General features: G+C 68.4%; 96 protein-coding genes and 1 riboswitch (2 of these 97 only partly in view). Of the genes, 36 read left to right on the top strand and 60 right to left on the bottom strand.

What is annotated here, in order from left to right:
• Window positions 1–17,488, top strand: partial view of a LuxR C-terminal-related transcriptional regulator gene (locus ACIA5H_RS03675; protein ID WP_397073701.1) — the 3' portion only. 27,056 nt of this gene lie to the left of the window's left edge; 17,488 of the gene's 44,544 nt are visible here — the last part of the coding sequence; its start codon lies beyond the left edge, outside the window; the stop codon is at window positions 17,486–17,488.
• A gap of 6 nt (window positions 17,489–17,494) precedes the next feature.
• Here ACIA5H_RS03675 and ACIA5H_RS03680 read toward each other — a convergent pair whose 3' ends face one another.
• The 3 genes from ACIA5H_RS03680 to radC are packed head-to-tail and all read right to left on the bottom strand — an operon-like array spanning window position 17,495 to window position 19,913.
• The gene (locus ACIA5H_RS03680; protein ID WP_397073703.1) at window positions 17,495–18,523 is read right to left on the bottom strand and encodes a MerR family transcriptional regulator; all 1,029 of its coding nucleotides are present in this window, start codon (window positions 18,521–18,523) and stop codon (window positions 17,495–17,497) included.
• Entirely contained in the window at window positions 18,517–19,203 is a 687-nt protein-coding gene (locus ACIA5H_RS03685; protein WP_379252181.1) for a HEAT repeat domain-containing protein, read from the bottom strand. Before ACIA5H_RS03685 ends, ACIA5H_RS03680 begins: the two co-directional genes overlap by 7 nt.
• 38 nt (window positions 19,204–19,241) lie before the next feature.
• On the bottom strand, window positions 19,242–19,913 hold the full coding sequence (gene radC / locus ACIA5H_RS03690; RefSeq protein WP_397073705.1) for a DNA repair protein RadC: 672 nt from the start codon (window positions 19,911–19,913) through the stop codon (window positions 19,242–19,244).
• A gap of 214 nt (window positions 19,914–20,127) precedes the next feature.
• Here radC and ACIA5H_RS03695 point away from each other — a divergent pair, with 214 nt between their 5' ends.
• Entirely contained in the window at window positions 20,128–20,427 is a 300-nt protein-coding gene (locus ACIA5H_RS03695; protein WP_355079065.1) for a DUF6881 domain-containing protein, read from the top strand.
• Window positions 20,428–20,442: 15 nt separating this feature from the next.
• On the opposite strand, the gene ACIA5H_RS03700 is transcribed toward ACIA5H_RS03695, so the two are convergent.
• Entirely contained in the window at window positions 20,443–20,640 is a 198-nt protein-coding gene (locus ACIA5H_RS03700; RefSeq protein ID WP_355079063.1) for a type II toxin-antitoxin system VapB family antitoxin, read from the bottom strand.
• 107 nt (window positions 20,641–20,747) lie between these two features.
• On the opposite strand from ACIA5H_RS03700, the gene ACIA5H_RS03705 reads away from it, so the two are divergent.
• The gene (locus ACIA5H_RS03705; protein ID WP_397073708.1) at window positions 20,748–21,269 is read left to right on the top strand and encodes a DUF4396 domain-containing protein; all 522 of its coding nucleotides are present in this window, start codon (window positions 20,748–20,750) and stop codon (window positions 21,267–21,269) included.
• 128 nt (window positions 21,270–21,397) lie between these two features.
• On the top strand, window positions 21,398–22,294 hold the full coding sequence (locus ACIA5H_RS03710) for a phenylalanine 4-monooxygenase (protein ID WP_397073710.1): 897 nt from the start codon (window positions 21,398–21,400) through the stop codon (window positions 22,292–22,294).
• 16 nt (window positions 22,295–22,310) lie between these two features.
• Here ACIA5H_RS03710 and ACIA5H_RS03715 read toward each other — a convergent pair whose 3' ends face one another.
• Together ACIA5H_RS03715 and ACIA5H_RS03720 are read right to left on the bottom strand one after the other, a co-directional pair.
• Window positions 22,311–22,922: a TetR family transcriptional regulator gene (locus ACIA5H_RS03715; RefSeq protein ID WP_379252069.1), complete on the bottom strand. Its 612-nt coding sequence runs from the start codon at window positions 22,920–22,922 to the stop codon at window positions 22,311–22,313.
• The gene (locus ACIA5H_RS03720) at window positions 22,912–24,426 is read right to left on the bottom strand and encodes an MFS transporter (protein WP_379252068.1); all 1,515 of its coding nucleotides are present in this window, start codon (window positions 24,424–24,426) and stop codon (window positions 22,912–22,914) included. The genes ACIA5H_RS03715 and ACIA5H_RS03720 overlap by 11 nt, the downstream gene beginning before the upstream one ends.
• 120 nt (window positions 24,427–24,546) lie before the next feature.
• Between ACIA5H_RS03720 and ACIA5H_RS03725 the strand changes: the two genes are divergently transcribed.
• Entirely contained in the window at window positions 24,547–25,848 is a 1,302-nt protein-coding gene (locus tag ACIA5H_RS03725) for a D-alanyl-D-alanine carboxypeptidase family protein (protein ID WP_397073712.1), read from the top strand.
• 4 nt (window positions 25,849–25,852) lie between these two features.
• On the opposite strand, the gene yhjD is transcribed toward ACIA5H_RS03725, so the two are convergent.
• The 3 genes from yhjD to ACIA5H_RS03740 all read right to left on the bottom strand — a co-directional run bounded on the left by yhjD (window position 25,853) and on the right by ACIA5H_RS03740 (window position 28,982).
• Window positions 25,853–26,881, bottom strand: coding sequence for an inner membrane protein YhjD (gene yhjD, locus ACIA5H_RS03730; protein WP_355079118.1), 1,029 nt, complete (start codon window positions 26,879–26,881; stop codon window positions 25,853–25,855).
• Window positions 26,882–26,960: 79 nt separating this feature from the next.
• Window positions 26,961–27,992, bottom strand: coding sequence for a tryptophan--tRNA ligase (gene trpS, locus ACIA5H_RS03735; RefSeq protein WP_397073714.1), 1,032 nt, complete (start codon window positions 27,990–27,992; stop codon window positions 26,961–26,963).
• Between the two features lie 21 nt (window positions 27,993–28,013).
• On the bottom strand, window positions 28,014–28,982 hold the full coding sequence (locus tag ACIA5H_RS03740; RefSeq protein ID WP_397073716.1) for an oxygenase MpaB family protein: 969 nt from the start codon (window positions 28,980–28,982) through the stop codon (window positions 28,014–28,016).
• A 102-nt stretch (window positions 28,983–29,084) separates the two neighbouring features.
• On the opposite strand from ACIA5H_RS03740, the gene ACIA5H_RS03745 reads away from it, so the two are divergent.
• Window positions 29,085–29,720: a TetR/AcrR family transcriptional regulator gene (locus tag ACIA5H_RS03745; protein ID WP_379252065.1), complete on the top strand. Its 636-nt coding sequence runs from the start codon at window positions 29,085–29,087 to the stop codon at window positions 29,718–29,720.
• Window positions 29,721–29,729: 9 nt separating this feature from the next.
• On the opposite strand, the gene ACIA5H_RS03750 is transcribed toward ACIA5H_RS03745, so the two are convergent.
• Genes ACIA5H_RS03750 through ACIA5H_RS03760 form a run of 3 tightly spaced genes read right to left on the bottom strand, consistent with a single transcriptional unit; the run spans window position 29,730 to window position 31,491 of the window.
• Window positions 29,730–30,224 (bottom strand): barstar family protein, encoded by a 495-nt coding sequence (locus tag ACIA5H_RS03750; RefSeq protein ID WP_355079045.1) that lies wholly within the window; start codon window positions 30,222–30,224, stop codon window positions 29,730–29,732.
• Complete coding sequence (locus ACIA5H_RS03755) at window positions 30,224–30,718, bottom strand: ribonuclease domain-containing protein (RefSeq protein ID WP_397073719.1); 495 nt, start codon at window positions 30,716–30,718, stop codon at window positions 30,224–30,226. The genes ACIA5H_RS03750 and ACIA5H_RS03755 overlap by 1 nt, the downstream gene beginning before the upstream one ends.
• Window positions 30,715–31,491, bottom strand: a complete 777-nt coding sequence (locus ACIA5H_RS03760) for an exodeoxyribonuclease III (protein ID WP_397073721.1) — start codon at window positions 31,489–31,491, stop codon at window positions 30,715–30,717. Before ACIA5H_RS03760 ends, ACIA5H_RS03755 begins: the two co-directional genes overlap by 4 nt.
• A 62-nt stretch (window positions 31,492–31,553) precedes the next feature.
• On the opposite strand from ACIA5H_RS03760, the gene ACIA5H_RS03765 reads away from it, so the two are divergent.
• A complete protein-coding gene (locus ACIA5H_RS03765) occupies window positions 31,554–32,444 on the top strand; it encodes an alpha/beta fold hydrolase (RefSeq protein WP_379252059.1) in 891 nt (296 codons plus the stop codon).
• Between the two features lie 388 nt (window positions 32,445–32,832).
• Here the strand turns inward: ACIA5H_RS03765 and ACIA5H_RS03770 are convergent, their stop codons facing one another.
• From ACIA5H_RS03770 to ACIA5H_RS03790, 5 genes are all read right to left on the bottom strand, one after another.
• The gene (locus ACIA5H_RS03770; protein ID WP_379252058.1) at window positions 32,833–34,083 is read right to left on the bottom strand and encodes an acyl-CoA dehydrogenase family protein; all 1,251 of its coding nucleotides are present in this window, start codon (window positions 34,081–34,083) and stop codon (window positions 32,833–32,835) included.
• A 26-nt stretch (window positions 34,084–34,109) separates the two neighbouring features.
• Complete coding sequence (locus ACIA5H_RS03775) at window positions 34,110–34,985, bottom strand: SDR family oxidoreductase (protein ID WP_379252057.1); 876 nt, start codon at window positions 34,983–34,985, stop codon at window positions 34,110–34,112.
• A gap of 61 nt (window positions 34,986–35,046) precedes the next feature.
• The gene (locus tag ACIA5H_RS03780; protein WP_397073724.1) at window positions 35,047–35,922 is read right to left on the bottom strand and encodes a MaoC/PaaZ C-terminal domain-containing protein; all 876 of its coding nucleotides are present in this window, start codon (window positions 35,920–35,922) and stop codon (window positions 35,047–35,049) included.
• Between the two features lie 220 nt (window positions 35,923–36,142).
• Entirely contained in the window at window positions 36,143–36,580 is a 438-nt protein-coding gene (locus tag ACIA5H_RS03785; RefSeq protein ID WP_356964688.1) for an SRPBCC family protein, read from the bottom strand.
• 31 nt (window positions 36,581–36,611) lie between these two features.
• A complete protein-coding gene (locus ACIA5H_RS03790; protein ID WP_379252055.1) occupies window positions 36,612–37,829 on the bottom strand; it encodes a lipid-transfer protein in 1,218 nt (405 codons plus the stop codon).
• Window positions 37,830–38,172: 343 nt separating this feature from the next.
• Here ACIA5H_RS03790 and ACIA5H_RS03795 point away from each other — a divergent pair, with 343 nt between their 5' ends.
• Window positions 38,173–38,754, top strand: coding sequence for a TetR/AcrR family transcriptional regulator (locus ACIA5H_RS03795; protein WP_397073989.1), 582 nt, complete (start codon window positions 38,173–38,175; stop codon window positions 38,752–38,754).
• Between the two features lie 69 nt (window positions 38,755–38,823).
• On the opposite strand, the gene ACIA5H_RS03800 is transcribed toward ACIA5H_RS03795, so the two are convergent.
• From ACIA5H_RS03800 to ACIA5H_RS03810, 3 genes are all read right to left on the bottom strand, one after another.
• Complete coding sequence (locus ACIA5H_RS03800; protein WP_397073727.1) at window positions 38,824–40,044, bottom strand: MFS transporter; 1,221 nt, start codon at window positions 40,042–40,044, stop codon at window positions 38,824–38,826.
• A 386-nt stretch (window positions 40,045–40,430) separates the two neighbouring features.
• On the bottom strand, window positions 40,431–41,648 hold the full coding sequence (locus ACIA5H_RS03805; RefSeq protein ID WP_355079025.1) for an NADP-dependent isocitrate dehydrogenase: 1,218 nt from the start codon (window positions 41,646–41,648) through the stop codon (window positions 40,431–40,433).
• Between the two features lie 355 nt (window positions 41,649–42,003).
• Window positions 42,004–43,497, bottom strand: a complete 1,494-nt coding sequence (locus tag ACIA5H_RS03810; RefSeq protein ID WP_397073729.1) for an MFS transporter — start codon at window positions 43,495–43,497, stop codon at window positions 42,004–42,006.
• Between the two features lie 132 nt (window positions 43,498–43,629).
• Between ACIA5H_RS03810 and ACIA5H_RS03815 the strand changes: the two genes are divergently transcribed.
• From ACIA5H_RS03815 to ACIA5H_RS03825, 3 genes are all read left to right on the top strand, one after another.
• Window positions 43,630–44,343, top strand: a complete 714-nt coding sequence (locus tag ACIA5H_RS03815) for a TetR family transcriptional regulator (protein ID WP_379252052.1) — start codon at window positions 43,630–43,632, stop codon at window positions 44,341–44,343.
• Window positions 44,344–44,395: 52 nt separating this feature from the next.
• A riboswitch (SAM riboswitch) is annotated at window positions 44,396–44,506 on the top strand.
• An 86-nt stretch (window positions 44,507–44,592) separates the two neighbouring features.
• Complete coding sequence (locus ACIA5H_RS03820) at window positions 44,593–44,727, top strand: hypothetical protein (protein ID WP_379252051.1); 135 nt, start codon at window positions 44,593–44,595, stop codon at window positions 44,725–44,727.
• Window positions 44,724–45,881 carry a homoserine O-acetyltransferase gene (locus tag ACIA5H_RS03825; protein ID WP_379252050.1) on the top strand — a complete coding sequence of 386 codons (1,158 nt, stop codon included), beginning with the start codon at window positions 44,724–44,726 and terminating at the stop codon, window positions 45,879–45,881. The genes ACIA5H_RS03820 and ACIA5H_RS03825 overlap by 4 nt, the downstream gene beginning before the upstream one ends.
• Window positions 45,882–45,944: 63 nt before the next feature.
• Here ACIA5H_RS03825 and ACIA5H_RS03830 read toward each other — a convergent pair whose 3' ends face one another.
• Entirely contained in the window at window positions 45,945–46,322 is a 378-nt protein-coding gene (locus tag ACIA5H_RS03830; RefSeq protein ID WP_379252049.1) for a winged helix-turn-helix transcriptional regulator, read from the bottom strand.
• Between the two features lie 69 nt (window positions 46,323–46,391).
• On the opposite strand from ACIA5H_RS03830, the gene ACIA5H_RS03835 reads away from it, so the two are divergent.
• Complete coding sequence (locus ACIA5H_RS03835; RefSeq protein ID WP_397073733.1) at window positions 46,392–47,039, top strand: nitroreductase family protein; 648 nt, start codon at window positions 46,392–46,394, stop codon at window positions 47,037–47,039.
• Between the two features lie 38 nt (window positions 47,040–47,077).
• Here ACIA5H_RS03835 and ACIA5H_RS03840 read toward each other — a convergent pair whose 3' ends face one another.
• Window positions 47,078–47,323, bottom strand: coding sequence for a DUF3017 domain-containing protein (locus ACIA5H_RS03840; protein ID WP_355079114.1), 246 nt, complete (start codon window positions 47,321–47,323; stop codon window positions 47,078–47,080).
• A gap of 217 nt (window positions 47,324–47,540) precedes the next feature.
• Between ACIA5H_RS03840 and ACIA5H_RS03845 the strand changes: the two genes are divergently transcribed.
• Entirely contained in the window at window positions 47,541–48,005 is a 465-nt protein-coding gene (locus ACIA5H_RS03845) for a tRNA (cytidine(34)-2'-O)-methyltransferase (RefSeq protein WP_355079013.1), read from the top strand.
• Window positions 48,006–48,020: 15 nt separating this feature from the next.
• Here ACIA5H_RS03845 and ACIA5H_RS03850 read toward each other — a convergent pair whose 3' ends face one another.
• The 4 genes from ACIA5H_RS03850 to ACIA5H_RS03865 all read right to left on the bottom strand — a co-directional run bounded on the left by ACIA5H_RS03850 (window position 48,021) and on the right by ACIA5H_RS03865 (window position 53,155).
• Entirely contained in the window at window positions 48,021–48,254 is a 234-nt protein-coding gene (locus ACIA5H_RS03850; protein ID WP_397073736.1) for a DUF167 domain-containing protein, read from the bottom strand.
• A complete protein-coding gene (locus ACIA5H_RS03855) occupies window positions 48,211–49,203 on the bottom strand; it encodes a DUF4349 domain-containing protein (protein WP_397073738.1) in 993 nt (330 codons plus the stop codon). Before ACIA5H_RS03855 ends, ACIA5H_RS03850 begins: the two co-directional genes overlap by 44 nt.
• A gap of 88 nt (window positions 49,204–49,291) precedes the next feature.
• On the bottom strand, window positions 49,292–52,645 hold the full coding sequence (locus tag ACIA5H_RS03860) for an error-prone DNA polymerase (RefSeq protein ID WP_364437828.1): 3,354 nt from the start codon (window positions 52,643–52,645) through the stop codon (window positions 49,292–49,294).
• 54 nt (window positions 52,646–52,699) lie between these two features.
• Window positions 52,700–53,155, bottom strand: a complete 456-nt coding sequence (locus ACIA5H_RS03865; RefSeq protein WP_356964698.1) for a hypothetical protein — start codon at window positions 53,153–53,155, stop codon at window positions 52,700–52,702.
• A gap of 226 nt (window positions 53,156–53,381) precedes the next feature.
• On the opposite strand from ACIA5H_RS03865, the gene ACIA5H_RS03870 reads away from it, so the two are divergent.
• Window positions 53,382–54,338 carry an SDR family NAD(P)-dependent oxidoreductase gene (locus tag ACIA5H_RS03870; RefSeq protein WP_397073740.1) on the top strand — a complete coding sequence of 319 codons (957 nt, stop codon included), beginning with the start codon at window positions 53,382–53,384 and terminating at the stop codon, window positions 54,336–54,338.
• Window positions 54,339–54,376: 38 nt separating this feature from the next.
• Here the strand turns inward: ACIA5H_RS03870 and ACIA5H_RS03875 are convergent, their stop codons facing one another.
• Complete coding sequence (locus ACIA5H_RS03875) at window positions 54,377–55,132, bottom strand: alpha/beta fold hydrolase (protein ID WP_379252045.1); 756 nt, start codon at window positions 55,130–55,132, stop codon at window positions 54,377–54,379.
• Between the two features lie 196 nt (window positions 55,133–55,328).
• On the opposite strand from ACIA5H_RS03875, the gene ACIA5H_RS03880 reads away from it, so the two are divergent.
• Window positions 55,329–56,027: a class I SAM-dependent DNA methyltransferase gene (locus tag ACIA5H_RS03880; protein WP_379252044.1), complete on the top strand. Its 699-nt coding sequence runs from the start codon at window positions 55,329–55,331 to the stop codon at window positions 56,025–56,027.
• A 6-nt stretch (window positions 56,028–56,033) separates the two neighbouring features.
• Here the strand turns inward: ACIA5H_RS03880 and ACIA5H_RS03885 are convergent, their stop codons facing one another.
• Both ACIA5H_RS03885 and ACIA5H_RS03890 read right to left on the bottom strand, forming a co-directional pair.
• Window positions 56,034–57,620 carry a DNA polymerase Y family protein gene (locus tag ACIA5H_RS03885; protein WP_397073743.1) on the bottom strand — a complete coding sequence of 529 codons (1,587 nt, stop codon included), beginning with the start codon at window positions 57,618–57,620 and terminating at the stop codon, window positions 56,034–56,036.
• Between the two features lie 22 nt (window positions 57,621–57,642).
• A complete protein-coding gene (locus tag ACIA5H_RS03890) occupies window positions 57,643–58,434 on the bottom strand; it encodes a hypothetical protein (protein WP_397073744.1) in 792 nt (263 codons plus the stop codon).
• A 554-nt stretch (window positions 58,435–58,988) separates the two neighbouring features.
• On the opposite strand from ACIA5H_RS03890, the gene ACIA5H_RS03895 reads away from it, so the two are divergent.
• Window positions 58,989–60,110, top strand: coding sequence for a serine/threonine-protein kinase (locus tag ACIA5H_RS03895; RefSeq protein WP_355078994.1), 1,122 nt, complete (start codon window positions 58,989–58,991; stop codon window positions 60,108–60,110).
• A 28-nt stretch (window positions 60,111–60,138) separates the two neighbouring features.
• Here the strand turns inward: ACIA5H_RS03895 and ACIA5H_RS03900 are convergent, their stop codons facing one another.
• Together ACIA5H_RS03900 and ACIA5H_RS03905 are read right to left on the bottom strand one after the other, a co-directional pair.
• Window positions 60,139–60,774 (bottom strand): response regulator, encoded by a 636-nt coding sequence (locus ACIA5H_RS03900; protein WP_397073992.1) that lies wholly within the window; start codon window positions 60,772–60,774, stop codon window positions 60,139–60,141.
• A gap of 96 nt (window positions 60,775–60,870) precedes the next feature.
• Window positions 60,871–62,190: a PspC domain-containing protein gene (locus ACIA5H_RS03905; RefSeq protein WP_397073747.1), complete on the bottom strand. Its 1,320-nt coding sequence runs from the start codon at window positions 62,188–62,190 to the stop codon at window positions 60,871–60,873.
• A 223-nt stretch (window positions 62,191–62,413) separates the two neighbouring features.
• Here ACIA5H_RS03905 and ACIA5H_RS03910 point away from each other — a divergent pair, with 223 nt between their 5' ends.
• The 3 genes from ACIA5H_RS03910 (at window position 62,414) to ACIA5H_RS03920 (ending at window position 64,563) form a co-directional block, all read left to right on the top strand.
• The gene (locus tag ACIA5H_RS03910; protein WP_397073749.1) at window positions 62,414–64,120 is read left to right on the top strand and encodes a PspC domain-containing protein; all 1,707 of its coding nucleotides are present in this window, start codon (window positions 62,414–62,416) and stop codon (window positions 64,118–64,120) included.
• Window positions 64,113–64,331, top strand: coding sequence for a hypothetical protein (locus ACIA5H_RS03915; RefSeq protein WP_355078988.1), 219 nt, complete (start codon window positions 64,113–64,115; stop codon window positions 64,329–64,331). Before ACIA5H_RS03910 ends, ACIA5H_RS03915 begins: the two co-directional genes overlap by 8 nt.
• 97 nt (window positions 64,332–64,428) lie before the next feature.
• Window positions 64,429–64,563: a hypothetical protein gene (locus ACIA5H_RS03920; RefSeq protein ID WP_397073751.1), complete on the top strand. Its 135-nt coding sequence runs from the start codon at window positions 64,429–64,431 to the stop codon at window positions 64,561–64,563.
• A 54-nt stretch (window positions 64,564–64,617) separates the two neighbouring features.
• Here ACIA5H_RS03920 and guaA read toward each other — a convergent pair whose 3' ends face one another.
• Window positions 64,618–66,192, bottom strand: a complete 1,575-nt coding sequence (gene guaA / locus ACIA5H_RS03925; RefSeq protein WP_379252039.1) for a glutamine-hydrolyzing GMP synthase — start codon at window positions 66,190–66,192, stop codon at window positions 64,618–64,620.
• A 119-nt stretch (window positions 66,193–66,311) separates the two neighbouring features.
• On the opposite strand from guaA, the gene ACIA5H_RS03930 reads away from it, so the two are divergent.
• Window positions 66,312–67,112: an alpha/beta fold hydrolase gene (locus ACIA5H_RS03930; protein WP_379252038.1), complete on the top strand. Its 801-nt coding sequence runs from the start codon at window positions 66,312–66,314 to the stop codon at window positions 67,110–67,112.
• Window positions 67,113–67,318: 206 nt separating this feature from the next.
• Here ACIA5H_RS03930 and ACIA5H_RS03935 read toward each other — a convergent pair whose 3' ends face one another.
• Together ACIA5H_RS03935 and guaB are read right to left on the bottom strand one after the other, a co-directional pair.
• A complete protein-coding gene (locus ACIA5H_RS03935; RefSeq protein WP_355081654.1) occupies window positions 67,319–68,482 on the bottom strand; it encodes a GuaB3 family IMP dehydrogenase-related protein in 1,164 nt (387 codons plus the stop codon).
• A gap of 291 nt (window positions 68,483–68,773) precedes the next feature.
• Complete coding sequence (gene guaB / locus ACIA5H_RS03940; protein WP_397073755.1) at window positions 68,774–70,318, bottom strand: IMP dehydrogenase; 1,545 nt, start codon at window positions 70,316–70,318, stop codon at window positions 68,774–68,776.
• 224 nt (window positions 70,319–70,542) lie between these two features.
• On the opposite strand from guaB, the gene ACIA5H_RS03945 reads away from it, so the two are divergent.
• Window positions 70,543–70,956, top strand: coding sequence for a DUF5319 domain-containing protein (locus tag ACIA5H_RS03945; RefSeq protein WP_039795739.1), 414 nt, complete (start codon window positions 70,543–70,545; stop codon window positions 70,954–70,956).
• Window positions 70,957–71,194: 238 nt separating this feature from the next.
• On the opposite strand, the gene ACIA5H_RS03950 is transcribed toward ACIA5H_RS03945, so the two are convergent.
• From ACIA5H_RS03950 to ACIA5H_RS03960, 3 genes are all read right to left on the bottom strand, one after another.
• Window positions 71,195–72,376: an anti-sigma-D factor RsdA gene (locus tag ACIA5H_RS03950; RefSeq protein WP_397073757.1), complete on the bottom strand. Its 1,182-nt coding sequence runs from the start codon at window positions 72,374–72,376 to the stop codon at window positions 71,195–71,197.
• A complete protein-coding gene (locus ACIA5H_RS03955; RefSeq protein WP_039795737.1) occupies window positions 72,369–72,947 on the bottom strand; it encodes a sigma-70 family RNA polymerase sigma factor in 579 nt (192 codons plus the stop codon). Before ACIA5H_RS03955 ends, ACIA5H_RS03950 begins: the two co-directional genes overlap by 8 nt.
• 134 nt (window positions 72,948–73,081) lie before the next feature.
• Window positions 73,082–73,954: a hypothetical protein gene (locus ACIA5H_RS03960; protein WP_397073759.1), complete on the bottom strand. Its 873-nt coding sequence runs from the start codon at window positions 73,952–73,954 to the stop codon at window positions 73,082–73,084.
• A 627-nt stretch (window positions 73,955–74,581) separates the two neighbouring features.
• Between ACIA5H_RS03960 and ACIA5H_RS03965 the strand changes: the two genes are divergently transcribed.
• From ACIA5H_RS03965 to ACIA5H_RS03975, 3 genes are all read left to right on the top strand, one after another.
• Window positions 74,582–74,875 carry a WhiB family transcriptional regulator gene (locus ACIA5H_RS03965; RefSeq protein ID WP_355076302.1) on the top strand — a complete coding sequence of 98 codons (294 nt, stop codon included), beginning with the start codon at window positions 74,582–74,584 and terminating at the stop codon, window positions 74,873–74,875.
• A gap of 429 nt (window positions 74,876–75,304) precedes the next feature.
• A complete protein-coding gene (locus ACIA5H_RS03970; protein ID WP_355076300.1) occupies window positions 75,305–75,880 on the top strand; it encodes a sigma-70 family RNA polymerase sigma factor in 576 nt (191 codons plus the stop codon).
• Between the two features lies 1 nt (window position 75,881).
• Window positions 75,882–76,133, top strand: a complete 252-nt coding sequence (locus ACIA5H_RS03975) for a hypothetical protein (protein ID WP_355076299.1) — start codon at window positions 75,882–75,884, stop codon at window positions 76,131–76,133.
• Between the two features lie 210 nt (window positions 76,134–76,343).
• On the opposite strand, the gene groL is transcribed toward ACIA5H_RS03975, so the two are convergent.
• A complete protein-coding gene (groL, locus tag ACIA5H_RS03980) occupies window positions 76,344–77,954 on the bottom strand; it encodes a chaperonin GroEL (protein WP_356964710.1) in 1,611 nt (536 codons plus the stop codon).
• Window positions 77,955–78,128: 174 nt separating this feature from the next.
• Window positions 78,129–78,431: a co-chaperone GroES gene (groES, locus tag ACIA5H_RS03985; protein WP_028479292.1), complete on the bottom strand. Its 303-nt coding sequence runs from the start codon at window positions 78,429–78,431 to the stop codon at window positions 78,129–78,131.
• 586 nt (window positions 78,432–79,017) lie between these two features.
• On the opposite strand from groES, the gene ACIA5H_RS03990 reads away from it, so the two are divergent.
• Window positions 79,018–80,553, top strand: a complete 1,536-nt coding sequence (locus ACIA5H_RS03990) for an Hsp70 family protein (protein WP_379252036.1) — start codon at window positions 79,018–79,020, stop codon at window positions 80,551–80,553.
• 88 nt (window positions 80,554–80,641) lie between these two features.
• On the opposite strand, the gene tsaD is transcribed toward ACIA5H_RS03990, so the two are convergent.
• The 7 genes from tsaD to ACIA5H_RS04025 all read right to left on the bottom strand — a co-directional run bounded on the left by tsaD (window position 80,642) and on the right by ACIA5H_RS04025 (window position 87,402).
• Entirely contained in the window at window positions 80,642–81,685 is a 1,044-nt protein-coding gene (gene tsaD, locus ACIA5H_RS03995) for a tRNA (adenosine(37)-N6)-threonylcarbamoyltransferase complex transferase subunit TsaD (RefSeq protein WP_379252035.1), read from the bottom strand.
• A complete protein-coding gene (gene rimI, locus ACIA5H_RS04000) occupies window positions 81,682–82,185 on the bottom strand; it encodes a ribosomal protein S18-alanine N-acetyltransferase (protein WP_355076292.1) in 504 nt (167 codons plus the stop codon). The genes tsaD and rimI overlap by 4 nt, the downstream gene beginning before the upstream one ends.
• A 5-nt stretch (window positions 82,186–82,190) precedes the next feature.
• Window positions 82,191–82,907 (bottom strand): tRNA (adenosine(37)-N6)-threonylcarbamoyltransferase complex dimerization subunit type 1 TsaB, encoded by a 717-nt coding sequence (gene tsaB, locus ACIA5H_RS04005; RefSeq protein WP_356964715.1) that lies wholly within the window; start codon window positions 82,905–82,907, stop codon window positions 82,191–82,193.
• A 55-nt stretch (window positions 82,908–82,962) separates the two neighbouring features.
• Window positions 82,963–83,415 carry a tRNA (adenosine(37)-N6)-threonylcarbamoyltransferase complex ATPase subunit type 1 TsaE gene (gene tsaE, locus ACIA5H_RS04010; RefSeq protein ID WP_355076288.1) on the bottom strand — a complete coding sequence of 151 codons (453 nt, stop codon included), beginning with the start codon at window positions 83,413–83,415 and terminating at the stop codon, window positions 82,963–82,965.
• Window positions 83,408–84,496, bottom strand: a complete 1,089-nt coding sequence (locus ACIA5H_RS04015) for an alpha/beta fold hydrolase (RefSeq protein WP_397073765.1) — start codon at window positions 84,494–84,496, stop codon at window positions 83,408–83,410. Before ACIA5H_RS04015 ends, tsaE begins: the two co-directional genes overlap by 8 nt.
• Window positions 84,493–85,713 carry an alanine racemase gene (gene alr, locus ACIA5H_RS04020; protein WP_379252033.1) on the bottom strand — a complete coding sequence of 407 codons (1,221 nt, stop codon included), beginning with the start codon at window positions 85,711–85,713 and terminating at the stop codon, window positions 84,493–84,495. Before alr ends, ACIA5H_RS04015 begins: the two co-directional genes overlap by 4 nt.
• A gap of 243 nt (window positions 85,714–85,956) precedes the next feature.
• Window positions 85,957–87,402, bottom strand: coding sequence for an NAD(P)H-hydrate dehydratase (locus ACIA5H_RS04025; protein WP_379252032.1), 1,446 nt, complete (start codon window positions 87,400–87,402; stop codon window positions 85,957–85,959).
• A 42-nt stretch (window positions 87,403–87,444) separates the two neighbouring features.
• Between ACIA5H_RS04025 and ACIA5H_RS04030 the strand changes: the two genes are divergently transcribed.
• A complete protein-coding gene (locus ACIA5H_RS04030) occupies window positions 87,445–87,870 on the top strand; it encodes a cupredoxin family copper-binding protein (protein ID WP_397073768.1) in 426 nt (141 codons plus the stop codon).
• A 170-nt stretch (window positions 87,871–88,040) separates the two neighbouring features.
• Here the strand turns inward: ACIA5H_RS04030 and ACIA5H_RS04035 are convergent, their stop codons facing one another.
• The gene (locus ACIA5H_RS04035) at window positions 88,041–88,523 is read right to left on the bottom strand and encodes a MarR family transcriptional regulator (RefSeq protein WP_356964719.1); all 483 of its coding nucleotides are present in this window, start codon (window positions 88,521–88,523) and stop codon (window positions 88,041–88,043) included.
• Window positions 88,524–88,662: 139 nt separating this feature from the next.
• On the opposite strand from ACIA5H_RS04035, the gene ACIA5H_RS04040 reads away from it, so the two are divergent.
• Window positions 88,663–89,850: an MFS transporter gene (locus ACIA5H_RS04040; protein WP_397073770.1), complete on the top strand. Its 1,188-nt coding sequence runs from the start codon at window positions 88,663–88,665 to the stop codon at window positions 89,848–89,850.
• Between the two features lie 57 nt (window positions 89,851–89,907).
• Here ACIA5H_RS04040 and glmS read toward each other — a convergent pair whose 3' ends face one another.
• The gene (glmS, locus tag ACIA5H_RS04045) at window positions 89,908–91,791 is read right to left on the bottom strand and encodes a glutamine--fructose-6-phosphate transaminase (isomerizing) (RefSeq protein WP_356964722.1); all 1,884 of its coding nucleotides are present in this window, start codon (window positions 91,789–91,791) and stop codon (window positions 89,908–89,910) included.
• Between the two features lie 36 nt (window positions 91,792–91,827).
• On the opposite strand from glmS, the gene ACIA5H_RS04050 reads away from it, so the two are divergent.
• Entirely contained in the window at window positions 91,828–92,685 is an 858-nt protein-coding gene (locus ACIA5H_RS04050) for a hypothetical protein (RefSeq protein WP_355076274.1), read from the top strand.
• A gap of 27 nt (window positions 92,686–92,712) precedes the next feature.
• Here the strand turns inward: ACIA5H_RS04050 and ACIA5H_RS04055 are convergent, their stop codons facing one another.
• From ACIA5H_RS04055 to ACIA5H_RS04075, 5 genes are all read right to left on the bottom strand, one after another.
• Window positions 92,713–93,063 (bottom strand): hypothetical protein, encoded by a 351-nt coding sequence (locus ACIA5H_RS04055; protein WP_379252030.1) that lies wholly within the window; start codon window positions 93,061–93,063, stop codon window positions 92,713–92,715.
• A 47-nt stretch (window positions 93,064–93,110) separates the two neighbouring features.
• A complete protein-coding gene (locus tag ACIA5H_RS04060; protein WP_397073774.1) occupies window positions 93,111–94,937 on the bottom strand; it encodes a hypothetical protein in 1,827 nt (608 codons plus the stop codon).
• A 58-nt stretch (window positions 94,938–94,995) separates the two neighbouring features.
• Window positions 94,996–95,307, bottom strand: a complete 312-nt coding sequence (locus ACIA5H_RS04065) for a hypothetical protein (RefSeq protein ID WP_355076269.1) — start codon at window positions 95,305–95,307, stop codon at window positions 94,996–94,998.
• A 128-nt stretch (window positions 95,308–95,435) separates the two neighbouring features.
• Window positions 95,436–95,744 (bottom strand): DUF6802 family protein, encoded by a 309-nt coding sequence (locus ACIA5H_RS04070; protein WP_379252028.1) that lies wholly within the window; start codon window positions 95,742–95,744, stop codon window positions 95,436–95,438.
• Between the two features lie 98 nt (window positions 95,745–95,842).
• Entirely contained in the window at window positions 95,843–96,034 is a 192-nt protein-coding gene (locus tag ACIA5H_RS04075; RefSeq protein WP_039795694.1) for a PspC domain-containing protein, read from the bottom strand.
• A 147-nt stretch (window positions 96,035–96,181) separates the two neighbouring features.
• Between ACIA5H_RS04075 and ACIA5H_RS04080 the strand changes: the two genes are divergently transcribed.
• Complete coding sequence (locus tag ACIA5H_RS04080) at window positions 96,182–97,837, top strand: ABC-F family ATP-binding cassette domain-containing protein (protein WP_379252027.1); 1,656 nt, start codon at window positions 96,182–96,184, stop codon at window positions 97,835–97,837.
• Window positions 97,838–97,865: 28 nt separating this feature from the next.
• On the opposite strand, the gene glmM is transcribed toward ACIA5H_RS04080, so the two are convergent.
• From glmM to ACIA5H_RS04105, 5 genes are all read right to left on the bottom strand, one after another.
• The gene (glmM, locus tag ACIA5H_RS04085; RefSeq protein WP_397073777.1) at window positions 97,866–99,242 is read right to left on the bottom strand and encodes a phosphoglucosamine mutase; all 1,377 of its coding nucleotides are present in this window, start codon (window positions 99,240–99,242) and stop codon (window positions 97,866–97,868) included.
• A 216-nt stretch (window positions 99,243–99,458) separates the two neighbouring features.
• On the bottom strand, window positions 99,459–99,968 hold the full coding sequence (rpsI, locus tag ACIA5H_RS04090; RefSeq protein ID WP_195080437.1) for a 30S ribosomal protein S9: 510 nt from the start codon (window positions 99,966–99,968) through the stop codon (window positions 99,459–99,461).
• On the bottom strand, window positions 99,965–100,408 hold the full coding sequence (gene rplM / locus ACIA5H_RS04095; RefSeq protein WP_067803768.1) for a 50S ribosomal protein L13: 444 nt from the start codon (window positions 100,406–100,408) through the stop codon (window positions 99,965–99,967). Before rplM ends, rpsI begins: the two co-directional genes overlap by 4 nt.
• Before the next feature lie 174 nt (window positions 100,409–100,582).
• Window positions 100,583–102,217, bottom strand: a complete 1,635-nt coding sequence (locus ACIA5H_RS04100) for a hypothetical protein (RefSeq protein WP_397073780.1) — start codon at window positions 102,215–102,217, stop codon at window positions 100,583–100,585.
• A 100-nt stretch (window positions 102,218–102,317) separates the two neighbouring features.
• Window positions 102,318–104,810 carry an FHA domain-containing protein gene (locus ACIA5H_RS04105; RefSeq protein ID WP_379252024.1) on the bottom strand — a complete coding sequence of 831 codons (2,493 nt, stop codon included), beginning with the start codon at window positions 104,808–104,810 and terminating at the stop codon, window positions 102,318–102,320.
• Between the two features lie 140 nt (window positions 104,811–104,950).
• Between ACIA5H_RS04105 and ACIA5H_RS04110 the strand changes: the two genes are divergently transcribed.
• Window positions 104,951–106,363 (top strand): metallopeptidase, encoded by a 1,413-nt coding sequence (locus tag ACIA5H_RS04110; RefSeq protein WP_397073994.1) that lies wholly within the window; start codon window positions 104,951–104,953, stop codon window positions 106,361–106,363.
• 7 nt (window positions 106,364–106,370) lie between these two features.
• On the opposite strand, the gene ACIA5H_RS04115 is transcribed toward ACIA5H_RS04110, so the two are convergent.
• Window positions 106,371–107,690 carry an FHA domain-containing protein gene (locus tag ACIA5H_RS04115; RefSeq protein ID WP_397073996.1) on the bottom strand — a complete coding sequence of 440 codons (1,320 nt, stop codon included), beginning with the start codon at window positions 107,688–107,690 and terminating at the stop codon, window positions 106,371–106,373.
• Window positions 107,691–107,835: 145 nt separating this feature from the next.
• Between ACIA5H_RS04115 and ACIA5H_RS04120 the strand changes: the two genes are divergently transcribed.
• From ACIA5H_RS04120 to ACIA5H_RS04145, 6 genes are all read left to right on the top strand, one after another.
• Window positions 107,836–109,041 carry a hypothetical protein gene (locus ACIA5H_RS04120; protein WP_397073782.1) on the top strand — a complete coding sequence of 402 codons (1,206 nt, stop codon included), beginning with the start codon at window positions 107,836–107,838 and terminating at the stop codon, window positions 109,039–109,041.
• 112 nt (window positions 109,042–109,153) lie between these two features.
• Window positions 109,154–110,353 carry a hypothetical protein gene (locus tag ACIA5H_RS04125; protein ID WP_379252021.1) on the top strand — a complete coding sequence of 400 codons (1,200 nt, stop codon included), beginning with the start codon at window positions 109,154–109,156 and terminating at the stop codon, window positions 110,351–110,353.
• Window positions 110,350–111,579, top strand: coding sequence for a hypothetical protein (locus ACIA5H_RS04130; protein ID WP_397073784.1), 1,230 nt, complete (start codon window positions 110,350–110,352; stop codon window positions 111,577–111,579). Before ACIA5H_RS04125 ends, ACIA5H_RS04130 begins: the two co-directional genes overlap by 4 nt.
• Window positions 111,580–111,661: 82 nt before the next feature.
• Window positions 111,662–113,197 carry a serine/threonine-protein kinase gene (locus ACIA5H_RS04135; protein ID WP_397073787.1) on the top strand — a complete coding sequence of 512 codons (1,536 nt, stop codon included), beginning with the start codon at window positions 111,662–111,664 and terminating at the stop codon, window positions 113,195–113,197.
• 407 nt (window positions 113,198–113,604) lie between these two features.
• Entirely contained in the window at window positions 113,605–113,922 is a 318-nt protein-coding gene (locus ACIA5H_RS04140; RefSeq protein WP_039795679.1) for a WXG100 family type VII secretion target, read from the top strand.
• A 35-nt stretch (window positions 113,923–113,957) separates the two neighbouring features.
• Window positions 113,958–114,260 carry a WXG100 family type VII secretion target gene (locus ACIA5H_RS04145; RefSeq protein ID WP_355076245.1) on the top strand — a complete coding sequence of 101 codons (303 nt, stop codon included), beginning with the start codon at window positions 113,958–113,960 and terminating at the stop codon, window positions 114,258–114,260.
• Between the two features lie 101 nt (window positions 114,261–114,361).
• On the opposite strand, the gene ACIA5H_RS04150 is transcribed toward ACIA5H_RS04145, so the two are convergent.
• Window positions 114,362–115,343, bottom strand: the 3' portion of a protein-coding gene (locus ACIA5H_RS04150) for a type VII secretion-associated protein (RefSeq protein WP_397073789.1). It continues 446 nt past the right edge of the window; 982 of the gene's 1,428 nt are visible here — the last part of the coding sequence; its start codon lies off the right edge, out of view — the gene reads right to left on this strand; its stop codon occupies window positions 114,362–114,364.

The following is a 115,343-nucleotide window of genomic DNA, read 5'->3' on the forward strand; positions in this document are numbered from 1 at the left end:
CGATAATCCGGCAGACAGCTCCTCCATGGCTCGTTTCAGGCACACACCGGTCTGGCGGCGACTGGTACTGGCCGAACGACTGCTACGAACGTGGGACCGATTCGAAGGCGCAAACCTGGGGGTCGACCACGGTGTTCGGCTGATTCCGATCGATTTCAGCAATTCGTTTCTCGAGCCGCACCTCGACCCCTCGATGGCAAGGCTGCTGGCGGGCGATCTGGAATTTCCACCGGCCGAGCTCGAATCGATCCGAGAAGGCATCGACGACGCGGACTCCGTATTCGAGTCCATGAACCGGCGGCAAACGTGGTACGAGGACGTTGTCCGCATCTTCAGAGAGTTCCTGGCCTCCAGAGGCACTTCGGAACCGCCACGCACCACGCTGGCCGACACCCTTGACCTGCTCGTGCGACTCCGCGATGACCTGGCGTACCGATTCGGGGTCGGCCCCGAACAGGAAGACCCACGCGCGTGGCGTGCCGTAGTCGCAGAACTGCGACGGACATTCTCCAACCGACGCGACGAATCCATGCTCGCCTACGTCGACACCCTGGACGGACTGATCAAGCTCCTTCTGGACGGGCAGCTGCTACAGGTCGGGGCCGACGAACTCGACGACGACGTCTGGCCGGGCCTGATCGACGCGTACCTGGACGGCCTGTCGGTGCGAATCGCCGATTTATCCGACGGCGCACACTTCCCGATGCCGAACGGTGAATCCGATGCCGAGTGGCAGGCACGCTTCGACCGCGAGATGGCGCGGACCGTCGAGCAACTTTCGCCCGGCGCACCGGGCGAACAGTCACGACCGGCCGACCCCGTCGCGATCGACCTCGGCGACAGCGAGCACGAACCCGAACCACCGATCGACAACGCCGAGTCTCCTGACCCGTCGGCCGCGCGGACGAGTAGGACGGCAACCGAGATCGTGGCCGCTCTGGAGCACGCAGACTGGCTGCCGATGGAGATCAGGGCCGCTGTAGGTGACAACCGGCGAGCGTTGACCCGGCGTGTCGACAGACTCCCCGATCTGCAGCGAGAATGCCTGCGCCAGAAGCTCGTCGAGGAGCACACGACCGCTGCGGCGGCCAGCCTTCTGGGCAAGAGCCGCGGGGCCGTCACCATGGCCTACCGCCGCGCCATGGCGAGCTTGTCCGAGCTGCTGCCGCCCGGTTCGCGGGCTTGGCTGCAGGCTCCGCAGAAGACAGCGCAGAGTCAGGCGGCCGAGCAGGACAAGACCGCCGACGCGACCGCACCGCCCGTGATCTCCGAAGAAGACGCGGCGCTCGACGACGAAATACGTGAGCTGGAGCGCGCGCTCGGCATCGAGACCGATGCCGAGCGCACACTCGAGCTGACGTTGTATATGGACGACAAATTCCGGAACGTCGCCATCGCGGCGAGTGTGTCTCGGCCCGAGTTGCTTTTCGGACGTAAGGAGTGGCTGAGCTGGCTGGAAGCTCGCCACTACGCCGAACAGCATCTCGGCGATGAGCTCAGCGTGGAGTTCATCCTGAAATTGCACGAGCTGCTCGGGCGGCGGATGGCACCCGAGCGGACGGCCGCGGACGTCGCAGCGATGTGCGAATGGTTCAACGCCGCAGTGAGCAACCCCGACAAGGATCCCTACGAAGTAGCCACAGACCTCGAGCTGTGGAGCGCTTCCGGGCGTCACGGGAGGGGCGACTATCACCGTCCGCTGTCGAGGATCCTGCTGAATTGGGCGCTCGAAAAGCAAGGGAAGCACCCCAGCGCCATTCCGGAGTTCGACGAAGATCTCCGCACCATGCGGGACGACCGAGTGGACACGGTCAAGGCGGGAAGCCTGCGGTACCGACTGCTCGAAGCCCAGGTGGAACAATCCGCGGGTATCGCGGATCCGGTGGCACTGCTCGGTCTCACCGGTGCGCGAGAGCGCTACCGCCGCATGGGTGGAAGGCCCGCGCCGTTCGTGCCGGGAGAAGAGCACGATGCCCTCGCCTGCAAGCGACTGCTGGCCACGCTGCTGTCGGACGCACCGCTGCCCGAAACCGACGAGCAGGTACTGGCGATCGTCGACCGATCGCTGCGTGACGCGCCGAACAGGGACGGCGACACAGCGCACCAACCGGATAGCACCCCGCACGAACCCGCGAAGCAAACATCATCCGGTGAACGCATCGACCCCGTCGCCATCGACCTCGGCGCGGATGACAATCGAGCGCCAGGCCGACAGCAACACCACCCACCGGGCTCCGACCCCGGCCGCGACCGATTCGAAATATCTCCGGAAGAAGCCGAGGCGCTGTTCGAACAGGTCCGGGGTCGCGAACCCGATTTCTCCGGGACCGTCAATCGGCTGTATCTGGTGGACACCAGTGCGGGCCCGGCTGTGGTCAGATCCAGGAAGGATCAACCTACCGAATCCTTCTTGAAGAAATGGATGCCGGAGAACGCGGCTATAGCGTACGCACGCGAGTGTGGCGTGCGAACTCCCAAAATTCTCTACGCCGGGGTGGGCCGCACTGTCGGCGAGGAGTTCACGATCATGCAGTATGTTCCCGGTGAAACGCGGCCATGGGGCGATCCCGAGCTGATGAATTGGCTACCCGACCTCTTGGATCAAGTGCAGTTGATGCAATCGCACCCTGCGCCACCTGGGCTGGAAATGGACATTCCAACGTGGCAGCAGCAGATGATCCAGCATGCCGACGACAGGTACCACAGCCTGTCACCGCACGTATTGTCGAGGCTGCGAGAACTCGGAATCGGGCCATTGTCGGAGTACGTTCAGCCCGATCACAGTCGGTCGGGTGAACCAGCTGTCTTTGCCCACAACGACCTATATCCGCTCAACCTTCGGCTCGACAACAAACGGAAATTGTGGATTTTGGACTGGGAAACCGCCGGTCCCAGCGATCCGATCTACAACGCATCGTTCTTCGTTACGCGCCTCGGTCTGCGGGTAGACGAGGAGACCCGTGCTCGGGTGGCTGCGATGTGGTTCGATCGAATGCCCCTCGTGAATCCGGCCGTTGATACCGATGCAGTCCTTCGCATGTACCGCGCCATGGGAGACTGGCGGGAGATTGTCCGCAAGTCGGTGCATAGCGCTGTCGCGGACCCGAGCAGTCTCGAGAAGTCGATCGACTGGTACCACAAGCGGTTGTCTCGACACTCCGATCCTTGGCCTGATGTCTCGCGAGACGAATTGCGCGCTCTGCTCCTCAGATGGAGCGGATCCGAGCAAACGACTGCCTCGTCCCCGGGGCCGAGCCGGTCCACATACGACACAGTGCCACTGCCCGAAACCCTGCTCGAGCCCGCGGACGACGTCGAACTGGTGTGGCCTGAGGTGGATTCGCGCGGCTGGTTCGTGGTGCCCGGGACGGGGCCCGACAAGCAGCCTTATCACACCAGCGACCCCGAAAACGGCGATCCTTTCATCCTGCTGGCCCACGGAAAGTTCGTCACCGCCGACACCTCGCACGAGGATCTGCTCAGCGCACTCCTCGCGCAGGGCGTATCGCTGGACGAGATCAGTGGTTTCGGATGGTGGCGGATCAGCGGCCGGGTGAAGGGCCTCGACGCGTTCAGCCAAGGTTTCGAGGAATGGAACGGGGATCCGATGAACCCCGCGCAGATCCTCGACGCCTTGGAGAACAGCGGAGCCGATCTCAGCGTGTGTGAATTCGACGCACAGTTCGGTTCCGAGCACCAGGGACTGATGTGGCGAGGCGCGGCAGCCGAGATGCCTGTCGGACAGATACTCAGCCACGAAGGCGACGCATACAAGCTGCTGTCCGGTTACTCGTCCGCCGACGACGGCGCGGGTAACCGCGTGATCTTTTGGACCGACCTTGTCGCCTGGGAAGCGACCGCCGAGGGCCAGTCGTTCACCATCCGGGTCAACGCGGCCCGAAGTGAACCTGCCGAGGGCACGATCACCGTGCGCGCCGACGGTGGCTCTGTCGAAGCGCATTACACCGCCGTCCGGTTCGGACAGGATCGAACGCGAGCATCTCTCGCGTGGTCGGCCGTACACGACCAACTCACCTCCTGGCTCACCGATTCCGGCGCGTCTTGGGCGATGGGCAGCGAAACGGCGCCGACCGAGGACATTTCCGTCGCGGCCGACCGACCGACGACAGTGGCGCAGTCGGCCCAACGATCCGAGCGAATCATTCGTGCCGAGCCCGAGGGCCGATACAGCCCGAACGCGGCGTCGGAAGCCGCGTCCTGGCTGGCCGAACAGCTCGACGGCTGGCCCGCCGAACAAGTGAACCTCGCCGGCGCCGAACTCACGGCCATGGTGACCGACGCCGCCGAACACCGCCGCGGCCGAGTCCACCTCATGGCGGAGACAACCGATGACCGGCTGCGCGTGACGCTGCTCGACACGCACGCCGCCTCGATGCCCCGGAACGCACGAGGCGGTATCCCGACCCGCTCCGGTCTCGCTGTCCTACCCGGACGGGCTGCGGCAGTGGATGATTCGATGCCGATACGCTCCGGCGTCGAGCTGTTCAAACGCCATGAGGACGGCTGGCACCAAGCCGTATGGTTCGAACTGCGCAAGCCTCACCCGGACCAGAACACAGGGCTGGCCGAGGCACTGCAATCGGCGGACGGAACTCTCGGCCCAATCCCGGGAATCACCCAGGCGGGACGGCCAGGCCGCAAACCCGTTACGCCGCAGCCACGGACCGGAGCCGAGAACCTCAGCTCAGCGGAATCCGACAGCCTTTCCGGCCCGGAACAGAACCGGTCCGCACCGACGAACAACCGGCCGGTCGGCAACCGCATCGACCCAGTCGCAATCGACCTGCTCCCCGAGCCACAGCCGAACGACCCGGCGGGCGACGGGCATCGAGCCGACGCGAATGCACTCCGAGCGAGGCTGGAGTGGTTCCGGAGGAATGCCGTCGAAGGCGATGCGGCCCTCGCGCGCATCCGGAACGGCATGGGCCGGGCGCATTTGGCACATGACCCGACGGGAAATCGCGCGGACGAGATCATCGACGCGTTCCGGGAATACACCAAATTCGCCGGGCCCAACATGCCACTACGCGCAATGGGCCGAAACCTTACTCCGCATCAGCGAATCGAACTAGCACGACGGGAGGTGACTCGGGAGGAGGTCCTCGCGGCCGGAGCAAGCCTCGGCTGGCCGGAAGCTCGGTTCCGAGAAGAAGCCGACATCATTGCCGCCCAGATCAACCGGATGGACTGGGCATTCCGGAACGCCCTTCCATCCACCGGACCGGTCACGATGATTCGAAAGCTGGACGATCTCGTGCGGGTCTTCGGTCGCACCGACAACTTGCTCGGTCACCGATCGACCGACTCCGGTTACACGTCGCTTTCACTGTCGGATGAGGTGTTCGCGGACCAGGATGTCGAGGTCGTCGTCTACGCGGATGCCGGATCAGCGCTGATCGCCGTGGAGTCGGTTTCGGCAATGGACACCGCGGACGAGAGTGAGTACCGCGAACGAGAAATCATCGCCCCACGGGGATCGACTCTCGTATTGCTCACCGAGCCGACCGAAGTCGACGGCAAAATAAGACTCGAAGCCGAACTCGTCACCGGGTTCCATAAGGATGCGCCCCAACCACGCCCGTATCCGACGGAATTCCCGCCCGCCACAGTCGAACCAACTCCCGACTCCCGCTGGGCCTTCGGCACCGCCGAGGGCGCGGACGGATCCACGCTTCCAGCTGATCCACACCCCACCCGACCGGAGAACGAACACGCGGCGCGGGCAATCGCCGCACTGCGCCATCAGATCGGGGAGCACGCGACACTGTGGTCGCTGTTCGAGCGCGTCGACCCCGATGAGGTAGTGGATGCCGCCCGAGCACGCGCCAGAAGGAATGCGCGCTGGTGGTTCTCGCTGTCCACCGAACAGCAGGCGGGGATGGTGGCGGTACACCCCGCCCTGATCGGCAATACCGACGGCCTCCCGTACACCGTGCGCGATTACGCCAATCGCCGGTCGATCACCCGGCAGCTCACACAGCTGCGCCGGATCATCGGGCACCGCGGACTCACCGCCGCGGAGAAGGCGCATCTGCTCAACCTGGAGACCACCCGGGATCAACTGGCCGAAATCGAACGCCGCGTCGAGGACTTCGGGTCGCCGCCGGTACAACTCCTCGCCTACGACGCCGAGAAGTACGACGGCAACGGCCGGATCTCCGTCTCCATCGGAGACGCCGACGAAGCGACGAACGTCACCCGCCATGTCGGCGGCTTCGGGACCACGCTGCGGTCACTGCTGTACCGATACGGGTTCGCGGGCGCGCAATACGAGATGACCTCACGGTACGCACCCGAAGAGACCGTGGCGGCCATCATCGATATCGGCTACGAACACCCGATCAAGCTGCTGAAGGGAACGACGCCGGTTATCCCGTTCGATCCCGCCTATCACCGGTTCGCTGAAGTCGGTGGCTATGTCATAGCGCGAGATACTGTGTCCTACAACAGCACTCGCGAAGCATTGGCCGAGCATCGGGGCACCGCGCTGCCGCGGCTGCACACTCTCCTCGGACACAGCTACGGCTCCACGACCGTGTGCTATGCGGGCCGGGACGCTCGGCTGGCCGGCGAAATCGACCAGGTGGTTCTGACGGCATCCCCGGGCGCGGGCCCGATGACTGGGGCTACCGACTTCGGTATCGGGGCCGAGAACGTCTACGTGCTGACGGCGACCCGTGATCCCATCGCCTGGCTCGGCGCCACCGCTCCCGACCGGCGCGGCCGATTCCTCAACCGCGGTCTGGGACCGGATCCGGCCGGCGAGTCCTGGGGAGCGGTGCGGGTCACCGCGGAGCCACCGAAGACACCAGAGTTCCGCAAGCGCATGCAGGTCCATCAGGGTTACAACTCGTATGCCGATATCGAGGCCCGGGTGCCGACCGAGTCGCTGGACAATATCGGCCTGATCACCGCGGGTCGTGGCGCCGAGGCCACCCGCGCCGAACATCGACCGGCCCGAGGGGGCCGCGGTCCGGCGCTTCATGTCACCGATCCGGAACGCAGGCGGGCCGCCCGCACCCGCGCACTGAACGATGGCTTCGCTCCGGCGGAGGCCGCCGAAATCGAGCAGCTCATCGCTGAACTGCTGACCTTCCGCGACAAGGACGGCAATCGTCCGTTCGCCTACCTCGAGAACATGCCGATTCCCAACGCCGCCGAACCGTCCGGGCCGGATTGGGTCGCCAACCGCGGGCAGTGGCTCCGGGCGCTGCGCAAGGGCGACCGCGCCGCGCTGCGAGGCGTAGAACTCACCGCCAAAGATGCCTTCGAACTGAAGCGCTTGCTGCGACGCTCCCCCATCTACCTGACACTCGCGCTGGTCGTCGCAACCGGTTTGAAAGCCGAACAGCTACTGGGTATTTCCGACCACGGCCCGCTGTTGTTCAAACAGCAGAAGCGAATACAGGGGAACGAGACGATCACCGTCTGGAAGTTCCGGACCATGCCGGAGGACGAGCCGGAAGGACCCACCAGCAGCGCCGCCGTCGATCGGGCCATGCCGTTCCAGCGGTACCTGCGTGACACATCGCTCGATGAACTGCCGCAACTGCTGTCGATCGCGACGGGAACCATGTCGTACCTGGCGGGCAGACCGATGCTCGACGGCGATCGTGTCCAGATGCGGAAAGTGCTCACACCCGAGGAATACGAGTTCTGGGAGCAGCACCGCAAGAACGACCTGTGGTCGGCGCTGCACTTCCCCGGCTGCCGCGGTTTCGACCGCGAGTCGCCGGAGTATCTGCGCACCAGATATCTCGCGGCCCGACTCTATTCGATGATCGGAAGCCGGTCGGTCGACGAGTACATGCTCGAGGTGATCGACCAGTACCTGCTCGGCATAGTTGGCAGCCAGGGCCGAGTACTGATCCAGAAGCTCGCCGCCCACCTTCATGGCCGTTTCCTCTCCAGCCCCGGTGCGAGTACGGAGACGACCGATGTCGCAGCGCAACCGTCGCCCGACGCCGAACCCACGCAATCCCCCGATGGTGACACCGATCGACCGGCCGTGGACAGCGGCGCGGCGCAACCGTCACCCACCCCGACGGAGCCCGCGCCCGACGACCCGCTGCTCGAGCGGATCCGCGGCATCAACCCACTGCGCAACCGGGACATCAGCGCCGAGTGCACCATCGCCGCCGACCTCCGGCTCAGCGGCCGACCCGACATCGTCGCCGAACCGTCGGAAACAGGACGAGGACCCGGTGACGACAGCCGATCCCACGTCCGGTTCATCCAGGCCCACTACGACACGACGTTCCAGCACGTCGAGAGCTGGACCGACCTCGAACAGCAACTCCTCGACGCCGGCCACCTGGCACGCGGCATCATCGCCTACCGCCGCCGCCCCTTCGGGAGTTCATCAGGCCACACCGTGAACGTCGTCAACGACCACGACACCATCCGGTACCTCGATGGCCAGACCGGCCGAGACGTCACCGAGAACATCCACGCACTGATCGGCCGGTTCACAAACCCCGAACACCAACGCCTCCACGGTTATCCCCTGGTGGAGATCGACGCCCACTTCCTCCGCACCGACGGCCACTACACCGGATCCCGACCCGGCGCACCGGGTGTGGCGAAGCCCGTCCCCGGCCCGCCCACCGTCAACGAACCCGCCCGTGAGCCCGGGGGCTCCGACCAGGCCCCGCACAGTTCGCCCGAATCCGGAATATCCTCGAGCACGTCGAGCACCCCTGACAACACAAAGACCCCCGGCAACAGCGTCGACCCCGTCGCGATCGACCTCGGTCCCTACGACGACGACTCCGCGGGCCGCGATGTCGTCGTTCCCGGGCACGCCACCGGTACCCCGGCGGGGGTTGCCGAGCTGGTGGGCGAGGATCTGTCATTTCGCGGCGATGTCGCCGAACAGCTTTTCGCACAGCACATCCCGGAGGGCGAGCCGCCGGAGAAGACGACGCGGGCCGCCTGGGAGCGGGATGTCCGCCGGGCGGTGCGCGGTGCGGAGGCGAGGCTCGCGGGCCTACGCCCCGGCCCGGGGACGGAATCGGGATCGGGCTTGCTCGGCCTGCCGCCGTTGTCCGAGATGTTCTGGTCACGAGAAGATCCGGCGGACGACGGCGCGCAGTCTGTCGGCCTGCACAGCCCGCCGATACTCGACGGCCTCGTTCGGGACAGCGCACCGGCGGGATCGCATGAGAATCACACCGCATTCGGCCCACCCGCCTGGGTGTACGCGGCATTCGCCGTCCGCAATCCCTGGCCGCCCGAAGTACGGCCGCAGGTGCTCAACTGGTGCATGCAGCAGATTCGGCAACGGCACTACAGCGCCGGGGAAGCCGACTTCCATCGCTACCTTGCGGTCGAAGCACGAATCGCGGCCATCCGCCAGGCACTCCAGGTGCCCACGGACATCGCTACCGACCCGGGCCGGTACACCGATCTGGTGTCGGCGTTTTCCACGAACCTCACCTTCGTGCGCCGCGAAGCGGCCATCGGCCGGGCTCTCTTGAATCGTGGGAAGCTCAGCGCCGGGTCCCAGTACGTGGCCGGCCTGCGTCCGGAAACGGAACATCGACCGGTACCCGAGGACGAAGGTCAGCGTGTGCTCGAAGCCTTCACGAGGCACCTGTCCCGGGGACGGCCGTCGAACCTCGACGCCTATATGACACCGGCACTCGATGAGCCGCTCCCACCGCGTCTCGGGTCTTCGATTCGAAGATTGCTGGAGAACCGACGGCAGGTCGAGTTGAGCATCGCTATCCGGCCTCCGGCGACACAGACACAGCGCAGAACACACAGACTGAACGTGACTGGCGCCGCCTACGAGCCGGACCCCGCCCGCGAGGGGGCGGTACGCCTCCGCATGCACGCCGCCGTGATGATCGATTGCGCCGAATTCGGCGATGTAGAACTAATTTTCGAGCTCGATGCCTCCGGAATCGTCACGGCTTACGTCGAGCCCGGCCCGGCCGGCGACTTCCTACCGGAGTATCGGTCCGCTCGGGGCGGCACAGGACGGGGGTCGTTCCTCGACTTGGTTCGGCACTTCGTGCGCGGCATCGGCGCCGATGTGCTGCAGGTGAAGGTGGCCGACAACGCGGGCGCCGCGGAACTGCACGGTCGCGACCTGCTGTCGCGCGCGGGCCTCGCACCGGTCGAGAACGCGCCGCAGTGGCTGAGCGAACGCTGTGCACCACCGGCGGTCGCGGCCGACCCCGTCCCTTCGGGCCTGGATCGACGACTCACTCGTGAGCAGGTGCTCGGGTTGATGGAACAGGTCCGCGTGACCTCGCCGCACGAATCCGAAAACCAATGCGGTGTCTGGCATCTGTCGCTGCCCGCCGGACCGGGCGCGACCTCGGTACCGATGGTGACGGTCCGGGTGTACCTGGACGAGGCGGAGCGTTTGGGCTTCGATCTGGACTCGCTGGCCGCGCCGGCGGCGGAAGCGTCGGACCTGTTCCACCAGGCCGGGGTGCGGGGCCCGCGGCTGCTCTATGACTCCGAATCGTCGTCGCTGGCATTCGATTTCAAGACCCGCGTAACGATTCACGAGCACATCGCGGGCGATGAAGTCCGGCCGGACGAGGGTTGGGACCGCACGACCGAGGACGTTTTCCTCGAGTTGTCTCGACTACACAGCTTGTCCTCCACTCCCCACACGAAGTATCACTGGGACCGGGAGCAAAATCGCCGGGTGCTGGACCTGGAGCACGGCGACTTCGACCACAGGCTGGACACACTGATCGGCGGCGTCCCGCTCTTCGTCTCGTTTCAGCCGAAGCTCATCAACGAGGGCAAAGAGCTGATGGGCTTCACGCACGGCAACCCGATCCGCCGCAAGATGCGGCGCGGCGCCGACGGCCGCATCGGGTTCACCGATTCGAAACTCGCGCAATACGCCCCCATCGCGTGGGATTGGGCCCGGTACTACCTCGTGAACGACTGGCTCGACGATGCCGAACGACGTGCCGTGCACTCCGAAATCCGCACGATTCTGCAATACCGATACGGAGACGATGTCGGTGACGAACTGGTTGCGGACTTCGAGCGCTACGTGCTGCTGGAGGCACGCAAGTCGATCATCGGCGACGCCTACCGGCTGCCCAAGAAGATCGCCACCGGGTTCGCGACCATCGAGGAGGTACTTCCGGACTTCTACCGGAACGTCGCCCTCGTTCGCCGCGCCGCCGGGCAGGACCCCATCTCCGAAAATGCGGTGCACGATCTGCTGGCGGAATGGGCGCTATATGAGCTGGAACTGCTGGACACGTCCGCCGCCGCGGCGACTGCCTGGGAGATTCCGCCGGCTCGCGCGACGGAACCACGCCGGTGGATGCGGCGGATGCTGCACGCGGCTGGCAGGGAGCCCGGTGCCGGTCACCACGATGTGGACGAGTCGGCGGCACTGGCCGCCGTCCAACGCTGGGACGGACCGCGACGGCTGGAGCCGGTCAGGCTGCGGTGGCTGGGCTCTTCGGACAGCGTCATGGCCGTCGTCACGGCTGCGGTCGTGGAAGGCACCCGCGTCCGCGGCGAGGTCTATTTCACCTTTTCCTGGGATGCCTCCAGCCGGATGGTCGCAAGTTGCGTCGGGGGCCTGGACGGCCAGAATGTCGAACCTCTCGTGCTCGACTTCGTTCGTGACGCGGGCGCGGACCGGCTCCTGGCGGCGTTGGTCAGCGACTGGCCAGCGGCGGCTCGGGCCGGATTCGACTTGAACAGGGAGCATCCCGGTGAGAGAGAAGCAATCCGCGAGGCCTTGTGCGACGCCATAGACGACCTCGAACAGCGCGTGCCGACCGTCCCGCCCGGCGTCGCAGAAATAGGCCGAAGGTTGCGAGCAGGTGACCTCCCTACGCTGAGGGAACTGTGGGATGCCGGGCTGGTCGACGCCGGTGTCCCGCTCGAGGAGATCCTCGCACCGTGGGCCGCGTGCATCGACATGGCCGACGCACCTACTGCCGCGGATATCGAATGGAGCCAGCCGAAAGCCCGGCCGGTCGTAGCCATCTCCACGGACCCGCCCGCACAGGAAACGTTGCTGGACAACATCGAACGCGAAGGCCGTGGCGCACTGGACTCGAAGGTTGCCGCCAGGCAGATCCTGCGGGCCCGACTCCGAGCACCCGACTACGAGGGAAACAACAAGCGGGCGTGGCGCTATCGAGACGACAACGGCAACCGGATAGTCGTGCACCAGATACTGCCGACGACCACAGGTGAAAAAGACCTCACCCGCAACCCCGATCCGTCGTATCGGAATGTCCGCTGGTTCCATCGGCTTCCGTTCGATGCACCCGATGCCGTGCAGCTTGCCGGAACTGTGACCGATGTTCCCGCACGGGTATACCGGTGGCGCGATTACTACGTGGAGGAGTATGCCGACGGACGCACCCCGGAGCCGGATGATCCGAACTGGGAGTTGAACTTGAACAAGATGTTCGAGGTGAAGCGACGTCTGCTGAATGTGCAGCTACCCCCGCATCTGCAGGTGCGCCCTGTGACCGAACACCTCCACCTCTACCTGGATCATCAGCGCCGCAACTACCGTCGCCGCGCGCCCTGGCTGGATCGGCTGTTCCGCCTCGCCCCGCATCAGGCCTGGTCGCCGGAGACCGACGACGCTATTTGGCGGCCGAGCCTCAATCACAACGACATGACGCTCAGCAACCTGCGAATCGACGACGAGAACGACACCGCGACGCTGATCGATTGGGACAATGCCGCCGTCACCCACCCGCTGTGGGATTACGTGACGATGCTGTGGTCGAACTGGCCGCCGGAGATCGCCGAACAGGTCGAGAACAAGATCAGAACCGAGGTCCGCGACCTCGAGGCCAACGGGCTGGTCGGACCGGGCGCCGAAGCGGAACTGGATCGGCTGCTGACAATGGGTTGCCTCGACTCGCTCTACGCCGATTCGCGCAATTTCGTCCAGCAGATCGCGGAGGATGCCGGCAAGGCCGACCGGCTCACCGGACGGTTCTACTCCGACTATCGACGGCTGTGCCGCCTGCGCGGATGGGAGCCGGAGTCGCCGAATGTCGTTCGCACGCTGATGCTGGAAGCAGTGAACGAGGTGTGCAGGAGGCAGGGGCTGCCGCCGCTGCCGAATGAGCCTGCGGCGCAGCCGAGCCGGCGGGCACCATCATCCACGGAACGTCCGGAGGCTGTCGCGCCCACGGCACGTCCGCATCCGGTTCTGCCGGCCGCCGAGGTCGTAGGCGACACCGAACTCCTGGCTGTCGTGAACGGTCTGCTGGATCGACGGTACGGTCCTCGCGACTACGCCGTGACACCGACCGCCGCACGGTACACCGACAACGCCGGGAATCGGTGCTTGACCGTATCAGCCACCATTGTCGCCGGGGGCACGTGGCGCGTCGGCGAATCGGGCGACATGCGTTTCCATGTCAGCCAGGGCGGAGCCGCCGAGGGCCTACCGGGCATCGATGAAGCGGGCGATATGCGTTTCCATGTTCGCCAAGACGAAAATGACCGGATCACGGTGACTTTCGACCACCTGGTGGTCGACCCGGCCTTCGCGGGCGGACACTTGGCGCAGCACTTCGTTCCGCAACTGCGCCAGTGTGTCGGCACGGATGGCCGGGTCATCGTGCCCGTCAACGGCCCCACCGGCTTCACAATTGCGGCACAGCACGGTCTTCGGCTGGATTCCGATCCGGACCATCTGGCCGAATCGCGGGAGAGCACGGCGCACCTGCTGAGCACCGACCCGCGGGAACTCATCGCCGACCCGATGCTCGACCGGTTCGACCGGCCCGCCGAGGCACGACCGACCTTCACGGAGCTGGCCGCGTATCTCGAGCCGTCATCACAGCACTGGCCGCAGGACCGCCGGTGGTGGGGCGTGCTGGACGGTGCGTCCACGGACGTTTCCGATCCACTCCCCGGTGCGGCTCCGCGACCGACAGCCCGGATGGCGTCCCTCGGTGCCGAGACCGAGGATCCCGCATTGACCGGAACCGACATCGAACTTCTCACGACGCTGTTCCGCAATCGAGCCCACTTCGCCGGGAATCATCACGGGGTGTGGATCTTCGAGCTGAACGGCCGGAAGGTTGTCATCCGGGCGTCGATCAATACGCCGAATCCCAATTTCGATCCCCGGATCGGCCTCACGTTCGGGGAATCCGCCGCGGTCCAGTTATGCCGGAAGGCCGGTGTCCGGGTACCGGCGCTGTATCACGTCGGTGCCCAGGAGTCCTATCCCGAGCATTACCTGTTCCATGAGTACCTCGACGGGGAACACCCCACACCGGATGATCCGTGGCAAGACGTCGCGGAGGCCCTGTTCCCGGCGCTCGATCGCCTGCACGCCCTGCACGCCGAGCACTGGGCCGAGGCCGAACCCGAGCAACAAGTACCCACCACCCGCGTCGAATGGGAGCAGCGACTGGTTCGCGAGGTGGCACGGATCCCCCTGGAGTTCGACACCGATGATCGGCTGCACGGCGAACTGGGTCTGCCCGGCCTGTACGAGATCTTCGCCGTGCGGCCCGCAACGGACGACGATATCCAGCTCGGTGTACTGCACGGCGATCCGACCTTCCTCAATATGAAGCTGGGCCCCGATGGGGCCGGGCTGCTCGACCTGGAACTGACCCAGCCGGGATCGCCGGTGTGGGATTACGTGGCGTTCGCGACAAGGAACCCGTGGCCTACCCCCACCGTCCGGAACAAGGTCATGAACTGGTGCCGGGCGCGGCTGCGGCGCGACCACGGCGCGGACGCTGCTGCGGACTTCGACCGATATCTGGTGCTGGAAGCATGGAAATCCGTTGCCGGAGATAGCTTCCGGTTGCCGCTGCTGATCGCCCGCGACCCGAGTTTCCTCGCCGACGCGACGGATGCGTTGCACCGCAACCTGAAGGTCGTGTTCGCGGCCGCGGGTCGACGGGCACCGGATGAGCCCCAGGTGCGTAGCCTCTTGCAGCGATGGTCTCGCCAATTCGTACGGCAACGCGAAAACCACCTCACGGCGACGGATTCGGCTGCCGACCGATCGGCAGCCGTCGAACCGGCTACCCAGGCGACGGACCCGGACACGTCCCGGCTGCCGCGCCTATCGGTGCGCGAGTTGCTGCAGCCTGCCACGATCGGACACGACAGCGCCGCAGCGGAGGCCGGCCTGTCCGAAGCCATCGCCACCCTGCGGTGTACCGACGGACCTGCCAGGCTGGAAGCTCTCGCGGCGGAATACGAGCCAGTCGATGACGCTGACCCGGGCGTGGTGAGCCGCATTCGGCTGCGCACCGTGCTGATGGACGGCACCCGCGAATACGGCGAAATCACCGTGCGTTTCGACCTCGACGAGTACGGACGAGTCACCGCACGTCCGGAACCGATCGGCGCCGACCTCGATCGCCTCGCCGCCGACTACGGCGGCCCGTACCTCCTCGGACCGGCCGAAGACCTGGCCCGGCGGATGGGCGCCGATGCGATCGAGGTCGAGGTTTCGCGCAAAGACGGCGTCCGAGCTGCGCGGTGCGGTTACAGCTGGGTCGCCGAGCCCGGCGGTCAGGCCGGGCCGAGTGCGTGGTTCGCCCGGCGGTGGGCGTACAAGGACCTCACCGATCCAGCGCTGCCGACCACCCCGATCACATTCCGCCCTGCGCTGCGCCGCCCGCAGGGCACCGATTACCTGCTCGACATCGCCGAACCGGTCCACGACGGCGGCTTGGAACTCGACGATGCGGCCCGCATGCTGATCACCGTCGTGACGAATTCCCCCGATGTCGCCGGCCATTACACGGAGGTCTGGTGCGTCACCGACGGCGGCGGAAATCCGGTGAAGGTGCGGCGCATCGTCGCCACGCCTGGAGACAAGGATCTGGCCGCCAATCCCACGCATCCGAAACTGCTCGCCGGAGACCGGCTCGTCGACCAGGTCGCCCTGGACGACGAACGCGCGGAAGGTCTGGCCCGGGAGGCAGGTGTCGACGTACCGACGACGATGGCCCACTCCGACGACTACTCGTTCCGCGAAATGGGCCCCGGCCGCGTCCCCACGACCGGTGACCCGGACTGGCCACGGACTTTGCGCGCCCTGCTCCGACAGTTGCGGCGGTTGCAGGCGGTCGAACTGCCCGACGATCTGTCGGTCCGCACCGTAGCCGACCAGGAACAGCTGTACCTGAGCATGCAGCGGATCAAGCAGGAACAATCTCATCCGTTCCTGCACAGCATGCGAGTACCGCTGCCGCACGAGATCTGGGTGCCGGGCGACACCACCTGGACGGCCGGGCTGAGCCACGGCAACGCCACCTTCCGCAACCTGTGGGTCCGGCCCGACGGCGAAGTACGCCTCGACAACTGGAATCTCACCGGCGTCCGGCACCGGTTGTGGGACTACGTCACCGTCTTCTGGAACTCATGGCCGCCGGAGGCCCTGGCCCGGGTGACGATCATGGTGGAGGACGAAATTCGCGACCAGCACGGTGAATCCGGAGTTCGGGAGTTCCGGCGGCTGCGCGCCATGGCCGCCCTCGACTCGCTGTACACCGACTCCCGATACTTCGTGCGCAAGATCAGCATCGACCCCGCCACAGCCGGCCCCCTGACACGTCGCTTCTACTCCGACTACCTCGCCCTGTGGAGCTACGCCGAGACGACCGGGCAGTGGCCGTCACGGGGGACGCGACTGACCTATCAGCAGGTCCGCGACCTCATGCTGCATGCAGCCGACCCGAGCCGGCCCCGCCCCGACCTGCCCAGCACCGGTCTCGACACCACAACGCACTCGACTCGGCGGACCACCGTCGCACCGGACCCGAATCTGTCGGAGGTGCCGGCCATACCGGATCTGCTCGCCGAACCCCCGGCCGAAAGCGAGTTGCTACCGAGATTGTCCGGCCTGCAACGGGAGTACGGCCTCGAGCTCGAGCTCCGGCTGACCCGTGTCAACTATCTGCGCACCGACGACGAGTCCATCTCCGGGATACGGATCCGCGGCGTGTTCGTCAGCCGTGGCGAGAATCCGACCGAGGCGGGCGATCTGGATCTCTCCATCGAGTTCGACGAAAACGGCTGGCTCACCGCACGATTCGACAAGCTGTGGATAGAACCGTGGCAAGCCAACACCAGAGCCGGTGACCAGGTCGTCTCCCCACTCCGCGCTTACCTCCGTCGGTCCGAGGTGGAAGATGTGACCTTCACGGTGCACGGTCGCCGCGGGGCTCGCGCCGCGATCAGGCACGACCTCGACTGGAACGGCGTCACCGATCCCGACCATCTCGCCGCAGGCATGCGGGCGCTGAGCAGCCGCATCCGTGCGGATCTCGCCTTGGAACCGGACGCTGTGATCACCCGGGAGTTGCGACAACTCCTCGACGAACTGGATTACCCACCGAACGACGCCTCACCGAACGACCGCTACCCCACCCTCGCCGAAATCGACCGCCACCTGCCGAGGGGAATGCACGCGGCCGACTTCTTGAAGGGATTCCACTGGATCGGCCACACCACACCGTGAGAGCGGTCAGGGTTGCCCCGGCTCCTCGCCCGGTCGTGCTACGAGCGTTTCCACGAGGGCCGACGCTATGGCCGCCACGGCGCGATCCTCATCGCAGGACAGTTGCCGCAGGGTATCCAGCGCGATGGTCCCCGGCATTTCAGCGAGCGCCTGGGTCAGTCGGATTCGCACCGCCGAGTCCGCCGCATATGCGGTGAGCTGTTCGGCCAGCGCACTCATGATCCGATCCGCCCACTCCGCGTCCTGCGCCAGCGTTCCCAAGAGTTCGGCCGCCTCGACATCGTTCGGGCCCTCGACCACCGTGCCGATGAGCGCGGGCACGGCCCGGGTGACGCCGCGCGCACCCAAGGCGAGAGCAGCGTGTCTGCGGACCGTCGCGTCCGCGTCATCCAGCGCGACCGTGAGAACTGAGGTCGCCTCGTCACCCGGTAGTTCGGCGAGCGCCAGGACCGCGCGCCGCCGGACGTCGACGTTGTCGGAGCCCATGCCGGATGCCACGCTCGCCACGCCGTCACCGCCCGCTCGCGCGAGAGCCCACCGCAGTGCCCCGGCCACATATGGATCCGATTCGGTGAGGACCGCCTCGGCGAGCAGCTCGGCGGGCATCGACACGTCCTCCGGCGGGGCCAGTACAGCCTGCTGCCGTCGGGCAGCATTGTGCGAACCGAGTCCGTGCAGGAGTTCGACGATGCGCAGGACGTCCTGCCAGCCGGAGGGCTCGGCCGCGTCGACCCTGCGCAGTCGCTCGAGGAGTTCCCGCTCCCGTTTCAGTCGTTCTTCCGTCTTCCGGATGAGCTCGCCGACCAGGGTGGACGGAGTGAATGCGGCTTCGTCGAGAGCGCGTGCGATTTGGCTCAGCGACAGTCCCAGCGACCGCAGCCCCTCCACGTGGAAGATCCGCCGGATGTCCTCCGGGGAGTACTCCCGGTAGCCGCCTACGGTGCGGCCGGTCGGTCGCACCAGCCCGAGGGAGTCGTAATGCCGGAGCATGCGGGCACTCACCCCCGAGCGGCGCGCCACCTCACCGATCAGCACGCAGTTGTCTCCTCCTGGTCCGGGCCGAGCGCGACGACCCGTCTCGCCGCATCGACCGCGAGGTCGAATCCGGCATCCGGGTCGAGCAGGAGCCGCTCAGTGGCGCGCGCATGCGCCCTCACCGTCGGGTCCGGACTTGCCATCGCCGTCCGCAGGACCGGCTCGACCACCTCACCGAGCGCGACGAGGGCGCGGCTCAGGCTCAACCGTACCTCCCGGTCTCCCCGGCCGAATTGCATGGCCAATTCGGCGCCCAGCCATTCTTGCCGACCGTCGGGCACGAGGACGGCGGCCGCGCGCCAGGCACTCCGCGCGACCTCGTCGTCGGCATCGTGCAACAACGACCGCGTGATCGCCGACCACGCGGTCGGGTCACCGATCTTGGACAGCGTGTGCAGCGCTTGGCTGCGAGCCTGAGCGCGCTCGGAACGGAGTTCCGCGCGGAGCTTCGGAACCGTGAGCTCCGACGGAAGACGGGTGAGCGCCCACGTGAGCATGTCGCGCACGAAGAAGTCCGGCTCGATCGCGCACCGCTCTACCAGCGCATCGATGAACCCGGGATCGGGATGAGTGCCCGCTGCCAGTGCCGCCTCGAGCCGCGTCGAGGAGTTCGCCGCCGCCAAAGCGTCGAGCAGCCGGGTGTGCTGTGTATTCCTGTGTGTCGAATTGATGGGGACCACCTCCGACAGCCAGTGAAAGCCTTCACACAGTGAGAAGGTCAAGCGAACTTCGGTGCGCTCGTCCACCTCTCCCCCGCGATCACCACGTGGTCGAGGAAGCGGAGGCCTACGGTGTGGGCGGCTTCGGTGAGCAGGGTCGTGGTGTGGCGGTCGTCGGGGCTGGGGGCGGGGTCGCCGGAAGGGTGGTTGTGCACAATGGCGAAGGCTCGGCCGTCGTGGCGCAGGACGGTGTTCAGGATTTCCCGGACGGGGACGGCGACCTGGTCGACAGCGCCTTCGGCGACGAAGACTTTCTGACGGAGACGATTCCGGGCGTCGCAGATCAGGACGAGAAGACGCTCCACCCTGGCGCCCGCGAACAGCGGGAGGGCGGCGGCGGCCACGTCGGCGGGGCTGGTGAGCCGGATCGACGTGTCCGGCCTGCCACGTGCTCGTGCGCCGAGGTGGAAGGCGGCGATGATCGCGGCGGCCTTCGCGACGCCGATGCCCGCCCGGCGCGACAACTCCTCCGGCCGCGCGGACGCCAGCCCGGCGACACCGCCGTGCTCCACCAGCAACTCCACCGCCAGGTCCAGCGCGCTCGCACCGCGCCTGCCCTGGCGTAGCAGCAATGCGAGCAGCTCCGCGTCGCTCAGCGCGTGCGGCCCGAGCGCCAGCAACCGTTCACGCGGCCGCTGCGTCACCGGCACGTCGACTAGAGAGACCGCCATGACTCCCACCCCTCGGTCACGCCAACAGTGCCCGGGATTCTGCCAGGGGCCACCGACACTCCGGCCAGCACTCGACCGCGACCACTCACCTCGAGGGAAACTCGGCCGACCACCCCGTCAGCTCAGCAGCGGGACGCCGACCCGCGACACCCATATGCTGGCTGATATGCGGTTCGGCAACCGAGTCGGTCACGAACTGGGGAGTTGATGCGCGATGTGGTACCTGAAGGCGCAATGGCACCACGATTTCGACGACGAGCCGGTGGAGCTGTTCAGCGAGATCGGCGACGACGGTTTCGAGGTGCGCAAGGTCGAGGTGTTCCGGGACGGCCACCGCGACTGGGCCGATTCCGGTCGCGGCACAGGCACCACCGAACTCGGGCAGATCCCGGTTCCCACGCCGGACGAACTGAACGCCGAGACCGAGTTCACCGCACTCCAGATCGACGCCAGGGAGTTCGACGAGGTCTGGCAGCGCGCTCTCGAGGAGCGGCGGCCCACTTCTCCCAGATAGCCGGTTCCAGAAGGCCTAGCGGTCCACCACCGCGACGTCCGGTAGCCCGACGAACATCTTCGCGGCGAGCCGCTGCAGATTGTGCAGCTGGCGCTCGTGCACGACGATCCGGCGCAAGGCCTCGTTGACGGTGGCGTCACTGGTCGACGTGCCCATGATGGCGGCGGCCGCGGCGAGCAGGTCCTGGTCGAGATCGATCCGCACGGATTTCATGCGCCCTCCTTCATACTTTCGCCATCTTGCGGCATAACGCCCGTTCATGTCCGGCAAATCGCGAACTCGGCCTTGCGCAAATACCCTACGGGGGTATAGTTCCAGTCATGGAACACAGGCACCACCCGTCGGCCGAACACGTCTCGCACGCCGCACCCGCCGAACAACACAGCGCGCACCACGGTCCCGCTACCTGGCGGATGGCGGCGATGGCGACCCTGCACTGCCTCACCGGCTGCGCCATCGGCGAAATCCTCGGCATGGTGATCGGCACCGCGCTGGGCTGGAACAACACCTCGACGATGGTGCTGGCCATCGTGCTGGCGTTCGTGTTCGGCTATGCGTTGACCATGCGTGGCGTGCTGCGCGCGGGCCTGCCGTTGGCGGCGGCCGTCGGCACCGCGCTTGCCGCCGACACGGTGTCCATCACGGTGATGGAGATCGTGGACAACGCCGTGATCCTCGCCGTTCCCGGCGCGATGGACGCCCACCTGGACACGGTGCTGTTCTGGACCACCCTCGCCTTCTCCTTGGCGGTGGCCTTCGCGCTGACCACGCCGGTCAACAAGTGGATGATCGGACGCGGTAAAGGCCACGCGGTGGTGCATTCGTTGCACGGCGCGCACTGATCAGCACGCCGTCCGATCCCCGCCTTCGGTTGCCAGGATGGCCCCGGGAAAGCCCGTTCAGCTAGGCAGATTGCTCAGCTGGACGGGCTTTTGTTGTCGGCGGGTTCCTACGGTGCTTGCATCGAGTCATGTTCAGCGAGGCGCAGTTGTACTCGCCGGTGACCCGCACCGGCGACGGCGACGTGACCGTGCACCTGAGCGATGAGCACCCCGGTGTGCACGATCCGGAATATCGGGCCCGGCGCAATGCCATCGCCGCGCTGGCACTGGACCACGCACCGGGAAAGCCGACACCCCACATCGCCTACACCGACGAGGAGCAGCAGGTGTGGCGGATCGTGTCGGCCGAACTCGCGCGCAAACATCGCACCTATGCCAGCGCGGAGGTGCTGACGGCCGCCGAAGCGCTGTCGTTGCCCACCGATCACATCCCGCAATTGGACGAGGTGTCCGCGGCACTCGCCCCGCTGACCGGATTCCGGTACGCACCGGCCGCCGGACTGGTGCCGCTGCGACAGTTCTTCGGCTCCTTCGCCGATCGGATCTTCCACTCCACGCAGTACATCCGGCATCATTCCGCACCGTTGTACACCCCGGAGCCGGATGCCGTCCACGAGATCATCGGGCATGCCACCCAGATCGCCAGCCCGCGCTTCGCGGCGATCTACGCGACCGTCGGCGCGGCGGTGGCGCGCCTGAGCACCGATCGCGCGTTGAAATTCCTTGCCGACGTCTTCTGGTTCTCGATGGAATTCGGCGTCGTCCGGGAGCGCGGCGAGATTCGGTGCTACGGCGCGGGCCTGCTGTCGTCCTACGGCGAGATCGAGGAGTTCCGGCACGCCGAACTACGCCCACTCGACGTCGCCCGGATGGGTACCGCGACCTACGACATCACCCACTATCAGCCGACTCTCTACTGCGCGGACTCGATCGCCGAGATCGAGGACGTGATCGGCGGCTTCTTCGCGACCATGGACGACGACACGCCCGACCGTTTGCGGCAGGCCAGTCCGGCACGCGCGTAACAGTACGGCCGGTACTTCAGGACTCGCGCTTCGGAACGAGGGGCATGCCCGCGTCCAGGAAATCCAATGTGCGGGTGAGGTTCTCCACGTTCAAGGGCGTCATCGTCGCCATGCCCAGAGCCGCGCCCGCCATCGCGCCCGCCGCCACCCGCACCTCGAAGTCGTCGGCGGACCGGCCGAGATGATCGGCCAGCAGGCCCGCGATGAGATCGATGCTGCGGATGATCTCCAAGCCGATGGCCGACCGCAGCTCCGGCACGTGATAGAGCAGCGCCTGTCGCTCCTGCTCGAACGCCAGCTCGGCGTCGGACAGATTGCCGAAGACCTCGAGCATCGCGTCGCGGAAGGCCGCCATCGGCCCGATGTCGCGCGGCTGACGCCGCAACGCCTCGATCATCGGCGGATCGAGGTCGTCGGCGAGCACCAGCTGTTCCTTGGTCGGGAAGTAGCGGAAGAAGGTGCTGGGCGAGACATCGGCGGCAGCGGCGATCTGTTCGATCGTCGTCTCGTTGTAACCCTGCTCGCGGAACAGCCGGAAGGCCTCGAGGCGAATCGTCCGGCGGGTCCGTTCCTTCTTCCGCTCGCGCAGACCCTGCGCCGTCCCGCTCGCGGGTAGCTCAACCGACATGGATCGATTCTGCCGCACCCGGCTCCGGCGCCCGTGCGGGTTGCCGCGTGCGCACCAAGGTCGCCGTGAGCACCGCCGCCAGCACGCAGAGCGCGGCGCAGGCCCACAGCATCGCGCCCATGCCGCCGAGGAAGGCCACCTGCACCTGGTGCAGCATCGACGGATCGCCCAGCTTGCCCGCCGTGGCGACGCCCGCGTTCACGCCGTCGGAGATCGGCTCGCGGTTCAGCTCGCCCAGTTCCGACCGATACCGAGTGGACAGCACGGTGCCGAGCACCGCGACGCCGATGGTGCCGCCCGCCTGGCGCAGCGCCTGCAACAGCGCGGAGCCGGACCCGGAGCGCTCGGCATCCAGATCACCCATCGCCATGCCCATGGCCGCGGGCATCACCAGCCCCATACCGGCGCCGAGCAGCGTCAACCACAGGGCGGCGAAGCCGTAACCGCTGTCCACGGTGGTCAACGCCCCCAGGGCCAGCGAGCCGGCCAGCAGCGCGAATCCGGCGGCCACCACCACGCGCACGCCCAGTTTCGGCAGCGCTTTGTCGACCAGCCTGCTGCCGACCAGCAAACCGGCGATCAACGGAAGCAATCGCAGGCCGCTGCCGAGCGCGTCCACGCCGAGCACCGCTTGGAAGTACTGCGGAACGGTGAAGAACATGCCGAACATGGCGAAGTTCACCACGATCGAGAAAGCGGTCCCCCAGCGGAACCCGTCGGCGGCGAAGAGCCCGAGATCGACCAGCGGATGCGTGGTCCTGCGCTGCCAGAGCAGGAACGCGCCGAGCAGCAGCACACCGGCCGCGATGATCGCCCAGGCCGGGCCGTCGCCCCAGCCTTTCTCGCCGATCCGGATGAAGCCGTAGGTGAGCCCGAGCATGCCCGCGGCGGACAGCGCGACACCGGGCAGATCGATCCGGAAGTGCTGCGCGCTGCGCGATTCGGGCACCAACGCGGCGACGGCGCACGCACCGATCACGACCATCGGCACGTTGATCAGGAACACCGAACCCCACCAAAAGTTCCGCAGCAACCAACCTCCCACGATCGGGCCCAGCGGTAGGCCGATCGCGGTGGAGGTGATCCAGATGGTGAGCGCCCGCTGGAGTTCGGCCGGTTCGGGGAACATCGCGGGCAGCACCGACATCGACAGCGGCATCATCGCCGCGGCCGCGATGCCGAGCACGACGCGCGCCGCGACGAGTTCGCCGGGCGAGGTGGCCACGGCGCACGCGATGGACGCCACGCCGAACAGCACCAGCGCGGCGAGCAGGAACTTCTTGCGGCCGTAGCGATCGCCGAGCGCGCCCGCGGGCAGCATCACGGCGGCCAGCGCCAGCGTGTAGGCGCTGCTGAACCATTGCAGCGCGGCGGTATTCGCGTTCAGGTCGACGGCGAGCGTGGGCAGCGCCACGGTCAGCACGGTGACATCGAGCCCGATCGTCAGCATCGCCACGGCCAGCGCGCCGAGGGCGAGCCAGCGACGGGACGAGTCGTTCTTCATGACGCCTCCATAAATGCTAGCTACATCTTTTTGATAGTAGCTCTCACTTAGTAGATACTGTCAATACCGTCGCGGGGATGGACTGCCCGATCACCGGACCGCTCGCTAGGCTCATCGGCGATGAAGATCACTCGCCGTGCCTTGCTCTGCTCAGGCGCCGTGCTCGCCGTCGCCGTGATCGGAGCGACGGCCGCGCCGTCCCTCGCAGCGCCGAGCACCACCACGCCGTTCACCACCCCGAACACCGACGGGTGCCCGCAGAAGACATCGCCGCCCGCACCGATCGACACCTCCGAGGTGCCCGCACCCGGACAGCCGACCCCCACGCCGCTGCCGATCCCTTCCCCGCCGATCGGGGGAACCCGCCTCGGCGAGTGCGGAGTCGTACTTCCCAAAGCCGCGCCGCCCGCTCCGCAGGACATTTCGGCGACGGCCTGGCTGGTGGCGGATCTGGATACCGGAGAGGTGCTGGCCGCGAAGGACCCGCACGGTCGCTACCGGCCCGCGAGCACGATCAAGGTGCTGCTGGCCACCCTGGCGCTGCGCACGCTGAATCTCGACAAGGTGGTCGTCGGCACGCAGGCCGACGCCGACGCCGACGGCACCCGGGTCGGCATCGGCCCCGGCGGACGTTACACCAACCGGCAGCTCATGCAGGCGTTGATCATGGCTTCGGGCAACGACGCGGCGCATGCCATCGCGGCGCAGCTCGGCGGCGACGCCGCGACCGTCGCGAAGATGAACGACCTGGCGAAGTCGTTGCGCGCCATGGATACTCGCACGGCCACTCCGTCCGGGCTGGACGGCCCCGGCATGAGCACCTCGGCCTACGACCTCGCCGTGCTGTTCCGCGAGGCCATGACAGTTCCGCTGTTCGCCGAGCTGATCCACACCGAGCAGGTCGACTTCCCCGGCTACCCCGCCGACCCTGCCGTTCCGGGCGACACCGACCGCCCCGGCTACCCGATCGGCAACGACAACCAGCTGCTCTACAACTACGACGGCGCCCTCGGCGGCAAGACCGGCTTCACCGATGACGCGCGCCAGACCTTCGTCGCCGCCGCCCAGCGGGGCGGCCGCAGGCTCGCCGTCACTCTCCTCAAAGCCGACGTGCAGCCGGTGCGCCCGTGGGAGCAGGCGGCCCGCCTGCTCGACTACGGATTCGCGCTGCCCCGCGGCGCCTCGATCGGCAATCTGCCCGGCGCGGTGGTACCCCAGCGCGACCAGAGCGGAGCCACCCTCGCCGCGCCGCCCACATCGGGAAACGACCCGGCGATGTCCTCGTCGCCGGGCAGCGACCCGTCCGCCATGCCACACACCGGAGATCGCCGCACCGGCGCGCGCACCGTACTGATCATCGGCGGTGTCCTCGTGATCGCCGCGCTCGTCCTAGGGGCACGGCGGGCCACCCGGCGACGCTGATCGATCACCGCCGGTCCGACCTGCGTAATCCGGAAAGAGTCAGGGCGGCAAGCGCACCCGCGCCGAAGAAGGCGGCGCCCACCCCCATCGAGACGTCACGCGCACCGACCCGCGGCGCGATCACGGCCGGGCCGGGGGCGGGAATCTCGGCTTCCGGCTCGTTCTCCGCGGCGGTGGCGGCCCAGGCCGTGGCGAACAGGACGATGCGGTAGGTGACGTAACTGAACACCATCAGACCGATGATCGAGCCGAAGGTGGCGCCCGCCGGACTGCTGAGCACCGATTGCAGGTAGATCGAGGCGACGATCTTGAACACCTCGAAGACCAGCGCGGCCAGACCGGCCGCCTTGGCGGCACTGGCCAGCGTCACCGGTTCCCGGGGCAACCGCGCGATGACCCAGGCGAACACCGCCCAGGAGGCGAGGAACCCGAGCGCGATCGACAACAGCGACAACAGCAGGTCCGCGCCCGGCAAATCGCCGAGGCCCAGATTGTCCAGCAGTTGACTGCCGAGCGAACTCGACGCCAAGGCCGACAAGCCCAGCGAGACCGTGAACGCGAGGCCGAGACCGACCAGCGCACCCAGATCGGAGAGCTTGGTCATCAGCCAGTTGCCGTCCGGAGACTTCTGGTCCCATTGCTCGGTGAGCGCGGCGCGCAGGTTGGCCATCCAGCCGAGGCCGCTGTAGACGCCGGTGATCAGGCCCAGCGCGCCGACCGTGCGCCGGGAGTCGACCGCCTGCTCGATCAAATCGTTCAGCTGGGTGCCGAACGAGCCGGGAATGTTCTCGACGATCTTGGCCTGCAACTCCCCGAGCAGATCGGGATTGCTGGACAAGATCACGCCCGCGACCGCGAAAGCGATCATGAGCAGCGGAAACAACGACAGCACAGTGAAATACGTGATGCCCGCCGCGTAGTAGTCGCCCCGCTGCCGCTGATAGCGCCCCGCCGCGCGAACCAGATGGTCCAGCCACGGCTGCGCCTGGATCCGGCGTTGGATCCCGGCTTTGACATTGTCGATCACCTGCACCATTCGCCCCTTCGACCGAGAGACCTCACACCGGTGGTACCCGGTCGGGCGCGCGACAACCGCCCAGGCGAGCGGCCGCCTAGCGACTCAGCAAGCCCACCCGGTCGTAGACCTGCGCGAGGGTGTTGCCCGCGATCTCTCGCGCACGCTCGGCGCCGGCCGCGAGTACGCGGTCGAGTTCACCCTGATCCGACATGTACTCTTGCACCTCGGCCTGCAACGGCGTGACAAATTCGACCAGCGCGTCGGCCACGTCGGCTTTCAGCTCGCCGTAACCCTTACCCTCGAAATCCTTTTCCAAGGTGACGATCGGCGCACCGGTCAGCGAACTCAGGATCACCAACAGGTTGCTGACGCCCGGCTTGAGGTCCGGGTCGTAGCGGATCTCGCGTTCGGTGTCGGTGACCGCGGATTTCACCTTCTTCGCGGTGACCTTCGGGTCGTCGAGCAGGTTGATCAGACCCGCGTCGGTGGAGGCCGACTTGCTCATCTTCGCGGTCGGGTCCTGCAGGTCGTAGATCTTCGCCGTGCCCTTGACGATATGCGCCTCCGGCACCACGAACGTCTTCTTGAACCGAGAGTTGAAGCGCTGGGCCAGGTTACGGGTCAGTTCCAAGTGCTGACGCTGGTCCTCGCCGACGGGCACCTGATGGGCGCGATAGAGCAGGATGTCCGCGGCCATCAGGATCGGGTAGGTGAACAGGCCTGCGGTCGCGTTCTCCGCGCCCTGCTTCACCGACTTGTCCTTGAACTGGGTCATCCGGCTGGCCTCGCCGAAACCGGTGAGACAGCTGAGCACCCAGGTCAGCTCCGCGTGCTCGGGTACCTGGCTCTGCACGAACAGGGTCGACTTCTTGGGGTCGATGCCCAGCGCGAGCAACTGGGCGGCGGCGGCGTTGGTGCGGAGCTTCAGTTCCTTGGGGTCCTGCGGCACCGTGATCGCGTGCATGTTCGGGATGAAATACAGCGCGTCGTAGTCGTCCTGCATGGTCACCCAGTACTGCAGCGCGCCAAGGTAGTTCCCTAGATGGAACGAGGAGCTGGTCGGCTGGATCCCGGACAGAACCCGCTGTTTACGTTCGGCGGCCGGGCTGGGCGCAGGACTCGACATACTCCGATTTTCGCATGCGGCTCAAGCCGAATTTCGCTGCACCCAGTTGCGCGGGTCCACCCCGGGCATGCTCGGCCGTCCGCCGCTGACCAGTTCGTGTTCCCGCTTGGACAGCATCTTGTAGACCGGCGCGCTCGGCCCGGCGAGCGTGCCACGCAGCACCGGGGGCACCAGCGGAACCGACACGTGCGCGGTGCGGACCGCTCGGGACAGTCCCTGGTAGGCGACCTCCTCCGCCATACCCCAGCGCATCCCGTACATCCGGCGGATGCGTGTCGGCAGGCTGCCCTGCACCAGCAGGTAGAACGCGGAGGTGACCTGCTGTAACGGCACACCCTGCGAGTAGGGGACGCGCTGTCCGGCCAGGTAGGAGCCGACCAGCCGCGCCTCGTCGGTGAGGAACAGTTCGCCGGAGGCGAGGTAGCCGTCGAAGAAGGCACGGAACTCCGGATAACTGGCGGGCGCCGCGTCCGCGGGCATGCCGAACAGCTCGCCCCAGCGCACGTAGTCCTGGTAGAGCCCTTCGCGCTCACCGCCGGTCATGGTGCGCACCAGCAGGTCGTACATCACCTCGGCCGAGTCGAACGTGAAGGCCATGGTCATGAACATGAGGTGCGGGTCGAGCGCGGAGTATCCCGTCCCCGCCGGGTGCTGGTCACCGGCGTCCTCCGGCAGCGTCCCACGCACCTTGACGTGCCGTTTCCTGGTGAAAGCCAGCGCGCGGTCGGCCTCGGCTCTGCTACCGAGGAACACCGCCTCGAACAAGCGGCCGGTCAGCGCGAGCCGGGTGTAGGGGGTCATGCGGTGCTCGGTGTTCTCCGCCGTGCCGACAAAGAGCAGCGGGTGCACCGCCCCGATCACCAGCGCGCGCAAGCCGTAGGTCAGTCCCACCGCCCGCTTGCTCATCACCCGCCGGACCATCGAGTGGTCACTGAAATAGCCGGGCTCGGACATCGCCGCCTCCTCATCGAGCACATCTGGCAATAGCATCCACCAGAACCTACCTTTCTGGCAATACTCCATGCCAGAATGTGGCGCGCGGGTCGATCGGGCGACAACCACGGTGTTCAGCGGACCTGTAAGAATCGAAGGGTGACGGCGCAGCGGACTTACGGGGGCATCTCCGCCGAGGAGCGCCGGGCGCAGCGGCGTGCGGCGTTGCTGGAGGCCGCGCTGGAGATCATCGGCACGGAGGGGCTGGGGAAACTGACCGTGTCGGGGTTGTGCGCGCGGGCGGGTCTCAACGAGCGGTACTACTACGAGAACTTCGACAGCCGCGACGCCGTGCTCACCGCCCTGATCGACGGGATCGCCGCGGAACTGGCGGCGGCCATCCTCGCGGCCGTGCGCACCGCCGCGCCGGACACGCGCGCGACCGCGCACGCCGCGATCACCGCGGGCGTGCACCTGCTCACCGATGACCCACGTAAGGCGAAAGCCGCCCTGATCGCGGGTATGGCGACGCCGGAACTGCGCGCCCGCACCACCGAGACGGTGCGAACGTTCGCGCGGATGGTGGCCACCGAGGGCACGGACTTCTACCGGCTCCCGGATTCCGGCCCGGCCGCGGTGGTCGAGTTCCGGGCCCTCTACCTGGTCGGGGGGCTGGTGCAGACGCTGACCGCCTGGCTCCAAGGCGACCTGGATCTCACGCGCGACGAATTGATCGAGCAGACAGTCGACGTGTTCGTCCTGCTCGGCGAGGACATGGCCGGCAAACTGCGGTAACAGCCCTGGTCACAGCCGCAGGGACACGTCCTCCAGATCGGGCGCTTCGCCTTGCAGGACGACCCGGAAGAGTACGTCCCGCCGCGACCAGTAGGCCGCGCAATCGCGCATGGCCTCGGCGAACCAGTCACGCTCGACGGGCTCGTCGGCGAGCAATCCGGCCGAGTCGCGCACCACGGCAACGTATCCGGCCCCTTCGCCGAGGAAATCGTCCAGATCACGCAGGCACTCGTCGAACGCGTCCTTGTTCTCCCCGAAGTAGTACGGAAACTGGAACGCGGCGGCGAACTCGTCGAACAGGCGCGCGGTGGTGGTCATCTTCGCGCCGCGCAGTTCACGCACCAGGTAGCCCGAGGGCGCTTTGTCTCGCACCCCGCTGAAGTCGGCGGCGTCCACCGCGAGCGTGCCGAACGTGACACGCGGCGGGGTGAGTGCGGCGCCGGGCGGCGCGTCGTCGGCGTCGGAGCGGGCAAGGAACTGCGACAGCGTGACGGTCTTTGTCATCAGCGCATCCTCGTGAAGGTCTTGTAGTGATCGCCGGTGTACCAGGCCGAACCGTCGCTACCGGTGACGATGCGTTCGGCGTCGCGGGATCGGCCGGACTGCTTGGGATTGACGTCCCATTCCTGATAGATGATCGGCTTACCGGAGCCGTCGGTCGCGGGCAGGTCCCCACCCCGATTCATCCATCGCTCGCCCCCTTTGGTGCCGGGTGCGTTCGCCGAGTCCGGCCACTGGCCCGCGTCGATCTCTCTCAGCGTGGCGTACGCGCGTTCCGGGACACCGGACGCCTGGGTGACCGGCGACGCGCTGTCCGCACCGCGCGGCGCCGCGCCGGTCGGGGTGACCGTGCTCATCGCGGCGGTGGTCGCGCGACTCGCCGGGGTGGATGTGGTGGTAGCGCCACCGTCGTACAGCGCGAGCACCGCGGCGAGCACCACCAGGGCCACCGCGACCAGCAGGCCGACACCGCGCTTGATCAGTCGCGCCCGGTTCATCGGTACTGCACCGTGACGGGCGCGTGGTCCGACCAGCGTTGATCATAGGTAGCGGCGCGCTCGACCACCGCGTCCTTGGCTCGGGTGGCCAGCTCTCCTCGGGCGAGGTGGTAGTCGATGCGCCAGCCGCTGTCGTTGTCGAACGCGCGGCCCCGGTAGGACCACCAGCTGTAGGGACCGTCGCCCGCCGGGTGCAACTGCCGCACCACGTCGACGTACCCCGCGGCCAGCAGCTCATCGATCCACGCCCGCTCCTGCGGCAGGAACCCGGCCGACTTCAGATTGCCCTTCCAGTTCTTCAGATCACGCTCGGTGTGGGCGATGTTCCAGTCCCCGGCGACCACGAAATCACCGGTTCGCGCGGCGAGGTAGGCGCCGAGTTCGGCCATGAAGCGATACTTCTCGTCTTGACGCACCGTGCCCGCGTCACCGGAGTGCACGTAGACGCTGGCCACGGTGACATCGTCGAAATCGGCTTCGAGATAGCGGCCCGCCGCCGCGAACTCACTGCTGCCGAAGCCGACTCGCACGGCGCTGGGCGCCCGCCGGGACAGGATGCCGACACCGGCGCGGCCCTTGGACTTCGGTTCGGCGTGCGACAGCTGCCATCCCGCGTCCAGCGCGGGCGCCAGCGCGGCCCGGACCTGCTCGTCGGTGGCGCGAGTCTCCTGCACGCAGACGATGTCCGCCTCGGTGGCCGCGAGCCAGGCGAGCAGCCCCTTGCCCGCGGCCGCGCGGACACCGTTCACGTTCACTGTCGAGATATACGGCACACCATGACCGTACAATGCTGGTCAGATGAAGTCCCTTGGACACTGCCGTCCAGGAAGGGGTGATGACGATGTCGTCCGACACCTCCCAGTCCTCCTCCGCCCCCGCGCGCGGATCCACCCGGGCGAAACAGCCCCAGCCGATCAAGGCATTGCACGTGGGATCCGGCGATCCCCTGCTGTTGCTGCACGGATTCATGATGTCGCCGCACTGCTGGGAGCAGACGGCGGCGCGGCTGTCGACGCACTGCGAGGTGTTCGCGCCCGCGTTCGCGGGCCACTGGGGCGGCGCGCCCACCGGAGGCCCGTCGGTGGACGTGGGTTCGCTGGCCGACCGGATCTGCGAGCAGCTCGATGAACTGGGTTGGCGCACTTGCCATATCGCGGGCAACTCGCTCGGCGGACTGGTCGGCGTCGAACTCGCCCGCCGCGGACGTGCCCGCACCCTGACGCTGATCGCGCCCGCGGGCGGCTGGCATGCGCCCTCGCTGACCCAATGGCGGGTCAACCTGAAATTCCTCTCCCTGATACCGCTCGTCGAAATCGGCAAGCGCATCGGCGGATTCGTGATCGGCAACCCACTCGCTCAGCGGGTCGCATTGCTCGCGTTGAGCAAGCAGGCCTCCGCGGTTTCCCGGCGCGACGCCGCCGCCGCGCTCGCCGCCGCGCTGCACTGCCCGGCGATGGTGCCGATGATTCTCGGCGCGATGCGGGCGCCGGCACAGGACGACCTGTCCACCCTGCGGACGCCGGTCCGGCTGCTGCTGTCGGAGTACGACCGGGTCATTCCCAACCGCGTCTACGCGCGGCGCTACCTGAAGGAACTGCCCGAATCCGCCGACCGCATCCTGGTCAACGGCGTCGGCCACGTGCCGATGCTGGAAGCGCCCGACCGCATCGCCACCCTCATCGCCGAACACGTCTACGCCAGCCGCACTCGGCTACGCGCTGTGTAGTTCGGCCGCGACTTCGTCGCGGCGTGTGCTGTGTTGATCTTTCCAGCGCCTGCGGCGCTGGGTGTTCGCGGCCCTCTTATGGCTCGGTCTCGCTTCGCTCGAAAGACGTAGTTATGGTGCGCTGAGCACGTCGGCTTTCGAGTTCAGGACCAAGTGCACGCGGCCTCCCGAGTGCCCGTTCCGACACGCCCGAACGCGGCGACGGTGGGCGATGATGACCGCTCTATGGCCAGCCGGCCGCTGATGCAGTGGACAAACCGGGCACGAGCCGGATCGTCAACCGGCTGGGCTCGGTCTCCCCGCCCACGACCGGTGGTCGGGCCGATTTGGTTGCGCGCGGCCGTAGCCTCACCGCGCAGTGCGTACGGCGAGCCAGCCGATTCGGAAACTACTGCGCGAGCAGCCCTTTCGCGATGTGGGTCACCTGGATCTCGTTGCTGCCCGCGTAGATCATCAGTGACTTGGCGTCGCGGGCGAGTTGCTCCACGCGGTACTCGGTCATGTAGCCGTTGCCGCCGAACAGCTGCACCGCTTCCATGGCCACCTCGGTGGCGGCCTCGGAGGCGTACAGCTTCATCGCGGAGGCCTCGGCCAAGGTAGGCGGCTTGCCTGCCCGACCCCGCTCCAGCGTGTTGAACACCATGTTCTGCACGTTGATCCGCGCGATCTCCATCTTCGCCAGTTTCAGCTGGACCAGCTGGAACCGTCCGATCTCCTGGCCCCAGAGCCTGCGGTTCTTGGCGTACTCCACGCACAGCCGATGGCACTCGTTGATGATGCCGAGCGCCATGAACGCCACGCCGACCCGCTCGGCGGTGAAGCTGGACCTGGCGCTGTCCCTGCCGTCGCCGCCTTTGTGCTCCTCGGTCTCGCCGAGCAGCCGGTCCCGGCTCACGCGCACGTTGTCGAAGAACAGCTCACCGGTCGGCGAGGAGTGCAGGCCCATCTTCTTGAACGGCTTGCCCTGGGTGAGGCCGGGCATGCCTTTGTCGAGCACGAAGGCGAGCACCTTGCGGTCGCGCTTGTCGCCGCCCGCGCCGTCGTCGAGCTTCGCGTAGACGATCATCACGTCGGCGTAGGGGCCGTTGGTGATGAACGTCTTCTGGCCGTTGAGCAGGTAATCTTCGCCGTCGCGCTTGACGTAGGTCTTCATGCCGCCGAACGCGTCGGAACCGGAGTCCGGTTCGGTGATCGCCCAGGAGGCGACCTTCCGCATGGTGACGATGTCCTCCAGCCAGCGCTGCTTCTGCGCCAGCGTGCCTCGCGACATGATCGTGGTCGCGCCGAGACCGATGCTCACGCCCATCGCCGAGACCAGGCCCATGCACACTCCGGACAGTTCGCCGATGAGCACCGCCATCAGCGATTCCTGTCCGGCGAACGGGCTCGAGCCGGATGACTTCGGCTTCCGTTCCGCTTCGGCGGGAGCGCTCTCCCGCGCCGCCTGCCTGGCCAGCATCTTCTGCACGGCCTCGCCGCCCATCACGTCGATCCCGAACTCGCGGAACAACTTCCGGATGACGGGGTACGGCGGCAGTGCACCGCTGTCGAGCGCGTCCAGATTCGGGCGGATCTCCTTATCGATGAACGCCCGGACGGCATCGCGGATCATGACATCGGTCTCGGACCATTCGAACATCGTCGTTCTCCTCACATTCCCCGAGGTCAGGGCAGCCGGGCGGTGATGTCGTCGATCAGCCAGGGCCCTTCGGTCTCGATGGTCTTCACATCGTGCCAACCGGCCAGCTCGGAGATCGCGCCGCCCTGCACCGCGAACACCTTGCCGGTGATCGGGCAGTCTTCGGCGGCCAGGTAGGCGACCAGCGGCGCGATATTGGCCGGGGCGAAGGCGTCGAACCCGCCGTCGGACTCCTCCGCTTCGGCAGCCAGCATCTCGCCCATGCCGGGTGTGGCCAGGGTGAGCCGGGTGCGCGCGATCGGCGCGATCGCGTTGACCCGCACGCCGTAGCGCGCCAGTTCGTCGGCGGCCACCAGGGTCAGCGCGGCGATCCCGGCCTTGGCCGCGCCGTAATTGGCCTGTCCCGGGTTGGGCAAGGTGGTGCCCGACGCCGATGCCGTGTTGATCACGGCCGCGTTCGGCTGATTGCCCGCCTTGGACTGCTGCTTCCAGTATGCGGCGGCATGGTGCAGCACCGCGGCGTGGCCTTTGAGGTGCACGGCGATCACCGCGTCCCATTGCGACTCGTCCATGCCCGCGATAAACGCGTCACGCAGGATGCCCGCGTTGTTGACGACGACGTCCAGGCCGCCGAACTCGCTGACCGCTTGCTCGACCAGTTTCTGCGCACCGTCCCAAGTGGCGACGTCGTCGGTGTTGGCCACCGCCTTCCCGCCCGCGGCGACGATCTCGCGCACCACCTCCTGGGCGGGACCGGCATCGGTCCCCTCGCCCGCGTTGCTGCCGCCGAGATCGTTGACGACCACGGCGGCGCCCTCCTTCGCGAACAGCAATGCGTGCTCGCGGCCGATGCCGCGACCCGCGCCGGTGATGACGGCGACCCGCCCGGCCAGTACGCCCATGTGTTGTCTCCTGTAGTCGTGCCCGAAGGGAAGCGGCGGACATCGTGCCGCCGCGCGATGGTCAGTCGGCGATCTCGGCCAGTCCGTCGCTGAGCACGACATCGTCGCCGCGCACGGTCTCGAAGGCGTAGCGGGTGACGCCGTCGGCGGAGCCCGCCTTCCAGATGCGGGTCTCCAGATCGTCGCCGGGAAAGACCAGCTTGGCGAAGCGCACCGCGAAGCGCCTGAGCCGGTGCACATCCGACTCCGCGACCTCGGTCAGCACCGCCCAGGACGCGAACGCCATGGTGCACAGCCCGTGCGCGATGATGCCGGGCAGTCCGGCGTCCTCGGCGACCTGCTCGTCCAGGTGCAGCGGCACGGGATCGCCGGACGCCGGTGCGTAGCGGAAGGTTTGGTCGTGGTCCACGTGCTGCGCCACGACGGCGACCGGGTCCTGCTCGCGCAGCCGTTCGTCGAACTTGTGCGCCGGAGCGGCCGCGCCGACCGTCTTGCCCGCATCGATGTTGCGGAAGAAAGCGGTGAGGTATTGGTCGTTGACCGGTTCTCCCGCCTCGGTACGGCATTCGATGCGAATGGTGATGATCGTGCCGTTGGGGCGGCTGGTATAGCCGATCGCCTTGGCGCGCGACACCAGCCGGTCGCCGGGGCGGATCGCGCGGTGGAAGTGGAAGTCCTGCTCCCCGTGCACGACCCGGCCGAAGATGTCCATCGGCGCGACGTCGATGACGGGCATCATCATGGCCTCGAAGACCGGGACGATGGCGAAGACCGGTCCGGCCACCGTACCGGCCAGGTGCGCGGCGATCGGATCGTTCGTCGCGGCGGCGTACTCCGCGACCCGCTCGCCGGTGACCGCGAACCGGTCCTCGTCGGACCACGTCTCCAAGCCGCTGTCGTCGAACTCGACTGTGCGGGCGCTTGTTTCGGCGCTCATGCCGCATCCTTTCCGGCACGAGCGTGGCCCTGCGTGGTCACGCTCCGCTGCCGCCTGCGGGCCTGACCGCTCATGCCATGTCCGATTCCGGCACGAGCGGGGCCCTGCGTGGTCACGCTCCGCTGCCGCCTCCGGGCCTGACCGCTCATGCCATGTCCGATTCCGGCACGAGCGGGGCCCTGCGTGGTCACGCTCCGCTGCCGCCTCCGGGCCTGAGCGCTCATGCCGCCGAGGCCAACGTGTCGAGTTGGTCGAGCGAACGGTCGAGCTGTTTGATGCCGTCCTTCTCCACCGCTTTGCCGAGCGCGCCCTTGATCAACGCGCCCTCGAAGTCACCCGACACGAGGATGGTGCTGCCCTCGCCGTTGGGCCGGATGTCGAAGGTGAACTCGGTCCGCACGCCGGCCATGCCGGTGCCGCCGAGCGTCAGCTTGTTCGGCGCGTCCACCGCGACGATGGTCCATTCCAGTTTGTTCGCCATGCCGAGCATCACGATCTTGGCGACCAGCTTGGCGCCCGCGCTGAGCACGGCGGGCGGCTCCTCCATGAAGCGTTCGTGGATGGTGAACCACTTGTCCCAGGTCTGCGGGTCGGAGACGACCGCCCACAGGGCTTCGGGGGCGGCGTTGACGTCCTTGGTGGCTTCGATATGTCCCATGTGTCGCACTCCTCGTCGAGTTGGTCGGCGGTCAGCGGTCGGCGCGCTGGTAGGCGGTGACGACGGCCGCGCCGCCGAGGCCGATGTTGTGTTGCAGGGCGGCGGTGACGCCGTCCACCTGCCGCTTGTCCGCCGCTCCGCGCAGCTGCCAGGTCAACTCGGAGCACTGCGCGAGACCGGTCGCGCCGAGCGGATGCCCTTTGGAGATCAACCCGCCGGAGGGATTGACCACCCATTTGCCTCCGTAGGTGGTCTCGCCGTCGTCGATCAGCTGCCCCGCCTCGCCCGCGCCGCACAGGCCGAGCGCCTCGTAGAGCAGCAGTTCGTTGGCCGAGAAGCAGTCGTGCAGCTCGATGACCTGGAAGTCCTCCGGGCCCAGTCCGGACTGCCGGTAGACCTTCCTCGCGGCCTGCACGTTCATGTCGTAGCCGATCAGGTTCTTCGCGGTGTCGTCGAAGGTCGAGGCGAAGTCGGTGGTCATCGCCTGGCCGACGATCTCCACCGCCTGCCCGGCGAGATCGTGGGCGTCGACGAAGTCCTCGCTCGCGAGGATCACCGCGCCGGACCCGTCGGAGGTCGGCGAGCACTGCAGTTTGGTCAGCGGGTCGTAGATCATCCGCGAGGCGAGGATGTCTTCGAGGGTGTATTCGTCCTGGAACTGCGAATACGGGTTGTTCACCGAGTGCTTGTGGTTCTTGTGGCCGATCTTGGCGAAGTGCTCGGCGGTGGTGCCGTACTGCTTCATGTGCTCGCGCCCGGCCGCGCCGAACATCCACGGCGCCACGGGGAACAGCACCTCGGAGATCTCGGCCAGCGCCATGACGTGCTTGGCCATCGGCTGCTCGCGATCGTCCCAGGTGGACCCGAGCGAACCGGGTTGCATCTTCTCGAAGCCCAGCGCCAGCGTGCATTCGGCCAGCCCGCCCCGGATCGCCTGGGCCGCGAGATACAGCGCCGTCGAACCGGTGGAGCAATTGTTGTTCACGTTGACCACCGGGATGCCGGTCATGCCGAGTTCGTAGACGGCGCGCTGGCCCGAGGTGGATTCGCCGTACACATAGCCGACGTAGGCCTGTTCCACCAGGTCGTAGGTGATGCCCGCGTCCGCGAGCGCCTTGGTGCCCGATTCCCTGGCCATGTCCGGGTAGTCCCAGGCGCGAGTAGTGCCGTCGGCTTGCTCGACCAACCGGCGGCCCGGCTTCTCGAACTTCGTCATGCCGACACCGACGACGTAGACCTTGTTCGCCATCGAACTCCTCAGATTGTGCGTACGCCGCGAGCGGCCGAACGGATGAAAACAAACATACAAGGTTGTATGTAAGTGAACAAGAGGTCCGCGCGGAAGCAGACCACAACCCTGGTAACCAGCGGATTGCATCTCACTTGCTACATACAGTGAGACATGCATGTTTTCTTCAACGCCACCTCCGAAGGCGCGCTCAGCCGCAGTCCGCCCCGGCAGCTTCGATATCACCCATCTCCCACCGAAACGGCGGAACATACAGCACTGTATGTAAGTGTAGGATCGGACGGTGGCCAGGAGCGTAGTCGTGAAGCAGCAGCGCCGGACGCAGGAGCAGCGCAGCACCGAGATGCGCACCCGGCTGCTGGACGCGACGGTGGACTGTCTGGTCGAGTACGGATACTCGGGCACCACGACGCCGCGGGTGGCCGAGCGCGCCGGGGTGACCCGTGGGGCGCAGGTCCATCACTTCGGCTCGAAGACCGATCTGGTGGTGGCCGCGATCAGCCACCTGGCGCAACTGCGCGCCGAGACCGCCATGCGGGAGATGTCGCGGGTCGAAACCGGCGACGATCCGGTGGCCGCGGCGCTGGAGTTCCTGTGGGACCTGCACCAGGGTCCGCTGTTCATCGCGACCGTCGAACTGTGGGTGGCGGGGCGGACCGACCCGGTGCTGGCCGCGGCGATGGAGAAGGTCGAGCCGTTCGTCAACAACGCCGTCTTGCTTGCGGTCGCCCGCTTCGTGCCGGACGACGTGCGCCGCAAGGAAGCGCGCGACTTCATCTACACGGCCATGGACGCGCTGCGCGGAATCCTGATCTCGAATTTCATCGACCCGGACGACGAGCGCGCCCGCCGCCGGTGGCGACGCGCCACGGCGCACCTGCACGACATCGCGGGCCGCGCCCTGGCCGCCCGCCCCGCCGGATAGTCCGCGCCCGACCCGGCGAGTCCGAATTCCGACAAGCCGCCGACAACCTCGGGGCCTGCTTCGGCATCGCTACCGCGTCGCTCGCTGCGGGCGTGATCTCCGCGCGGTCCAAGCGGTCACTGTGAACAACGCGACGCCGATCGCCGCGAGGGCCGCCCCGACCACGGCCGGAGCCGTGTAACCGAGACCCGCGGCGATGACCAGGCCGCCGAGCCAGGCGCCCGCGGCGTTGGCGATGTTCAAGGCGGCGTGGTTGAGGGCGGCGGCGAGGGTCTGGGCGTCGGCCGCGACGTCCATCAGACGGGTTTGCAGTGCCGGCGCCAAGGCAGCTCCGGACGCGCCGACCAGCAACGCGCCGAAGGCCGCGGTGTACGGGTTGTGCGCGGCGGCGACGAAGCCACCGAGGATGACGGTCATCGCGACCATCGACACCAGGATGGCGCGGTCCACGCCGCGATCGGCGAGCACGCCGCCGACGATGTTCCCGATCACCATGCCCACGCCGAACAGCATCAACACCAAGGGAACCGCGCCGGCCCGCAGACCCGCCACGTCGGTGAGTGTGGTCGCGATGTAGGTGTAGACGGCGAACATGCCGCCGAACCCGACGGCGCCGACCAGCAGCGTCAGCAGTACCTGCGGGCGACGCAGCGCGCCGAGTTCGGTCATCGGGTTGGTCACCGTGATGCCGGTGAGCTCCGGCACGAAGCGCAGCAGCGCCGCCACGGTGGTCACTCCGATGAGCGCGACGACCACGAACGCATCGCGCCAGCCGAGATGCTGGCCGAGCCACGTAGCGGCGGGAACGCCGACAACATTGGCGGCGCTCAATCCCAGCATAACCGCGGCAACCGCCTTTGCCCGCTGCCCTACCGGGGCGAGAGTGGCGGCGGCCAACGAGGCGACACCGAAGTAGGCACCGTGCGGCAAACCTGAGACGAATCGCGCGAGAACCAGCGTCTCGAACGAGGGCGCCAGGACGGTCGCCGCATTTCCCAGAGTGAACGCCACCATGAGCGCGACGAGCAGGCGCTTGCGCGGCATCCGCGCGCACAGCGCCGCGATCAGTGGCGCGCCGATCACCACACCGAGCGCGTAGGCCGATACCGCGTGCCCCGCGGTCGGCTCGGAGACCCGCATGGCCGACGCGATGTCCGGCAGCAAACCCATGGTGACGAATTCGGTGGTCCCGATCCCGAATCCGCCGAGGGCCAGGGCGAGCATCGCGGGCACGTGCCAATCGGTTCGTCCGGGCGGCGCGGTGGTGCTGGTGGTCAGGGCGCTGGTCACGTGTTCATGTAACCGGCCTCGGCCTGCGATCGCTTCCCCAGCGAACGTGAGTTCGCCCACGTACCGCCGACGAACTACGCAGTTGAACAGGAGAATTCGCCCAATACAGACCGACGACCGTAGTCGGCCCGCCACCTTCGAGCATCGTCGCGGTGTCAGCTATCAGCTCGGGCCATGCCCGCGCCGGAAGATCGCCGCGCCCCGCGCGAATTCCCGGTGAACTTCTCCGACCTGGCGGTCAACCGGGCAGGTCTGTCCAACATCCTCACGGCCGAACAGTCCGGGCACCCGTTCCACCGAGGGTGGGGCGGGTGCCCGATGTTCAGCCCGGCGCTGGGCGACCACCCAGCGCCGGAGTCGGCCGAGCGACGCGGCTCGGCCCCGGATCAGCGCAGCGCGCGAGCCAGGTTGGCGTCCAGCGCGCCGAGGAACTCCTCGGTGCTCAGATAGCCCTGGTCACCGCCGACGAGCAGCGCGAGATCCTTGGTCATCTGGCCGCCCTCGACGGTCTTGATGACGACGTCCTCCAAGGTCTGCGCGAAGCCGATGACCTCGGGGGTGTTGTCCAGCTTGCCGCGATGCTCGAGCCCGCGGGTCCAGGCGAAGATGGACGCGATCGGGTTGGTCGAGGTCGGCTTGCCCTGCTGGTGCTGGCGGTAGTGCCGGGTGACGGTGCCGTGGGCGGCCTCGGCCTCACAGGTGCGGCCGTCCGGGGTCAGCAGCACCGAGGTCATCAGGCCGAGCGAGCCGAAGCCCTGCGCCACCGTGTCGGACTGCACGTCGCCGTCGTAGTTCTTGCACGCCCAGACGTAGCCGCCCTCCCACTTCATCGAGGAGGCGACCATGTCGTCGATCAGCCGGTGCTCGTAGGTCAGGCCCGCGGCGTCGAACTGGCTCTTGAACTCGGCGTCGAAGATGTCCTGGAACGTGTCCTTGAACATGCCGTCGTAGGCCTTGAGGATGGTGTTCTTCGTCGACATGTACACCGGGTAGTTCTGCTGCAGGCCGTAGTTGAACGACGCCCGCGCGAAGTCCTCGATGGACTTGCGGAAGTTGTACATGCCCAGGACGACACCGCCCTCCTCGGGCATCTTCACGACCTCGTGCACGATCGGCTCGCTGCCGTCGTCCGGGGTGAAGGTCACGGTGACGGTACCGCCCTGGAACACCTTGAAGTCGGTGGCGCGGTACTGATCACCGAAGGCGTGACGGCCGATGATGATCGGCTTGGTCCAGCCCGGCACCAGCCGCGGAACGTTCGAGATGATGATCGGGGCCCGGAAGATGGTGCCACCCAGGATGTTGCGGATGGTGCCGTTGGGCGACCGCCACATCTTCTTGAGGCCGAATTCCTTGACTCGCGCCTCGTCCGGGGTGATAGTGGCGCATTTCACACCGACGCCGTGCTTCTTGATGGCTTCGGCGGCGTCGACGGTGACCTGATCATCGGTCTTGTCGCGGTATTCGATGCCGAGGTCGTAGTACTCGAGGTTCACGTCGAGATAGGGGTGGATCAGCTTGTCCTTGATGAACTGCCAGATGATCCGGGTCATCTCGTCGCCGTCGAGTTCTACGACGGTGCCTTCAACCTTGATCTTGGACATGGATCTTCGTGTCCTCCTAGGATGGTGCCCTCATTGCACGGCCAGGCGAACACGCTTGTGAGCGGACCCCAGCTGTTCCAACAGACAACGTATATGTCCCGCGTTGTCGGCGGGACATGTGGTGCAAACAAGACAAGCGTACTGCTGCCGAAGTCCTCACCGCACGGGCAGCCCCCGGAGTGAGCTGGACCACCTTTGCCACCGATTGGTAGGCAACGCCTTCCAGCGCCTCGGCGGGCACCCGCGCAACCGCCGTCGCCGCCATGATCCGCCTTCCGTTCCAGCACGGCAACCGCCTGGCACACGACGAGGCCCGCGCGGCGTCAGCACGCCGCGCGGACCTCGTTCCGGTGGATCAGACCGCGACCGGAAGCCGTGCCCCGTCCTCGGAACCTTCGATCAGGTTCTCCGGCCGGTCCCGGATCATCAGCGCGATGATCGGAACGGCCGCCAAGAAGAACCCGGCGCCGACGTAGAAGGCCACGTCGTAACTGTGGATCGCGGCCCGCGCGGCCAGGTTGTCGATGCCAGGGTTGTCCTGCGCGAAGGTCTTGGCGACCTGCACCGAGATGGTGGTCAGCAGCGCCGTGCCGACCGCCCCGCCGACCTGCTGCGCCGCGTTCAGCAGCGCGGAGGCGACGCCGGAGTCCTCTTCCTCCACCTGATGCAGCGCGACCGTCTGCATGCCGACGAACAGCGGACCCATACCGAGCGCGATGAGCACCTGAGCGGGCAGCACACCGGCGAGGAAGCTGTCACCGAAGCTCAGTTGAGCCAGCAGCACCAGGCCGACGACGCCCAGCACGGCCCCGGCCAGCATCAGCGGACGCGGGCCGAGCTTCGGCAGCAGAGCGCTGGTGACACCCGCCGAGATCGCGATGCCCGCAGGGAAGGGCAGGAACGCGAAGCCCGCCTTCAGGGCGGAGTAGCCCAGCGTGATCTGGAAGTAGAAGCTCAGGAACAGGAACATCGCGAACATCGCGATCGGGATGAGCAGCGCGGCGAGGAACGCGCCGCCCCGGTTGATCTCACCCGGGATGTGCAACGGCAGCAGCGGGTTCGCCGAGCGCCGTTCGATCGCGACGAAGGCGACGAGCAAGGCCAGCCCGGCGACCAGCAGCGCCAGCGTGCTGCCCGCCAGCCAGCCGTCGTCGGCGGCACGACTGAAGCCGTACACGATGGCGATCAGACCGAGCGTCACGGTGACGGCTCCTGGCACGTCGTATCCCCCGCTGCGCGGCGCGGGCACGTCCTTCGCCACCCAGGCCAGCGCGCCGAGCAGCGCGATCAGCGCGATCGGCGTGTTGACCAGCAGGCACCAGCGCCAGGAGGCGTATTCGGTGAGCGCGCCACCGGCGATCAGCCCCAGCGCCGCGCCACCCGCGGAGATGCCCGCGAACACACCGAACGCGGTGGCCCGCTCGCCGGGCTCGGTGAAGGTCACCGACAGCAGCGAGAGCGCGGCCGGAGCCAGCAGTGCGGCGAACGCGCCCTGCAACGCGCGTCCGGCGAACAGTTCCGCGCCGGTCTGCGCGAGACCGGCCAGCGCCGACGCGCTCGCGAAGCCGATCAGGCCGATGATGAAGATCCGGCGTCGGCCGAGGTAGTCGGCCAGCCTGCCGCCGAGCAGCAGCAGGCCGCCGAAGATCAGCGTGTAGGCGGTGAGCATCCATTGCCGGTTGCCGTCGCTGATGTCGAGATCCCGCTGCGCGAACGGCAGCGAGATCGTCACGATGGTGGCGTCCAGCACCACCATGAGCTGGGCTAACGCGATCACTCCCAGCGCGAGCCAACGCGCTGAACCGCTCGCCCGCTGCGGCGCGTGCACCGCTGTCGCGGTCTCGGTCACGGTCTTCTCCTCGTCCTCGATGTCCGGAGCAATCCTGTCACCGACCGACATTTGTCGTCAAGCGCAAAATGTCGTGTTACGACATTTGACCGTTACGGACAGGAAAACGGCAGGTTGCGTTAACATGGGGGCATGCTCGAGTTATCGGCGCCGACGGGCGCGGGCGCAGCGGCCGACCGCGCCGCCGGCGGCCCGGCGACCCAGGGCCTGCGCGAACGCAAGAAGCAACAGACCAGGCTGCGGATCATCGCCGCGGCCCTCGATCTGTGCGACACACAGGGCTTCGACGCGACCACGATCGAGCAGATCGCCAACGCCGCGGACGTCTCGCCGCGCACGATCAACCGCTATTTCGACAGCAAAGAAGACATCGTCCTGGGGCCGGTGCAGGATTTCGGGCAGACCATCGCCGAGACGCTGCGCGAGTTGCCCCGCACGGGCAACGAACTCGGGGCGCTGCGCCAGGCCTTCCTGCACGTGGTCGATGAAGCCGCCGCGGCGGGCGAGGCGGATCCGCTGTCGTTCCGGCAGTTCCAGAAGATGCAGCGGATTCTGCGCAGCAGCCCGTCGGTCAGCGCGCGCAGCATGGAGCACGCCGACGACAAGAACCACGCGATCGCCGCGGTGGTCGCCGAGCGCCTCGGCACCACGCCGGACGCGCGCCCGGTGCGGCTGATCGTCGGCACCTGGCAACTGATCGGTCACATCGGCATGGAGTGCTCCGACGATGTGTTCCTCGACGACGACCTGGCGGTCGCGGCCAGGGCGGGGCGGACGGCGTTCACCGAGGCCTACGACGAGTTCGTGCGCACCTGCTGCGGGGCGCCGACCGCTGCGGACCAGTGAGTTCGACGGAGGATTTCGGGCGCTGACCGCCCGCCGGTTATGATGCCGGGCAGGTCATGAGTACCAGCGTCAAGCCCCGGCTCGCTGGTCGGCAACCCTCCAGCCGCGGTGGGGTGCTCCGGGTGATGACCTGGCTCCCGAGAGCCGGGAGCAAGCGCGTAACAGGAGGTCGCCGGCATGTGTTGTTGTTCGTCACCCACACACCGCTAACCCCTGCTGTACCGGCGAACACCTGCTTGGGAGCAAACCATGAGTGAATTCACCGCGCCCGGGGCCGAGCGAGGCCCGGCGCAGTCGGCCCCGCACAGCCGTGGTGCCGAGTTCGGGGTCGTGCGCTTCCTCCCGGATCCTCCGCCCGCCGGTTTCGCGGCGGCGGCGACATGACCGTGAACACCGAACCGAGCGCGCGGACCTCCGGCATCGCCCTGCCGCCCCCGGATGGACAGCTCGGCACCATCGCCATCGGGGACGTGCGGCTGGAGAACGGCGCGGTCATCCCGGACGTCCACCTCGCGGTACAACGCTGGGGCGAGCTCTCCCCCGGCCTGGACAACATCGTGCTGGTCGAACACGCGCTGACCGGCGACTCGCACGTCGTCGGCAAGCCCGACGGCGTGCACCCGATGCCCGGCTGGTGGGACGGCATGGTCGGTCCCGGCGCGCCGCTGGACACCGACGAATGGTGTGTGCTCGCGACGAACGTGCTCGGCGGCTGCAAGGGCAGCACCGGGCCGTCCACTACCGCTCCGGACGGAAAGCCGTGGGGTGCGCGTTTTCCCGGGATCTCCATCCGCGATCAGGTGACCGCCGAAGCCGCTCTGCTCGACCTGCTGGGCGTCGAGCGGCTCGCGGCCGTGGTCGGCGGGTCGATGGGCGGTATGCGGGTGCTCGAGTGGATGGTCGGCGCACCGGATCGGGTCGCCGCGGCGCTGGTGCTCGCGGTCGGAGCCCGCGCCACCGCCGATCAGATCGGCACCCAGACCACCCAGATCGCGGCGATCACGTCCGATCCGGACTGGCAGGGCGGCGACTATCACGGCACCGGCCGCGCCCCGACGACGGGGATGGCGCTGGCCCGGCGGATCGCGCACCTGACCTACCGCACCGAATTCGAGCTGGATCACCGGTTCGAGAACAAGCCGCAGGGCGACGAGGACCCCTGGAACGGCGGACGCTACGCGGTGCAGAGCTACCTGGACCATCAGGCCGAAAAGCTCTGCAAGCGTTTCGATCCCGCCACCTATGTGCTGCTGACCGAGGCGATGAACCGCCACGACGTCGGCCGCGGGCGGGGCGGCATCGAGGCGGCGCTCTCGGCGACGCCGGTGCCGTGCGTGGTCGGCGGCGTCGACTCCGACCGGCTCTATCCGCTGCGGACCCAGCAGGAACTCGCCGATCTGCTGCCCGGATGCGACGGACTGGAGATCGTGCACTCCCGCGACGGGCACGACGGATTCCTCACCGAGGCGGCGGCGGTGTCCAAACTGCTGACCGAGACCATGCGCCTGGCCCGCGCCGGTGTGCGCCCCGAACGCTGACAAGGGTCCGCTTCCCCTCGCGCCCGCACTGATCGGTACCTCGCGCCGTGATGCCGTCCGCTCTCAGAGCGCTGCGGCTCGCCGCGCCGCTTCGATGCGGTTGATGTTGGTTTCGATCCACTCCCGCAGCGCCGCTATCGGCGTGCGCAGACTGTGCCCCAGCTCCGTCAGCGTGTAGTCGACTCGTGGCGGGATCGTGGGATGCACTGTGCGCGTGACGAAACCGTCGCTCTCCAGTTGCCGCAACGTCTGCGTCAGCATCTTCTGGGAAATGCCCTCGATACGGTGGCGCAGATCGGTGTAGCGCATGGTGCCGTCGGCGAGCGCGTCGATGATCAGGACCGTCCATTTCCCCGCGATGTGGTCGAGGATCTCCCGCGTGGGGCACTTCGCGGAGTACACGTCGGCGGGAAGGCCGGAACCTTCGATATAGGTGGGCACCTATTGGAGTGTAGCGCACTAAATAGTGCCTTCTTCCTATTGGAGTGTGACTCTCCGATAGTTAGAAATATGGAGACAAAGACACTTTCGGTAGCCGATGCGATCCGTGGACGTCGCACGGTGCGGCACTATCGCCCCGACCCGGTGGCGCCCGAACTGATCGAAGAGTTGCTCGAGCTGACGATGCAAGCGCCGAGCGCATGGAATATGCAGGACCGGTCGATCGTGGTGGTGACCAGCGAATCCGGCCGCGCCGCGCTGTCGGAGGCGGCGTTCGGCCAGCCGCAGCCGAGGGAGGCGCCGGTGGTGCTGGTCTTCGTCGCCGACGCCGCCGCCTGGCGAGACCGCAACGCCGACATCGCCGAACTAGCTGGTCGCAACGGCGCGTGGAACGCGGAGTTCACCGCCATGTTCGACACACGCGCCGAATATTTGGCGCTGGAACAGCGCGGACTGCTGCGGGAGAACGCCGTCAAGAACGCGATGATCGCGGCCACCTACGCGATGCTCGCGGCGACCGGGCTCGGCTTGGCCTCGGCGCCGATGAACGGCTGGGACGCGGAGTCGGTGAAGCAAGCCATCGGTATCGGCGACCGGGCAGATCTCGCCATCGCGGTACTGGTCACCATCGGCTACAGCGACACCGCCCCTCCGCACCCGGGGCGTCGTCCGCGCGAGCGGACGGTCTTCGCCGAGCGATTCGCCGCTGCCCGCTGAGCACAAGGGCGACCCGGCCATCGCTGGGTCGCCCGCCCTCAGCCGACGCCGAGCGTGTTGATCGTGGCCGCGAGGAACAGGATGCTCGACCCCAGCAGCGTCAGCGCGCCGACGTCGAACGGCTTGCTGCGCACCGCCAGCAGCCCCACCCGGGTAGTCGGCAGGCACAGCCGGAATGCCGCCGCCAGCAGCGTCGCACCGCCGAAGAAGAACGTCCCGCGCCGCCAACGATCGGACGCCACGAACACCACCGCCACCACGATGACCAGCGTCACGACGACCATCGGCAGATGAGAACGCAAGAACTCCGCTCCCGAACCGCGGCGTCCGGCCCGGGCGATAGGCGTATCGGCATCGGTCACCTTCCCGATTCTTGCAGACCGGTCCGGTGGTCGACGAGTGGCGCATGGCTGCGGCGAATCGCGAGTACTCCCCGCGGCGGTGCGCCACTCGTGTGGGGTGCGGGCGGACGGCTCCGGTGACCTGGTTGACTGATGCGTCGTGTTCCATCTGATGTTCCATGAGCCGTGCATTCCGCCGAATACCGGCAACGCGATCCGGTTGGTCGCGGGGACCGGGTGTCATCTGCATCTGATCGAGCCGTTGGGATTCGATCTGTCGGAGCCGAAGTTGCGCAGGGCCGGGTTGGACTACCACGATCTGGCGTCGGTGACGGTGCACCCGAATCTGGCGGCGGCATGGGAGGTACTGCGCCCGGAGCGGGTTTTCGCGTTCACCACCCAGGGCACCACTCGGTTCACGGACGTGGCCTATCGCGAGAACGACGTGCTGCTGTTCGGCACCGAACCCACCGGCCTGCCCGCGGAGGTGCTGGCCGATCCGCGCATCACCGACCGGCTGCGCATCCCGATGCTGCCCGGTCGCCGCTCCATGAACCTTTCCAACGCGGCCGCGGTGACCGTCTACGAAGCATGGCGCCAACTCGGCTTCCCCGGCGGCATTTGAGCTGCGGCGGCGACGTCAAGGCCTGTCGATTTCGAATCGTTTGAAGCGGGAGGTCGCACCCGCCGTCAGCCGGACGGCGGACTTGGGGACTCCGTAGTGGCCTGCGAGCAACTCGATGGCGGCCTTGTTGGCCTTGCCTTCGACGGCGGGAGCCCGCACGTACAGTTGCAGGCTCCCGTCGTCGAGGGTCTCCACCAGCGGTCCCTTACGGCTGTTCGGCTTGATCGTCGCCCTTACTACCGTCGGCACTCTTGCCTCCTGCGCTGGTCTCCGCGCCATCCGAGGCGCTGCTCACCGGCTCCGGTGCCGATTCTCCCGCACCAGGCGTGGGCTTGCGCCGCCGCACCAGGCGCACGATCCCCCACAGCACGGCGGCTACCACCGCGAGGAAGCCCAGCCACGGAATCGCTTTGCCGCTGAACACGATCGCGTCCTGCAGCCAGCCCACCAGCGAGTTCCAGCCGGAGACGATGCCGTCCCAGAAGTTGTCGGGGTCGTCGCCGGAGTTCTTGTGATCGGTGGTGACGTCGATGGTCAGCGTGGACAGGGCCACCTGGTCGTCGAGCCTGCGCTTCTGCGCGCTGAGGCTGTCCAGCTCACCCTGGCGGCTGGACAGCGCCTGCTCGGCGGCGATCAGGTCGGAGGTGGTGGTGGCGCCCGCGATGAGTCCGCGCAGCCGGTCGACCGAGGCTTGCAGTGCCTTGATCCGCGCGTCCAGGTCCTCCCAGTGCATGGTGACGTCGTCGCGGTTGGTGGTGACCCGCGTGATCTGTCCGACCCCGCCGAGGCCCGCGATGAACGCGTCGGTCTTGTCCGCGGGCAACCGGACGACGAGCGTGGCGCTTGGCTCGGTGTCGTCGGTGCCGGGCTGCTCGGTGCGGCTGTCGACTCGGCCGCCCGCGGCGCGCACCTGGTCGATGATCGTGCCCGCCGCGGTGACCGGCGCGTCCGCGGTGATCTCGACGCTGCCGGTGACCACCTCCTTGCGGGTGGACGTCGGTTCGGCGCCGGAGTTGTCCTCCCGCTTGGGCGGCGCCTGCTCGTGCACCCCCGGGGGCACGAGCGCGGGAGCCGCGGGTCCCGGCCCGGTGACGATCGTCGGCGTCCGATCCCGAGCGGGTGCCGCGTTGTCGTCACCGCAGCCGGTGAGCAAGATCAACCCCAGCGCGCCGACGCACAGCACAGCAAGCTTCCTCATGCCTGGCACAGTAGCGGTTCGCACTGCGCGAAAAGCCGCGCATAACGGTTCTCTAGAACGCTTCTAACACTTCCTTAAAGCAACCGGCTCAACGGAAGTCGCGCGATTTGGACGCCATCCGCAGATCCATGCGCTGCAGATGTTCGGCGACCACGCTGACCACGCCCTCGGCATTCTGCACCCGCCCGCGGATGAGCAGCGCGGCCGCGCCTTGGGCCAGGCGCCGGTAGCGCCGCCACAGCCCCAGCGAGCAGACGATGTTCACCATGCCGGTTTCGTCTTCCAGATTGAGAAAGGTGATGCCCTCCGCGGTCGCGGGACGCTGCCGATGCGTCACCGCGCCGCCCACCAGGACCCGCGAGCCGTCGGGCACGGTGCGCAGGCCGGAGGCGGGTATGACGCCGAGGGCGTCCAGGTGGGAGCGCAGGAACTGCGTCGGGTAACTGCCCGGCGAAACGCCTGTGGCCCAGACGTCGGCGGCGGCCGTCTCCAGATCGCTCATCCCGGGCAGGACGGGCGCGGTGGTGGACGCGCCGGTGCCGGGCAACCGGTCCGGGCGCTCACCCGCGGCGGCGCCCGCCGCCCAGAGCGCTTCCCGACGGGCGCTGCCCAGGCTGCCGAGCGCGCCCGCCGTGGCGAGCGATTCCGCTTGCGCGACAGTGAGTTCCACCCGGCCGGTCAGGTCGAGGAAAGACGTGTAGGGTCGCTCGCCCCTGGCGGCGACGATGCGCTCGGCGAGGTCGTCGCCGATCTGGCGGATCGCGGCGAGACCGAGGCGTACTTCGGTGCCCTTCGCCTCGAGGGTGGGCTCGGCGCGGCTGGCGTTGACGTCGGGACCGTGCACCACGACCCCGTGCCTGCGCGCGTCGGCGACCAGTGATTGCGGTGAGTAGAACCCCATCGGCTGGGCGCGCAGCAGACCCGCGCAGAAGGCGGCGGGATGATGCAGTTTGAACCAGGCCGAGTAGTAGACGATCGAGGCGAAGCTCTGCGAATGACTCTCGGGAAAGCCGAAATTCGCGAAGGCGTAGAGCTTCTCGTAGATACGGTCGGCGACCTCGCCGGTGATGCCGTGCCGCTCCCGCATGCCCTGGTAGAGCCGCGCTTTGAGACGTTCCATGCGCTCCGGTGACCGCTTGGAGCCCATGGCGCGGCGCAGCTGATCGGCCTCCACGGCGGTGAATCCGGCGACGTCGACGGCCATCTGCATGAGCTGCTCTTGGAACAGCGGCACGCCGAGCGTGCGTTCCAGCGAATTCTTCAGCGCCGGATGGTCGTAGACGACGTCCTCGGCCCCGTTGCGCCTGCGGATATAGGGATGCACCGACCCGCCCTGGATCGGGCCGGGGCGGATCAGCGCCACCTCGACCACCAGGTCGTAGAAGCTGCGCGGGCGCAGCCGGGGCAGGGTGGCCATCTGGGCACGCGACTCCACCTGGAAGACACCGACCGAGTCCGCGCGCGAAAGCATCTCGTAGACCTCGGGTTCGGCCAGGTCGAGCGCGTGCAGCTCGACGGTCTCGCCTTCGTGCTCGCGCACCAGGTCGATCATGTAGTGCAGCGCGGAGAGCATGCCGAGGCCGAGCATGTCGAACTTCACCAGATCGATGGCCGCGCAATCGTCCTTGTCCCACTGCAGGACGCTGCGGCCGGACATGCGCGCCCATTCCACCGGGCAGACGTCGGCGATCGGCCGGTCGCAGATCACCATGCCGCCGGAATGGATGCCGAGATGCCGCGGCAGCCCCTCGATATCGGCGGCCAGTTCCAGCACCTCGGCGGGGATGTCGGTGTTCGTCTCCGCGCCCACGCCGGTCCAGCGGCTCACCTGCTTGCTCCACGCGTCCTGCTGGCCGGGCGAGAAACCCAGCGCCCGTGCGGCATCGCGCACCGCGGACTTGCCGCGATAGGTGATCACATTGGCCACCTGCGCGGCGTATTCGCGGCCGTACTTGCGGTAGACGTGTTGGATCGCCTCTTCTCTGCGATCGGATTCGATGTCGACGTCGATGTCCGGCGGGCCGTCGCGCTCCGGGGAGAGGAAACGCTCGAACAGCAAGTGGTTGCGCACCGGGTCGACATTGGTGATGCCGATCGCGTAGCAGACCGCGGAGTTGGCTGCCGACCCGCGGCCCTGGCAGAGGATGTCGTTGTCCTTGCAGAAGCTGACGATGTCGTGCACCACCAGGAAGTAACCGGGGAATTCCAGGTCGTTGATCACCGCGAGCTCGTGCTCGATCTGCCGGTAGGCCTCCGGGTTCTCCTGGGGAGTCCCGTAGCGCGCCGCGGCGCCCGCCATGGCGAGTTCGCGCAGCCAGGACTGCTCGTCGTGTCCGGCGGGCACGTCGAAGGGCGGCAGGTTCGGAGCGATCAACTGCAGGTCGAAGGCGCATTCGCGAGCCAGGGCCGCCGCGTTCGCCACCGCCTGCGGGCAGTCGGCGAACAACCGCGCCATCTCCGCCCCTGACCGCAGGTGCGCACCGCCCGCAGGGGCCAGCCAGCCCGCTATCTCGTCCAGGCTCTGTCTGGCCCGGATCGCCGCGAGCGCCATGGCTCGGCGACGCCCGCTCGGTGCGGCGAAATGCGCTCCGGTGGTGGCGAGCACCGGGAGGCCGAGACGATCGGCCAGGGCGATGAGATGAGCGTTGCGCTCGTCGTCCTCCGGGATGCCGTGATGGGTGAGTTCCACGCTCACCCGATCGGCGCCGAAGCGGTCGGTGAGTTCCCGCAACGCGGCTTCCGAACGCTCGAGCCGGGTGCTGCCCGCGCGCGAGTCGAGTTCGAGCGCCTGGCGCAGGTGACCCTTTCGGCATCCGGTCAGGATGTGCCAGTGCCCCTCGGCCGCCGCGGTGAGCGTGTCGAGGTCGTAGCGCAGGATGCCCTTCTCCCCTGCGGCCATGTGCGCGGCGGCGATCTCTCGGGAAAGCCTGCGGTAGCCCTCTTGGCCGCGGGCCAGCACCAGCAGGTGCGGCCCGGCCGGGTCCGGCGCGCCGGTGCGCGGCGCCGAGTCGGGGGCGGCGGCGTGCCCGCGCACGGCGCCCGGCACGTGTGGTTCGAGTGCCGTGCCGAGCGACAGTTCGGCTCCGAAGACGGTGGGCATGCCCCATTCCTTGGCCGCCTCGGCGAAACGGACGGTGCCGTAGAAGCCGTCGTGGTCGGTGAGCGCGATCGCCGTCAGGCCGAGCCGCACCGCCTCCTCCACCAGTTCCTCCGGCTGGCTCGCACCGTCCAGGAAGCTGTAGGCCGAATGCGCGTGCAGCTCCGCGTACGGGACCGTCGGTTCATCGACAGGGCGCACCGGCTCGGGCCGGTACTCGCCGCGCTTACGCGACCACGCCGGACTGTCGCCGCCGTCGCCCGGATACGTCACATCGGGGCTCGGCCGCCCGGACAGCACCCGCTCCATCTCCGCCCAGCTGGGCGGACCGTTTCCCCAGCCCACGACTCACCTCCTAGCCTCGAACATACATTCGAAGACGGGCGATGTACAGGCAGGTCAGGACGCCCGGAGACGCTCCACGGAACCGGCGGACAGAGCGGCCTCGACACCTTTCAGGCGAGTCCGGATGAGCGCGCCGTAGGCATCGGAGGCGAGGACGTCGAGATGCCCGCGCGCGATGGCCAACTGCATCCTGGCCACTTCGAACTCGCCGACCCGGCGATGACTGTCGGCCAGGTTCAAGTAGAGCGACGGCAAGAAGCCGCGCAGGCCTTCATCGAGCGGCACACCGGGCCCGAACACCGCAGCCAGCGCGCGCTGATCCCAGCGCAGCGCCTCGGCGGGCTCCTCCTGGAGATCGGCGAGATGATGTGCGACCACGCAGCGCTGCAACACCCCGCCGTGTTCGCCGAGTTCGTCCCAGAGCTTTTCCAACGCCCGTCGCCCCGCCGCGGGGTCGACGCCACCGAGCCGCACCGCGGCAAACACCTCCGCCATCCGATCGTCCGACATGCGCTGAGTATCGCACATATGTTCGAACCTTTCGAGAGTTGTTCGATCCGTTTCGCGCATTCGCAAACCCCCAGGCCGCGTGCGGTTCTCGACCCGAAAGGCCGCACCGGCGCGACACGCCGCGACGACCGGGGGCGGCCGATCCCGGACGCGACCGGAAGCACTTGGCAGGGAACTTACTTTGGAGTAAGTTCATGACCACCAGACCTGCAAAGGAGCAGCAGCGATGACCGACGCCCCCGCTGAGCCCGCCCGCCGCCGGCGCCACAACCGCGACCTCACCGGGCGGCATGTCCTCATCACCGGGGCATCCTCCGGGATCGGGCGGGCGGCCGCGCTCGCGGTCGCAGGCAAGGGCGCCACCGTGTTCCTGCTCGCGCGCCGTGGTGAGGAACTCGCCGCGGTCGTCGACGAGATCAGGGCGGCGGGCGGCTCGGCCTACGGGTACTCCTGCGACGTCACCGATTCCGATTCCGTCGACCAGGTGATCAAAACCGTCCTGGACGAACACGGTCACGTGGACATGCTGGTGAACAACGCCGGCCGCTCCATCCGCCGCGCCATCCACCGCTCCACCGACCGGTTGCACGACTTCGAACGCACCATGGCCGTCAACTACTTCGGCGCGCTGCGGCTGACGCTGGCCCTGCTGCCGCAGATGCGGGAACGCAAGTTCGGGCACGTCGTCAACATCAGCAGCGCGGGCGTGCAGGTGGCCACGCCGCGGTTCTCGGCATATCTGGCCAGCAAGGCGGCACTGGACAAGTTCACCGAGGTGGCAGCCGTCGAGACCATGGCGGACGGCGTCACGTTCACCACCATCCACATGCCGCTGGTGCGCACGCCCATGATCACCCCGAGCGGCGACCAGGGCCCCGCCGAGTCGCCCGAGTGGGCGGCCGCGACCATCGTGCGCGCCCTGACCGAACGGCCCAAGCGCATCGACGTGCCTTTGGGCACCATCGCCGAATACGGCGCGCTGCTCACCCCGAAGATCCGCGACCGCGTCCTACACCGCTACTACCGCGCGCTACCCGACTCCCCCGCAGCAAAAGGCGAGTCGACCACCCCCGAAGAACCGGCCGAACCACACCCCCAGCCCCGCCCCCGATCAACCACACGCCGCCTCACCGGCACGGCCCTACGCCGCGCCGCCCGCTGGGTCCCCGGCACGCACTGGTAAGGCGTCCGTGACCGGCACGACCATGTGCCACTCGCGGTTCAGCCCGCCAGGAATGGGCGGACGGTTGCGGCGAAGTCGAGGTAGCGGTCGCGGTGGATGCTGTGGCCGCAGGTGAAGGTGGTCACCGTGCAGTCGGTGATGCTTTCTTGCAGGATGGCGAGTTTCTCCGGATCGACCATGCCGCCCGGTCCGCCGCACAACACCAAGGTGGGCGCGGTGATGTCGGAGAGTCGGTCCCACCACTCCGGGTTCGGCTTACGGAACTGCTCCAGCGCGGTCTTCGTCATGGAGCGGTCGAAAGCGAGCACCGCGCGCGGGTGCCGGACCAGGCTGGAAGTGGCGTGCCACAGTTCGGGCGCGGTGGGAAGCCGGCGGGTCAGGCGCAATTCCTCGGCGCCGGACCGCAGCGGGAGCGGGCATTCCTCGATGACCAGCCTGCGCACCAATTCCGGGCGCTCCTGCGCGACGCGCGACACCGCGTAACCGCCGAGCGAATGCCCGACCAGATCCACCACGGGCAGTTCCAGGTGGTCGCACAGGCGCAGCAGATCGTCGCCGAACTCGTCGAAGAGATAGGAATCGGTGTGTGAGCTACGGCCGTGTCCGCGGAGATCGGGGATGATCACGCGGCGTCCGGATCGCACGAGAACACGCGCGAACCGGTCCCAGGTGTACCCGTCGCCGCCCATGCCGTGCACGAGCAGCACGGGGATGTCGCTGACCGCGCCCACCCCCGAATCCCGATAGGCGATCCGCACGTCTCCGAATGTCACCTGGCCCAGCGTCAGATCCACGACATAGGAGGATACCGGCAGTCATGCCATACCCCGGCGTGGTGTAGCGCTGATCACCCAACGGCGAAAACGCAGTTCGAACGGCACTTACCAGGTCCGATACCCGCGCCATCGCGAAGTTCGTTGCCCACATTGGTGTTTCGACTGGCGCGAAAAATCCCTGGCGCGTGGGCGAACTCGGAGCAATACTCGCCGCATGCCCTCCTTCGCCGATTTCGATCGCCGCGACTACCGCACCGTCGACGTGGCCACGGGGTACGACGGTTGGGCCCCCACCTACGAACAGACCGTCCTGGACGAGATGGATCTCGCTCTGCTCGGGCGACTGCGGCTGGACCTCGGCCGGGTGCGGCGCGCGGCCGACCTCGGCTGCGGCACCGGGCGAACCGGAACCTGGTTGCGAGACCGCGGAATACCGCACATCGACGGCGTCGACGTGAGCCAGGGGATGCTGGCGTTGGCGGCCGAACGCGGCGCCCACACCACGCTGACCCGAGCGGACGTGCGAGCCACCGGTCTGCCGGAAGGCGCCTACGACCTGGTGATCGCGTCGCTGATCGATGAGCACCTACCGGAGCTGGCGCCGTTCTACGCGGAGGCGTGGCGGCTGGCCGCACCGGGCGCGCGCTGCGTACTGGTCAGCTACCACCCGCAATTCATCATGGTTTCCGGAATGCCGACGCACTACACCGACCCTTCCGGCGAACCGGTGGCGATCAGCACCCACCTGCACTTGATCAGCGAGCACCTGTCGGCCGGTTTGGCCGCGGGCTGGGTCCTCACCGAGGTAGCCGAGGCACTGGTCGACGACGCGTGGTTGGCCCGCAAACCGAAATGGGCCGCCCTGCGCGGACATCCGTTCACGTTGGCGACCGTGTGGTCGCGCCCGGAATGAGGCCTCTCAGCCGTAAATCCCTTCGGCGTGCCAGGTTTCGTCGTGATAGACCAGCAGCAGCACCCGGCTGGCGGCGGGGGCGTCGTCGAGTTGGACCTGTGCGCGGGCGGTGAATTCCGCGTCGTCCGCATCGGGGGCCCACCAGCGTTCGTCCACCGGCCACGGGCCAGCCCAGCCGGTGAGCCGCCACTGTTTGCTCCCCCAGCGCAACAGCGCGGGGTCGGCGTCGAACAGGGCGCGGTCGGTGAGCTTGACGGGCGCGCCGTCGGCGGCTTCCAGTCGCACCAGCGGACGGTTCATCAGGATCACGGCGGGGGCGGGCTCGGGCAGCCGGCCCGGCCATGGCTGCGCGGGGTCGGCGGCGGGGACGAGTTCGTCACCCAGCGTGACCATGGTGATTCGTTCGGCGGGGCCGCGTCCGCCGCTCAGCACGCCGACACGCACCGCTTCCCCGCCGAGCAGGCCCTGCACTCGGATGAGCGCGCGGCGGGCACGTTCGTCCTCTTCCCCGTCCCCGCCCCACAAGCCGAGCTGCAGCGCGCCCGCCGTGACCACCTCGACCGGTTCCAGCCGCAGCACGGTGATCGGCGCGGTGGGCCGCGCACCGTCGCGCCGGGTGAGCCAGCCGTCCAGCTGCCAGCGCACCCGATCCGCCGTGCCCTCCGGCGTGAGCGGCTCGGCGCAGCGCCAGATTCGCGAAAGGTGTTCCCCTGCCGCGGTTTCCGCGTACACCGAAAGCCTGGTGCAGGCCAGCCCGGCATCCGCGAGCGCGCTGTGCAGCCGGGTGGCGAGCAGGCGACCGGCGAAGGCGGCCGCGTCGACCCGCTCGATCGGCGGATCACAGCGGTACTCCACCACCAGATCCGGCGGTGGCTGCCGCGCGGACGGCGGACGCTCCGGCTCCGCCCTGGCACAGCGATGCGCGAGCACGGCGTCGGTGCCGAACCGGGAGGCGACCTCCGCCGCGGAGAGCGCGGCGAAATCGCCGATCCTGCGTAGCCCCAAGCGGTGCAGCAGATCGACCAGATCGGCGCGTTCCGGGGCGGCCAGGCTCGGTTCGACCGCGAGTTCCCCCACCGGTAGCGATGCGAGAAACCGTGCCCCCTCCCCCGCGGGCACGATCGCGGCGCGGCGGGCGGCGATCACCGCCGTGGACAGCTCGTCGGCGATCCCGATCTGCGCTTCCGCCCCGGCTGCTGCCACCGCGTCGACCAGGCGCTCGGCCGCCGCCTCCTCGGACCCGAAGAACCGCGCCGCGCCGCGCGCGCCGAGCACGAGCAGCCCGGGGCGCAGCACCTCCACACCGGGCACCGTCGCGGCCACCGCGGCGACCAGCGGTTCGAACAGTCGCGCGTCCCGATCCCGATCCTGTTGCGCGAGGAACAGCTCGGGGCAGCGCGCCTGCGCCTCCCTGCGCTTCAGGCCGCGGCGCACCCCTTCGGCTCGCGCGATCGCCGAACAGGCCACCACCCGGTTGGCGAACAGCACCGCCACCGGCCGCGTCGCGGGCAGGCCTGCCACCGCCGCCGCGGCGACCGCGGGCCAGTCCGGGCACCACAGGGCGAGCACCCGCTTGGCTCCCGGCCGGATCACGCCGCACCGCGGGCCGCGGCACTCACGACACCGCCTCCTGTGTGTCGACGGCTTCGACCGGCGGAGCCGCCTTTTCGCGCAGCACCCATTCCACGCGCCCCGCATTCGGGCACAAATCCAGCCGCCCACGCCGTGGCGGTCCCGCCTTGCCGCGCACTTCGACCGTCAAACCGAGCGAACGCAAACGTCCGCGCCCGCGGCCGAGACCGGCATACCCCGCGATCCGGGCATCGAGCTGGAGGGACGCGCCGGGCCAGCGACCGTCGGCGACCACCAGGGTGGCGCCCTTGTTGCGGGCGCGGGCGGCGATCACCCGGCTGCGAGCGGGCGCGACGGCGGCGCCCCCGAGTCCGAGTACGACCAGATCGAGCCCGTCGAGCAGCACCGCGGCCACTTCCACCGGGTCGGGGCCGGGATCGGCGATCACGGCCAGCCGCCGCAGCTGCGCCCCCATCTCCACCGCGGCGAGCAGACCGAGCCGGGGCATGCCCACCACCGCGGCGTGCCCACCGCCCTCGGTCACCGCGGCGAGCAGACCGGCCAGCAACGAACTCGCTCCCGTGTACGCCACCACGGAGCCCTTGACCAAGCCACCATCCGGCAACAACGGTGCGAGAGCCGTGGGCACCGGCAATGCCGCTCGGCGCGCCCCGTCTCCGAGCGGAGCCCGCTGTGCTGCCGATTCACCGCGACCCGGCACCGCAGCCATGCGGCTACGCAGCTCAGCGAGGGATGGGGCGCCTTCCCGCCCACCACCGCGTCGCGCCGGCGCGCCCCGATTCCCCCCTCCCTGCGAGATCGCATCCGAACCCATCTCAACCACCTACTTCCCGCGATGGACCCGAGGCGAAGCATGCGGAGCGACCCTCCGTTCGAGCGCCAGCACCGATTCAGCTATCGATTCGTATCGAATATACGTTCGATACCGACACAGTAGAAACCGACCCCCGGGTTTCCGTCAAGGGTTCGGCATCCTCGTGTCGCGGTCACGCGGGTCCGATCCGGCTTCGAGTGGAATCGGTGCAGGTCCAGCACGCGGGTGTCGACACGAGATGGAGTGCGAGCGATCCGCGACAGCCCTCGTTTCGCACCCGCGGCGCCCTCCGCGGGCGAGGGCGCCTGGCCGTCGGTTCCGCCCGACGACCGCCGCCGGGCAACCTCGCCGCAGCTTCCCCATGCCCCGCCGCAAGACGCATCGGGACCGGATCCGGCGCGCGCCCGGCTACCACGCCCGGCACCGGTTCATCGGTATGGTGTGGGGCACACATTCGAACCGAGAGCGGGCGTGACACATACCAGTGCCTCATGTCCGCCTATGCGCGAACACGAATCAGGCCAGCTAGCCCCATTTTCCGCTACCCTGCACCCGTGACCGAACGCGCTCGTCCTACTGTCGGCCCCCAATATCTCGTCGCAGGCCGCTACCGCCTCCAGTCGAAGCTGGGTGGCGGCGGCATGGGCGCGGTATGGCTGGCGCACGACCGCCTGCTCGACCGGGACGTCGCGATCAAGCAGGTGCTCACCACGGCCGGGCTCGATGAGGCCGAAGCCGAGGCGGTCCGCAACCAGATCATGCACGAGGGCCGGGTCGCCGCGAAACTCTCGCACGACCACGCGATCGCCGTGTACGACGTGGTGCTCGAGGCCGGTGAGCCCTGGCTGGTGATGGAGCACCTGCCGTCGCGCAGTGTCGCGAAGGCGCTCGCGCTGGTCGACACGCTGCCGCCGATCGAGGTCGCGCAGATCGGCGCCCAGGTCGCCGACGCGCTGGCCGCCGCGCACGCGGTCGGCATCGTGCACCGGGATATCAAGCCGGGCAACATCCTCGTCGCCGACCGTGGCACCGGCGTGGGCATGGCGAAACTCAGCGACTTCGGCATCTCCAGCGGCGCGGGCGACCTGCTCGACGAACCGGACGGCGTGATCACCGGCACCCCCTCCTACCTGCCCCCCGAGGTCGCGCGCGGAGCGCAACCGACCAAGGCCAGCGACGTGTTCTCCCTGGGCGCCACGCTCTACACCGCGATCGAAGGACAGCCGCCGTACGGCTTCGACGAGGACAGCGACGTCATCGTGCACCGCGCCGCCATGGCGCAGATCATCCCGCCGACCCGCAGCGGCATGCTCACCCAGGCGCTGCTGCACATGATGGAGCCCGCGCCGCAGCGCCGTCCAACCATGGCCGAGGCGCGCGACGAAATCCTCACCGCCGCTTTCGGTCCCGGCACCGGACCGTACATTCTGGGCGCGCCCGTCCGCACCGAGGACGGAACCATCCCGTTCTGGGCCGCGCGCAATTCGGCATCCGGGATCCGCAGCCAGCACTCCACGCCGCTCCCCCGCCCGCACCGCAACCTCGCGGGAGCGGCCGCGGCCACGCCCCCGCAGCGCACCAGGAATTCTCAGCCCGGCAACGCCCCCCTGGCCATCGCCGTCGGCCTGCTGATCGGCCTGGTCATCATCATCGGGATCATCGTCGCCGTCCTCTGACGTCCGGGCACCCGGAGCCGAACGGCAGTCAGTCGATGCGGCGGCGGTGTGCCCATCGGGTCAGGGCGTTGCGGTTGGACTGCTGGGTCTTGCGCAGGACGTTGGAGGCGTGCGTCTCCACGGTTTTGACCGAGATGAAGAGTGCTTCGGCGATCTCGCGGTACGTGTAGCCGCGCGCGAGCAGGCGCAGGACCTCGAGCTCACGCGGGGTCAGGGAGTCGAGTTCGGGATCCAAGGGCGGCTCGGGTACCGGGGACCTCCCGGTGAACGAGTCCAGGACGAAGCCGGCCAGGCGCGGGCTGAAGACCGCATCGCCGCCCGCCACCCGGCGGATGCCGTCGGCCAGCTCGGCTCCCGAAATCGTCTTGGTGACATACCCTCTGGCCCCGGCCCGGATCACCGCGATCACGTCCTCGGCCGCGTCGGACACGCTCAGCGCCAGGCACACCGGCCCCGGCTCGATGCCCGCCAGCACCGCCACCCCACCTCCGTCGGGCATGTGCACGTCGAGCAGGACGACGTCCGGTCGCTCGGCATTGATCCCGGCTACCGCCTCCGCGACCCCGCCGGCCTCACCGACCACCTCCATGTCCGCCTCCCGGCTCAATTCAGCACGCACACCCGACCGAAAAACGGCGTGATCATCGACGAGAAAGACCCGCACGGTCACCTACTTCTCCTAACCGACCCTTGACCCCCAACCCGTACCACACTCGTCCCCCACACGCCTGTCTCGTCCTGGCAGGTGCGCAACGCGTGCCTAGTGGGCGGCCGGAGCGGGCTCTTCGTCCAAGGGGGCGCAGCCGGAATCGGTCCGCGGCAGGGTGATTCGGACCTCGGTGCCGCGACCCGGCGTCGACAGAATGTCCACCTGGCCGCCGCGGCGCTCGATCCGGCCGCGAACGGACTTCGCCAGGCCGCGACGATCCTCCGGCACGGACGCGAGGTCGAAGCCGGAGCCGCGGTCACGGACGAAGATGCTCACCTGATGCGGCTCGACCTCGGCGAACAGATCGATCTCCGGGACACCCGCGTGCTTCGCGGCGTTGACCAGCGCTTCCCTGCTCGCGCCGAGCAGGGCGGTGAAGTGTTCCTTCGGCAGACCCGATCCGGAGCCGTCGACGTCCATCGATACGTCGCCGACGGTCACCGGCGCCACCTTCACGCCGTGCTGGTCCTCCACCTCGCCCGCGATGGTCCGCAGGGCCGCGGCCAAGCTCGACTGCGCGGGCCCGGAATCCTCGAACAGCCATTTCCGCAGTTCCCGCTCCTGGCTGCGGGCCAACCGCAGCACTTCCTGCGGGTCGTCGGCCTGACGCTGGATGAGCGCGAGCGTTTGGAGCACGGAATCGTGCAGGTGCGAGGCGATCTCCTCGCGTTCCTCGTTACGGATGCGGGCGGCGCGCTCGGCGTTCAGCGCGCGCATCATGCGCAGCCACAGCGGAACCGTCAGCAGTCCCGCACCGATCAGCGTGACCGCCACCGCCAGCAGCGCCGAACCGATCGAGCTCAAATTGATCCTGGCCAGCACCACCACACCCAGACCGGCCACGATCAGCGTCGCACCGGCGACGATGCGCGACCAGGTGACCACCGATGGACGCGCGGGCAGCCCGAGCAGCGAACGCGGCCCGTCGACGTCGTACTCCCGCCACACCAGCGCCGCGCCGACCGCCACCACGATGATCGGCGCGATCACCTTCGCCGCGGTCCCGCTGAACACCCAGGACACGGCGATCGCGAGCCCGAGCCCGAGCATCGCGAGCCCGATCGCCTGCCGCCGCTCCGTACCGGAGGGTTTTGCCTGATCCGACCCGCCGGGCGTGAAGATCCACAGCAGCCCGTACGCGACGATGCCCGCCCCGGCCAGCGCGGACAGCAGCACGAACGCCATCCGCACCTTGAACACGTCGACGCCGAGATGGTCGGCCAGACCGCCCGCCACTCCGCCGACGACCCGGCCGCCCGACCGGCGGAAGATCCGCGCCTGCGGCGGCCATGGGACCGGCGCGGGCGCGGGACCCAGCCCACGTGCAGGGTCGAACCCCCGGGTGTCGAACGCGGGAACAGACGGGTACATGTCTTCGATACTGGCACGGCGACGAAGCTGCCAGCATCGGGATTCACCCTGATCTCGCTTGCTCGACCACACCCGCGCCGACCAGGGCGGACGCGGCCGGACCCGGTCGAACCGGTGCATAGCTGAAAGTTTGCTGCATCGGTGGATCGGTCCAAGTGTTCAGGCTGTTTTTCAGGGTTCCCCCCGATGCGCCGATTCCACGGATCGGCACACCATGGGAAACATGACGAAAACGAGCTTCGGCGACCAGGTCCAGCAGATATGGCAGACCCGGCCGGTCCGATTGCCGCAGCAGGGGCCCGTCGCGGGCGTCGCGGCGGGGTTCGCGCGCCGCTACGAGATCGATCCGGTACTGGTTCGGGTCGCGTTCGTCGTCTCGACGATCTTCGGCGGCGCGGGCATCGTGCTCTACCTGCTGGCCTGGCTACTGCTGAGCGCGGCAGGCGACCAGGCATCCGCGGCCGAGTCGCTGGTCGGCAAAGGCCACAGCTCGCAGTCGCAGACCAAGACCATCGTGTTGATCGTGGCGCTGGCCATCGCGGTCAGCACGATGGGACCGGTCGGTGTCGGTCTCGGCGGATCCGGCCTGATCAGCCTCGCCCTGATGCTGGCGGGCTGGTGGATGCTGCACCTGCGCACCCCCAACCCGCCGCCCGGGACCACCGAAGTGTTCGGCGGATTCGCCCCGGAGAGCGGAATCAACGCCACCGGCTACCCCGGCGCGGTCTTCCCGCAAGGAGCGACCCGGACGGTCGGTGATCTGTACGTGCCGCCGACCGCCGTGTACACGCCGTACACCAAACTGCCGGATTCCTACGTCCCGGAGACGTCCGCGCCTGCGGCGGACGGCGCGACGGTCCCGCTGCACAAGCCCGCCGTCGATGACGCGACCGTGGTACCGGACGACGTCGCCGTGCCCGTCGCCGGATCAGCGACGAGTTCGGTCGCCGACGAGAGAGAAACCGACGCTCAGGTCACCGATCAGACCGATTCGCCCGCCACGGTCGGCGATCAAGACGGCCCGGCGGCGGTCGGCAGCGGCCGGATCGATTCGGTCGGCGGAGCCGGATCGGATACGACTCACACCGACCGAGCCGATTCGGCCGGATCGGACTCGACTCATGACGATCGAGCCGAAAGCGGACCAGGCACGAGACCGTCATCGTCCGACGCTTCGATCTCACTCGGCAAAGACGTTCCGGCCCCGGGCCGCGCTCCGAGCTCGCGTGGCCCCGCGGCCGCTCACCCCGCGATCATCGGCGGCCCGACCCCGCCGTCCTGGGATCCGCTCGGCGTAGCTCCACTCGCCTGGGACCTGCCGGAGCCCACCCCGGCCCGCACCGTCGTCGCCCCGCCGCAGAAGCGTCCGCGCTCGCGCCTCACGCCGGTGGTGATCGGCTTGGCCATCCTCGCGGCGGCGGGTGCCGGTGCGGCGGCGGCCTCGGGCGCGGAATGGATGACCCCCGGCCGGATCGCCGCGGCGGCGCTGGCCGTGATCGGCCTCGGCCTGGTGGTCGGCGCGTTCTTGCGGCGCGGCTACGGCTTGCTCGTGCTCACCGCGCCGCTCGCCGGGTTCGTCCTGCTCGCCTCCGCGATCGGTCCGATCGAATCCGATCAACTGGGCGACCGCACCTGGGCGCCCGCATCCGTCACCGATCTGGCCCAGAACTACAAGCTGACCATGGGCACCGGCACGCTGGACCTGCGGTCGCTGAAACTGACCGAGAACCGCACCGTGGACATCGACGTCCGGATGGGCGAAGCCCACATCCTGCTGCCCGCCGAGATGACCGTCCGCACCACGTGCACAGCGACGATGGCCGAGGCACTCTGCCCCGAGGGCATCAGTGGTCCCGGTACTCCCGGCGCGCCGGTGCTCGATCTGAACGTCGACGTCCGCGTCGGCAACGTGGAGGTGCAGCGTGGCTGAGAACGAGAAGAAGGAGACGACCGACTCCCGCCGCGGCCCCGCCGCCTCGCTGCTCATCGCGGGACTGCTGTCCCTCGCGATCAGCGTGTGGGCTTTCGTCGGCCCGGCGTCCTGGCCCGCGGCCGGCATGATCTCGATCGGTTGGATCGTCGTGCTCGCCGCCATAGTCATCGGCATCGTGCTGGTGATCTCCCCCCGCAGACGACGATGAGCGTGCGGCCCGTCCACCTGGACGGGCCGTTTCGCGTTCAGCCCCGAGCCACCGCCGCCGTAGCCGGGCCGCATTCCTACGACAGGACAACCACCGCATGAAGCGCGACGAACCCGCCGATCAGACGCCACCCACCACCCGGACCACACCGCCCGATCCCAGACCCGGCGTCACGAACGGCGTACTTCTGGGCCGGGTGATCCTGTACAGCGCTTTCCACCGCCCCCGCTGATCTCGCACGCGATGACGGCGGCGAGTAGTCACCGCCCGCTGGGTGGCCGGGAGCTCACTCCCACTCGATGGTGCCCGGCGGCTTGCTGGTCACGTCCAAGACCACGCGATTGACCTCCGCCACCTCGTTGGTGATGCGGGTGGAGATGCGTTCCAGCACCTCGTAGGGCAACCGGGTCCAGTCGGCGGTCATGGCGTCCTCGCTGGAGACCGGGCGCAGCACGATCGGGTGTCCGTAGGTGCGGCCGTCGCCCTGCACGCCGACGCTGCGGACCTCCGCGAGCAGCACGACCGGGCACTGCCAGATCTGGGCGTCCAGACCGGCCGCCGTCAGTTCCTCGCGGGCGATGGCGTCGGCCTTGCGCAGCGTCTCCAACCGGTCGGCGGTGACTTCACCGACGATACGGATGGCGAGACCGGGACCGGGGAACGGCTGGCGTGCGACGATTTCCTCCGGCAGCCCGAGCTCGCGTCCGACCGCGCGGACCTCGTCCTTGAACAGCAACCGCAGCGGTTCGACGAGTTCGAACTCCAGGTCGTCGGGCAGACCGCCGACATTGTGATGACTCTTGATGTTCGCGGTGCCGCTGCCGCCGCCGGACTCAACGACATCCGGGTAGAGCGTGCCCTGCACCAGGAACTCGACCTTCGGCGTCTCGCCGTCGGCCGCACCGTGCTCGAGCACCGCCTCGCCCACCGCGTCCTCGAAGGAACGGATGAACTCCCGCCCGATGATCTTGCGCTTCTCCTCGGGATCGGTCACACCCTTCAACTCGCCGAGGAACTTGTCCACCGCGTCGACGGTCACCAGTTTGGCGCCGGTCGCGGCGACGAAATCCTGCTGCACCTGCTCCCGCTCGCCCGCCCGCAGCAGGCCGTGGTCGACGAACACACACGTCAACCGGTCACCGATGGCGCGCTGCACCAGGGCGGCGGCGACGGCGCTGTCCACCCCACCGGACAGTCCGCAGATCGCGTGTTTGTCACCGATTTGCTCGCGTACCGAGGCGACCAGCGAATCGGCGATATTCGCCGGAGTCCAGGTGGAGGGGATGCCGGCGAGTTCGTGCAGGAACCGGCTCAGTACCTGCTGCCCGTGCGGCGAATGCAGCACTTCCGGGTGGTACTGCACACCGGCCAACCGGCGCGCGCGGTCCTCGAAGGCGGCGACCGGCGCGCCCGCGCTGGTGCCGGTGACCTCGAAGCCCTCCGGCGCGTCGGTGACCGCGTCGCCGTGGCTCATCCACACCGGCTGGATGGTGGGCAGGCCGCCGTGCAGCAAACCACCGTCGATGTTGAGTTCGGTGCGCCCGTACTCACGGGTGCCGGTGTGCGCGACCGTTCCACCCAGCGCCTGGGCCATCGCCTGGAAGCCGTAGCAGATGCCGAAGACCGGCAGCCCCAGATCGAACAACCGCGGATCCAGCCGCGGCGCGCCCTCGGCGTACACGCTGGCCGGACCGCCGGACAGGATCACCGCGAGCGGCTGCTTGTCGGCGATCTCCTCCACCGTCGCGGTGTGCGGAACCACCTCCGAGTACACGCTCGACTCGCGAACCCGCCGCGCGATCAGCTGGGCGTACTGTGCTCCGAAGTCGACGACGAGGACCGGTCTCTGGGTTTGTGCCACTCGCCCAGTTTAGTGAGCGGCGAAACGAGCGAATCATCGGCACAGCGGGCCCGTGTGGGAGGCGAGCCGACCGCCCGAATCGTCACCCGCCGCCCGGCTCGCTGGTTATCCTTCTGCTCGTGCCCTTCGCCCGCGCGATCGATGCCGACATCCACTACGAGGACAGCGGCGGGGACGGCCCGGTGGTACTGCTGGCGCACGAGTTCCTCATGGACCGCACCATGTTCGCCGCCCAAACGGCCGCTCTCGCACCGGAATTCCGGATCGTCTCCTGGGATGCCCGCGGCCACGGCCGCACCAGGGACGAGGGCCTACCCTTCACCTATTGGACCGCGGCCAGGGACGCGCTGACCGTCCTGGATCATCTCGGCGCCGAGCGGGCCGTCGTCGGCGGCACCGCGCAGGGAGGTTTCACGGCGCTGCGCACCGCGTTGATCGCACCGGAACGCGTCTCCGCGCTGATCCTGATCAGCACCGAAGCACACGGTCCCACCCCGGAGCAGTCCACCGCGACGCAGAAATTCCTCGACGAGTGGTACGACGACGGCTCCCGCGAACGAGCCGTGCACCAGCTGGCTTCCTGGCTGATCGGCGACGACGAGTGGTACCGCTCGATCTGGACCCAACGCTGGCTGGTGCGCGACCGCCGCGGCATCGAGGTGGCGGCGGGCTGCCTGCTCAGCCGGGATTCGGTACTGGACCGCCTCCGCGAAATCGCTTGCCCCGCTTTGGTGATCCACCCCACCCACAGCGGCATGGACCGCGAGCGCGCCCAGGAACTGGCCCGCGGGCTGTCCGGCGCCACCTTCATCGAAATCGCCGAAGCCCGACTCGCGGTGACGATGACCCACCCCGAGCCGGTGAACCACGCGATCCAGCAGTTCCTGCGCGCACGAACGAAACCGACCCGCGTGCGCTGAACGCTGTGTCGATTCGCAGCGCCTGCGGCGCCGCGTGTTCACGGCCCCTTCATGGCTCGCGTTCCAGCGGTCGAGACTCGCGCCTGCGGCGCATGCGCTTCGACCGCTGGAACGCGAGCCGGGCCGCGAACGGCGCTCGTAAGACTCGCTTCTCCGGTGATGATCGCCGGGTAGCTGGGAGGGCCGCAGTACGTTCAGGCCTACCTTCAAGCGCGTACGCTCAGGCCCACCTTCTGGAACTCCTTGAGATCCGAGTAGCCGGCCTTGGCCATCGAACGACGCAGGCCGCCGACGAGATTCAGCGAACCGAACGGATCGTCGGACGGGCCGAAGAGCACCCGTTCCAGGCTGGGGCGCACCGTGTCGCCGACCGGCTCGCCACCGAGATCCCACGGATCGTCGACGTGCAGCATCGACCCGCGCGGCACCGACGGGTGCGCGGCCGCCGACGGCCAGTACCAGCCGCGGCCCGGCGCCTCCGCGGCCACGGCGAGCGGGACGCCGAGCATGGCCGCGTCCGCGCCGCACGCGATCGCCTTGGCCAGCTGCCCGGAAGTGGAGATGTCGCCGTCCGCGATGACGTGCACATAGCGACCGCCGGTCTCGTCCAGGTAATCGCGGCGGGCGGCGGCGGCATCCGCGATCGCGGTGGCCATCGGCACGCCGATGCCGAGTACCTCGCCGGTGGTGGTCGCGCCGGGGTAGGAGCCGTAGCCGACGATCACGCCCGCCGCTCCGGTGCGCATCAGGTGCAGCGCGGTGCGGTGATCGCTCACGCCGCCTGCGACCACGGGCACGTCCAGGTCGGCGATGAAGGTCTTGAGGTTCAGCGGCTCACCGTCGCCGACATGTTCGGCGGAGATGATCGTGCCGTGCACCACGAGCAGGTCGATGCCCGCCTGCAGCAGCGCCGGGGTGAGCGTGCGCGCGTTCTGCGGGCTCACCCGCACCGCCACGGTGACGCCGGCGGCGCGGACCTGCGCCACCGCGGCGGCGAGCAGATCCGGCTGCATCGGCGCGGCGTGCAACTCCTGCAGCAGCGCCACGGCGCGCTCGTAACCGCCCTTGCCGACCAGCTCGAGCAACTGGTCGATCTTCGCGCCGACATCCGCGTGCCGCGCCCACAGTCCCTCGCCGTTGATCACGCCGAGCCCGCCGAGGCGGCCGAGTTCGACGGCGAACTCCGGGGACACCAGGGCGTCGGTGGGGTGCGCGAGAAACGGGATCTCGAAGCGGTAGGCGTCCAGCTGCCAGGACAGCGAGACCTGCTTCGACGAGCGGGTCCGGCGCGAGGGGACGATGTCGACGTCGTCCAGCTCGTAGGTACGCCGGGCGGTCCGGCCCATGCCGATCTCCACCATGTCGCGCACGCGAAATCTCCTTGTCTGATTTGCAGCGCCTGCGGCGCTGCGTGTTCGCGGGCCCCTTATGGCTCGCGTTCCAGCGGTCGAGACTCGAGCCTGCGGCGCATGGCTTCGACCGCTGGAACGCGAGCCGGGCCGCGAACGGGCGCTCGTAAGACTCGCGCCTCCAGTGGTTACTTGTGGGGGGCAGGTGGGCAGCACAAAACCGCCAACTCGCCGCAGGTCGCTCACCGCCACAGCCGGTGGGCAAGCTCCATCATGCACGGACCGGTTGGTCCTGTACATGAACCTAGTGGGCTAACCCCGTCCGGTGTAGTTAGGGGCCTCGACGGTCATCGTGATGTCGTGCGGGTGGCTCTCCTTGAGACCCGCCGCGGTGATCTGCACGAACTGGGCTTCCTGCAGATGCGCGATCGACTGCGAGCCGGTGTAGCCCATGGCCGCGCGCAGACCGCCGACCAACTGGTGGATCACCTGGTTGACCGGGCCGCGGAACGGCACTCTGCCCTCGATGCCCTCGGGGACCAGCTTGTCCTCGGCGAGCACGTCGTCCTGGAAATAACGGTCCTTGGAGAACGACTTCGCCTGGCCGCGGCCCTGCATGGCGCCCAGCGAGCCCATACCGCGATAGCTCTTGAACTGCTTACCGCCGACCAGGATCAGCTCGCCCGGCGACTCGGCCGTGCCCGCGAGCAGCGACCCGAGCATCACCGTGGACGCGCCCGCCGCGATGGCCTTGGCGATGTCGCCGGAGAACTGGATGCCGCCGTCGGCGATCACCGGGACACCTGCCGGCTTGCACACGGCGACCGCCTCCAGGATCGCGGTGATCTGCGGCGCGCCGACACCGGCGACCACGCGGGTGGTGCAGATCGAGCCGGGGCCGACGCCCACCTTGACCGCGTCCGCGCCCGCCTCGACGAGCGCGGCCGCGCCCTGGCGGGTGGCCACGTTGCCGCCGACCACCTGGATCCGGTCGCCGACCTCGGCCTTGACCTTGGTCACCATCTGCAGCACCTGCACCTGGTGACCGTGCGCGGTGTCCACCACGAGCACGTCGACGCCCGCGTCGGCCAGTGTCATGGCCCGCGACCAGGCGTCCTCGCCGACACCGACCGCGGCGCCGACCAGCAGGCGGCCGTCGCGGTCCTTGGTGGCGTTGGGGTACTGGTCGGTCTTGACGAAGTCCTTGACGGTGATCAGGCCGCGCAGACGCCCGTTGCCGTCGACGATCGGCAGCTTCTCCACCTTGTGCCTGCGCAGCAGTCCGAGCGCGGCTTCCGCGGTGACGCCCTCCTGCGCGGTGATCAAGGGGGCTTTGGTCATGACGTCGGCGACGCGGCGGTTCTGATCCACCTCGAAACGCATGTCGCGATTGGTGATGATGCCCACAAGCGCACCGGTCTCGTCCACCACGGGAAGACCCGAGATGCGGAACCTGGCGCACATCGCGTCGACCTCGGCGAGGGTGTCGGTCGGACGACAGGTCACCGGGTCGGTGACCATACCGGCCTCGGACCGCTTGACCGTCTCCACCTGGGCGGCCTGGTCGGCCGTCGAGAGGTTGCGGTGCAACACGCCCATGCCGCCCGCGCGCGCCATCGCGATGGCCATCCGCGCCTCGGTGACCGTGTCCATGGCCGAGCTGACCAACGGCGTGCGCAGGCGGATCTCCCTGCTCAGCACGCTGGAGGTTTCCACAGAACTGGGGATGAGATCCGAGGCGGCAGGCAGCAGCAGCACATCGTCGAACGTGAGGCCGAGCATGGCGATCTTGTTCGGATCGTCGCCACCCGTAGGAGGGCGGACTGCGATTCGTTCGCCCGATACGGGATTACTCATTCGGATCGACCCCTCCTGGACGTCGATAGCGACCGGCGCCGGTGTCACCGGCGCCGTGACGGCTGATGGGATGGACGTGGTTCGGCGGCGGTGCGATCGGGACCCGCCGTAGCCTGTGCTCCATCGTATCTGTCCGGTGAACTCGCCGACGAAGTGAGCCCACCACCGAAACTGGCAGGCCGCATAGCTGGCGCAGACCACCCTGTTCTGCGTACCGTGGGGATGTGCGTGACCATCTACCACCTGGCTTGCCGCCGGATCCGTTCGCCGGAGACCCCTCCGACCCGTCCGCCGCGCTCGATGCCATCGAGCCCGGCGAACCGCTGGATCCCCACGAGCGCCTTGCGGTCGAGGAGGATCTCGCCGACCTCGCGGTGTACGAGGCACTGCTGGCCCACCGCGGCATCCGCGGACTCGTGGTCAGCTGCGAAGACTGTAGGCAGGACCACTACCACGACTGGGACATGTTGCGCGCCAATTTGCTTCAGTTGCTGGTCGACGGCACGGTCCGCCCGCACGAGCCCGCCTACGACCCGACGCCGGAAGCGTACGTCACCTGGGACTACTGCCGGGGCTACGCGGACGCGTCGATGAACGAGGCCTTCCACGGCGACGGGTTCGACGGATTCGACGGCTGATTCGGGCTCGATCGAACCGCACGCGGGCCTTTCGAGGCTCGCGTACCCCGCCTTTGCCGCTGTGATTTTCGACGCACACGATCACTTCGGCAGACGCACCGCGAGGTTCCGTCGCGGGCGGACACGCCCAAGAGTTACCGCCCTATGGTCAGCCGCTGGCTAGACCGATTTCTCCCGGAAAGACAAAAAGCCGACCGCCTGGCTGGCGATCGGTTCTTGCCTGGACCGTTTTCTTCTGTCAGCGGCCGGGCGGCACGAACGAGCCCGGGTTGGGGATGCCGGGGACGCTGAACGTCGGCGGCGGCTGATTGTTGCTGTTGTGGGTATTGGTGTTGCCCGGCGCCGGAGCTGTCGGCGGCTGCTGCTGCGGCGCCGTCGGATTACCGGTGTCTCCCGTAGGTCCGCCCGCCGGCGGCGGCTTGACCTCGGTGACCGGCGGCTCCTGCGGAGCCGTCGGTTCCACGGTGGCCGGCGGCTGGGTGGTCGCGGGCGGCGGTGTGGTCACCGGCGGCACCGTGGTCGGCGCGCCGCCGCCGTTCGTCGTTCCGCCGCTGTTCGACGTTCCACCACCATTGGGCGCGGTGGCGTCGGCCGAGGGCGAAGGCTTGTTCGTCGGCTCACCCGGCTGCTGCACGATCGTCGAGGTTCCGCTACCTGGCGTCGGGCTGGGCTTCGTGGTCGCGCTGCCCGGGGTGGCACGCGGGTCGGTGGTCTTGGGCACCGTCGCACCCAGCTGATCAGCCAACTCCGGATTGACCTCGCGCAGCTTCGCGAGCAACTGTTCCCACTCGGTCATCAGCTCGGCGCGCTTGTCCGGATCGCTGACCTGCGCGGCATTCTCCTTGGCCCGCTCCAGGCGCACCTTGGCCTGCGTCGGGTTCTGAGTGACCAGCGTGGAAGCCTCGTTCAGATCGTCGCCCGCCCGCTGGACCACGGTCGTCTGGGCCTGTTCGCTGAACACGACCTCTTTGACCCGCCACAGCGGATCGCCCGGCTCGGCGTTGTACGAGAACGCCGTCATGCCGCCGATGACCAGGGCCAGCGCGGCCGCGGTGCCCATGATCGGACGTAGTAGCCGCAGTCGCCCGCCGCCGCCGTGCGCCCCGATGCGAACCTGCCGCGCGCCGATCTCCTGGTTGACCGCGGCCACGATCGCGTCCAGGTCCGGCTCGGCCGGCATCGGAGGCGCGATCAACTCCGCTCGCCAGTCCGCGAGCAACGTCGCGAGCTGATACTCCTCGGCGCTGTCGGTGTGCACCGGACCATCGCTGGCGATGGCATCGATCAGAGCATCGTCGCGGCGTACCGCGGCGATGTCGACCGGGCCGGTGTCACCGGACGCCTCGGCGTAGGGACCGCTGTTCCGCGATCCAAGCCGCGCCTTCCAGTCACCCCGACCGCGCTCGCCATCCCTAGCCATACATTTCACCTGCCCTCGCCACTTGTGACTTGAGTTTCGCGAGTGCCCTGTGTTGGGCGACCCGTACCGCGCCCGCCGTACTGCCCACGGCGACCGCGGTTTCTTCCGCTGACAAACCCATGACCAAGCGCAGGATCAAGATCTCTCGATGCTTCTCGGGAAGCGTCGCGAGCAGACGGTTCATCTGCCTGCTCGTCTCGGACTCGAGAGCTCGTTGTTCCGGTCCCTGGTCGGTGGATATGACATCTGGTACTTCGGCCATCGCCTCCGCCTTGTTACGGGCGGCGTTGCGATGCGCGTCGGCGACCTTGTGCGAAGCGATTCCGTAAACAAAGGCCATGAAGGGCCTGCCCTGGTCTTGATACCTGGGCAAGGCTGTCATCACGGCCAGGCAAACCTCCTGCGCAACGTCGTCCGCGGAGAGCTGCCCACGCTCCGCGGCTCCGATCCGCGCGCGGCAGTAGCGCACCACCAGCGGGCGGATCATCTCCAGTACCTGAGCTAAAGCGGATCTGTCGCCCTGCGCAGCGGCAGCGACGGCGAGGTCCAACTCTTCGCCCGTGTGCGTCATCGTCAGAGATATTCCCGGCGTTACAAAGTGGCATGGTCAGGTGACGACCAATGCTTCCACCGAAGGGGCGGAACGGATCTAACAATAGCGACCCGTTGGCCGGAACTGGTCAACACGGTGGACTCCGTGATCACCTACCACCCCGCCATGGGGCGCAACACGCCGCCGGAGCGGGCGATGGCCGCGGCACATTCGGCCGCCTCCGCCGCCGCGTCCCGCGCGCCCGATCCGGCGCGGAGCATGGCACAGGCCCAGCGCAACGGCAGCAGGCCGTGCTCGCGGCACTGCTCGGCGACATCCTCGGCCGAGACGCCCGATCTTCCCCGCGCGTCGAGCGCCACGTCGGCGGCGGCGACCAGCAAGCGTGACTTGACCCGGTGGCGCACCGACGGGGATCGCTCGGCCAGCTCCAGCGCGGCCGCCGCGTGCGCCGCCGCCACCTCGAAATCGCCTGCCGCCAGCGCCGTTTCCGCGGACACCCAGCGCAAGCGGATCGCGGGACGCCAACCGGCCCGATACTGCTGTGCCGCCGACGCGCTGCGCCGCAGCAAGCGGTCGGCCAGCGCGAGGCGCCCGGTTCCGAGCGCGTCGGCGGCGAGTCCGGTGAGCGCGTCGCAGATCGCGTCGGCGCGGCTGGGACGGTAGCCGCCGAACTCCTCGGCGCTGTCCGGCTCCGCTCCGGCGCCGGCGGTGAGGATCAACGCGGCCGACCGCCCGTCGAACGCCGCGGCGCGTTCGTGCCAGCCGAGCTGGCGAAGAAAAGAACCCTCGGTACTTCCCGCCAGTGAGAGGAGGACGGGGTCGTTGCTGTGGTTGCATACCCTTCGCAATTCGGCGCGCGCCGCCGCATAACGGCCCTGGCCGCCGAGAACCACCGCGCGATACCACCGGCCGAGTGCGTCCGACGCGGACGGAAGGTCGGCGGCGGCGCGACCCGGAGCGGCGCCGAAGGCGGCCTCGGCGAGGACCGCGAGGTGAGGATCTCCGAGCGGAGCGGGCGCGAACACGGGCGCACTCTATCCCGTGCGGCACCCCGGCTCCGGCGAGGAAAGGTGAGCGACGGCCGACCGGCGACACTCGGGATTTCCGACGCCGAGCGGATGTTGCCATTAGGTAAATCTCGTCCTGGCTATCGCCGAGCGGCCACGCCGGGAATTCATGCGTGTTTCGCGTAATTAACCTGCCCGCCCCGTTGTCGCCATCTTCGGATCCACACCCCACGAACCCCCTCGGCCGCGGCAGTGACCGACATCATCGGCACGAGATCGGCGTCGCGTCGGCGCTACGACCATGAAATCGCCCCTACCAGCGGAAATTGGATCAGTTGCGGCACATGCGGCAGCCACGGGCCTCCGGCCAACCGAACAGTATCGCCGGAACCAGCACGAAAAGTAAACAGTTCGGAGGTTAAATTTGGCAGCGCGAGATTTGGAAAAGTGCTGCGCCGAACTATTGACGGAATTTCGCGGCTGGACCTAACGTAGCTCATCGCCACGGACGGCGCCGCGCGAAATTGCAGCGACCACGAAGGGCGAGCCCCCCGGGTACCCCCGCCGACACGGCGTCGTGGCCCACAACTGTTGCAGAACAACTGCTCGACAACGCTGACGAGCTCGCACCACGAGGAGTTCACCATGCCCATGCCGACCCACCTCCCGGGACCCAACGCCGATGTCTGGGATTGGCAGATGCGAGGATCGTGCCGCGGGCAGGATTCCGCGGTGTTCTTCCATCCCGATGGTGAGCGCGGCCGGGCCCGCACGGCCCGCGAGATGCGCGCCAAGGAGATCTGCCGGACCTGCCCGGTGCTCATGCAGTGCCGCGCGCACGCGCTGAAAGTCAGCGAGCCCTACGGCATCTGGGGCGGCATGTCGGAGACCGAGCGCGAGATGCACGCGCGGCGCAGCCGTCGCCGCATGGCCGTCTGAATCAATCGCCTCCCATCCGCACGCCGCCGGGCGTCGAATTCCTAGCAAACAACGGGCCACTGCAACATGCTTCGGCCGAGCCGCTCACATGACACGGTGACCGGTTCCGCGCCGAAGGTCGGCGCGTGGGTTCCGATCGTCACCATCGATCGGCCGGCCGCCGAGCGAGGCCGGAGGTCGTGCACCCGGCGTTCCGGCACGGTGCGACGGTTCGGCGTGTCACGGCGTGTCGCTCCCGAGATGTCCGGCGTATCGGCGCTTTCCGCAACGCGGCGCCGGTCCACGACGAGCCTTGTGGCCACCCCACCCGAAGGGAGGTCATAGCGGCGCGCTACGGTAGTGACCGATGACACAGAATGGAGCGTTGTGACAACGCGGCCGTCGGCCGCAGAGGGCGACTCGTTCCGAAGAGCAGCCTTCCCACCCACGGTGGATTCTGCGGTTACGGCACGCGCAGCCGAAAGTATCGAGCTCGCCGCGCTTTTGCATCGATGCGGTCGAGCCGACCAGGAAGCATTCGCCGAGTTGTACGACCGGACGTGTGCGCGCGTCTTCGGTCTGGTTTTGCGCGTTCTGCACGATCCGGGCTACGCGGAGGAGACCACGCAAGAGGTCTATCTGCAGGTCTGGCGCATGGCATCGAGTTTCGATCCGGCGAAAGGTTCCGCGGTCACCTGGTTGATGACGCTCGCCCACCGGCGCGCCGTGGACCGGGTCCGCGCCGAGCAAGCCCACACCCAGCGCGAGGTCGCGTACGGGATCCGGGTGCTCGGCAACGAATTCGACGAGGTCACCGAAGAGGTCGAGCGCAGGCTCGAACAACAGGCCGTCCTGGCCGGTCTGGCCACACTCACCGAAACCCAGCGGGAAGCCATCTCGCTCGCCTACTACGGCGGACGCACCTATGCGGAGGTAGCCACCTACCTCGACGTAGGGTTACCTACGGTTAAGTCCCGGATTCGGGACGGATTGACACGACTGAAGAAAAGTTTGGGGGTGACGTGAGATGAACGAACGCCGTATCGATCTCGCGCACACCGTCGCGCTCGGATCGATCGACGACGAAGACCATCAGGAAGTGCAGGAGCTGTTCGACAGCGAGGACCCCGTGCTACGCGCGGAGTTCATCCAGGAAGTCAGAGACACGAAAGAAGCGCTCGCCGTTCTCGCCACAGCCACGGCGGCCACTCCGCCGCCGTCGCTGCGTGCTCGCCTACTCGCGGCCATCGCCGCCGAGCAGCCACCGGTCGCCAGCTGAATCCGGCGTCCCGCCAGGCATTCCCGCCCCGCGCGTAACCGACCCCAGCGGTCCTGAGCTTCCCGCGGCCTCCCTCCGATCCCGCGGCAGACAGTGTGTCGCGCTTCGGAACTCTCTCGGTCCAACCGGTAGTCGAGGCCGCGTACGGCAAGGCCCCCGAACCACGCGGTTCGGGGGCCTTGTCCGTGCGTTGTCCCGAGAAAACCGGGCTCAGTGCGCGTGGCCGTGGTGGCCGTGGTCGTTCTGCTCCTCGGCGGGCTTGTCCACCACGGCGCTCTCGGTGGTGAGCACCATGCGCGCGACCGACGCCGCGTTGACGACGGCCGAACGGGTCACCTTCACGGGGTCGACGACGCCGTCGGTGAGCAGGTCGCCGTAGGTGAGCGTGGCGGCGTTGAAGCCGTCCTTGCCCTCGGCGACCTTGCTGACCACCACGGCGCCGTCCAGGCCCGCGTTGGTGGCGATCCAGTACAGCGGCGCACGCAGCGCGGTGCGGACCACCTCGACGCCGACGGCCTCGTCGCCGGACAGCGAATCGCGCAGCTCGACGAGCTTGCTGCTCGCCTGCACCAGCGCGGTGCCGCCACCGGGCACGATGCCCTCTTCCACGGCGGCCTTGGCGGCGCTCACCGCGTCTTCGACGCGGTACTTGCGCTCCTTGAGCGCGGTCTCGGTGGCCGCGCCGACCTTGATCACCGCGACGCCGCCTGCCAGCTTGGCCAGCCGCTCCTCCAGCTTCTCGCGATCCCAGTCGGAATCGGTGGCCTCGATCTCGCGGCGCAGCTGCGCGACGCGCGCCTCCACGTCCGCAGCGGAACCGGCGCCATCGATGATCGTGGTGTCGTCCTTGGTGACGACGACGCGGCGCACCTTGCCGAGCACGTCGAGGCCTGCCTCGCGCAGGGTGATGCCCAGATCGGGGTTCACCACGGTGCCGCCGGTGACCACGGCCAAGTCGTCGAGGAACGCCTTGCGGCGGTCGCCGAAGAACGGCGCCTTGACCGCGACGGCCTTGATCGTCTTGCGGATGGCGTTGACCACCAGGGTCGACAGCGCCTCGCCTTCGACGTCCTCGGCGATGATCAGGACGGGCTTGCCGCTTTCGGCGATCTTCTCCAGCAGCGGCAGGAAGTCCGGCAGCGAGCTGATCTTCTCGCGGTGCAGCAGGACGAACACGTCCTCCAGGATGGCCTGCTGGCTGTCGGGGTCGGTGACGAAGTAGGGCGACAGGTAGCCCTTGTCGAACTGCACGCCCTCGGTGACGACGAGTTCGGTCTGCAGCGTCGAGGACTCCTCGACGGTGACGACGCCGTCCTTGCCGACGGTGGTCAGCGCCTTGCCGACCATCTCGCCGATCTCCTCGTCCCGCGAGGACACGGTCGCGACCTGCGCGATGGCCTGCTCGCCGGAGACCGGGGTGGCCAGCGCGAGCAGCGCCTCGGAGACCGCGTCGGCGGCCTTGGCGATGCCGGAGCCGACCACGATCGGGTTCGCCCCGGCCGCAACGTTCTTCAGCCCGGCGCGGACCAGCGCCTGGGCCAGCACGGTGGCGGTGGTGGTGCCGTCGCCCGCCACGTCGTTGGTCTTGGTGGCGACGCTCTTGACCAGCTGCGCGCCGAGGTTCTCGAACGGGTCTTCCAGCTCGATGTCGCGCGCGATGGTGACGCCGTCGTTGGTGACGGTCGGGCCGCCGAAGGACTTCGCGAGTACGACGTGCCGTCCGCGCGGGCCCAGGGTGACCTTCACGGCGTCGGCGAGCTTGTCGACGCCGCGTTCCAGAGCCCGGCGAGCCTTCTCGTCGAACTCGATCTGCTTTGCCATGGGGATTCGCTCCTGTAGTGGATTGCGGCGCTCCCGGGTCCCGTCGTCACGCAGGCTGCCGCCTCAGGGCCCGTCGCTCGCACCGCGTGTTTCAGTGCCGTGGTGTCGGCGCCGAACGCACTCCGCCCCGGGTCACGAAAGACACCGGGGCGGAACGCATGCGTGCCTGATCGGCTACTTGGTGACGACGGCCAGCACGTCGCGCGCCGACAGGATGAGGTACTCCTCGCCCTGGTACTTGATCTCGGTGCCGCCGTACTTGCTGTAGATGACGGTGTCACCCTCCTGGACATCCAGCGGGATGCGCTTCTCGCCCTCGTCGTCCCACCGGCCGGGACCGACGGCGACAACGGTGCCCTCCTGCGGCTTCTCCTTCGCCGTGTCAGGGATGACCAGGCCGGAGGCCGTCGTCGTCTCGGCCTCGTTGGCCTGGACGAGGATCTTGTCCTCGAGCGGCTTGATGTTCACGCTCGCCACGTTGAGCCCTCCACTTTCAGGGGATTCGGTCGTCCGGAACTCGTCGCTCCGAACTCGTCGGTTGGTCACGATGCTGACCCTGCGCATAGCCCCGTCGTCGCGGGTGCCGGGACCCCTGCCCAGTGGTCAAGCTGCTGGCACAAGCACTACACACAGTGCCGACTAGCACTCTATACATGAGAGTGCCAGCGCTCAAGGCTGGGCGGTGCCAACTTTGCGCGGCGCGCCCGGCGACACTGCGAGCTTGGCTATAAGTTCGGGAAAACAGTAACGTTCGGATAACGGATTGTGACACTATTGACGACGGTTGCGGTCCGGCCGCCGGTTCGTCGCTCCTCCGAGCGGCGGCCAGGCGGCACAGAGGTACCACAGCGTCGCCGAACCCGCAGCGCCGCAGCACGATCGTTGCACCACCAGCTTCACCAGAGAGCAAGACACACGTGATCCATGGCCGGTCCCCGCGACCCACCCGGACGAGGGGCCGGTTCGTTTCCCGGTCCGGGTCGCGCGTCATCCATACGGCGGTCCGGCAGTCCATTCGAGATGGTCGGCGACACCATGACCATCCGCTCGAAGGGAGGTGAACATGCGAACATCCCTCGGCATCTCGGCCGGGGCAGAGGTCGTGTGCTCGGCGTTGGTCTCCACCGCGCCGAACGGCACGCAGAGCTTCGATTACCGCGTCGTGTCCGCCGACGCGGCTCATTCCGATCTCGGTGACCTGGTGTCGTCCTCGATCGAGCTGATGACGACCCAGCTGCCGACCACGCAGCCGCCACGCGAGATCATCCGCCCGGTCGGCGGCCGTTTCGCGGGCGGGCCACGCGACTTCGAGCCGGCGACGGGTCACCCGCCCACCAGCGTCGCGGTCGCCTACCGCACCAAGGAGCAGGCCCAGATCATCCGCTCGGCCACCGGAAAACAGCGCGACCTGCGGCTGATCCCGGAGGGCACCGCCGCGCTGACCTACCTGCGGCACACCGGCCTGCTGGACCGCTACGACACGGTCGCCATCGTCGATCTCGGCGCGTCCGGGCTCGGCGTCACCGTCGCCGACCGCGCCGACGGCTCCCTGCTCCGTTCCGATCGCACCGCGACCGTCAGCGGCAAGGCGATCGACGATCTCATCTACCACCATCTGGTGGACCTGCACTTCGCCCGGCGCGGTACCCGCCCCAACCGCGGCATGCTCACCAACCGGGGCCGCGCGGCGAAGGAGCACCTGTCCATCGCGCCCGCGGTCACCATCGACCACGTCGCCGGTCGTCCGCTGAAGCTGACCAGGGCCGACTTCGAAGAGTTGATCGCCGACCTGCTGCGCGACCTGGCGCGGTTCGTCACGATGTCGTTCGCCCGGGCGCCCAGGCAGCCGCAGGCGGTCACGGTCATCGGCGGCGGCGCCAACATCCCCGCGGTGCTCGATACGCTCACCGCCGCCCTGGACATCCCCGTGTTCACCGTGCCGGATCCCGAGGCGGTGACCGCCAAAGGCGCGGCGCTGGTCGCCGATTCGATGCAGCCGTCGGTGTTCCCGGTCGCCGGGCTCGGCGGCGACGCGCCCGCGGGGACGGTAACCAAGGTGTTCGGCACGCTCGCCGGTGCGATCGTGGTCGTCGGACTGATCGTCGGCTACGGGGTCAAGACGTTCGCGCCGACCTCGGATGACGAGGTCTCTCCCGCGGGGACCACGAGCAGCGCGTCGCAACTGCCCAACCCGACGTCCGTGCCGCCCGCGACCACGGCTGCCGCCACGCCGCACAACCGCACGCCGGACAACACCGGCATCGCACCGACGACCACGGAACGCGGACCGCAGAGCACGACCGGCGGGCCGTCGTCCACGCAGGTGATCACACCCACGCAGCCCACGCTGCGCCCGGATCCGAACCTTCCGCCGATTCCGTTCCCCGAACTGCTCGGCCCCCTGTTCGGGAATCCGAATGCGGCACCGAACGGTTCGCCCGAATCGCCATCGAGCCGGACGTGGTACCCGGCGGCGCCGACCGCTCCGGCACCCGGCACGAGCCCGACGCCCACCCAGGCGCCCGCGCGGTCGAGCCTGCCACTCCTCCGGGGGAATTCGGGGTCGGCGTCGCATCCCGGACTGCTCGCACCGAACTGATCCGGCCGCACGACGGCCCTTCGCGGCGATCTCACCGGAAAGAAACCCGGTGCGGCCGCCGCCGCTTCGTGCGCTGAATCCGAGCCGGTCAGCGAACCATACTGACCGACACCGGCAGACCCGGATCGGTGGCGACCGTCAGCGGCGAAGCAGCCGCGCCACCAGCGATGACATGCGCGCCGAGCGCGGCGATCATCACCCCGTTGTCCGTGCACAGCCGAGGCTTGGGCACCCGCAAGGTCAAACCGGCTGCGGCGCAGCGTTCCTCGGCCATCGAGCGGATCCGCGAGTTGGCGGTCGCGCCGCCGCCGAGCACCAGTGTGCCGACGCCGACATCCTGGGCCGCGCGAACCGCCTTCATCGTGAGCACATCCGCGACCGACTCCTGGAAAGACGCCGCGATATCGGGGATGGGCAGATCCTCCGCGGCGACGCCGTCGCGCTGGGCCGCCTCCACGTAACGGGCGACCGCGGTCTTGAGACCCGAGAAGGAGAAGTCGTAGCGCGGGTCGCGCGGCCCGGTCATGCCGCGGGGGAAGGCGATGGCGCGCGGATCACCGGCCGTCGCGGCGGCATCCAGCGCCGGACCGCCGGGAAAGCCCAACCCGAGCAGCCGCGCCACCTTGTCGAACGCCTCGCCCGCCGCGTCGTCGACGGTGCTGCCCAGCTCGACGATCGGCTCGGCCAGATCCGTGACGTGCAGCAGATGCGTGTGCCCGCCCGACACCAGCAGCGCGACGCACGGCGGCATCGGCCCGTGCTCCAGAGTGTCCACCGCGACGTGCCCGCCGAGATGGTTGAGCGCGTAGAAGGGCACATCCCACGCCGCCGCATACGCTTTCGCCGCGGCGACACCGACCAGCAGCGCACCGGCCAAGCCCGGGCCGATGGTCACCGCCAACGCGTCCGGTTTCGCGATGCCCGCGGCCGACAGCGCGCGGCGCATCGCGGGCACGATCGCCTCGAGATGCGCGCGCGAGGCGATCTCGGGGACGACGCCGCCGAAGCGCGCGTGCTGGTCGACGCTGGAAGCGACCTCGTCGGCGAGCAGTACGCAGGTGCCGTCGGGGTTCCTGCGGACGATGCCGACTCCGGTTTCGTCGCAGGAGCTTTCGATGCCCATGACGATCACGACAACACCTCGTCCCGTGTGCGCCAGCGCTCCCCGCTGGTCAGCGCGGGGCGACGCATCGTGTACGCGTCCGCGCCACTGGGGTGGTAGTAGTTCTTGCGCAATCCGATGATGTGGAACCCGTGCTTGGCGTACAGCGCGATCGCCGGCGCGTTGTCGGTGCGGACCTCCAGGAACACCGGTCCACCGCGCCGGTCCGCCTCGGCGAGCAGCGCCTCCAGCAGGAGCGTGCCGACACCTGTGCGGTGGCAGCCGGGGTCGACGCCGATGGTGTGGACCTCGGCCTCGGGGTGTTCGGCATCACCCAGCAGGGCGATACCCGCGTAGCCGACCATTCGCCCGTCGTCGTCGCGCGCGGTGATGTAGCGGTTGTGCCGCCCGGCCAGCTCGGACTGGAACGCCACGGCGGCCCACGGGTCGTCCTCCGGAAAAAGCAATTGCTCCAGTTCGACGCAGCGCGTGATGTCGGCGGCCACCATCGGCGCGATTCGGAAAGTCACCGGCTTCACGCCCCCGTCCGGTCGAGTCGGCGGTAGGCGTTCTCGACCGCGTCCGGCCTGCGCAAGTACAGCGGAACCAGCGGCTCCGGCACGCTGCGGGACAGCACCTCGGCGGCGACGACGCGGACCAACCCGGCGGGTGAGGGCGTCTCGGCGGGGAGCACGGGCAGATCGAAGAAGTCGACGTGCGAAGCGGATCCGGCGATCGCCGTGGCCTCGCCCGCGTCCAAGTCGGAGGGCTTGCACACCTCGGGTCCGGCCACGCGGGCACCCTCCCGGTACCGCGCCCAATACACCTCGCGCCGCCGGGCATCGGTCACCACGAGCAGTTCGGCTTCGGGCGGGAGCTCGACGGGGGGCGGCACCGCTGGGTCGACAGCGGCATCGGCTGCGATCGCGTCGAGGCTGCACGCGCCGTACACCGGGATCCCCAGCGCGTCGCCGAACGCGGCCGCGGTGGCCATGCCGACGCGCAAGCCGGTGAACGGACCCGGACCGACACCGACCACGATCGCGTCGATCTCGGTCCTGGAACGACCTGCCTCGGTGAGGCATTCGAGGATCTGCGGAGTGAGTACCTCGGCATGGGCGCGGGGGTCGACCCGCACCCGGGATGCGACGGTGCGTACCCGGACCGGATTCGCCGCGTCGGCGCCCTGCTCCAAGTCCACCAGTCCCGCTGTGACGGCGGGTGTCGCGGTGTCGACGGCTAGTACAAGCATGATTGGGCCAACGATACCGGGTGGTAGGTGAGGCCGACGCAGAGCTACCCGGTAGCTAATTCACCCATTCCCAGCTGGCGGTGCGCACATCCGAGTCCGGCGCCCGCGACAGCACCACACGCAGATGCCGATCCGCGAGGTGCTCCACCACGCCGCGGCCCCACTCCACCACGACGACCGCCTGATGCAGATCGGTGTCCAGGTCCAGCGCGTCCAGCTCGTCCAGGTCGCCGCCGAGCCGGTAGGCGTCCACGTGCACCATGGGCACCGACGGGCCGCCTGCGCGCTGCCCCGCGCGGTGCTGGCGGGCGATGATGAACGTCGGCGAGCTGACCCGCCCCTGCACGCCAAGACCTTCGGCGATGCCGCGGGTCAGTGCGGTCTTGCCCGCGCCGAGCGGACCGTCCAGCACCACGAGATCCCCGGCACGCAGATCGGTGGCCAGTTCCCGGCCCAGCGCCTCGGTGTCGGCGACGGTGGGCAGCACTCGATGCCCTGGATCAGCCACGGGCCACCTCCGAGGCCTCCCCCTGCGCCGGGTCGACCACGCCCGCACGCACCAGCAAGCGATCCAGCGCGGCGTTGACTATGTCCGGGTATTGCAGATGCGGCATGTGCGCCGCGCCTTCCAACCGGATGAGTTCGCTGCACGGCAGAGCGGCGGCGAGCGCACGCGAATTCCGGAACGGGATCACCAGATCGTGCCCGCCGCCGAGTACCAGGGTCGGTGTGCCCGCCAGCGCGGGCAACGCCGCCGACTCGTCGTGCAGCTCGATGGCCTGCAGGAACTTCACTACGGTCTCCACCGGCGTCTGGTCGATCATCAGCGTCATGAAGCGCGACAGCGTCGGGCTCACCGGTCCGTGGAACGAGCTGACGTGCAGGATCGGCGTGATCACCCGCCGAGCGGTGACGCGGCCCGCCTGCACCAGCGCGGGCGCGGTGTACACGGCCACCCGGAACCCGTCGATCGCGGGATTGCGCAACAGTTGCCCGATTCCCGCCGCGGTGACCTCGGCGGCCGCGGTCGACAGCAGTGCGATCCCGATCACTCTGGCCGCGAACAATTCCGGGAATCGCGCGGCCGCGGCCAGGATCGCCATCCCGCCCAGCGAATGCCCGACCAGCACCACCGGCCCGGCCGGAGCGGTGGCGTTCAGCACGGCGGCGAGGTCGCTCCCGAGCTGGGCGACGGTACAACTCGCGGCGCTCGGCACACCGGAACGGCCGTGCCCGCGCAGATCGAACAGCACCATGCGAAGTCCTGCGCCGTAGCGCTTTTCCAGGTCACGACGCTGAAAGTGGAAGGAAGCCATGCTGTTGCAGAAGCCGTGCACGAAGATCACCGTCACCGGTGCGTCGTCGGGGCCGCAGATCCGCGTGGCCAACGGCACGCCGTCGTCGGCGAGCACCGTCCCCGCGCGGTCGGCATCGATCAGCGCGAAATTCTCGTCGCGGTAGTCGTCGCCCCGCGCGGGCCACAGCACCCGCGCACCGGCGCGACGCAAGGCGTGCGCGCCTGCCAGCGCACCGACGAAACCAGCCGTGGCCAGCCCGCCGCGCAGCGGGGTCACCCGGAAGCGCCTCATCGAACGCCACCGACATAGCGCCGGGTGACCCGGCCGCGCGGTGAGCACACCACTTCGTAGTGGATGGTGTCGAGCAGGTCCGCCCACTCCTGGGCGTGCGGTCGCGCACCGAAGAGAATCGCGGTGTCGCCTTCCCGAACGCCCGCCGCGTTGTCACCGAGGTCGACGACGAACTGGTCCATGCACACCCGCCCCACGTTCCTGCGCGGCGCCCCGCCGAGCCAGACATCGAAACGTCCGCTCAGGGGGCGGAAAACGCCGTCGGCGTAACCGGCGGGGATGAGCGCGACGGTGGTGTCGCGCGGCGCGATCCACTGGTGCCCATAGGAAACGCCTTCGCCCGCGGCCACTCGTTTGACCAGGGCGACCTCTGCCTGGAACGTCATCGCGGGCCGCAGGCCGAAATCGTCGTCCGGTATCGGGGACAGGCCGTACATGGCGATGCCCGGCCGGACCAAGTCGAAGGCCAGGTCAGGGCGGGTCAGGGTAGCGGCGGAGTTGGCGATGTGCACCAGCTCCGGTTCCAGGCCGTGCTCCTTGGCCGTGGCGATGGCCTCCAGGAACCGGGCGCGTTGCGCGTCGTTGTTGGGATGCTCGGGTTCGTCGGCGTGCGCGAGGTGGGAGAAGATCGCGCGAAACCGCACCACACCCTCGTCGACCAGAGCGCGCAGCGCCGTCAGGACTTCCGGGTACGCGTCCGGCGACACGCCGTTGCGGTTCAGGCCGGTGTCCACCTTCAGGGTGACCGTCGCCGGACGGCCCAGCTCGCGCGCCGCGGCCTCGACCGCTCGCAGATGAGCCGCCGAAGAGATCCCGATCTCGACGTCGGCGGCCACCGCAGGCGCGAAGTCGGTGTCCGTGCTGTGCAACCAGCACAGGATGGGCGCGGTGATCCCGGCCGCACGCAACTGCACGGCCTCGCCCACCGTCGTGACACCCAGTTCCGCCGCGCCCGCCGCCAGAGCGGCCCGGCCCACCTCGACCGCGCCGTGGTTGTAGCCGTCGGCCTTCACCACCGCCATCACCGCGGCGCCACCCGCGTGCTCCCGCAGGATCCGCACGTTGTGGGCGATGGCGTCCAGGTCGATGACCGTTTCCACTTGCGCTGTGCCGCCTCTCCGCGTATCCGGGCCGTCCCAGTCGGACGCGCAGGATTCACGTTCAGGTCCTGCGTTTGATGCCGCCTGGATTTCGGGCGTGCCCGACGAGTTACCCATATGCTCTCGAGATCAGTCGTTGCGTTGATTCCGGTCGAGTCTATTGGCGCGCTCGATTCTGGTTCCAATCGGTTTCCGTGGCGCTCGGGCCGGTGTGTCGAGCGCCACGACCAGCCTCGATACATCGACGCCATCGGCACCCGGCACTCAGCGCCTCAGCTTTGCGCCCGCCGGAACCCGTCGGTCCGGCTGAATGCGGCCATCGGCTCGTACCGGTTCCATCACCGTGGCGGGCGGAAACAGTCAGAAGGGGTGTGCCAGGCCACGGAGGACGCCGATGGCGGGGCGGACGTGAGCTGCCAGCACGCTCGCCGAGATCGGAGTTCCCGCCGGGGCGGCGTCATGTGCGGCGAGGTTCGCGGACAACGCGTGCGCGCGCGCGGCCGCCGCCGCCGACCATGCGGGTTCCCGCCCCGCCGCGAGCAGCGCCCCGATGATGCCGGAGAGCACGTCGCCCGCGCCCGCGGTCGCCGCCCAGGAACCGCCCGCCTCGTTGACCAGCACGGGACCGCCCGGGGCGGTGACGAGCGTGGCGCGACCCTTCAGCAGCACCGTCACCTGCCAGGAAGCGGCGAAGTCGCGGACCGCTGCCACCCGGTCGGGACCGACCTCGTGGCCGGTGAGGCGGGCGAACTCGCCCGCGTGCGGAGTCAGAACGGTCGGGGCCGCACGACCGCGCACCAAGTCCGGCTCCGCGGCCAGCATGGTCAGGCCGTCCGCGTCGATCACCACCGGGAGGTCGGTGGCCAGGATCTCGCGCAGGCGTTCCCTGGCGGCGGAGTCGGTGCCCGCGCCGGGACCGAAGACCCAGGCCTGTACGCGACCGGTCGCGGCGACCTCCTCGGCGGCGATCACTTCGGGGAAGTGGTTCAGCACCTCGGCCGCCGCGGTCCCGGCATACCGCACCATGCCCGATGTCGCCGCGACGGCGGCGCCCGCGCACAGCACCGCGGCGCCCGGATACGTGGCGCTACCCGCGCATACGCCCGTCACACCCTGCGTGTACTTGTCGTCGGCCGGGCCGGGGACCGGCCACGCGGCCCCGATCGCCGCGGGCTCCAGCGCGAGGAGGCCCGGCTCCGGGAGACGTAAACCGATGGGCACCAATTCGATTCGCCCGCACTGCGGCGCGGCGAGCGCGTGCACCGGCTTGTACGCGCCGAACGCGACCGTGACGTCCGCGCGAACCGCCGGGCCTTCGATCGCGCCGGTGCCCGGGTCGACGCCGCTGGGCAGGTCTGCCGCGATGACCGGAGCCTCCAGCGCCGCAACGATTTCAGCGGCACGCGGCCGCAACGCACCGCGACCGGAGATGCCGACGATGCCGTCGATCACCAGATCCGGACGGCCCACGTCGTCGGCGACTCGACCGCCCGCTCCGCGCAGCGCCGCGAGTCCTCCGGCGTGCGCCCGCTCCGGGCTGAGCAACACCGCGGTGACCGCGACACCGCGGCGGCGCAGCCGCGCTCCGGCCCAGAGCGCGTCGCCGCCGTTGTCCCCGGAACCGACCAGCAGGGTCACCGCCCGCCCCGCGATACCGCCGGTACGCTCCCTGAGTTCGCCCGCCACCACCGTGGCCAGGCCGTGCGCCGCCCGGCGCATGGGCACGCCGTCCGGCACCCGGGTGAACAGCTCGGCCTCCGCCGCGCGCACTTCGTCCACCGTGAAATAGCCCCGCTGCGTGGACATCGCCGCTCCCTCCGTCGGTGTGGCCTACTACGCTTGGCCATCATGCCAAGCGTCCGCCGCATCGGGATCGTCCGCGTCGTCACGGGAGTCGCCTTGGCCTGCGCGCTCCTACTGTCCGGTTGCGGCGGCGACGAATCCGGTTCGGCCGCCACCACGACGAGGAAACCGGCTCGGCCGACCACCACCGCACAGCAGACCGGTGACCGCAAGCCCGCCGCAGCCACCGTCGTGGCGCATGACATGAAATTCTCCCCCGCCGACGTCACCGTCGCGGTCGGCGACACGGTCACCTGGAAATTCGACGACAAGGTCCCGCACACGGTGCAGGGCATCGGCGACAAGGCCATGGGCATCAACAGCCCGATCTTCGACAAAGGCGAGTGGAGCTACACCTTCACCGCGCCGGGCACCTACCGCTATCTCTGCTCGCTGCACCCGGAGATGCGCGGCTCGGTCACCGTGCAGTAAACCGCAGGGTACGGACCCTTCGGGCCTACCGGGGGCATTCCACCGGCGAAGCGCTCCGGACGTCGCCTCGGCGAGGTCCAGCCGAGAAACCGCGAAAACCTCCGACGAAGCATCCCGGAGAAAAGCCGGACCTCGACTCCGCACTTGTTGATCGCCGAGCCGTCCCGCACTCACACCGGACGGTAGTCGCGGTGCCGTGCGCCGTGGGTGTTCAGTGCTTCGACCGCGGCCACGAGCGGAGCGAGTTCGGGATCGGCGGCCGCCTGCCCGAGTGCTCCGGCCAGGGCGGCGTCGTGCGTGGGCCGCGCCTGTTCGAGCAGGTCCAAGCCCGCCGGGGTGACATCGGTGTAGATGCCGCGACGGTCGTCGGGGCAGAGGTAACGCTGGAGCAGGCCGCGATCTTCCAGCCGGGAAACCAGTCGGGTGGTCGCGCTCTGGCTCAGCACCACGGCCTCGGCCACCTGGTTCATCCGCAGGTGCCCGCCCGGCCCGTCGTGCTGGCGGCTCAGCACGACCAGCAGGGAGTACTCGCGAACGCTCAGGTCGTGGCCGGATTGCAGGGCCCGCTCGATGTGCGCCTCGATCCGGTCGTGCAGCAGCGAGAGTGCGTACCAACCATCGGCGAGGCCGGTCAGGGCGGCATCCGCGGTCATCGGCGTTCCTTCGGCGTCGGGGTTCGTGTCTCCAGGATAGCCAGGGATCACAATAGCCCGCGCTTGCAATTAAAGGGCGTATGCAATTATTGTTTCCGCCTGTAATAGTTTGAAGCAACGTTACGTGGAGGCTTCGTTCATGCCCCTCGCACTCCTCGCCCTGACCCTCGGGGCATTCGGAATCGGGACGACGGAATTCGTCGTCGTCGGACTGCTACCAGACATCGCGAGCAGCTACTCGGTGTCCATCCCCACCGCGGGCCTGCTGGTCACCGGCTACGCGCTCGGCGTCGTGGCGGGTGCGCCGCTGATGACCGGGCTGGGTACCCGGCTGTCGCGCAAACGGATGCTGCTCGGCATGCTGACGCTGCTCGTCGTCGGCAACCTCCTGTCCGCCGCGGCACCGACCTTCGCGCTGATGCTGACCGGACGGATCGTCGCGTCGCTGGCCCATGGCGCGTTCTTCGGGATCGGCGCGGTCGTCGCCGGAACCCTGGTCAGCGCCGATCGGCGCGCCGGTGCGATTGCGATCATGTTCACCGGACTCACCGTCGCCACGGTGGTCGGCGTACCGCTGGGAACGCTGCTCGGCCAGCACTTCGGCTGGCGGCTGACCTTCGTGTTCGTCGCACTGGTCGGGTTGATCGGCCTGCTCGGCGTCGCGGCGCTGGTCCCGGAACAGCCCGCCGCGGCGAACGCCGCGCTGCGCACCGAACTGGCGGTGTTCCGCAACCCCCAGGTGCTGCTGGCGATGGCGATGACGGTCCTCGGCTTCGGCGGGGTCTTCGCCGCGATCACCTATCTCGCGCCGATGATGACCGAGGTCACCGGCTATGCGGAGAGTTCGGTCACCTGGCTGCTGGTGCTCTTCGGCCTCGGCTTCTTCGCGGGCAATCTGATCGGCGGCAAGTTCGCCGACCGTCATCTGATGCCGATGCTGTATCTCACACTCGGCGGGCTCGCGCTCGTTCTCGCGCTGTTCACCGTCACCGCGCACGACAAGATAGCCGCCGCCGTCACGGTGGTGTTGATCGGCGCACTGGGCTTCGCGACCGTGCCGCCGTTGCAGAAGCGCGTCCTCGACCAGGCCGCGGGCGCACCGACCCTCGCGTCGGCGGTGAACATCGGCGCGTTCAACCTCGGCAACGCGGTGTCGGCCTGGCTCGGTGGCGTGGTGATCGCCGCAGGCTACGGCTACACCGCACCCAACTGGGTCGGCGTCGGTCTGGTGCTGGCGGCGCTACTGCTCGCGATCCTGTCCGGGCAGCTCGAGCGTCGCGCGAGACCCACCGCCCCGGCGGAGCCCCTGGCTACCGTGCCGGTATAGCCGCCGGTCGCCCCGGCGAAACAGCGGCCGCGCACTGCGAAGTGCGCGGCCGCCGAACTATTCCACGGTGACGGATTTGGCCAGGTTGCGCGGCTTGTCGACGTCGTAGCCGCGCGCCTGCGCCACCTCGGCGGCGAAGATCTGCAACGGCACCGTCGACAACAGCGGCTGGAACAGCGTCGGTGCGCTCGGGATCTCGATGAGGTCGTCGGCGAACGGACGCACCGTGTCGTCGCCCTCCTCCGCGATCACGATGGTGCGCGCGCCGCGAGCCTGGATCTCCCGGATGTTGCTCAGCAGCTTCGAGTGCAACACCGCGCGCCCCTTCGGCGACGGCATCACCACGATCACCGGCAGGCCGTCCTCGATCAGGGCGATCGGACCATGCTTGAGCTCACCCGCCGCGAACCCCTCGGCGTGCATGTAGGCCAGTTCCTTGAGCTTGAGCGCGCCCTCCAAGGCCACCGGGTAACCGACGTGCCTGCCCAGGAACAACACGGTCGGCACCTGCGCCAGCTCCCGCGCGATGGCCCGCACCTGCGGCGCGGTCTCCAGCACGCGCTCCACCAGCTTTGGCATCGCCTCGAGTTCGGTGAATTCGCGGGCCACCTCGTCCGGGTACTTGGTGCCGCGCGCCTGCGCCAAGGCGAGCCCGACCAGGTAATTCGCTGTCACCTGGGCCAGGAACGCCTTGGTGGAGGCGACGCCGATCTCCGGCCCGGCCCTGGTGTAGAGCACCGCGTCGGACTCGCGAGGGATCTGCGCGCCGTTGGTGTTGCAGATCGCGAGGACGCGCGCCTTCTGTTCCTTCGCGTGCCGCACCGCCTCCAGCGTGTCGGCGGTCTCGCCGGACTGGGAGATCGCCACCACCAGCGTGGAGCGGTCCAGCACCGGATCGCGGTAGCGGAACTCGCTGGCCAGCTCCACCTCGACGGGCAGCCGCGTCCAGTGCTCGATGGCGTACTTCGCCAGCAGGCCGGAGTGATAGGCGCTGCCGCACGCCACGACGAAAACCTTGTCGAAATCGCGCAGCTCCTGATCGGCGAGGCGCTGCTCGTCCAGCACGATCCGGCCCGCGCCGTCGTGGTCGGTGCTGAAATGCCCCATCAGCGTGTCCGCGACCGCCGCGGGCTGCTCCTCGATCTCCTTGAGCATGAAGTAGTCGTGGCCGCCCTTCTCGGCGGCGGCCAGGTCCCAGTCGATCGTGAACGGGCGGGTGCGCGAGCTCGCGTCCTCGCCGGCGAAGTCGGTGACCCGGTAGCTGTCCAGGGTGATCACCACGGCTTGGTCCTGACCGAGCTCGACCGCCTCGCGGGTGTGCTCGATGAACGCCGTGACATCCGAGGCGATGAACATCTCGCCCTTGCCCACGCCCACCACCAGCGGGGTGGAGCGGCGCGCCGCCACGATCGTGTCCGGATGGTCGGCATGCGTGAAGACCAGCGTGAACGCGCCCTCCAGACGGCGCAGGACGGACAGCGCGCTGGCCGCGAAGTCGCCTGCGGTCGGGCCATGGGCGTACGCGCGGGCCACCAGGTGCACCGCGACCTCGGTGTCGGTGTCGCTGTTCAGCTCGACCCCGGCGTCCTCCAGTTCGCGACGCAGCGGGGCGAAGTTCTCGATGATGCCGTTGTGTACGACGGCGACCTTGCCGGTGTGGTCCCGATGCGGGTGTGCGTTGCGGTCGGTCGGCGCGCCGTGTGTGGCCCAGCGGGTGTGCCCGATGCCCGTGGTGCCCACGAAGCGATCGATCCCGGTTTCGGCGAGCTGGGCCTCCAGGTTGGCCAGGCGGCCCGCCTTGCGTTCCACCGCCAGCGTGCCCGCGCCATCCAGGATCGCCACACCCGCGGAGTCGTATCCGCGATATTCCATGCGGCGCAACGCGTCAACGACGACGCCGAGCGCGTCTCGGTACCCGACGTACCCCACGATTCCGCACATGGCTCACCACACTACTTATCGGATAACGTTCACGTCGTGTCGGCGTCTGTGAAATCGCTATTGAGCACCCTGACCAGCCGGGGCCCGCACCGCGTGTTGCGTGGCAATCTGGCCATCGCCGGCCAGCCGGGGGTGGTGTTCACGCCCGAGACCGGGCGGAACCTACCTGCCGTCGCGTTCGGACATGGCTGGTTGACCGGGGCGAACCACTACCGCACGCTGCTCGAACACCTCGCTTCCTGGGGAATAGTGGCCGCCGCGCCCGACACCGAGCGCGGACCGATTCCGTCACATCTGGGGTTGGCCGCCGATTTGCTCACCACGCTCGACATCTGCACCGGCGTGCGGCTCGGGGACGGCGAGATCAGCGTGCATCCGGAGCGCCTGGCTCTGGCCGGGCACGGCATGGGAGCGGGCGCCGCGGTCATCGCCGCAGGCCGCCGCGACGTCGCCACCGTCGCGGCGTTGTTCCCCGCGCCGACGGCGCCTGCCGCCGAAGCCGTCGCACCGGAGCTGGACGTTCCGGCGTTGATCCTGGCCGGCGCGACCGACATCACCTCGGTCAGCTCGAACGCCATCCCACTGGCCACCGCCTGGGGCGGCCCGGCGACCCTGCGCGCCATCGACAAGGCCTCGCACAACGGCATCATCGAGGGGCGGCGCGTCCTCGCCGCCGTGGGTGCGGGCAAGCACGAATCGAAGACCTCCCGCACCACGCGCGCCCTGCTGGCCGGTTACCTGCTCGCCACGCTGGCGGGCGACAAGACCTATCGCGCCTTCACTGATCCCGACGAGGTCATCCCGCACACCACCGTGGTCGACCCCGCGGCGCCGCAGGAGAAGGAGCCGCCGAAGCTGAAGGTCGGCCAGCTCGCCGCGCTGCTGCGGCGGTAGCCGACCGACCGGCCCGCGGAGCGCCGGTCAGATCAGCCAGCTCTTGCGTTGGTAGAACTTGGCCTCCTCGTCCTCTTCATCGACCGGCGTCACCGTGTGATTGGCCCGGCGGGCGGCCATCGACCGTGCGATGGCCGCGCGCTGCTCTTGTGCTTCCTCTTGCAGTCGCTGCCGCTCCTCCGCCTCGGCGGCGGCCTTGTCCAGGTCGGCGGCGTGCGTCACCCAGAACTCCTCCATCTCGGCGGTCAGCCGGTCGGCGATTTCCCGGCCGGTCGCCGCGGTCTGCTCGTTGATCGCCTGGATCTCGTCGAGCAACAGCGACATGCGGCGCTGGTTCTCGGCGGCGAGTTGCCTCGCTTCCTCGGCGTAGTCGACCATGCTGCGCCTCCTCGCTCATGCGGTGTGCGACCTCGTCCCGGACGGGCTCACAGTGGACCCGCCTCGGCGAACCCCGCGTCCAGCGGCCCGGCTTCGGCGAGTTCCGCGCCACTGTCCACTGGAACGTCCGGTTCCCGCTCGCCCTGCTCCGGCATCGGCTTCGGGTAGTGCTCGCCGTCCTCTTCGCGCCGGGTGCGCGGCAAGGTTCCGCTCGGCAGCCCGGGCCGATCGTCCTCGGTGTCCGGTTCCGAACCTGGAGCGGGCGTTTTCTCTTCTTCCTGAGGTTCCGGTGCCGGAGACTCCCCGTTCCGAGACTCCGGCGTAAGAGCCTCAGGCGCCGGGGGCTGCGCGTTGTCTGCGTCCGGCTCCATCGTCGAGATGACCGGTATGCCGTGCTCGTTCAGCTCGACGGTGAACTCCTGCTCCGCACCGGTGGCATCGGAGAGGACGAGTTTCAACCGGCCGTCCGGCCCCATCTCGAACTGCACATGCTTACCGCCGATATCGAATTCCGCCTCGGCGCGCGGCTTTCGGTTCCGACCTTCGTCGTCCCGGTCGTCGGCTTCGGCGTTCTGCGGATCAATGCTGTGCATGAGCTTTTCGATCGCGTCGTCGACTCCGCTTTCGATGATTCCGCTCAACGCGGACACGCCCTGCTCCACCGCTTGACCGAGACCGGTTGCCAGCGGCGCGAATTCCCGCGCCACCTGGCTGAGCGCGGCAAGTCCGTCCAGTGCGGGCATCCTGGGCGCGGGGGCGGTCGGGATACTCGGTGTGGTCGGGATACTCGGTGCGGTCGGAATACTCGGCGTGGACGGAGTACTCGGCGTGGACGGGTTGTCCGACGTGGTCGGTGTGGTCGACGCGGGGACTGTGGTCGGTGTGGTCGACGCGGGGACTGTGCTCGGTGTCGTGCTCGCTGGGACCGTGGCGGCGGGCGGGCCCGGCGGGGCGGACGCACTGGTCACCTCGGTTTTGTCCTGGTCGACCGGTGTCCCCGGTTGTGGTTCGGACGGACCTTCCGGTCGCGGGTAGCCATGCTCGGCCACTTGCGTCAGCGCATCGGCCAGGTTCTTGTACTGGTCCTTGAACAGTCGATCGACCTCGGTACAGACGTCGATATAGGACGACAGTTTGCGGTCGAAGTCCGGCTTGAACGTCTTGGTCAGCCATTCATCGGTGACGCTGCGCACTCGCTCGCCGTACGCGCCGGTGAGCATGTTCTCGCTGTCGGAGTTGATGAAGCCGAGCACGCTTGTGTTGATCTTGTCCTCCGGCACGGCGAGTGCGGGGAAGATGCGGCCCAGCTCGCGGACCTGGTCGGCGTCGATCCATTCCCGCGCGTTGTGCACGTCGACGATGACCTTCACCTCCACCGGGGTCTTACCGTCGATCTCGACGACCTTCCTGCCGCCCACCGGTCCCGCGAGCAACTCTCGGGTGGCGAACGCCTTCGCGGCCACCGCCGACCGCAGCGAACCCGCCATATCGGCGATCACGGTGACGGCGGCCCTGACGTGCTGCCGGTCCTCGTCGGCCAGGACCGACTGTTTGCCGAGCATGTCGAGCGCGGCGGCGGCCGCCGTACCCTGCCACAGTCCGGGCAGCCGACGGGTGTAGCCCTGCTGCGCGTCCCATTGCCGATCCACTTCCGACAGTGCGGCTTTCAGCGCCTCGCCTGTCTGCTCCAGTCTGTCCAACCGGGTGCCGCGCTGCTCATCGTACATCGCCAGCAGTTTGCCGACGCCGACGCGTCTCTCGTTGTCGCCGAACGCCGCCTCGTACAGCGGCGTGAACTCGATCCAGTACTGCAATCCCGCGCTGCCCTCGTCCAAGAGGGTGTCGATCGCCTTGCCCTGCCAGGAAACCGTCATGATTCCGACTCCTCGAATGTCGGGCGTCGCCGGTGCGAGCACGGGTCATTCGGCGGTCTCATGTCTTGTTCGTCTCGGAAGCGCGCTGCTGGTCGGTTTCGGCGTAGGCCACCACGGCGGCCCCGAGCGCGTCGGCGGTCGCGGTGGTGGCCTCACTCCAGTTCCGCAGCCACGCACCGACCCGTTCGAGGCCCTGATGCACCGCGATCCCCTGCGGCGCGTAATTCCGGCCCGCCTCGTCACCGCTGCCGAACAGGTGATCGGCGACTCCCTTCGCCTGGTCGCGGACGACGTCCGCCGATCTGCGATAGTCGCTGCCGAGCGCACCGAGCTCTCCCGTCCGCACACCGACCATTTCCGACCCGCCCACGACTCCCCTCCGTCCTCGTAGTGTCGTTGCGCCGACGCGAATCTCGTTCGCGCCGAATGCCGCCCTACTTCCTTCGACGCAACACGCCGACACTCGGTTCCCTCGAATTTTCGCCCCCGCGGATTCGGTCAGCTTCCGATTCTGCCTCGGTCGGTGCGGACCCATTCGGAGGTGCCGTCGGGGTGGCGGTGGAATTCCCATGCGGCGTAGTCGCCGTCCTTCTCCACCACGGTGACGTGGTCGGCGAAGCCGTCGTGGTCGTAGTCGGTCCAGACCTGCATCGCGTCGGCACCCGTGGTAGTGACGGTGTCGAGCGAGCCGTCGCCGTCGATGCCCTGCGTCGGGTGGTGCAATTCGATCGCGCCCAGGCCGTCGAGCGACGAAGACGCGTCGATACCGGGTATATCCAGGCCTGGGAATTCGCTCGAGGTGATCATGACCCCTCCTCAGCAGGACTCGTACCGGTGGTGCGATGCCGCTCGAGCGGCATCGTTCCATCCTGTCACCCGCGCGGGCTCGACGCAGCCCCGCGAGTTCACTTCTTCGGCATCAACAGCCACAGCACCAAGTAGATGACGAACTGCGGGCCGGGCAGCAGGCACGACACCACGAACAGCAGACGGACGACGTTGGCGTTCCAGCCGAGATACTCGGCGATGCCACCGCAGACGCCTGCGATCCACTTGTCGTGGGTGGAGCGGGTGAAACGGCGGGTGGGGGCGGTCATTGGTCTTCCCTCTCGTGCGGTGATCGCTACGTCCTCCACTGTGCCCGTCGTCGCGGGCCCCGCCATCGGCCCGGCGGCCGATACCGACCCTGATTTCTCCCGGGGTCGACCTCAGGGTCCGACCCCGAGCACGGCAGACTCGTGCTGGTGAGCACCACTCTGCATGCCCGCGGCCTGTCGGCCGGTCACGGCGAGCGCACGCTGTTCGCCGACTTGGATCTGACCCTCGCGCCGGGCGACGTGATCGGACTGGTCGGTGTGAACGGCGCGGGCAAGTCGACGCTGCTGCGCATGCTCGCCGACCGGCACGCACCGACGGGCAGCATCACGCTCAGTCCCCCCGACGCGACGGTCGGTTATCTGGCCCAGGAGGCACAACGGGTCGAAGGCGAGACCGTCTTCGAATTCCTCGGCCGCCGAACGGGAGTCACCGAGGCGCAGCGAGTGATGGACGCCGCGGCCGAGCGCCTCGCCGACGGCGGGCCGGACGAGTACTCCCCCGCACTGGAACGCTGGCTCGCCCTCGGTGGGGCCGATCTGGACCAGCGCGCCCACGAGGTCGCCGCGGATCTCGGCCTCGCGGACAGTCTGCCCAGCGGTCTGGATACACCCATGACCGGTTTGTCCGGCGGTCAGGCCGCGCGGGCCGGGCTGGCCTCGGTCCTGCTGTCCCGCTTCGACATCCTGCTGCTGGACGAGCCGACCAACGACCTGGACCTGGACGGCCTGGCCCGGCTGGAACAGTTCGTCGCCGGTGTGCGGGTCCCGTTGATGGTGATCAGCCACGACCGGGAGTTCCTGGCGCGCACGGTGAACCGCATCGTGGAGCTGGATCTCGCGCAGCAACAGGTCGGGTCGTACGACGGCGGCTACGAGTCGTACCTGATGGAGCGCGAGATCGCCCGGCAGCACGCGCGCGAGGCGTACGAGGACTACGCCGACACCAAGGCTGGCTTGGAGGCCCGCGCGCAGATGCAGCGCAACTGGCTCGAACACGGTGTCCGCACCGCCCGCCGCAAGGCGCGTGATCCCAGGAAGGTGGACTCGGACAAGGCGGGCCGCAAGATGCGGGCCGAGTCCACCGAGAAGCAGGCCGCCAAGGCCAGGCAGACGCAGCGCCGCATCGAACGGCTCGAGGTGGTGGAAGAACCCCGCAAGGAATGGGAACTGCGCATGAGCATCGCCGCGGCCCCGCGCAGCGGCTCGGTGGTGGCGACCCTGTCCCAGGCGGCCGTCACCCGTGGCGACTTCACGCTCGGCCCGATCACCACCCAGGTCGACTGGGCCGACCGCATCGTGCTGACCGGGGCGAACGGCTCCGGGAAGTCGACGCTGCTCGCCCTGTTGCTGGGACAGCTCCAGCCCGACACCGGGACGGCGAGCCTGGGCTCCGGCGTCGAGGTCGGCGAGGTCGACCAAGCGCGCGGGCTGTTTCGCGGGACCGCGGCCCTGGCCGCCACTTTCGGCGGCGAACTGCCGGACTGGCCGGAGGCCGAAGTGCGCACGCTACTGGCGAAATTCGGCCTGCGTGGCCCACACGTGCTGCGGCCGTGCGACACGCTCTCCCCCGGCGAACGCACCCGCGCCGCCCTCGCGCTGCTCCAAGCCCGGGGCGTGAACCTGCTCGTGCTCGACGAGCCGACCAATCACTTGGACCTCCCCGCCATCGAACAACTGGAGCAGGCCGTCGAGTCCTTCACCGGCACACTCCTGCTCGTCACTCACGACCGCCGCATGCTCGACACCGTCCGCGCGACCCGCCGCTGGCACATGAACGCGGGCGTACTCACCGAAACCCACTGACCCACGGCCGCGGCACGACCTCAACCCTCTATACCCCTGCGACCCGCTTCGCCAGATCGTCCGCCAGCTGGCGCGCCTGCGCCGGGTCGGTGGCCTCCACCATCACCCGCACCAATTCTTCCGTGCCGCTGGGTCGAAGCAGCACGCGCCCGGAGTCGCCGAGTATCCGTTCCGCCTCCAGCACGGCTTCGCGGATCTCGGGTGCGCGCGCGACCACGGATTTGTCGTTGACCGGCACGTTCACCAGAATCTGCGGCACGGTGCTCAGCACGCTCGCCAAGTCGGCCAGGCTGCGCCGGGACTGCGCCATCCGCGCCATCAAGCGCAGGCCGGTGAGAATGCCGTCGCCGGTGGTGCCGTATCGCGGGAACACCACATGCCCCGACTGCTCGCCGCCCAGCGTGAAGCCGCCGCGCCGCAACTCCTCGAGCACATAACGGTCGCCGACGGCGGTGGTGCGCACGGTGATTCCGGCCGTCCGCATCGCGATGTGCAGGCCGAGGTTGCTCATCACGGTGGCGACCAAAGTGTCTTCGGCCAGCTCGCCCGCCTCGTGCATGGCGAGGGCCAGGATCGCGAGGATCGCGTCCCCGTCCACCACATTGCCGTAGGCGTCCACGGCCAGGCAGCGGTCGGCGTCGCCGTCGTGCGCGAGACCGAGATCGGCGCCGTGCTCCACCACCGCGGCCCGTACCTGCTCGAGATGGGTCGATCCGCAGCCGTCGTTGATGTTCAGCCCGTCCGGCTCGGCGTTGATGGCGATCACCGTCGCACCGGCCTCACGGTAGGCGGCGGGTCCGACTTCCGCGGCGGCGCCGTGCGCGCAGTCGACCACGACGGTCAGCCCGGATAGGTCCTGGCCCGTCGCCTCCACCAGATGTTCCACATAGCGTTCGTGGGTGCCCGCGAGGCTGTACTGATCCGGGACGGCCAGCCCGTGATCGCGCGCGCCCGCCGCGCTGCGGACCCGGCCGATGCCCGCACCGGTCGGCCGGAACTGCGTCTCCGCGGCCATGAGCGCCTCGATCCGGTCCTCGATCGCGTCGTCGAGTTTGTGCCCGCCCGCGGCGAAGATCTTGATCCCGTTGTCGGGCATCGGGTTGTGCGAGGCGGAGATCATCACGCCCAGACAGGCGTCGTACAAACCGGTGAGGTAGGCCACGGCCGGGGTCGGCAGCACCCCCACCGACAGCACGTCCACTCCCGCCGCGGTCAGCCCCGCGGTCACCGCGGCCTCGAGCATCTCCCCGCTGGCCCGCGGGTCGCGCCCGACCACCCCGAGCGCGCGCTTCTTGCCCCGGCTCAGGATCTGCGCGGCCGCGCCGGAAACGCGCAACGCCAGCTCCGGACTCAGTGACTCGTTGGCAAGCCCGCGGACTCCGTCGGTGCCGAACAACCGTCCCATACCTCGCCCCTCATTGGTGATCTGTGGCGTGGGCGCGCCGGCCCGGGAGGCACCGGCCCGTGCACCACGAAGGCCCCGCTAACGCCGCATCTTCATACAGCGCGAGAGCAGGCGACCAGCTGTTCGCTGGAGCCTGCTCTCGTACAGCTGCCGCGTCGACCGTACCGCGTCCGGCACCGCGAGGGTGCCGGATGCGGTGGGCCGACGTTGCCGAAATCAGCGCTTCGAGTACTGCGGCGCCTTGCGCGCCTTCTTCAGACCGTACTTCTTGCGCTCGGTGGCGCGCGGGTCACGGGTCAGGAAGCCGGCCCGCTTGAGGGCGGGACGATCCTCCGGGGTGACCTCGATCAGCGCACGGGCGATGGCCAGCCGCAGAGCGCCTGCCTGGCCGGACGGGCCGCCGCCGACCAGGCGGGCGTGCACGTCGAAGGACTCGGTGCGCTCGACGGTCACCAGCGGCGACTTGACCAGCTGCTGGTGCACCTTGTTCGGGAAGTAGTCCTCGATGGTGCGGCCGTTGAGCACGAAGTTGCCGGAGCCGGGCAGCAGGCGCACGCGCACGACGGCCTCCTTGCGGCGGCCGACGGTCTGCACCGGGCGGTCGATCACGATCGGAGCGTAGGACGCCGAGGCCTCGGAGTCCTCGTAGCCCGCACCGTCCTCGACAGCCTCGGCGGCGTCGAATTCCTCGACGTATTCCTCGTTGAATTCCTCGGGAGCGGTCACTGGGCCACCTGCTTGATCTCGAATGGAATGGGCTGCTGGGCGGCGTGCGGGTGCGTCGGGCCCGCGTACACCTTCAGCTTGCCCGCGATCGCGTTGCCGAGCTTGTTCTTCGGGATCATGCCCTTGACGGCCTTCTCCACGAGCCGATCGGGGCGGCTCTCCAACACCTGACCGACGGTCCGCGACTTGAGGCCGCCCGGGTGCCCGGAGTGGTGGTGGATCAGCTTGTCCTGCCGCTTGTTGCCGCTGATGGCAACCTTGTCGGCGTTGATGATGATGACGAAATCGCCACCATCGACGTTCGGGGCGTAGGTCGGCTTCGTCTTGCCACGCAGCAGATTCGCTGCCTGGACGGCGAGACGGCCGAGCACTACGTCAGTGGCGTCGATGACGTACCACTTACGGGTCACGTCACCCGCCTTGGGGCTGTACGTAGGCACAGTGCTTCCCTGTCTGTCGTCGGTGTTGCCAGCCGAGCGTGCGGTCGAGGTGTTCCCGGCGGCCGGTGGAGACCCGGGACTCGGCGGACATCCGGACGATCACCAGGAGTCGGCCGGACGTTCCACACGCCAGCGAGCAACGATACCAGTGGGGTATCGCGGGAAGAAATCGCGTCAGATCTCGATCGGCGGGCCCAGGTCGATGGCGCCCGGCGGGCCGGGGACCAGATAGCGCAGAGTATCGACATCGGGCCGTCCGCACTCGGCGGCCCGTTCCCGCGCTTCCCGCTGGTTGCCCCGTGCGGCGGTGACCCCTGGTTTGGGCTGGATGATCGCATCGGGCGCGGTCGGACAGCCGACCGGCTCGCCATCGACCCCTTCCTCCGCGACGACCGATGCCGTGTCGAGGACGACCGGCTGCGCGGTCAGCTCCACGCCATGATTCCCGGAGGGAAGCGCGACCACGGCCAGCGCCACCGCCCCGACGACGGTGTTGGCCCCGAACAAGTTGCCCTTCATTTTGTTCCACAGCTTGCCTTTGGGGTGCCGGTCCTCGTCGTCGGAGTCGGCGCCCGAGTCCTGCCATGGCCCCTGGCGCTGCTGACCGGGGTACGACTGTTCCGGCCCGCCCGGATAGGGCGGACGCGGGCCGAGGGGCGGCACCGGCCCACCGGGCGGACGACCGCCGTCTTGCTGCTCGTCCGGCGCGCTCGGCGGCCGGGTGAAGCGGCTACCCAGCTCGGCGAGATTCGGCGGCAGGCCACGCGGCGCTTCGTCGCGCCCGATCCTGGTCGTCGCCTCTTCGGGTTGGGTCGGGTATCCCGGGCCGTACTGCACACCGGGCACCGGCCGCGCCGACCGCTGACCCGCGTCCGCCTGCTGCGGGGGGTACTGCGCGTCCACCGGGCGCTGCGGAGCGGGCGCGGGTTCGGCGTGCCTGCCCGCGGGCTCCGGCTCGTCCGCCTCCGGATCGCTCACCAGCAGGTGCGCCGCGCCGAGGACGAGGGCGTGCATCGGGTGATCGGCCACGTGCAGGCGGTGTCCGAGATGGTTCTGGAAGGCCAGGCGCAACGCGTCGTTGAAGCGCACGTTGCCCGACAGCAGGACCGTCGAGGTGTCCGCGCCGATCGAACGGGCCGCCGCCATGACCTCGATCACGACGTCGTCCGCCGACCTGGCGTCACGCATGGCCTCCGCGTCCACCGGAACGTCGACCGACTCGGTGGGCTGCTCGTCGTCGCCGTGCACCGCGACCACCAGCATGCCGCGGCCGTCGGAGTACACACCCGTCGCGCCGACGCCGTTCGGCCTGGACCGGTCCGGCGGGTGCACCAGTCCGAGGGCGCGGACGTAGCCGGACAGCGCGACGCTCTCCGGCAGCGGTTCCACGACGACATCGAGCTGTTCCACCATCGAGGCGTAGACATCGATCTTCTCGTCCGGCCAGCTGTCCGGGTAGGGCAACGCCACCAGATCCGGTTTGCCGCGCAAGTGCTTGCCGACCTCGGCGAGCGGGTTGTACAGACGCGCGCGGAACACCAACTCCGCGGGCCATGTCGCGCCGGCGACCACGATCTGCGGATGCCCGAGGATGTCGCGCACGTCGGCGATCGCCATCCCGAGATCGGGTCTGTTGCGTTCCACGCCTGCAGTGTGCAACCGGCCCGACGAATCCGCCAGCAGATAGGCCGGCGGCGTCCACATGCCCTCCACCTGCACGGGGCGGATGGGAACGCCACCGCCACCGGCCGCCACGGACACCACATCCCAGCCGAGATGCACTGCCCCTACTCGCACCGTCACAGGCATAAGTGTGCCCGGTTCGCGGCCGAGATGCTCGTCGTTGCCGTCCCACGCCGCTGGGCGCCGCCTCCGCGCACCGGGGCGTAGCCGGACCGTCCGGACCGCGTCACGCGGCCGACTTCTTCAGTCGCAACCGGCGCCAGGTCATGACCGCGAGCACCACGGTGATCAGCAACAGCACGCCGACGTCCAACGCCCAGATCTCCGCCTTGTGCTGCCAGAGCGTGTCGGCCTGCGCGTTCAGGAACAGTTCGCGGATGTTCACCGTCGACGCGCCCGTCGCGTATCCCCAGCGAGCGGGGAACAGCCAGGACACCTGCTCGAGCACCACCCGGCCGGTGACCGGGATCAGGCCGCCCGCCATCACCAGCTGGCACATGATGGCCACCACCAGCAGCGGCATCACCTGCTCGTTCGACTTGGCCAGCGACGAGAGCAGCAATCCGACGACCACACAGCAGATCGCGGTCAGTGCGATGTCGATGTACAGCTCCGCGCTGCCGGACGCCAGCACCGCGCCCTGACCCGGACGCTTCTTGCCCGCGAGGACGATGCCGACCAGCACCGCCGATTGCAGCAGCGCGGTGAAGCTGAACACCGCGATCTTCGCCATCAGATACGCCGAGGGCAGCAACCCCACGGCGCGCTCGCGATGGAAGATCGTGCGTTCGCCGACCAGGTCGCGCACCGTGAGCGTGGAGCCCATGAAGCAGGCGCCCAGGATCAGGACCACGAGCAACTGCTGTGTCTCACTTCCGCCTTCGGGCACGAATGTGCCGTCCGGCAGCGCTCTCAGCGCACCGCGCTGGAAACCGTTCTTCCCCGGCACCACCAGCGACAGGCCGCCGAGGATGAACGGCAGCAACACCAGGAACGTCAGATATCCGCGGTCGGCCAAAATCAGGCGGACCTGCCTGCGCGCCAGGGTCGAGAACTGTTTGCCGCGGCTGGATTGCGGCGGACTGCCCGCGGGCCCGTACGGTTGCGCAGGCGGCGGGGGTGGCGCCGCGAACGCCTGCCGGGAGCGATACGCGGCGAACGCCTGATCCGGGTTGGCCGCGACGTCGGCGAAGATCTCCGCCCAGTCGCTGGTGCCCAGCGTCGCGCCGACACCGGCCGGATTGCCGCAGTAGGCGGTCTTCCCGCCGGGGGCGAGCAGCAGCACCTGATCGCACATGTCCAAGTGCGCCACCGAGTGGGTCACCACGATCACCACGCGGCCCGCGTCGGCCAGTTCGCGCAGCATCACCATGACCTGGCGGTCCAATGCCGGGTCCAGGCCCGAGGTCGGTTCGTCCAGGATGAGCAGCGACGGGCCGGTCAGCAGTTCCAGCGCCACCGAGGCGCGCTTGCGCTGACCGCCGGAAAGGCGGTCGACCCTGGTGTCGGCGTGCTCGGTGAGCGAGAGCTCTTGCAGCACACCGTCGATGACCTGCTGCCGGTCCTGCTTGCTGTTGTCCCTCGGCAGCCGCAGCTCGGCCGCGAAACCGAGTGCCTGGCGCACTGTGAGCTGGCGGTGCAGCACGTCGTCCTGCGGCACCATGCCGATCCGGGAACGCAGCGCCTCGTACTCGGCGTGCAGGTTGCGGCCTTCGAAGGTGACCACGCCGCCCGAAGGCCGGGTGGTGCCCGCGATCAGGCGCGACAGCGTGGATTTGCCCGCTCCGGACGGGCCGATCAGCGCGGTCAGGGTGCCGCGGCTGGCCGACATGTTCACGTCGACGAGCAGTTGCTTGTTGCCCTCGACGGTGAAGCCGACCCCGTGCACCGCGAGGCCCTGCTCGGCGACCGGCTTCTGCCGGTGCACCAGTGTGCCCTGCTGGACGACGAAGTCGACGTTGCCGATGGTGATGATGTCCCGCTCGCGCAGCACCGCCCGTTGCTGGCGGTGCCCGTTGACGAACGTGCCGTTCGCCGAGCCGAGGTCCTCGATGGCCAGCCCCTCGGCGGAGGCAACCAGGCGGGCGTGCTTGCGCGAGGCCAGCGGATCGTTGACGACGATCTGGTTGTCGGTGGTGCGGCCGATGCTCAGGCCGGTCTGCGGGATCCGGTCGGCGCGGGCGATGGGCGCTGTGCTCGCCCTGGCCCGGACCGGCGGCATGTTCGAGGTGTCCGCCCTGGTCGTCATGTTGATGTTCACCGCGGGCGCCGGTGCGTCCTGGGGCGGCGGATAGTGCGGATGCTGGAACTGCTGCACGGGCCGCCGGACCCCGTGCGGCGGCGGTCCCGGCTGCGGCACCGGAGCCGGTTGCGGCGGGCGCGCGGAAGGACGGTGCGGGGGTTGCGGGTTCGCGGGCAGCAGGTGCAACAGCGGGCCGCTGATCGCGTCACCCAGCCGGACCTGCGTGGGGCGGTCGATCGACACCGGCTGGGTCAGCCTGCGCGCGTCCACGAAAACCCCGTTGGTGCTCTTGTTGTCGGTCAACACCCAGGCGCTGCCCTGCCAGGCCAGCGTCGCGTGCACGCGCGAGACGAGCGGGCTGTCGACGAAAAGCGTCACCTCCGGCGCGCGGCCCATCGTGACCTGCTGGCTCGAATCGAATACTCGTTCGTTTCCATCATGGCGCACGGTGATGGTCTGCGCCCCCGGTGAAGACATGCAGCGGATACTATTCCATCACCCGGACATCGGCGGTGCCCCCGATGCGCCAAATGCCCCGATCCGGCGACCGATGTGAACGATCTAGCGGCCGACTAGGGGGAGCCTTGCCGAGAGTCCGACCGACCGCGCTGGTTGCGATGCTGCTCAGCATTCTGGTGCTGGTCGGCGGCTGTATTCGAGTGGTCGACGGCCGGGCCGTCTCCGTCTACGACGATCCGTTCAAGGTTGCCGGGCTGCCCACCACGAGCGGCCCCAGCGGCCCCCGCACCGGCGTCCCGGACAGCACGCTGACCGCGACCAACGGCGACGGCGGCGCCGTGGACACCCTGGCGCTCAACGCCGTCGACGACATCCAGACCTACTGGCGCGGCGAATTCGGCAAGGAGTTCCAAGGCGAGTTCAAGCCGGTCGAGAAGCTGCTGTCCTGGAGCGCGAAGGCCGGGCGTCCCGAGTCGGTCGAGTTCTGCAAGGAGAGCACCTACCGCTTGGTGAACGCCGCCTTCTGCCGCCTGGACAATTCCATCGGCTGGGATCGGTCGGTGCTGCTTCCCACCATGGAGGAGACCTTCGGGAAGATGTCGGTGGTGATGGTGCTCGCGCACGAGTACGGGCACGCGGTGCAGACCATGGCCAAGATCGTCGGCGCGAAGGACCCGGTGATCGTCAAGGAGCAGCAGGCGGATTGCTTCGCGGGCGCGTTCATGCGGCACGTGGCAGAGGGCAAGGCAAAGCACTTCACGATCAACACCTCCGACGGCCTCAACACCGTGCTCGCCGCCACCGTCGCCATCCGCGACTCCGACCCGGACGATCCGGAGAGCGTGCACGGCTCCGCCTTCGAACGGGTCACCGCCGTGCAAATCGGTTTCACCGACGGTCCCAAGGCATGCAAGGGCATCGACCAGGACGAGATCGACCAGCGCCGCGCCAATCTGCCGCAGAGCTTCAGCGACGACAACGGGCGCGGCGAGTACCCCATCACGAAACAGACCCTGGTCGAACTCACCAAAGCACTCAAAGCCATTCTGCCGATCGACCACGAGCCGACATACGACTACTCACGGGCGAAGATCAATTGCCCCGACGGCGTCGTGACCGAACCGGTGTCGTATTGCCCCGCCGCCAACACGATCGCCACCGATATTCCCGGACTCGCCGAGCGCGGTACCTCGACGTCCGGCGCGGACGACCCGCTGCCGCTCAAGGTAACCGGCGACTACAACGGCTACATCGTGTTCATCTCCCGATACACCTTGGCGGTCCAGCAGAGCCGTGGTCAGAGTCTGGTCGGGGCCAAGACCGGCCTGCGGGCGGCCTGTCTGTCCGGAGTGGTCACCGGCAAACTCGCCGAGTCCGGGCGGCCGGTGGATCAGGGCGATATCAAGCTCGCCGCAGGCGATCTGGACGAGGCGGTCTCGGGGCTGCTCACCGATGGCCTGGCCGCGAGCGACGCCCAGGGCAAGACCGTCCCGAGTGGTTTCTCACGAGTCGAGGCCTTCCGCGCCGGTGTCCTGAACGGCGAAAGCGTGTGCGCCGCGCGCTATTCGTAGCGCGGGCTCAGCGGCCGAACGGCGGCGGCGCGGCCAGTTCGAAGCGCAGCACGCGGTTGCCGAGCATGATCTCGGTGCCCGGCATGAGCGCCATGGACTGGCGCGGCGCCAGGCGCACCCAGTCGCGGTAGCCCGGCAGGCGAGTGCGGGTTCCGTTGGTCGAACCGCAGTCCACCACCGTCACATCCCAGTTCACCAATCGGATTTCGGCGTGCGCCCTGGACATGCCACCGGAGGCGTCGTCGACCCGCAGCGGGACGAGTCCGCTCTCCGCGGCGGGCGAGTGCTCCGGATCGCGACCGATCACCGCGTCCGCGGCGAGCATGTAGGTCATGCCGTCGTCGAGGATCAGCATGCCCAGCGGCGGACGGACCACCTCGATCAGCGCCTGGGTCTGGTCGACCGGCATACCGCAGACGGTGCAGAATGCCGCCCGAGGATCGCTGGGATGCGCTCGCGCGCATTTGAATCCCATCACCTTGACCGTCAGCGCGGTGGCCTTCGCGGTCGCCTCGAGCCGACGCTGCAGCTCCGGGTCGGGCCGCGGCGCGGGATTGGTGCCGCCCAGCTGCGTCGGGGCGTGGTGCGGGTCGATCGGCGTCTGCTCGGTCTGGGCATCGAGCATCGCGGTCGACGGCGCCGTCGGGTATCGCGGCGGTCGCGGCTCCTGCCGTTGCGATTCGGCGGACGGCTCGTATTCGACGCGCGCCGTCGGCACCGGATGCGTCTCCGGGCGGTGGTGCGCGCCGGCGGAGCCGGACTCTCCGCTGTTCGTCGGCAGGCCCGTGCGGGAGCCATCCGTCCAGACGATCGCGCCACCTGCCTGCGCGATGCCCTCGACCAGCCTGCCGATGCCGCGCTCGGGTGGCAGATCCGGGATGCGGCCCTTCGCGTCGTCGACGAACAGCGCCGCCGCCCGCGCCGGAACCGCCGCGACCCGATCCACCGTGAAGGCGGCGTCGCTGCCGCGGTATCGCTCGAGCACGCCGTCACCGGCCAGCACGGCGGTGATCGCCCCGTGCAAGAAGATCGCCACGCCCCCGTGCTCGGCGGTGGACAGAATGCCGAAGTCGATCGGCTCGCCCGGGCTGATCTGCTCGGCCTGTTTCATCAGCCAGCGCGTCGCGTGCCGGGCCACCAGAGCGCCGGGGCCACCCGGCTCCCGATCGGTCGCGTCGCGCACCAGTTCGGCCAGTGATTCCAAAGCGACGACGGCGGTCGAGTCCGGGGTGGGCCTGCCCGGCCTGCGGTGCGCGACGACGACGACCGCGCCCGCGACCCTGGCCACGGCGTGGCTGCCGACGACGACCTCGACCTGCCGATCCATCACCGGTATCGGCCTCCACCGGGATTGCAGTGCAAGGTCGTCGCCACACCGACAAGGGTATTGCAATACGACGACCATCGGTCCCCCTACCCGGCGTCCGTCGGGTAACTTCAGTGTCAGCAACGGGAGGAACGAGGGGCCTGAGATGGTTCGGACGCAACGGATCGCGCTCACCGCGTCTTGCCTGGCACTGGCGGGGATGCTGGCCGGTTGCGCGGGTGTGCACGGCACGCCGACCGCGGGTGAGATCGATGTGCGCAAGCTGGAAGTCGGCACCTATCCCGTCGACAAGCACGAGTACAACCAGGATTCGGCGGGCAAAGGCGCGCTGCTGGAAGGCATGCGGATGTCCGACGCCGTGGCTCCGGCCGTGCGCATCGACTCCACGCTGAAGTTCGGCCGCGGCAGCACCGTCGTCAAGGACGCCGAGCAGGCGCTCGACTTCGTGGCCAAGGTGTCCAGGCCGGTCTTCGACAATCGCAAGCTGGTCGTGGGATACGCCGCCAGCGGCGCCGACCGTCCCGATCCGGCCGGCCAGTCCAATCCGGCGCCGCAGGCCACCGCGGTCACGAACGCGTTGTTCCGCTTCCCCGACGAGGCCACCGCGAAGCTCGCCGCCCGTGAACTCGAGGACGTCGACATCGCCGTTTCGCCGGACAATCGCAAACTGTCGTCCACGAAGTATCCCGACTCCTACATCCACTGGCGGCCCGGCGTTCCCAACGTCGGCACTTTCATGGCGTACAAGGAATTCGTCATCTCCTTGTTCATCCAGCGTCCGACGGCGGATGGCGACGACCTGGTGAAGTGGGTCGACAAGACCTTGGCCGCCCAGGTCGCGCAGCTGGACAAATTCACCCCGACCCCGGTGAACAAGCTCGACACCCTGAAGGCCGATCCCGACGGCCTGCTCGCCCGCGTCGCGGTCGCCGACCGCAAGAACCGCGTGCCGGATCCGGCGACCTTCGCCGTCTACGGCGGCTTTCACACGGTGCACCGCGCCGATGACGAGTCGGTCCACCTGCGCCTGGTCGAGGAAGCCGGCGTCGATCACATCGGCCTGCTCGACGACAGTTACGTCGCTCGAACCCGAGACGCGGCCGCCGCCCAGAAACTGGTCACCGGCCTGTTGGACAGCGAAGGCGCGCACTACGATCCGCTGGGCGCTCCCAAGGATGTCCCCGGTGCCAAGTGCCTGCAACTCAACAGCAAGGGCGACCCGGACCGCGAGTACAAATACCGGTGTTACGTCGCGTACAAACGGTACGTCGGAGTCGTCACCAGTGATAAGGAACCGGACGTGCGACAGAAGGTCGCCGCGGAGTACGCGCTGCTGGCGAACAGTTTCTGAGATCGACGGCGGTAAGCGTCCAGCGCTTTCGCGATCCTCGGCCGCGGGTGGGCCGAAGTAGGATCCGGCGCAACTACCGCAGTCAGGGGAGGGAAGAGTGCAGCACGGCGCGATGTCGAGACCGATCCGAACCGCCGGTGCCCTGGTGCTGGCCTGCGCCGTAGCCCTCGGGGGCGGCGCGTGCGGCGGCCCGGCGGCCGGAACGGACAAGTCCGCGCAGCCCGTCGATCTGGCGCAGCTCGACGTGGGCAATTACGCGACGACGCCGCGCGCGTACGGAACAGCGAAGAATCCCGAGCAGGCGCGCATGATCGAGGCGGAGCGGCTCGCGAACTTCCTCCCGCCGCCCTCGGACATCGACCCCGGGTTCGTCTTCCAGAATCCGTCCTTGTCCAAGGTGTTCATCGAGCCGAAGAACTCGCTCGGGCGGATCATGGACGTCTCCCGGTTCGCCGAGGCGGCGCCGGATTTCGTCGCGGGATTCTTCAGCAACGCGGGCAATGCGCCGGACAACCGGGGCACCGACCTGGTCAACGCCGTCATGATCTTTCCCGACGAGCAGAAGGCGGCGGCCGCGGCGGCGGCCCTGGAACGCGTCGACTTCGAGGCCAACAACCGCAACACGCCCGTCCAGATCGCGAAGTACCCAGCCGCGCACGCGCATTGGCAACCCACGGATCAGTCGATCGGATCATGGTTCGCCACGGGTAAATTCGTCGTCTACACCTGGGTCTACGACTATGCGAAGGTCTACCTGGAGAAAGTCGACCTCGCCGAACTGCTCGCCCTGGTCGAGAAGAGCCTGGACACCGTGGTCCCGGCGATCGGCCGGTTCACGCCCACGCCCGTCGACCAGCTGATGACATTGCCGGTCGATATCGACGGCATGCTGAACCGGGCGCTGCCGCGTCCCAGGGAAGACTCCTGGATCGATCCGCCCGGCGCGTACACCGAGCGTGGCGCGCTGCACTTCACCATCGATTCGGCCGACGACCGCCGGATCATCGAAGCGGCGGGAGTGGATCGGTACGCCGCCGACGGAACCCATCTGTTCCGCGCGCGCGACGCCGACTCGGCTGCACGACTACGCGAGGAACTCGGCGGACTCACGAAGAAATTCCGCGGAGCCGAGTCGCCGAAGGGCCTTCCCGCTGCCCAGTGCAAGGAGTACATCGGCAACGAGACGGTCGTCGTCCGGTTCTATTGTTCGGTGTCCTACGACCGCTACGCCGCGTTCGCCTGGTCGCATCAGCTGCTCGACGCACAGCAACGCATCTCCGCCCAGTACGCATTGTTGGTGAATGCCGCATGACAGGATTCCGCACCGCCGCTGTCGCTCTCGCGTGCACGCTGGCCGCCACGATCGTCACCGGCTGTGGTTCGACGCTCGCGGGAACCGCGCGGCCGGGTGAGATCGATATTCGCGGTCTCGACACCGGCAACTACCCCACCGAGCCGCCGAACGCGCACGACGACGACTACCAACCGCTGTTCATCGACATGGGAAAGGTCGCCGCCATGCGGCTGGCCGATCACGTCGCCTCGGCCTACGACATCGATCCCAGGATGAAGTACAGCTGGACGCCGTCGAGTATCAGCAAGGGAACGCTGCCCGGTGAACTCGGTCGCCAGGAGGACATGCGACCGATCGCGGAACGCAACCGCATGATGTACGGGTTCCACACCAACGGATCGGATCAGAATGTCAGCCTGATCGCCTCCGGGTGGCCGACCAAGCCCCGGCCCAATTCCACCACGATCGGCACGATCGTCATGCAGTTTCCCGACCCGGACCGCGCCCGTCAGGCCGCGAACGAGTTCTACGACGCCGATCTCGGCGCCTACCGCGACCAGAACGAGCCGGTCACGCTGCCGCGGCAGCCGCAGGCGCGAGCGCACTGGCGCCCCGGCTCGCCCTTCCTGCGCGCGATGCTCGCGCACGGCTCCTACGTGGTGGCGTTCCTCGTCTCGGCCAACGCTCCCGACCGCGACGCCCTAGTCACTCTCGCGGAAAAGGCGTACGACGTTCAGCTTCCGCTGCTCGATCAGCTGGCTCCGCTGACCGAGGAGGAGATGCTGCGATTGCCCTGGGATCCCGATCATCTGCTGAGCCGCACCCTGAATCCGGCCGGGGTCCAATCGCCCAGCTACGACGATTCGCACGCCTTGTTCGGCCTGCGCGGCATCATGCAATACGCCGAAGACCTCGATTACGCGAAACAACGTTTCACGGCGATGGGGGCCGAGAAATTCGCCGTCTCCGGAGACACATTGGTGATCCGCACGCCGAACCAGGAAACGGCCCGGCGGATCGCCGCGGAACGTATCACCCCCACAGTGGTTGCGGGTCCGGCCGATCCCCCGCAGCACCTGCCCGATTCGGCGTGCGTGGAGAACCGGAGCGGACTTTTCGACGACAGGCGATTCACCTGTGTCGTCGCGTATAAGGAATACGTCGGATTCGTCGCGGCGAATCAACTGCTGGACGCGCAACAGCGCGCCGCCGCACAGTATTCCGTTTTCGCGAACAGCCGATAATGCGGCACTTTCGTCGCGAATTCGGTCGAGTATGCTGCGTGGCGAACGCCAGCGGCCCGCGTGGAGTCAGGAGATCGTGCACATGGCGATGAGCCCCGGGACCATTGTCGGCGGGTACCGCATCATGCGGGTGCTCGGCGCGGGCGGCATGGGCACGGTGTATCTGGCCAAGCATCCCAGCCTGCCCAGGACCGACGCGTTGAAGGTGCTCGGCGGCGAACTCAGCCGCGACTACGAGTTCCGTACCCGCTTCGAGCGTGAAGCCAATCTCGCCGCCGGACTCGATCATCCGAACATCGTCTCGGTATACAACCGCGGTGAAGAACACGGCCAGTTGTGGATCGCCATGCAATACGTGGACGGTACCGATGCCGCCGCCGAACTGGCTCGCGACCCGCATGCGATGAATCCGCTTCGCGCACTGCGTATCACGACCGAAGTCGGCAAAGGACTCGACTACGCGCACCGCAAGGGCTTGCTGCATCGCGATGTGAAACCGGCGAATTTCCTGCTGTCCGCACCTGCCGACGGCGAGGAAGAGCGCGTGCTGCTCACCGATTTCGGCGTGGCGAAAGCCAATGACGACACCACCGAACTCACGCAGACCGGTAGTTTCGTCGCGACCATCGCCTACGCCCCGCCCGAGCAGCTCACCGGCAGCCCGCTCGACCACCGCGCCGACGTCTACAGCCTCGCGTGCTCGTTCTTCAAATTGCTCACCGCGCGCAACCCTTACCCGGGAACCCAACCCGCGCTGGTGATGATGGGGCATCTTCACGAGCCCCCGCCGCTGGCCACCGCCGTCAACCCCGGCCTGCCGCCCGCCATCGACCACGTTTTCGCCCGCGCCATGGCGAAGAACCCGGCCGAAAGATTCAACAACTGCCGCGAATTCACCGATGCGGCGGCGAGCGCCCTCATTCCCGGCTACAACCCCGTCGCCACCAACACCTCCCCGACCTATCCCATCCAGGTTTTCGATCCGCGGCCGGGGACCGACCCCCGAGTGGCCGTCTCCGGTCAAGGGAGCGCCGCCGCACGACCCGCGCGCAAGAACTGGCTGCTCGCGGCGGCCGCGGGCGTGGTGGCCGTCGCACTCGCCGCGGGGATCGGCATTTGGGCCTCTAATCGCGAGGGGCAAGCACCCGATCCCGCCGTCGCCACGCCGAGCAGCACGGCAGCGCTGTCGCCGCTGGACCGGGCGCGAGCGGACAACCCGGTATTCCGGGGCAAGACGATCACGATGGTCGACGTGCCGCGCGGCTCGCAGGTCTCGATCTTCCTCGGCGGCACCCCGCAAACCGAGTTCCTGCAAAATCTCGGATTCGTCTACAACCTCAACTACCGGCGCGCGGGCGACGAGGCATCGCCTCGCGAACTGACCGGAACCAACCGGCTGGAAGTAGCGGCGGACGGCTACGTGCTGGCGGTGCGCAGCGACGAAAAGGCCGGCGGCGGTGGCCTGCTCGGTCTTCCGTACCAAGTGGCGGGCACCCGTGCCACGGTGATTCCGCTGGACGATCCCGCGGCCGTCGCCGCGGTCCGCGACTGGAGCGAGTCGTCCCAGCAGACGTTGCTCGACCGTCTGGTGCCGGTGCTGCGCAATCGCGTGAAGTGATTCGGTCGCGTCCGCTGAATCCAAGCCTTCGTTAGGTTTTCGGTTCGCGACCACCGGATTTCGTCATTCTGCTGGTAGCGGCGGACTTAGGCGTTCGGTAAGGTGTACCGCAGCCAGCCCACTCGCCGATCATTACAGCAGCGAGCAGGGGGAAGGAGGGGAGCCGAGCGCTGGCGTTACAAGTCATGCAGACCCGGATCGCATCGTGGTCTTCCGAGCAGGCCCGTGCGCGGCCGCCGAAATCTACGGACGAGCCGGGCTGAGGGGCGCAGGGCCTGATCCCGTGGGGCGATGCCGAACTTTCTCGAGTCGGATGGAACCGATCAGACCCGCACCGCGTCCAATCAGATGTACAGGCCAACTGAGGCTTCCGCCGTTGGCCGAGACGGGAACCGAAAGGAGCCGAAATGGCAGGACAGCTCGAAGCGAGCGAAGAGGCGATCTCGAAGTTTGTGGACAACTGCCGGCAGCGGCACCAGGATCTGCAAACCGCGATCACCGCACTGAACAGCAAGTCGGATCAGACCACCGCCACCTGGAGCGGTGCGGCTCGTCAGGCGTTCGACACGTTCATGGACAGCTACTTCGCCCAGGCGCGGAAGCTGAACGACCAGCTGGACCAGACGTCGGACAAGCTCGCCCACGCCGGACGGAAGTTCGCCGATCAGGACCAGCAGTTCGCCCAGCAGGTGGCCGCGCAGGCCTCCAGCCTGGACCTTCCCTGATCCGATAGCCGAACCACAGACAACAAGGAGCTCCCATGGTAGCGAACGATCCCGGTCGGATTGCTTCGAACTTCGGCGAGGTCGAGGCGGGCGCCCAGGCCATCGTGTCCGAAGCGCGCAGCGTCATGACCATGCTCGAAGATTTCCACAAGCAGGTCACCGACTTCGTGACCAACTACTGGAAGGGTGACGCGAACGACGCGTTCGCCTCGCTGCAGGCCCAGTGGAACACGCAGGTCACCCAGCTGAACACCACGCTGGAAAGCGCGGGCAAGCTGGTCAGCAGTGGCAACTCGGACCTGCAGGGTACCGACACCGCGCTGGCGGGCCTCTTCTGAGATCCCGTCTCGGCTGATTCGAGCCCCCGGTACTTCGGTGCCGGGGGCTCGAATCATTTTGCACCGCAGTGAAGTCGGCTAGGTATGCGTGCCCGCGCCCATCACGGCACCACGCGGACCGTATCCCCGAAATGCGAGCACGGGGCTTCCAATTGCCCCCATTCGTCTCCTGCGTACTGGCAACCGATACTCAGCTGAATTCCGAACTCCAACAGAACGTGCCAGCGAACGGTTGATCCGTCTCCGGGATGTTCCAGGTAGGCCAAGCCGGAACGGCCACCGAACATCACATCCTGCTGCAAGTCGGTCAGCACCCCTGGCGGACGCTGCGCGATCTGCGCTTCCAGCTTCGCCGCGACTTGCGCGTAACTGGACGACGCCGTCAGCGGCGCCTGCATTACCGTAATCCGTTGCCGCGCAGCCTCGTCGGGTACCAGATCGACACGAGCGCGCCCCGTGTCAGGCGACTGGGCGATACGCCAGCCGGGAGGGACACGGAATCGGATTCGGCCGAAGGCCTCCGGTGCCGCCTCGGCCGGCGGGCCGACCGGCGGCGGTGCGGCGGTCCGCGACGCCGCTTCCGCGCTGGGCGCCGCTACCGTCTCTTCTCCGCGGCGACCGGACAAGACAACCGCACCGACGATCGTCAACGCGACGACCACCACGGCCGCGATCGCGGCGATCGCGATACGCGCGGCGCCATATCGAGGCTGTCGTGTCGCGGCACGCTCGCGAAGCGGTCGCATCCACTGTGTCTGCGCGGCGTGGACTTCGCGTGCCTCGGTCCGCCGCCCCCGGACGAGATCGGGACCGGCGACCGCACGCAGCTCGACATCGGCACCTATGGACTGCTGGACCGCCTCACGGAGCAAGTCCAGTTTTCTGGTATCGCTGAGAGCCGCCACTTGCACGAGGTCGATCGGGCCGCTGTCGAGCAACCGAGTGATCAGGTTGCACAGAGCGGCGAAGCCCGCGGATCCGCTCTCGATCTCGGCCAACGCGAGCGTCGGCTCGTGCTCACAGGATTCGATATGCACGCCGCGATGGCTTCGGATGACCGCCGACGCCGTGGTGGCCAGCGTG

The organism is Nocardia sp. NPDC051900 (assembly GCF_044452545.1).
Lineage (GTDB): Bacteria > Actinomycetota > Actinomycetes > Mycobacteriales > Mycobacteriaceae > Nocardia > Nocardia sichangensis.

Coding starts and splice junctions, on each gene's coding strand:
- ACIA5H_RS03950 (WP_397073757.1), bottom strand. CDS start 72,376: ATGGCTAGGGATGGCGAGCGCGGTCGGGGTGACTGGAAGGCGCGGCTT.
- ACIA5H_RS03785 (WP_356964688.1), bottom strand. CDS start 36,580: ATGGGACATATCGAAGCCACCAAGGACGTCAACGCCGCCCCCGAAGCC.
- ACIA5H_RS03710 (WP_397073710.1), top strand. CDS start 21,398: ATGTTCAGCGAGGCGCAGTTGTACTCGCCGGTGACCCGCACCGGCGAC.
- ACIA5H_RS03770 (WP_379252058.1), bottom strand. CDS start 34,083: ATGTTCGAATGGTCCGAGACCGATGTCATGATCCGCGATGCCGTCCGG.
- ACIA5H_RS03780 (WP_397073724.1), bottom strand. CDS start 35,922: ATGAGCGCCGAAACAAGCGCCCGCACAGTCGAGTTCGACGACAGCGGC.
- ACIA5H_RS03705 (WP_397073708.1), top strand. CDS start 20,748: ATGGAACACAGGCACCACCCGTCGGCCGAACACGTCTCGCACGCCGCA.
- guaB (WP_397073755.1), bottom strand. CDS start 70,318: ATGAGTAATCCCGTATCGGGCGAACGAATCGCAGTCCGCCCTCCTACG.
- ACIA5H_RS04035 (WP_356964719.1), bottom strand. CDS start 88,523: ATGACCGCGGATGCCGCCCTGACCGGCCTCGCCGATGGTTGGTACGCA.
- ACIA5H_RS03835 (WP_397073733.1), top strand. CDS start 46,392: ATGGAGACAAAGACACTTTCGGTAGCCGATGCGATCCGTGGACGTCGC.
- ACIA5H_RS04040 (WP_397073770.1), top strand. CDS start 88,663: ATGCCCCTCGCACTCCTCGCCCTGACCCTCGGGGCATTCGGAATCGGG.
- ACIA5H_RS04060 (WP_397073774.1), bottom strand. CDS start 94,937: ATGACGGTTTCCTGGCAGGGCAAGGCGATCGACACCCTCTTGGACGAG.
- ACIA5H_RS04145 (WP_355076245.1), top strand. CDS start 113,958: ATGGTAGCGAACGATCCCGGTCGGATTGCTTCGAACTTCGGCGAGGTC.
- ACIA5H_RS03855 (WP_397073738.1), bottom strand. CDS start 49,203: ATGAGGAAGCTTGCTGTGCTGTGCGTCGGCGCGCTGGGGTTGATCTTG.
- ACIA5H_RS04135 (WP_397073787.1), top strand. CDS start 111,662: ATGGCGATGAGCCCCGGGACCATTGTCGGCGGGTACCGCATCATGCGG.
- ACIA5H_RS03740 (WP_397073716.1), bottom strand. CDS start 28,982: ATGCTATTGCCAGATGTGCTCGATGAGGAGGCGGCGATGTCCGAGCCC.
- ACIA5H_RS03805 (WP_355079025.1), bottom strand. CDS start 41,648: ATGTCCAAGATCAAGGTTGAAGGCACCGTCGTAGAACTCGACGGCGAC.
- ACIA5H_RS03795 (WP_397073989.1), top strand. CDS start 38,173: ATGCGCACCCGGCTGCTGGACGCGACGGTGGACTGTCTGGTCGAGTAC.
- ACIA5H_RS03870 (WP_397073740.1), top strand. CDS start 53,382: ATGACCGACGCCCCCGCTGAGCCCGCCCGCCGCCGGCGCCACAACCGC.
- tsaB (WP_356964715.1), bottom strand. CDS start 82,907: ATGCTTGTACTAGCCGTCGACACCGCGACACCCGCCGTCACAGCGGGA.
- ACIA5H_RS03910 (WP_397073749.1), top strand. CDS start 62,414: ATGACGAAAACGAGCTTCGGCGACCAGGTCCAGCAGATATGGCAGACC.
- ACIA5H_RS03755 (WP_397073719.1), bottom strand. CDS start 30,718: ATGAACCGGGCGCGACTGATCAAGCGCGGTGTCGGCCTGCTGGTCGCG.
- ACIA5H_RS04125 (WP_379252021.1), top strand. CDS start 109,154: ATGTCGAGACCGATCCGAACCGCCGGTGCCCTGGTGCTGGCCTGCGCC.
- ACIA5H_RS03890 (WP_397073744.1), bottom strand. CDS start 58,434: ATGGGTTCGGATGCGATCTCGCAGGGAGGGGGGAATCGGGGCGCGCCG.
- ACIA5H_RS04130 (WP_397073784.1), top strand. CDS start 110,350: ATGACAGGATTCCGCACCGCCGCTGTCGCTCTCGCGTGCACGCTGGCC.
- ACIA5H_RS03790 (WP_379252055.1), bottom strand. CDS start 37,829: ATGGCGAACAAGGTCTACGTCGTCGGTGTCGGCATGACGAAGTTCGAG.
- ACIA5H_RS03965 (WP_355076302.1), top strand. CDS start 74,582: ATGCCCATGCCGACCCACCTCCCGGGACCCAACGCCGATGTCTGGGAT.
- ACIA5H_RS04015 (WP_397073765.1), bottom strand. CDS start 84,496: ATGAGGCGCTTCCGGGTGACCCCGCTGCGCGGCGGGCTGGCCACGGCT.
- ACIA5H_RS03880 (WP_379252044.1), top strand. CDS start 55,329: ATGCCCTCCTTCGCCGATTTCGATCGCCGCGACTACCGCACCGTCGAC.
- ACIA5H_RS03815 (WP_379252052.1), top strand. CDS start 43,630: ATGCTCGAGTTATCGGCGCCGACGGGCGCGGGCGCAGCGGCCGACCGC.
- ACIA5H_RS03695 (WP_355079065.1), top strand. CDS start 20,128: ATGTGGTACCTGAAGGCGCAATGGCACCACGATTTCGACGACGAGCCG.
- ACIA5H_RS03750 (WP_355079045.1), bottom strand. CDS start 30,224: ATGACAAAGACCGTCACGCTGTCGCAGTTCCTTGCCCGCTCCGACGCC.
- ACIA5H_RS04055 (WP_379252030.1), bottom strand. CDS start 93,063: ATGGTCGACTACGCCGAGGAAGCGAGGCAACTCGCCGCCGAGAACCAG.
- alr (WP_379252033.1), bottom strand. CDS start 85,713: ATGGGTAACTCGTCGGGCACGCCCGAAATCCAGGCGGCATCAAACGCA.
- glmM (WP_397073777.1), bottom strand. CDS start 99,242: ATGGGACGGTTGTTCGGCACCGACGGAGTCCGCGGGCTTGCCAACGAG.
- ACIA5H_RS03715 (WP_379252069.1), bottom strand. CDS start 22,922: ATGTCGGTTGAGCTACCCGCGAGCGGGACGGCGCAGGGTCTGCGCGAG.
- ACIA5H_RS04105 (WP_379252024.1), bottom strand. CDS start 104,810: ATGTCTTCACCGGGGGCGCAGACCATCACCGTGCGCCATGATGGAAAC.
- ACIA5H_RS03725 (WP_397073712.1), top strand. CDS start 24,547: ATGAAGATCACTCGCCGTGCCTTGCTCTGCTCAGGCGCCGTGCTCGCC.
- ACIA5H_RS03955 (WP_039795737.1), bottom strand. CDS start 72,947: ATGACGCACACGGGCGAAGAGTTGGACCTCGCCGTCGCTGCCGCTGCG.
- trpS (WP_397073714.1), bottom strand. CDS start 27,992: ATGTCGAGTCCTGCGCCCAGCCCGGCCGCCGAACGTAAACAGCGGGTT.
- ACIA5H_RS03920 (WP_397073751.1), top strand. CDS start 64,429: ATGAAGCGCGACGAACCCGCCGATCAGACGCCACCCACCACCCGGACC.
- radC (WP_397073705.1), bottom strand. CDS start 19,913: ATGGCGGTCTCTCTAGTCGACGTGCCGGTGACGCAGCGGCCGCGTGAA.
- ACIA5H_RS03990 (WP_379252036.1), top strand. CDS start 79,018: ATGCGAACATCCCTCGGCATCTCGGCCGGGGCAGAGGTCGTGTGCTCG.
- ACIA5H_RS03825 (WP_379252050.1), top strand. CDS start 44,724: ATGACCGTGAACACCGAACCGAGCGCGCGGACCTCCGGCATCGCCCTG.
- ACIA5H_RS03975 (WP_355076299.1), top strand. CDS start 75,882: ATGAACGAACGCCGTATCGATCTCGCGCACACCGTCGCGCTCGGATCG.
- ACIA5H_RS03775 (WP_379252057.1), bottom strand. CDS start 34,985: ATGGGCGTACTGGCCGGGCGGGTCGCCGTCATCACCGGCGCGGGTCGC.
- ACIA5H_RS04030 (WP_397073768.1), top strand. CDS start 87,445: ATGCCAAGCGTCCGCCGCATCGGGATCGTCCGCGTCGTCACGGGAGTC.
- ACIA5H_RS04120 (WP_397073782.1), top strand. CDS start 107,836: ATGGTTCGGACGCAACGGATCGCGCTCACCGCGTCTTGCCTGGCACTG.
- ACIA5H_RS03700 (WP_355079063.1), bottom strand. CDS start 20,640: ATGAAATCCGTGCGGATCGATCTCGACCAGGACCTGCTCGCCGCGGCC.
- ACIA5H_RS03820 (WP_379252051.1), top strand. CDS start 44,593: ATGAGTGAATTCACCGCGCCCGGGGCCGAGCGAGGCCCGGCGCAGTCG.
- ACIA5H_RS04140 (WP_039795679.1), top strand. CDS start 113,605: ATGGCAGGACAGCTCGAAGCGAGCGAAGAGGCGATCTCGAAGTTTGTG.
- ACIA5H_RS04025 (WP_379252032.1), bottom strand. CDS start 87,402: ATGTCCACGCAGCGGGGCTATTTCACGGTGGACGAAGTGCGCGCGGCG.
- ACIA5H_RS03840 (WP_355079114.1), bottom strand. CDS start 47,323: ATGGTCGTCGTGACGCTGGTCATCGTGGTGGCGGTGGTGTTCGTGGCG.
- ACIA5H_RS03765 (WP_379252059.1), top strand. CDS start 31,554: ATGACGATGTCGTCCGACACCTCCCAGTCCTCCTCCGCCCCCGCGCGC.
- ACIA5H_RS04115 (WP_397073996.1), bottom strand. CDS start 107,690: ATGGATCGGCAGGTCGAGGTCGTCGTCGGCAGCCACGCCGTGGCCAGG.
- ACIA5H_RS04070 (WP_379252028.1), bottom strand. CDS start 95,744: ATGATCACCTCGAGCGAATTCCCAGGCCTGGATATACCCGGTATCGAC.
- groL (WP_356964710.1), bottom strand. CDS start 77,954: ATGGCAAAGCAGATCGAGTTCGACGAGAAGGCTCGCCGGGCTCTGGAA.
- ACIA5H_RS03905 (WP_397073747.1), bottom strand. CDS start 62,190: ATGTACCCGTCTGTTCCCGCGTTCGACACCCGGGGGTTCGACCCTGCA.
- ACIA5H_RS04110 (WP_397073994.1), top strand. CDS start 104,951: ATGCTGCTCAGCATTCTGGTGCTGGTCGGCGGCTGTATTCGAGTGGTC.
- ACIA5H_RS03865 (WP_356964698.1), bottom strand. CDS start 53,155: ATGTCGGACGATCGGATGGCGGAGGTGTTTGCCGCGGTGCGGCTCGGT.
- ACIA5H_RS04075 (WP_039795694.1), bottom strand. CDS start 96,034: ATGACCGCCCCCACCCGCCGTTTCACCCGCTCCACCCACGACAAGTGG.
- ACIA5H_RS04100 (WP_397073780.1), bottom strand. CDS start 102,217: ATGCCTGTGACGGTGCGAGTAGGGGCAGTGCATCTCGGCTGGGATGTG.
- ACIA5H_RS03720 (WP_379252068.1), bottom strand. CDS start 24,426: ATGAAGAACGACTCGTCCCGTCGCTGGCTCGCCCTCGGCGCGCTGGCC.
- glmS (WP_356964722.1), bottom strand. CDS start 91,791: ATGTGCGGAATCGTGGGGTACGTCGGGTACCGAGACGCGCTCGGCGTC.